Below are 113,224 nucleotides of genomic sequence, written 5' to 3'. Positions count from 1 at the left end.
AAATGACTTTTGGGTATCAACCCCACTGCGGGGCCGTTGAGATGATAGTAGGCAAACGGCGTCTGGCTTTCCGTGAGTGATTGGTTTCGGCTTGTAACCTAATGTACAGGGCGGCGGCGGCAGGAGGGATTGCTGCTATAATGACCGTCAGGTTCGATAAAAGGGATTTAAAATGAACGAGATAACGGTTCGTTGTGGCGTGACGGAACAGGGCGAGGTGCCGCTGGCCTATGAAGACTGGGGCGATGAGACGCACCCACCGCTGTTGTTAATCATGGGCATCGGCGCGCAGCTTTTGCTGTGGCCTGACGATTTCTGCCGCGCTCTGGTCGCCAAGGGTTTTCGGGTGATCCGTTACGACAACCGCGACGTCGGCCTTTCCGGTAAAACGCGGGCGCAGCGCAAGACGCCGCTGTGGCTGTTGATGTTGCGTGCCCAGCTCGGCTGGCAAACGCCGGTGCCTTATACTCTGGCGGATATGGCGACGGACGCAGCGCATCTGCTCGATCATTTACGCATTCCGCAGGCCCATGTCCTTGGCGCCTCGATGGGGGGGATGATCGCCCAGGTGTTGGCCGCCGAATACCCGCAGCGCGTCGCCTCGTTATGTATCTTGTTCTCCAGCACCAATCAGCCGCTGTTACCGCCGCCGGCGCCTTCGCTGCTGTGGTTACTGGTGCGCCGGCCTGCCGCCGATATGACGCTGCAGCAGCGCCAGGAAGGGATGAAGGCCTTTCTGCGCGCGCTTGGCACCGCGACTTATCCGCCGGAGGAGGCGGAGCTGGATGCCCTGGTGAAGCGGTTGCTGAAGCGGGGCGTGGATCCGGAGGGCATGCAGCGGCAACTTTCCGCGCTGCTCGGCAGCGGCGATCTGCGGCGTTACAGTCGGCGCATCGCCGCGCCGACGCTGGTGATTCACGGCGATCGCGATCGGCTGGTGCGCAAGGCCGGCGGGGTGGCGATCGCTCGGGCCGTCGCCAACGCCAGATTGCAGATTATGCCGGGTATGGGGCATGATCTGCCCGCCGCGTTGAGACCACAACTGGTGACGATGATCGCCCGTCATGCGCTGGGATGAGAGGCAGATAGGGGGGCTGCTGTTTATGGTTTTAGTTACAACATACTATTGGTGAGTAGCAACCCGCCACCCTGTAGCCAAGGCGTTGCCGGTAAGGAAAGCGCGCTATGTAACATTATTAGGTCAAACAGGGGAAAAAGGGCGCGGCCGTGGCCGCGCACGGGGAGAGATTACAGGTAGCGGTTTTCCAAATGCTGGCGGAAGTAGCGCGGATTGAGCGCTTCACCGGTTGCATTGGCGATCAGCGTGTCGGTCGGGAAACGGCTGCCGTGGCGCCAGATGTTATGCTGCAACCAGTGGAACAACGGCTGCAGATTGCCGGCGGCGATGTCCTCGTTCAGCGAAGGCAGGGCCTGACGCACGCTGTGGAACAGCTGCGCGGCGTACATCGCGCCGAGGGTATAAGTCGGGAAGTAGCCGAAGGCGCCGTCGGTCCAGTGGATATCCTGCATGCAACCGTTGCGGTAGTTGCCGATGGTATCGAGGCCCAGGTAAGCGTGCATCTTTTCATTCCACAGTGCCGGAATGTCTTCCACTTCGATCTCGCCTTCGATCAGCGCTTTTTCAATTTCGTAGCGCAGGATGACGTGAGCGGGATAGCTCACCTCGTCGGCGTCGACGCGGATCAGGCCCGGTTTCACCCGCTGGTTGAGGCGAATGAAGTTGGCTTCTTCCAGCGCTGGCTGTTCGCCAAACTGCGCGGTAACCAGCGGACGCAAGATTTTCAGGAATTCATTGCCGCGCGCCAGCTGCATTTCGAACAGCAGGCTCTGCGATTCGTGGATGGCGGTGGAGCGAGCCAGGGCGACCGGTTGGCCGAGCAGATCGCGCGGCAGGTTCTGTTCGTAACGGGCGTGGCCAGTCTCGTGTACGATCCCGAGCAGCGCGGTCAGGAACTCTTTCTCGTTGTAACGCGTGGTGATGCGCACATCCTCCGGCACGCCGCCGCAGAACGGGTGGGCGCTGACGTCGACGCGGCCGTTGTCGAAGTTGAAACCGAGCAGCTTCATCACGCTCAGGCTCAGCTGGCGCTGGGTGTCCACATTGAACGGGCCCTGCGGCGCCAGGCAGGGTTCATTGGCCTGTTTGGCCACCACGCGCTGCAGCAAATCCGGCAGCCAGGTTTTCAAATCGCCGAAGATGCGATCGAGATCGCTGCTGCGCATGCCCGGCTCATACAGGTTGAGCAGGGCATCGTAACGGCTGGTGCCGGCCGCCTGCGCGCGGATCTGCGCCTCTTCCCGGCTGAGTTTGACCACGTCGCGCAGATTCTCCGCGAAGCCATCCCAGTCGTTGGCCGGGCGCTGGGCGCGCCAGGCGTGTTCACAGCGGGCGCCGGCCAGCGATTTGGCTTCGACCAGCGACGCCGGCAGCAGCACCGCGTCTTCATACTGGCGGCGCATTTCGCGCAGGTTGGCGCGGTCGAGCTCGTCCAGCGTCTCTTGCTGCGCGCGCTCCAACAGCGCGCCGGTGCTTTGTGCCGTTAAAATCTGGTGCTGCAGCACGCTCAATTCGGCCAGGGCTTCGGAGCGCGCCTTGCTACCGCCCGGCGGCATCATGGTTTGCATGTCCCAACCGGCGATGGCGGACAGGTGGCCGAAACGCGACAGCCGGTTAAAAAGCGCGCGCAGGTGATCGTAAGCAGACGTGTTGGAAGGTGCAGATGTCATTATTATTCGGCTCCAATGAGAAGGGTCCGGCGGTATTACGCCAGATCGGCTTTTAAACTGAATGTCGGCTTCACCGGCCAGCAGAAACGGAAGCTGGCGCCGCCGAGCGAACTGCCTTCGACGAACACCTGTCCCTGGTAGGCGACGGCGATGGAATGGACGATGGCCAGCCCCAGCCCGCAGCCGCCGGTGGCGCGATCGCGGCTGGGATCGAGGCGAACGAAAGGCTCGAATACCCGCTCGCGCTCTTCCGGCGGGATACCCGGCCCGTCATCTTCGACCTGCAAACAGGCGAGGTCGCCGTCGAACCACAGCCCAACGCGCAGGCGCTGTTCGGAATAGCGCAGCGCGTTGTTGACCAGGTTATCGAGCACGCGCTCCATCAGGCGCAGATCGACGCCGCCGAAGTCGCCGACGTGCGGGATGTCGAGCTGGATGTCGCGTTCCTGATGGATAAGGCGGATATCATCGACCTTGTCCTCCAGCCACTTTGGCAGATCGATGGGTTCAATGTTTAGCGCAACCTGCGGCCGATCCAGGCGGGCATAGGTCAGCAGCTCGTCGATGAGCGACTCCAGTTGGCCGATATCGCGGTTCAGCGCCTGCTGCTCGCCTTCGGACAGGTTATCGCTCATCTCGAGCCGATAGCGCAGGCGCACCAGCGGCGTGCGCAGCTCGTGGGCGATGCCGTCGATCAGCTGTTTCTTGCTGGCGATCAAGGTGTTGACGTTGTCGGCCATCTGGTTGAACGCCACGCCGAGCCGGCTCAGGCTGGAAGTGGGATCGAAGTGGGTGCGTTCATCCAGATGCCCGGCGCCGAGCCGCTGGGCGGCGTTTTCCAGTTTGAGCAGGTCTTGCCAGTGCGGCCGCATCCACAGAAACACCGGCAGCGCCAGCGACATGCCGATAAACACCAGCAACACCAGATCCAGCAGACGCATCTGGTGCAGATAGAACAGATAAGGAATGGGGCCGACCACCAACACATAGTGGCTGCGCGGAATGCGTTGCATAAAGGTGTACTGATCATCGAGGGCGATGATTTCACCCAGCCGCAGCCGCTTTTTCAGATCCTCGCTCAGTTCCTGTTTGCCGAGCGGTTCGATATGAAGCTTGAACGACAGATTGAGATCCAGCGTGGCGATAGTCTTGTTCCAGTCCTTCAGCGGGATTTCGCGCAGCTCGCTGCGCATCAGGTACAGCGAGCTTTTCATCAAATCGTCCATCGACTGGCGGCCGGCGCGCTCGGCGGTCACCTTGTACACCAGGCCGACCAGCATCGCCATCACCAGAAAACAGACGAACAGCAACAGGAAGAACTGGACGAAAAGTTTTCTCATTGTTGCACCGATGCCCAGGCGTTAGGGGCGAACAGATAGCCCTTGTTGCGCACCGTCTTGATACGGAAAGGCTCCAGCGCGTTGTCGTACAGTTTGCGGCGCAGGCGGGAGATCGCCACGTCGATGCTGCGGTCCATGCCGTCGTAGCTCACGCCGCGCAGGTTTTGCAGCAGCGCCTCGCGATCCATGATCTGCCCGGCGTGGGTCGCCAGCTCCCACAGCAGATCGAAATCCGAGGTGGACAGGGTGATGGTTTCCTCGCCCAGCGTAACCTGACGGTTGACCGGATCGATGCACAGCAGCCCGAAATGCAGCGCGTTATGCTGGGTAAGCGGCTGAACCGACTCTTCTTTCGGCTGCTGGCTGTGTTGACGCAGATGCAAACGCAGGCGCGCCAGCAACACCGCCGGCGGCGTGGTTTTCAGGATATAGTCGTTGGCGCCCATCTCCAGCGACAGGATATGGTTCATGTCGCTGTCGAGCGAGGTCAGCAGCACGATCGGGCCGGGGAAGGTGGGGCGCAGATCGCGGCACAGCGTCATGCCGTCTTTGCCGGGCAACATGATGTCCAGCAGCACCAGGTCGGGTTGCTCGCGCTCGATGCGTGCCTGCGCGCTGTCGCCGCGCGGTTCGATCAGCACCTCGATATCGTGTTTGCCCAGATAGGCGGCGATCAGTTTGCCGACTTCAGGATCGTCTTCCACAAAAACAATTTTATGCATATGCCCGTGTTTTAATAAGAAAAGCGGATTTCAGCATAGCGCGGCCCGCGAGGTTGCGCCAAGCGGAACTTTGCGTCAGCGCAGCGGCCGCCCGCCGTCGACGCCGTGGGTGCGGCCGGTGACGTAGCGGCTCTCCAGCAGGTAGTTCACCAGATTGACCACTTCGCTCTCGCCCGGCGCGACCTTCATCAGCGATTTCGCCAGCGCCTGCCGACGATAAGCTTCGTCGTCGCCCGGATTGAAGATGATCAGCGCCGGCGCGATGGCGTTGACTTTGACTTCGGGCGCCAATTTGCGGGCGAACGACCGGGTCATGTTGTCCAGCGCGGCTTTACTGGCGGCGTAGGCGATATGCTTGTCGCTGCCTTTTTCCACCACATAGTCGGTCAGATGGATAATGTCGGCGCCGGCCTGGCCCTGGCCGGTCAGGCAGGACTCGAGCAGTTGATTGAGCAAATAGGGCGTGTAGACGTGAATTTGCAGCATCGCCGCCATGATCTGTTCCGGCGGCACCTCCGGTGACTCCGCCTGCCAGGCGCTGGCGTTGTGGATCACCGCGCGCAGCTTGGGCGCGGCCTGCCGCACCTGATCGGCGAAACGATAAATGCCTTCATGGGTGGAAAAATCGCCCTGAATGCAGCAGGCGCCCAAGGCTTTCAACTCGGCCATCGCCGGATATTCGCTGCGGTAGGCGATGATGACCGGAACGCCGCGCTGGAGAAACGCTCTGGCGAGCGCCAGCCCTATGCGCCGTGCGCCGCCGGTAATCAGCACCGGGGCGGAGTTGTGGTGTTCCATTGATTAAAGCTCCTGGACAGACTGGCAAACAATAGGGGAATTATGCCATCATACGGCGGAAAGTCGTTAAAGCTTCGCATGATTATCCATTTCTGGATATAAGATCCCCAATGCATTTCAGGTTGCCCCCGGCGGCGGCTTGAAAGACCACGGGTTAACACTGGCCATGAGAGGAATGAGGGGATGAACAGCAATCACCTTGCATCCATCGCGCGCAGTGAGAAAATCTGTTTCGACTATATGGATTTTCTGTCCGCATCGTGCAGGAAGCACTGGCGCTTTGTTGATGCTATTTATGGTGTGATGCCGATCTTCGGCATGGTGTTGAAATCGCGCGTGACCACGTCGCAAACGCGCAAAGAGCAGTTAAAAGAGTTGGCGCTGCAGGTGGTGTCGACGCAGGTCAGCGATGAAACCAACATCGTGCGCCTGATTGACCTGGCGCAGCAGCAGGGCCTGGCGGTGTTTGATATTCAGTTGCCTTATGCGCTGGAGGCTCAACAACTGGCGGCCATTCAGAAAGAGTGTGCGGAAGGCATTGCGATTACTCTGGTGGGTGAACGCATGACCGTCGCGATCCCTCCCAAAAGCTGACCGGGCATCAACCCGGCCGCCCGTTCATGGTTAGGCAATTGACTCGTCGCGATGGCCTAACCATGAACGTGATGTCTCACGCCGCATGACGGCCGGCGTCTAGAGCTGGGTCCCGGCATTCGGGCCGGAGCGCAGGGTATAAATACTGTCTATATGAATTAACACCGCGTACTTCGGCGGCTTCATTCCGTTTTTTTCCGCAAACGTCAACGCATCGTCAAACGGCTTGCCCGCCAGAAACAGTTCGGGCGTGCCAACGAAGCGGTAACCGTCCAGCGCCTCGCGATCGATGACCACAACGGCCATTTTCGAGCCGGCCTTGATGTTTTTCAGCGTTTGGCCACCGGTATTTTCGTTGTAAATCAGCGTACGGTCATCATAGAGGCGCAAAGAGCGCTTGGGGCCGATATCGGGAACGCCGTTCGGGCTGCTGGTCGCCTGCACAGGCAGCTGTTTAGCCAGCATTTTCTTCATCTCGTCATTCAATTCATTCATTACAGATGACCCTCAGATTGGTGTGTCACTTTTAATGCAAGGTAGCGGAAGCGTTGGCCGCCGGCGCGCAGACGCTGGTTTCCGGCAACCGGTGTTCGCGCAGCAAGTGCAGGGTTTCAATCCTGAAGCGCAGCAGGTGCCGTTCGGCGATCTGCTGCATCTGTTCGCACAGCGACGAATCGGCCAAGAGTTGCTCGATAGCGACTCGGGCCTGATGAACATGCAGCTCGACGCCGCGAAGAGGCTTCTGCCGCAGGCGCAGATGGGTAATGTTGTTGAACGTGACGATCAGCGCGGCAAGGGCAGACTCGAAAATATTCAGCGCTTCAAATCTGGCGGTATATTCCGCATTCAGCCAGGGCTTCTCGGCGATGATCGCCTGAGCTCCCTCCAGCGCCTGTTGATAGCGCGCCATCGCCTGGCGATCGTGCCGCTGATTAAACGCCATGTTGCCCTCGGCGATCAGCGCCTCCCAGGCGGTAAACAAAGGTAATGCGTGCAGCAGTTTCTCAGCCATGAAATGCCTTCCATTTTCAGCCTGTCTTCATCCGCCGCCTGACGCCTCTCGCCAGGGGCACTCGCGTCTTACCATTAACCAGTAAATGATAATGATAATTAATTGCATTTAAGATCGCAAGCGTGACGCATGGCTGACTGTGCAAAGGGGGGGAACGCGGTAGCAGGGGAAAAAGAGGAAGCAAAATGCGGCTGACGGGCAGCCGCATTGACGGGACACTTTAGTGCAGCATAAACCAGCCGGCGGGCAGCGTGGCCACCAGCAGCAGTAAGATGCTGCCTTTTTCCAGGCGATTCAGCAGATTGATATCCTGATGGCCGCGGCGGGCGTACATGAACACCAACAGGCCCGGCGCATACAGCAGCACCGACATCAGCAGGTGCATCAGCCCGGAAGCGTACAGCAGCCATAAACCATAGACGCAGGCGCCGGTGGCGGCGAAGATCAGGCGCTTGTCGCGACGACGGTAAGCCACCTTGAACAGAAATGCGCCGACCAGGAAGTAAGGCACCAGGATCATTTCCGACGCGATGGTCAACAGCGAGTTGTAGTTGCTGCCGGTCAACCAGATCAGCACTAACGCCAGCTGCACCGCGATGTTGGTCAGCCACAGCGAAGACGATGGGGCGTGATGGCGATTCTGCTTGCCGAACACGCGTGGAAATGCGCCGTGCTGTGCGGCCAGCAGGGGGACTTCCGCCGCCATGATGGTCCAGCTGAGGTAGGCGCCGCACACGGAAATGATAAGACCGGCGGCGATGATCACGTCTCCCCACGGGCCAATCAGTTCCACCATCAGCACTGCCATCGACGGGTTGCGCATGTCGGCCAGTTCGCTGCGCGGCACCACGCCCAGCGACAGCAAGGTGACCATCAGATACACCGCCAGCGCCGACAGCACCGCCAACATGGTCGCGCGGCCCACGTCCTTCTTATTGCGCGCGCGCGCGGAAACCACCACGGCGCCTTCCACGCCGATAAACACCCACAGGGTGATCAGCATGGTGTCCTTGACCTGTTCCCATACCGGCTTGCCGAGGGCGATCCCCTGGAAGTCCAGCGTGAACACGTCCATTTTAAAGGCGATCGCCGCCAGAACGGCGAACATCCCCAGCGGCAGCAGCTTGGCGAGGGTGGCCGCAAGATTGATGCTGGCGGCGGTTTGCACGCCGCGGAGCACCAGCGCGTGCACGATCCACAGCAGGGCGGATTCGGCGATCAGCGCCTGCCAGGTATTGCCGTCACCGAGAATAACGTTGCCGCCGCGATCGGTGAAAATGCTCAACGCCGCGAACACGATCACCAGATACGAGACGTTGGCGATCACGGCGCACAGCCAGTAACCCCAGGCGGAGCAGAAGCCCATCAGCTCGCCGAATCCCTCTTTGGCGTAGGTGAAGATGCCGCCGTCCAGATCCGGGCGCAGACGCGTAAGCAACAGCATGGCGAACGCCAAAAACAGAATGCCGACGCCGGTGATCCCCCAACCCAGCAGCAGCGCGGCGGGGCTGGCGACCTGCGCCATGTTTTGCGGCAGACTGAACACGCCGGCGCCCAGCATCGAGCTGAGCACCAAAGCGGTTAGCGCGGTAAGACCGAGTTTTTTTTCCAATGACGGATCCTGAACGCAGAATAAACAACTGGAAGGGAACTGCTTGGCGGCAACAATGTGTTAACAACCATTGCGCTAATAGACAATAGCCCTAAAAATTGGCGCAAATTCTACGGAGGGATGATTAGAGATGCAATGATTGAATATGCGGAATTTACAAAAAACTATTCAACGAGCGGCGAAAAGAGCGGCAATAAAAACGGGCAGCTCAAGGGCTGCCCGATGGTAAACCGAAAAGCGGGTTTTATTTGAACAGATCGGCGCTGACGGTCAGGTTGCCGCCGCTCTTGTTCTGCCACTGGCGAGTGACGTGGTAGTACTTGGCGCCTTTCTCGGCCGCGCGTTTCGCCACTTCGGTGGACACGTCGGTCATGCTGTTGAAGTGGCCGGTGAAGGTGACGGAATCGAACGGCACCATCTGCGCGGCGGTGACGTTGTTCACTTCCTGAATTTTGGTGCCGTTAGGCAGCGTGACGGTATAGCGTTGGCCGGTAGAGGACTGGGTTTCGAAGAAACGGCCCACTTCGCGGCTTGGTGAACCGGAAGACGCGACGCCAGGAATTTCGACTTTCGCGGCTGCGGCGCCGCCGGCGGCCAGCGCGGCGCGGCCGGCGTCAGAATCGGCCGGGATGGCGTCCGGGCTCTGCACGCGGCGTTTCGGCGCATCGGCCTTATAGATGTAGGCGGTGACGAACTGGTTGCCGCCGGAGTTGGCGTCAACCTGGCGCACGATGAAGAACGAGGCGGCGCCTTTTTTCTGCGCTTCTTTGGAGATGGCGTCGTTAATGTCCGGCTGGCTGCGGTAGAAACCGCTGACGCTCACAGTATCGTAAGGCTCCAGCAGGTAGGCTTCCTCTTTAGGCAGTTCATTCACGCCGTTAAATACGCGGTATTTTGGTGTTTTGCTCACTTCTGGCGCATCTTTATGATAAAGGTCTGCGGTGACGCGCCAGTTGCCGCCGTTGTTGCTGTTGTTGCTGTCCTGGATATAGAAGGAATCGGCACCCAGTTTGTCTGCACGGCGGGATACGGCGTCGACGGCTTCATTGATCGCATTGAAGCGGCCGGTAATCGTGATGCGATCAAACGGCTTCAGCGCCGCTGCTTTCTCAGGAGTTAACTCTTGCGCCGCATGAGCGGACAGCGCGGTGAGTGATAACAAGGCTGACGCGATGATCGTGGTCTTCAGCTTCATAAAAAATCCTTTCGCCTAGCGCATTAACGTTTATAACGTACTGAACTGTTTAAGTGTAATTCAGCCGTCGATTATTACATGTAATTCTGAAAACTGTCTCAGCATTTTATGTTATCCCGTGCGACAAATCCTTGACGGTGACGCGGGTCGCACGGATGGCGCCGCCGCCATAAGTTTCCATAATAAAGGCTTTGGTGTCATTAGTGTTAATTATTCACAAAATGATAACTTTTATGCTTATTCGCCCCGCATGGCGATAAATCGTTACGCCGGGCGCAAACCTCTAACCATGCAGAATGTGCTGTTCTGTATGCATTTTTTCACTGTAAATTGCGATTTGTCATATCGCGCCCGGCGTTTTTATGTAAAAACAGGGCTGAATGCGTAAGCAATTATGGATCATCGACCTTATTTTCAGTAGGTTATAGTTGGCGTCTGAAATCAGTGCGGGCAAGTTGACGCCTCGCTCGCCGGTGGCGCCGTTCTATGGGCAGGAAAATAATAAACATCATCCAAGACAGGTGAGAAGGGAACATTATGCGTATTGGTGTACCAAGAGAGCGGTTGGCCAATGAAGCCCGGGTCGCAGCCACGCCGAAAACGGTGGAACAACTGCTGAAGCTGGGTTTTACCGTCGCGATTGAACGCGGGGCGGGCAAACTGGCCAGTTTTGACGACGTCGCCTACGAAGCCGCCGGCGCGGCGCTGGTCGACGAAAACGAAGTGTGGCAGTCGGATCTGATCCTGAAAGTCAACGCGCCGCAAGACGACGAGATCGCCTTGATGCGCGAAGGCAGCACGCTGGTCAGCTTTATCTGGCCGGCGCAAAACCCCGAGCTGATGGCCAAGCTGGCGGCGCGCAACGTCACCGCGCTGGCGATGGACTCGGTGCCGCGCATCTCGCGCGCCCAGTCGATGGATGCGCTGAGCTCGATGGCCAACATCGCCGGCTACCGCGCCATCGTCGAGGCGGCACATGAGTTCGGCCGCTTCTTCACCGGCCAGATCACCGCCGCCGGCAAAGTGCCGCCGGCTAAGGTGATGATCATCGGCGCGGGCGTGGCCGGCCTGGCGGCGATCGGCGCTGCGGGCAGCCTCGGCGCCATCGTGCGCGCCTTCGACACCCGCCCGGAAGTGAAAGAGCAGGTGCAGAGCATGGGCGCGGAATTCCTCGAGCTGGATTTTGAAGAGGAAGCGGGCAGCGGCGACGGTTACGCCAAAGTGATGTCCGAAGCCTTTATCAAGGCCGAGATGGCGCTGTTCGCCGCGCAGGCGGCGGAGGTTGACATCATCGTCACCACCGCGCTGATCCCGGGTAAACCGGCGCCGAAGCTGATCACCAAAGAGATGGTGGCGTCGATGAAGCCGGGCAGCGTGATCGTCGATCTGGCGGCGCAAACCGGCGGCAACTGCGAACTGACCGTGGCGGACACCATTACCGTGACCGACAACGGCGTGAAAATCATCGGCTATACCGATCTGCCGAGCCGCTTGCCGACACAATCTTCGCAGCTGTACGGCACCAACCTGGTCAACCTGCTGAAGCTGCTGTCGAAAGAGAAGAACGGCGAGATCGATATCGATTTCGACGATACGGTGATCCGCGGCGTTACCGTGGTGCGCAGCGGTGAAATCACCTGGCCGGCGCCGCCGATCCAGGTTTCCGCCCAGCCGAAAGCGGCGCCCGCCGCCGCACCGGTCGCCAAACCTGAAGCCAAGCCGACCTCGCCGTGGCTGAAGTACGGCCTGATGGCTCTGGCGATCCTGCTGTTCGGCTGGCTGGCGGACGCAGCCCCGAAAGAGTTCCTGTCGCACTTTACCGTGTTCGCGCTGGCCTGCGTGGTCGGGTACTACGTGGTCTGGAACGTCAGCCATGCGCTGCATACCCCGTTGATGTCGGTCACCAACGCGATCTCCGGGATTATCGTGGTCGGTGCGCTGCTGCAAATTGGCCACGGCGGCTGGGTGAGTTTTCTCTCCTTTATCGCCGTGCTGATCGCCAGCATCAATATTTTCGGTGGGTTCACCGTCACTCAGCGCATGCTGAAGATGTTCCGCAAGAACTAAGGGGTAACAAATGTCTGGAGGATTGGTTACAGCTGCATACATTGTTGCCGCTATTTTGTTCATTTTCAGCCTGGCGGGCCTGTCGCGTCATGAAACGTCGAAGCAGGGCAACCTGTTCGGCGTCGCCGGCATGGCGATCGCGCTGATCGCGACCATTCTGGGGCCGGATTCCGGCAACGTCGGCTGGATCATCATCGCTATGATCATCGGCGGCTCGATCGGCGTCTATCTGGCGAAGAAGGTCGAGATGACCGAGATGCCGGAGCTGGTGGCGGTGCTGCACAGCTTCGTTGGCCTGGCCGCGGTGCTGGTCGGTTTCAACAGTTATCTGGATCACGGTGCGCCGATGGAACCGGTGATGGCGAATATCCATCTGACCGAAGTGTTCCTCGGCATCTTTATCGGTGCGGTGACCTTCACCGGGTCGATCGTCGCCTTCGGCAAGCTGCGCGGCATCATTTCTTCCAAGCCGTTGATGCTGCCGAATCGCCACAAGCTGAACCTGGCGGCGCTGGTGATCTCGTTCCTGCTGCTGGTGGCGTTCGTGCGCACCGACAGCGTGGGCTGGCAGGTGGTGACGCTGCTGCTGATGACGGCGATCGCGCTGGCGTTCGGCTGGCATCTGGTCGCCTCGATCGGCGGCGCCGACATGCCGGTGGTGGTGTCGATGCTCAACTCCTACTCGGGGTGGGCGGCGGCCGCGGCGGGCTTCATGCTGAGCAACGATCTGCTGATCGTCACCGGCGCGCTGGTGGGCTCTTCGGGTGCGATCCTGTCTTACATCATGTGCAAGGCGATGAACCGCTCGTTTATCAGCGTGATCGCCGGCGGTTTCGGCAGCGACGGTTCATCTACCGGCGATGCCGAAGAGATGGGCGAATACCGTGAAACCACGGCGGAAGAGGTGGCCGAGCAGTTGAAGAACTCCACCTCGGTGATCATCACCCCGGGCTACGGCATGGCGGTGGCGCAGGCGCAGTATCCGGTGGCGGAAATCACCGAAAAACTGCGGGCGCGCGGCGTGAAGGTGCGCTTCGGCATTCACCCGGTCGCGGGGCGCTTGCCGGGCCACATGAACGTGCTGCTGGCAGAGGCGAAGGTGCCGTACGACGTGGTGCTGGAGATGGATGAAATCAACGACGATTTCCCGGATACCGACACCGTGCTGGTGATCGGCGCCAACGATACGGTGAACCCGGCGGCGCTGGAAGATCCGCGCAGCCCGATCGCCGGCATGCCGGTATTGGAAGTGTGGAAAGCGCAGAACGTGATCGCGTTCAAACGGTCGATGAACACCGGCTACGCCGGCGTGCAGAACCCGCTGTTCTTCAAGGAGAACACCCAGATGCTGTTTGGCGACGCCAAAGACAGCGTGGAAGCGATTTTGCGGGCATTGCAGAAGTAAAATTGGGCAACCAAAGAAAAACGGGCCGCTTTTCAGCGGCCCGTTTCTTTATGCGCGAAGCTTAATCTTCGTCGTCGTGTTCGTCGTCTTCATCCGCCTCGATCGGGCAGTTGAAGTTTTCCGGTTTAATCACCAGCAGGTCGCATTTCAGATGATCGATCACATGTTCCGCCGTGTTGCCGATAAAGGCGGCTGAAATGCCGGTGCGGCCCAAGGTGCCCAGCACCACCACGCCGGCCTGCAGGTGTTCGGCCAGATCGGGGATCACCTCTTCCGGCAGGCCTTTTTCCACGTGGGTGAACTCTTCCTTAATGCAGAATTTTTGCCGTAGCGCCTTCATGGCGATCAGATGCTGGCCGCGAATGGCGTCGTTGTAGACGCTCGGGTCGAAGTCGGGCAATTCGATGGCGATGTTGATCGGGGTAACGGGATAGGCGCCGACCAGGTGAACCTCGGTCTGGTTGACGTTTTGCGCCAGTTCGACGGTTTCTTGCACCAGTTTGATATTGAGCGGGTCGTGATAGGGTTCTTCGCTGGCCAGATTGACCGCCACCAGCGCCTTGCCGCCTTCCGGCCAGGGCTGGTCTTTCACCATCCACACCGGGCAAGGGCATTTGCGCAGCAGGTGCCAGTCGGTGGGGGTAAAGATCACCGACTCCAACCGGTCGTGTTGGTGCGCCATTTTCAGCAGCAGGTCATGTTGGCCGGAAAGCACTTCCTGAATGATGGCTTCGAAGGGACGGTTATGCCAGACCACTTTGATTTCGATCGGCACGCCGTCGTTGAGATAGAAGCGACACTGCTCGTTGATCCAGGCGGCGCGTTGGCTGATCACACCTTGCCGCATCGCCGTTCTTTCATCCGGGGAGAGCAGGGTCGTCATTTCGTAAGAGAAGTCATAGATGGGCAGGAAGGCCTTGATGCGCCCGCCGTTCCGTTTTACCAGGTACACGGCGCGGCGCAATGCCGGCTGATCGTCCTGATTGGGGTCAATAGCCACCAGAAGATTCTGATACTTCGCCATAGGGCCTCCTTACAGCTGAAATCAACAGTCTGTTAATTTACAGAGTAACCCAACATTGAAAAACAGAACAACAACAGAAGCGTGCCGGATCAATAATTTCGGGGAAATGATGATCCGGCAGGAGAATCAGGCGTTGACGGTCACGTTGATACGCGGCGTACCGGCCAGCACCGACAGGGCGTCGGCGTTTTCGATGGTGATGTATTTGCCTTTCACGCTGAGGATTTCGCTTTTCTGGAAGCGGCCCAGCAGCCGGCTGATGGTTTCCACCGTCAGGCCGAGATAGTTGCCGATATCGCCGCGGGTCATGGTCAAACGGAACTCGCGCGGAGAGAAACCGCGCTCCGCAAAGCGGCGCGACAGGTTGTAAACGAACGCCGCCAGGCGCTCTTCGGCGTTTTTCTTCGACAGCAGCAGGATCATGTCCTGGTCGCCTTTGATCTCGCCGCTCATCAACCGCATGATCTGCTGACGCAGGTTTGGCATTTTGCCGGACAGATCGTCGAGGGTCTCGAACGGAATTTCGCACACCATCGAGGTTTCCAGCGCCTGGGCGAAGCTTGGGTGCTTCAGGCCACCGATGGCGTCAAAGCCCACCAGGTCACCCGCCAGGTGGAAGCCGGTGATCTGCTCGTCGCCTTGCTCGGTGATGGTGTAGCTCTTGATGGTCCCGGAACGGATCGCGTACAGCGATTTCAGCTCGTCGCCGGCCTTGAACAGGGTCTGGCCTTTCTGAATAGGCTTTTTCCTCTCGATAATGTTGTCGAGCTGATCCAGCTCGTGGGCATTAAGGGTGAAAGGAATGCACAGCTGGCTGATGCTGCAGTCCTGGCAATGGATCGCACAACCACCAGACTGGATACGACGAATCACGCGTTTTTCCGGGATCATAGATTACGCTCATTCAATAATTGATATGAGTCAATTTTAACATCTTTTGCCGCAGCTGATAAGGGTAGCATTAGTCTGAATAGGGGCATTGTGTGCGAATTTTACGCACACATGCCGCCGATTATTCTGTAGGGGACTGAAGTTATGAGTATTATTTGTGACTTATGCGTTTTATTCACACAAGTTATTCATAGGGCCCAGCGGCCTGCGAGCGTGGCGTTGAGCAATGGGCTTTATTAAGCGTCGCCAAACAATGGCGCCGGATAATCGCCTGGCGCGGCTACAGCAGGCTTTTAGGCAGGTAGCCTTCGTGCTGCAGCAGCCATTGTTTGCGCTGTACGCCACCGGCATAGCCGGTCAGTGCGCCTTGCGAACCGATCACTCGGTGGCAGGGCACGACGATGCTGATCGGATTTGAACCGTTGGCCATGCCGACTGCACGCGAGGCGGTCGGACGGCCGATGCGTTGCGCGAGCTGGCCGTAGGTCAGGATCTCGCCGCAGGGGATTTGGCGCAGCTGTTGCCAGACGGTGCGTTGGAACTCGGTGCCGGCGGTCATCACCGGCAACCGATCGATAATGCTCAGTTCACCGGCGAAATAGCGCTGCATGGCGTCGGTCAGCCCGCTGGGATCGCGCTGTTCGCGCAGGGTGAACCGATCGGCGCGGTAGTGGGTATTCAGCAGCTTCATCAGGCGCGCTTCGTGATCGGTCCAGTCAATCGCCCGCAGGCGCCCCTGTTCATCGGCAATCAGCACCAGTTCTCCCACCGGCGTGGCGGTACGATCAATCAAAAAAGTCTGCATCTGGATCACTCCTCGGTTTGGTAGGGCGATTATCGCATGAAATGGAAGGGAGCGATGGCGGATTTCGGACATGCTGATGGGCGACCGCAGGGTCGCCCGAATAGCCGGCTTACGGTAAGGCGGGGAGTTATTGTGCGATAAATTTATAAATTAAATTTACAAGTCATCAAGACAAGTTGTGTCTTGTTTATTATTTCAGCAGGCGGTAACGCTTTGTGGTTACTTATAGCTGATGGTCACGCGTTTTAAATGGGGATCGTTATTCACCATCTCACTGCTGACGGCAGAAACTAATTCTTTTGGCATCGCTTTTAACGAAGAGGATATATACCCGTTCTGATATTCCGTCACTTTACCGAAGCAGCTGGAGATAAGCTTTTCATCCTGATGTTTGACGGTGCATGCAGGCGTGGTAATGGCGCCGGTGAAGCGGACGACGCCAGAGGCGACCTGGCTGCCGGAAAGCGGTTTTGCTTGCAGAGCGAAGGGCAGAATGACCAATGCGCTTAATACGGCTAAGTAATGGTTCATACGCTGTTCCTTTCAGAGTAAAAACACTGCCAATTAAAAAAACAAGCGCGCTTGTTTTCATAAAATAAGCTATTTCGCTTGGCGAAATAAAAACGAATGGGCAAAAATCCTACTACCTGCATTCAATGAATTTGATAATAGAGAGGTAGGATGAGTAAAACCATGATTTGGATCATAGTGAAGACCGGTTAATGGTTTCAGGCGCGGGCGGGATAACAGGCTGTGATCGTTCTCTCAGGAAAGCGGAAAATGGCGGGATGTTTTCGCCCCCGTGGTGCAGCCACTGGAACCGGGGGCGAGAGCGGGCTTACAGCATGCCACTGCTGCCGCAGATACGGATCTTTTCCGCCACCACTTCTTTCATCGCCAGCTTGCCGGGGACGATGTATTTGCGCGGATCGTTGGCATCCGGGTGCTGTGAAAAGTAGCTTTTTACCGCATCGGCGAAGGCGATTTTCAATTCGGTGGCGACGTTGACCTTGCAAACGCCGAGCGAAATCGCGCGCTTGACCATCACTTCCGGGATGCCGGAGGCGCCGTGCAACACCAACGGCACGTCCACCTGTTCGCGGATCAGCGCCAGGCGTTCGAAGTCCAGCTTCGGTTCGCCGTGATACAGGCCGTGGGCGGAACCGATCGCCACCGCCAGCGAATCGATGCCGGTGGCGGCGACAAACTCGCGTGCCGCCACCGGGTCGGTATAGAAGCTGTCCGCCGTATCGACGATCAGATCGTCCTCTTGCCCGCCCAGGCGGCCCAGCTCCGCCTCCACGCTGGCGCCGTAGCGATGGCACAGGGCCACTGCGGCGGCCACCTTGGCGATATTCTGCTCGAACGGCAAATGGGAGCCGTCGATCATTACCGAGCGGATGCCGCTTTTCACCTTGTGCTCGATGTCATCGAGCTCTTCGTGATGATCCAGATGCAGCGCCAGCGGCAGATCGTAGCGGTGCGCGGCCGCCTTACAGATACCGATCAGGTAGTCGGTGCCGGCATAGCTGAAGGTGCCGGGCGTGCCGGCCATGATCACCGGCGAGCGCAGTTCGGCGGCGGTCTCCGCCACCACCTGCACGGTTTCCAGATTGTGAACGTTAAACGCCGGAACGGCGTAACCCTGGCGCTGCGCCTTGAGCAGCATGTCTCGGTTGGCTATCAGATACATGGGATCTCCTTACTGCACGGGGGAAGGAAAACGGTAAATCGTCACGCCTTTCACCACCCGGTTAACCTCGCCGGTCGGGCAAGGGTTGTCTGGGGTCAGCCCCAGCGCCAGCGAACTCTCGAAGGCCAGCATTTGGGTGAACAGCAGATACGGGAACAGCAGCCAGATATCGTCTGCCGCATCGTGCATATGCAGCAGGGTATCGGCGAGGGGTTGGCGCTCGCCGGTCAATCCGACCAGCTGCATCGCCTGCCCATCGCGCTGCAGCTCGTTCCACAGATCGCGGTCATACTGGCGGGCGTAGTCGTCGCGCGAGAACATCAACACCACCAGCGTCTGGCCGTCGACCATGAATTTCGGACCATGACGCAGGCCGAGCGGCGAGTCGTAGCGCGTAACGATGCGCCCGGCGGTCAGCTCCAGCATCTTGAGCGAGGCCTCTTCGGCGAGGCCGGTAAAGCAGCTGCCGCCGAGGGTGATGTAGCGGCGGAAGCCGCCGGCGGCCAGCGCCTTCACCTGCGGCTGCATCGTTTCTCGCAGTGCGCGGCAGCGCTGCACCATGGCGTGCAGCGGCGCCTGGGCGGCCTCGAGCGACAGGGGGCCGAGCAGCAGCGCGGCGCTCAGCATCATGCAGCTGAAGCTGGAGGTCATGGCGAAGCTCTGATCGTTAGAACCTTGCGGCATCACCAGCGAACAGACGTTGTCGCGCCGATGCGCATACTGCGCCAGCTTGCTGTCCGGGTTGCACACCAGCATCAGGTGGTAGCTTTCCGGCAGCAGCTGGTCGGCCAGCTCCACCGTCGCCACGCTCTCCGGGCTGTTGCCCGAGCGGGCGAAGGAAACCAGCAGCGTCGGCCGCTCAGGGTCGAGATACTGCAGCGGGTTGGCGACGATATCGGTAGTGCCGTAGGCCACCACGTTGCGGCCGGTGCGTTCGCGCAGCCAGGGGGCCAGGGCGCGGCCGGCGAACGCCGAGCTGCCGGCGCCGCACAGCACGATCTGCAGGCGCGGATTGGCCAGCAGCGGCGCCAGAAACGGCTGCCATTGCGCCTGTTGATCCTGCAGCTGCCGGTGCAGCGCCGCCCACAGATCCGGCTGTTGCCAAATTTCTGCGGCGGTGTGCCAGGCGTTGCGCTGCTTCAGCCAATTCGCCTCGTAAGAGAAATACGCGTTCATGATGACAGCTCCTTAAAAAGCCTCGGTTAACGGTCGGCGATAATCACGTCGATCCCTAAAGGGTGCAGCGCCTGCAGACAGTGTTCCGGAATGCGGCTGTCGGTGACCAGGCGGTGGATCTGACCGATGTCGCGATCGTGCAAAAACTTGTGCGGCCAAATTTGCTGGCGTCGGCGATGGTGTGTTTGACGTCGCGATTGATGCGGATGGTGACGCTGGAGACCGAAAGCAGCTGGCTGAGCGGTTCCACGCGCACCACGCCTTCGCGGCACAGCGGGTCGATAATTAATTCCCGGCGTTTTGCGGTAGTGATCATTAACGCAGACTCCTGATTTACCTGTAGCCGTGCCCGACCGCGGCTTAATAAGCCGCAGCGATACCGACCGGAGCGCTTTCAGTTGTTCGTGGCGAATTACAGCAAACGAAACACTGAAATGCAATCGATTAATTTTAAAATATCTATATCTATCAGTTGGTTATATTTGTTTTTGCTTTCGTTTGAGCGCCAACCGAAAGCAGCATCAACGCAAAGTGAAAACGGCAAATTCGTTATTTTTCAGTCGACAATTCCCGGCATTTAATTATTCAGTCCGTCGAGGCCGAAAGCCGCAGCGATAATTTGGCAGCCGCCGGGCTTTCACTGTTTTTTTATGCCGGCGCGTGTAATAGCGCCGCATTGCAGCGGGTGAGGGAGATCGACAGCGGCCATGCGTTTCTCTCCGGCGATCCGTTCGTGGCCCATCCCGGCGAGGATCTGCAGCCGATAGCGCCTGCGTGAAGCGGTGAACCGCCGCATTGAAGCGTTGCTGGCGCCGATGTGAGGGGAAGTGGGGGCGAAAATGCGTCTTTCGCTCCCAAATCGCCATTACTTTGCTATACCTGATAGTCGATGGATTCATTTTATTGTCATGTGACTGACATGTCAGAGTCATGGCTCTGGCTTAAGTTTGCAGCGACTACGTCAGGAGATAACGCGATGTTCAGCCTGGATTCTCTGTTGCAAGATGCATTTCCACACCGCAATACCCCTGCCTGGCAGCGCAGCCTGCTAAGAACCCTTCTCTTCGAAAAAGAATTCAAACAGTTCGCCGCCGACTATCCCCACCTGAAAGGGCTCGATCTGATCGAGCAGGTGGTGGACTACTTTAACCTCAGCTGCGAGCTGGTGGACGGCGATCTGGAAAACATCCCCAGCCAGGGGCCGGTGGTGCTCGTGGCCAATCACCCGATCGGCTCGCTCGACGGACTGGTGCTGTTGCGCGCCGTCGCGGCGGTGCGTCCGGATGTGAAAGTGGTGGCCAGCCAACTGCTGACCTACATCGAACCGCTGCGCAACCTGTTCGTGCCGGTGGATAACGTCGCTTATAAAACCAGCCGCAAACAGATAGAAGGCATGCAGCAGCAGCTGGACAATCAGGGCGCGCTGATCCTGTTCCCGGCCGGCGAAGTGTCGCGCATGAGCCCGAAAGGCATCCGCGACGGCCACTGGCATACCGGTTTTCTGCGTCTGGCCGCCAAGGCGCGCGCGCCGATCGTGCCGATTCATATCAGCGCGCGCAACAGCAACCTGTTCTACTTTACGTCGCTGGTCTACCGTCCGCTGTCGACGCTGCTGCTGGTGCGTGAAATGTTCCAGCAGCGGGGCGGGCGCATCAGGATCCGCATCGGCGGCCGCGTGCCGTTCGCCAACTGGCACGATGGCCACACCAGCGCCAAGGATCTGGCGGAGCGCTTTCGCCGCCACGTGTATCGCCTGGGCCAGGGCAAACCGGGGCTGTTCGCCAGCGAATCGCCGATCGCGTTGCCGGAAGAGCGTCTGGAGCTGAAAAAGGCGCTGGCGAACTGCGAACGACTGGGGGTGACGCCGGACGGCAAAACCATCTACCTCTATCGCCGTCACGATGAAGCGCGCACGCCGATCCTGCGCGAGCTGGGGCGCCTGCGCGAGATCGCTTTCCGCGCGGTGGGGGAAGGATCCGGCCGCCGCCGCGATCTGGACAGCTACGACGACGATTATTATCACCTGGTGCTGTGGGATGAAGAGGAGCTGGAGATCGTCGGCGCCTATCGTTTTATCCCCACCGCCGAACAAATCGCGCGTAAGGGCCTGGAGAGCATCTACAGCAACAGCCTGTTCCACTATGACCGCGATATGGAACCGATCCTGGCGCAGGGCATCGAACTGGGGCGCAGCTTCATTCAGCCGGCCTATTGGGGCAAGCGCGGGCTGGATTATTTGTGGCTGGGCATCGGCGCCTATCTGTCGAAATACCCGCAGTATCGCTATCTGTTCGGCCCGGTATCCATTTCCGGCGGCATGCCGCTGGCGGCGCGGGATCTGTTGATCGCCTTCTATCGGCTCTATTTCTCGCCGGACCACGCCTTCGCGCAGTCGCGTCGTCCTTATCCGGCGTCGTTGCCGCAGGTGCTGGCGCAGTTTGCCGGGGATAACTACCAGGAAGATCTGGTGCGGCTGAAGAGCCTGCTCAGCAACATCGGCTGCTCGATCCCGACGCTGTACAAACAGTACACCGAGCTGTGCGAACCGGGCGGGGTGCAGTTTATCGACTTTGGCACCGATCCGGCCTTCAACAACTGCATCGACGGCCTGGTGCTGGTGGATACCTCGCGGCTCAAGCCGTCGCGTTATCAACGTTATATTGCGGTGCATCAGCCGCAGGAAGCCGAGACGGCATGATCGGCGTCTGACTCATGCCTTTTTGATCTAAGCACGACCTTGGGGCCGGCGACGGGATAGCGCTACGATAAACGTTTTGCTTTCCACCGCCGGAGCCTTTCATGCCTCATTCGTTTATCCCGCCGTTATTGTCCGCCGATGAACCGCCCGCCGCCGCCGTTGAAACCCCGCGCGGCAAAGCGCCATTTTTGCTGCTGTGCGATCACGCCGGCAAGGCGATACCGCAATCCCTCGGGGATCTCGGCTTACCGCCGGGGGAGATCGAGCGCCACATCGGCTGGGATATCGGCGCGCTGGGCGTATCGCGCCATCTGAGCCGCCAACTGGACGCCACGCTGATTCATCAGCGTTACTCACGGTTGGTGATCGACTGCAACCGGGCGCCCGGCATCGCCAGCTCGATCCCTCACTTGTCTGAACTGACGCCCATCCCCGGCAATATCGGCATCGACGCCGAACACGCGCTGGCGCGTGAGCGCGAGGTATTTTTACCGTATCACCACGCTATCGACGAGTATCTGGGGCAACGCCAACTGCGCGAACTGCCGACGGCGGTGATCGCCATGCACAGCTTCACGCCGGTGTTCAAGGGCCAATCGCGCCCCTGGCAGGTGGGGCTGCTGTTTAACCGCTACCCGGAATTTGCGCTGCTGTTGGCTGAACTGCTGCGTGAAGAGGGGGATCTGCAGGTGGGTATTAACGAACCTTATGCGATGACGGACGCCACCGATTACACGTTGCCGGTGCACGCGGAGCGCCGCGGTTTGCCTTACGTCGGCATCGAAATTCGCCAGGATTTGGTCGCTGACGAACGCGGGCAACAGGCATGGGCGAAACGTTTCGCGCGCCTGCTGCCGCAGGCCTGGCAACGCTGGCAAATTTGACTTTAGGAATATTCCCAGAGATGATAACCGTAAGGAATACGTAAGACGTCATTAGAAAAAAAGTCAGGAGACACGTGTGGAGCACAGCGATAACGGACTGTTTATCAAACGGGAGCGTTTTGAAGTTCTGGCGATTCTGCGAGAAATTTGCAAACAACGCACGCCGCTGCGCGTAGAAAATCAGCAGCACCGGTTTCAAAGTCTGTTATTGAGCGTCGGGCCGGACAATATCGTGTTCAGCGGTGAGGAAGCCTCGAGCGCCATCGACGGCGCTTGCACCATCGTGATTGAAAGCAACGACGCCAAAATCGAGTTTTCCGTCCCCCAGGCGGAGCTGACCGAACATCAGGGCGTACAGGCCTGTTCGACCCGGCTGCCGCAGGAGCTGGTCTATATCCAGCGTCGCCGTCAATTCCGCATCACTACGCCGCACTGGCGCCAATTCTTTTGTACCGGCGAATACCCGGACGGCACGCCGTACGAGCTGCGGATCCACGATCTCTCCGCCGGCGGCGTCGGTTTACGCTTCGACGGCCCGCTGCCGGATTTCTTCCAGCCAGGCTTGCAGTTCAAGAAAGCGGAGCTGGATCTGGGCAGCTACGGCAGCTTCAAGGTCAACATGGAGCTGGTGGTGGTCAACGACGATCAGGAAACCGACGATAACGACCAGGTGGTGCACTTCTCGCGCCTGTCATGCCGCTTTCTTAAGCTCGGGTTGGCGATGGAGCGCAAAATTCAGAGCGCCGTGTTCGCCTTCGAGCTGGATTTCAACAAAAAGAAAAAACGCTGATCCTCTGTTCCGGCGCACCGGGCTGGATGCCGCCCGTCCGCGCCGCCATTCTTTCCCCGTTCAGGGGACGTAAATAATCTCGAAGCTGGACGTATTGTCGTAGGAGGACTTTTTGCCGCCGTCGACATAGATAATCTGCAAATCGTAGTGATACACCAGCTTCTTGTCCGGATGCAGGATCAGTTCCAGCACGGAAATCTTCACGTTAACCGATTGAACGGGGTGTTCCTTGTCCAGCTCAATAGTTTGGTTGTCGATGCTGACCAGCATGCGCTTGATTGGTCGCGGTCCGGCAGGATCGTAGGCGCCTGCGTCGCTGCGGAATTCCACGGTCTTATTGATGTCCGCCGGGGCGGATTGCTTGATGAAGTCCGGCAGCCTGTTCTGGTATTTGGCGTCCAGCGCCAGCGCTACGGGCAGATTATCCGGGTTGAAGCCAGTGAACTGCACCGCCAGATATCCCTTGAGCAGCAGGTTTTGCGGCGACCGATCGAAGAAGGCATCCCAAATCAATCCAAATTGGCTGGCGGGCAGCGTGAATGAATCCACGATGCCGCTCTGCAGATTGATCAGCGCGTTTTTTTCCTCCGTTTTTCCGTCCGGTAGCCCCAGCTGCAGCGTCAGGGTGTCCGCGTTGGCGAAGGGTGCCAGCTTGCCGTCCGGTTGCATCTGCGTGAACTGTGCGGTGGCGTCGCCGATGCGCGCCTGATTGACCTTGGGCGACAGGAAATAGTCGAACGTCACTTCGACATCGTTGAGCGAGGTCGCGTGCGGCGCTGCAGAAAACGAGATAGACAGCATCGGTTTGTCGTCCTCGGCGGCGTTGGTCGCCAGCAGGAAAGTATCCGGCAGGTAATAAAGATAGTTTTTTCGTACATAGTCCTGATAGTAGTTGTACCACAGATGCCCGAAGGCCAGCGGCGTGAGGATCAGCTGCAGGCGCGGCGGCGGCGGCAGGATGCCCTGATAGATATAGGGATAGTAGTTCTCGGCGAAGTAGAAGACTTTCGGCGAGGTGATGGTGTTGAGGAGCCCGTTATCGGTGACGATGGCGACCACCAGCGTGGTTTGCGAGTCATAATCCGACAGCGCTCGCAGCAGCGCGTCACGCTGTTCCAGGAGGTCCAGGTCGAGCTGGGCGCGGTAGCGGATCGGCGGGGCGTCCAGCAAAACCTGTTCGAAGATCATTTCTTCAACCTTGCCGAAAGTGCTGAAGGTCAGCACCACGTAGGGCACCTGCTGAACGGCGCGGCTGAGCGCGAAATCCACCGTCATATGCCAGCGCGTACCGTCACTGGTGGTAGCGATGCGATAGCGCGTCTCTCCCGAGACGACTTCGGTACAAACATCGGCCTGCAGTTCGTCGGCCACCGGCGCGGGCGCGGCGCGGTAGCGCAGACGGGGGGCTTCGGCGTCGGGAAACTGTTCGCGCGCGTTGTCCAAAATGACCTTGTTCAGCGTCACCAGATCATTGAGAAAGATGTTCATAGCGATCCTCCAGGGAAGAAAGGCGTGCCAGATGTCTGAACTGGTTCAGGCAGGCGGAAGTCCAAAGAAAATGACCGTCGTGACGGCGATAAAGCGGGCTTTCGTCATTGGTCGCCGGCAAGCGCCAGGCGGCCAGCGCATCGATCGCCGGTGAAAGCTGCGGCACCCCTTGCCGCCTGGCGTATTCCAGCGTACTCAGCCACTCATGCGGGTGGGCATAATAGGGCGTTAACGCGTTGAGACGGTTGTAATCGCCGTCGCTCCAGCTCACCGCCTGATTCAGCATTTGGATAATGCGCGGATAGGCCGGCGGCGGGCTGCCGTGAGCGGCGGTCAACGCATGGATTAAAATCAGCGCGTTGGTATTCACGCAGCAGTCCAGCTGCGTGATATCACCGTCGTCTTTCATCCAGGTGTGAAAGGCGTAACACTCGGCCCAGGGATAGGGCGTCGTCTTCAGCCGCCGTTCGACGCGCTGTACCTGATAAGCCTGCATCTGCGCCAGCGTTTGCCTGGCTTGCGCCAACGAGCGCCGATCAAATCGATACAAGAGCTCAGTGATAATGGCGGTATCGTCGATGTCAGCGTCGATCCGCTGGCCCGCCATCCAGGTGGGGTGCTTGCCGGCAGGCCAAAAATGGAAGTGGTGCGGGCGGCTCTCGCAACCGAGCAAGAAGTCGAGCGCCAGCTCGATATGGGGCGCGGTCTGGGCGCTATAATCCAGCGTGCGCAGCACCTGGGCGGTGACAAAAGCATTTTCATCCTTGTGCCAGCGGCCATCCGGCGTTCTGACATGAGAGGGAAAGGCGCCGCTGGCACACTGCTGCGCCAGCAGCTCTGCCAACGGCAATGGCACAAGCGGTGCCGTTTCGCGCGCTTTGCATGGCAGGATTTCGAAATGCGCATTCTGCGGGCTGAACGTGCAGCTGACGCTGTGATTGCCCTGGCGATCGCAGGAAAAACCGACGACGTTGTACTGCAACGGAACTTGCTCGCTCACCGCGCGGTTAAGCAGTGGCAGGGTTTGGCCATCAGGCGCCAGCAACGCGGTGATGCCGTCAAAAACGCGGCGGTTGTCGCCGAAAAAACTTGCCGCCATGGCGAACAGCGTAAAACTCTCCAAATTGCCGTCCGACGCGTATCCCAGACTGAACCCGTAGGTGGTCAGGGGGAAGTCCCGTCGGTCCTGCTGCTGCAGCGCGCGGTCCAGCAGCGGCATCAGGGCGGAAAAACGGCTTTCTCCCTCGAACAGCCGCATGACGGCGAGGATATCGTCGCGCGTGATCCGCGCACTGTGCCACTGGTAGTAATATTCGCGCGGAGAGTCGTCAGACTCCGGATAATACCCGGCCATCAGCAGCGTCAATCCCGCCGCGCGGCGGGCCTCGGCGGCGAGCGGCTCCTGAAACCCATCGGGCGCGGCCGCCATGTCAGCGGGGGTTTCAACGTAGACTTTGGTTTTGATCGCATCCGGGGCGTATTTTCGCCCGAGCCAGGCGCCGAAGCGCAACGGCTGAACGCTTGCACATTGCATGCGTCGCACCGCCTCCAGGCTGTTGGCGGGATCGGCGAGCGGGGCTGCGGTGATCGCCTGACAGTGTCGGACAAACGCCTCGCCGCCGCGCCGCTGCGCGTAGCGCGGTAAAAAGGGATCCAGCGTGCAGGCGAGCCCCTGCGGTTTGGCCGACGAGACGGTGAACTCCAACGGGCTGCCGTTATAACCGAGCAGGCTGGTGGTAAACGCGGCGGACAAACCACCGGGCGTCGCTTTCATACGGCTGAAGCGGGCGACGTCCGGGGCCAGCGTGTTTTGCAAGTGGGGCGCTTCCTTGCACAGGGCGCTGACCAGGGCGTTCCATGCCGCGGGTAACACTGCGTTGCGATCGGTCATGGCGCACACCTAAACCAGATTGGGGATGACGATCGCCGGCGGGTTTTCGCTGCCGCTGCGTTCGACGGTTTCCCCGCCTACCAGGAAGTAGATCAGGGTGTAATTGACCGCCCAGGGCTTCTCCGTCAGACAGCGGTATTTGAACGTTTGGCTCTCGTGCGCGTCTTGGTTAAAGGTATATTTCTTGATCTTGCGGCTTCCTTTGTCATCCTGATAGCTCAGCTCCACCATGACCTGATTGCAGTTTTCCCAAGAGAATTTGCGATCGAGGAAGATACTGATCTCGTTGAACGACAGCACTGAGCCGGGATCCATGTTCAGCAGCGTCGAGGCCGATTCGGACAGCGACTGATAGTTGCTGCTGCCTTCCCAGCCCGAGGAGGCTGCGGATTTGAAAGCGAATTCGCTGGTGGTATGGAACAGCTCGTTCTTATCGCTGCTGCGGGCGATGCGTTTGGTCCATGTCCCGTCATCGTTGGTGAAAGGCGCGCCGGTATAAACCTGGTTGTTGTAACGGATGTTGAAGCTGGCGGCCTTGATCCCATACTCCTCGAAGCTGTCCGGCCCGAGCACGGTCAAATCCAACTGCTGGAAGAACGGATCGTTGACGTTGACCTGAATAAAGTAGGGCGCAGTTTTCTGAGCATGCAGGATATCGCTGCCGATGAAGTTTTGCGGCACGGCGGATTGGCTTAGGGCCTTCGACGAGGTGTAGTTGAAGTTCAGGCTTTTGGTTTCCTCGATCCGCACCAGCTTGATCTCCAGCGACGCGCTGGGGAACAGGCCGCCTTTGCCGGCTTCTTCGCCTTCTTTCTTGTCGCTGGCGATAAGCGAATCCAGAATGGCGTCGCTGGCGGATTTCGCCTGCGGGTTGCTGTCGTCGTTAGGTTTGAGCGTGGCGCTGAAAAAGCTTTTCAGGATCTCTTCCTTGACGAACTGCAGCGCCCACTCTTTCTCTTTGGCCTCTTCATCGCCCGGCATGCTTTCGGTGACCTTGATCACCAGTTTCTGATCCTGCTGCAGTTTTTTGATGACGCTGTCGAAGCCCAGCCAGAAGCTGGCCGGCGTCTCAACCGGGATGGGAATGTTGGCGCCGAATTTCAGATCGAACTCTTTGTAGATGCTTTCGAACTGTGCGGTCACTTCGACCTTCAGCGCCGGCGTGATGCCGGTGAAGCTGAGGTTATAGGCGACGGCGGCCGGCGCCTTGGCCTGGGTGAACGCGGCCTCGAGGATCACCGCCTGGGACGGCGTCAGCTTGGCGCTGAAAATGGCGCTGTTGTTGCCGAACAGGCTTGGGCAAGGGGCGCTGATCAGCTCACCGTTGGCGGCACCCGCGTCGAGCACGAAGAAGTTCACCGTACCTTTATCATACGGTACCTGGGCCTTGCGGGCGTTCTTGGGATCAACGTTCAGTTTGCGCAGATAGTCGTTAAAGGCACGGTTCAACACCGCCTCGTCGATCGCCGTATTGACCTCGAAGTTGATGTATCCCCCTTGCGGGTCGCTGGCGTCGCCGGTGTATTTGATCAACGAAAACACCGGTTCGCCCGACTTTTGCGCAATGTGGATATCGCCGGGCAGATACCAGAACTGGTTATCGTCTGAATCGTCGGCGAAGAAGGTGATGTTGTTGATGGTGGCGGTTTTGGCTCTGAGTAATAACATGGCGTTTCCTTAGTTAACTGAGGGTGGCGAGATCGAAAGCGTTGGCGTCGGTCGAGCACTGCACGTTTTCGGGCCGATCGCCGCCTTCGCCGGGTTGATAGGTAAGCCAGATATCCAGATCGACGGTCAGCTGCTTGGGATCGAGTTGATCGGCGCTGAAACAGCGCGGGGCGGCGTCGGATTCGGTGAATTGAAACACCTGCTGCAGCGTTTCCGCCGGCGTGCAGGCGTAGCTGGCGGAAACGATGACCATTTCCACCCGGCGCCAGTCCATGTCGGCCGACAGCGTCAGCACGCGCTGGCGATACAGGGTCGAGAACAGGTAAACGTCCTGGCCGGTCGGTTCTTGCAGCTCGGCGGAAATATGCGGTGAGTTGACGGCGGCGCTGTAGGTTTTGTTGACGTCGAATTGGTATTCGTCCGGCTCCGGCAGCATGACCGAGTAGTGGGCCCGCGGGCTGGCCTGGTCAATTTGGAAGCTGCGCGACACGCTGCTGTTCGGCTGTTGCCGGTGGCGATAGCGTAGCGTGACCAGCACGGATTGATAGCGCTGCCAGTCAAACTGTTGCGCCGCTTCGATCGCGAAATCATAGCGGCCGTAGAGCGACTCGACGTCCAGAAAGACCTCGCTCATCTCCGTTTGCAGGCTGCCGGAGCTGACCGAAGTTACGCCGCCTATCGACTGGTTGAAGTACACGGTAAAGTCATACTCGACCGGCCACAGCATTTTTCCCGTTTTCGGGTCGATCAGGCTGGGTTCCTTAAACGGTTTGGGCCCGAAGTCGTCGCGGGTGAATTTCAGCTGTCGGCTGTTTGAGCCATAGCGCAACCGGGCCGTCACCAGCAGGATATTGGCGTCAAGGGCATCCGACAGCAGGCTGACTCGCACCTCGCGATAGGCGAAAAAGTCATCCTGCAGATCGCGTTTGACGATCGCGCGATCGGCCTGATAGTCCGTGCCGTTGACCAGCTGGGCGAACAGGGCCTGCGGATAGAGCGAACGCTGCACGACGGTGGTTTCGCTGATCTTGCCGCTCAGGCGACGTTGGTCGATGTTTTCAACCGAGACCTGTTGCAGATAAAAGCCGGCTTTGGGGCTTGTCTGCTGCGGTTCGTTGGCGATAACCGGCGTGAAGAACTGGCTGGTGAGGATCTGCGTCAGTTCGGCGGCCGCCTGCGCCATATGGCCGTCGGGGTCGGTGTCCCTGACTTTGACGGTGACGATTTTCTCGCTGATCAACTGGGTGGATGTCTGCTCGATACCGACGCTAAAGATCAGCAGGTTAAAGCCTATCGAGCGCTGCAGGTAACGGTAAACCTGGTCCCAGTTGGCTTCCAGCTCGAAGGTGGCCGGCGGCAGCTGCTGCAGGTAGTCGATTTTGTAACTGACGGCGATCGGCGTCGAGGCCGGCGTGCGCATCAGGCTCGCCAGCAGCAGGATATCGTCGTCGTCGTCCAGTTTGGCGGACAGGTAGCAATATTGCTGGTCGCTCAGCGAGGTTTTGCTGGTCTGCCCGGGGATAAGATCGGGGATATTCAGCGTCGCGCTGCAGGCGATCGCCTGCAGCGGCAATAAGATCGCACCGCGCGGTATGTCCGGGCTGGCGTCGGCGGCGCGTTGCGCCGCTTCGGGCGAACTGGCCAACTGGGTCTGCAACGACAGCGTGGCGTAGTAAAGATCGTCCGGTTGGTTGAGGTTTCTGAAAATTTGCAGTTGGACATCGGGTTGATTGCCTGCGGCGACCTGCACGCTCGGCGCGGCGGCACAGTAGTAATACACGGGCCGATCCGGGTCCGCTCGAATAAAACAGATGTCTTGCATGATTACCTGATCGCGCATAGCGGCAACCCCACGTCATCGAAGAGGGAGCCGGAGCAAGGCAGGCTTGCTCCGGCGGAGACCGGCCGTCAGAAGGTCACGACCACGATGGTGCTGGTGCCCGTGATCGGCTTGGTGACGGTTTTCTCCTGGTTATCGCCGTAATAGACCGTGGCGACGTAGTTGATCTGCGGCTCGTTGCCTTTCTCTTGCTGCATCAGGTTGAATGTCAGGTACTGCGTGAGCGACTTGGTGTCGAACTCGGTTAACGCAATGGGCTGCGTTTGCGAGAAGTCCCATTTCGGGTAGTTCACCGTCATCTCGAAGGTGATCAGCGAAACGTCTTTTTGCGACGGTTTGAAGATGATGGTGTATTTCTGCTGCTTCGGCAGGGCGTTGGCGATCAGGATCTGATTGCCGCGCGTTTCGCCATAGCCGGGCAGCTGAGGGTTGCTTTCCACGCCAGGCGGGAGGTAGGTCAGGCTGTCGCCGTCCAGCGCATAGTAGTCGGCCGAATAATAAAGCGGCTTTTCCACGTTGGTGCCGATCGGATAAATAAACGGCACCGGCGGGTTATCGACTCTAATCACCTGGGTGTGTTGCTTGGGCGACACGTGATGTTCTTTGTCTTCGTACAGGGTTGTGACCACGACCTGACTGAAAACCTCCCAGCCCAGCGGATTGAGCAGGGTGGAGATATCCGCATAAACGATGCCGCTTTGCGCCGCGTTGATGGTGACCACCAGATCGTCTTTGACCTGGATGTCCCCAGACAGGTAAGGCTTGGCCTGCATGCCGGTGAAGTTGACGGTGTAGTGATAACGGTAGGCGCGGCCGAGCTCGGGTTTGATAAACCACTTGTCGGTTTTCTTCGGCCCCGGATCCTTCGGCGTAAAGGTCAGCGTGCTCTTGAGATCGTCGTCGTACACCGCGGTGACCACGATATTGGCGATATCATACTTGGCCATGTCTTCGGTGACGAAGAACTCCGGCTGGATGTACTGATAGAACGGGTCGTGGAGATCGTACTCTTTGAAGTACTGATCCAAATCGGCTTCGCCGACGATTGAGCGTATCGACGGCAGCTGAGTTTGCGGGTAAATGGTGGAGGACACCACGGCGTTCTCTTCATATTCGCGGGTGAAACTCTGAGTTTGCGAGATTTTGGACTCGAATTTTTCAAAGCTGCCGGCGTCGTTCAGCAAATTGAGACTCATGTCGATGCCGGTTTGGCTGCTCAGGATCTGCTCGACCTGCTGTTGTCCCCAGTTTCGCAGACTCTCCTTCCATTTTTCATAGGCGCCGGGTTCCATGCCCATCTCTTGCGCCGTCAACCCGATCTGCACGTCCACCTTGATCGCTTCCTTGGCGTAAAACTCCTGCTCGATCTTTTTCTCGTCGGCGGACCAGGTGTGGTAGTTGATGGTTTGCGCTACGGACTTGGCCTGCTCGCTGTTGTAGGTGACGATCACTTTGGCCGCCGACATGGAGGCATCCAGGGAGAGATCGAAGCGCACGCCGACGCTGGCGTTTTTATCGGTGCCTTTCAGTACCTGTTCAAACAGCGTGGCGCCTTCCCCGGTCAGCGACAGGCTGAATACGGTATTGTTGTCGCCGAGGCCGGAGGGGGACAGCGGCGTTGGGATCTGGCGATAGAACTTATCGTTGCCGTCGAGGATCAGCATGGCCTGCGCCGAGGTGTAGCGCGGTTGCATCAGTTCGATTTTCGCAGCGTCCGCCGGCATCAGTTCGCTGAGGAATTGATCGTCGCCCTTGTTGCCGTCGTAGAGCGCGACAAACCGGTTGAGCTGTTCATCGCTCAGGCCGGTATTCTTCTGCGCCTGGTCCATCGCGGTCTTCTTGGTGCTGTTTTCCGGGTCCGCTTCATAGGCCTGTTTCGCCTTGATGTAGTCGACAATGAGCTTGGATTTTTTATCCAGCGGGCCGTCTTTTCTGCCAAGGCCGTTATACAGCTGCAGGCGGATGCGGTCTTTCATTTCCGCATTCGGCTGCGGCAGCTGCACGGTGAATTGCGCGTAGCCGCCTTGGGTATCTTCGCTGCGGTATTTGTAAAACATGAAGCTCGGCGTATTGGTATCCCGTTTGGCAAACACCGGGATCTCCGGCACCACATAGAAGATATCCTTGCTGTCGCTGTCGCCGTAGCAGGTATACGCGTATTCCTTGACGCCCAAATACTCGGTGACGTCGATTTTTATCGATTGCTGCAAAGCGGTGGTTAACATAGGGCGGTCCTCTTGTTTATGTCACTTGTGGTATTGCAGTTTGATGGGGCCGGTGGTGGCCTGCAGGGGGCCGGAGTCGTAGTTTTTGGGGAATAGCGCCGCCGTTTTCCCTTGCCAGCGATAGTCCACCCGGCCGTTGAGGCCGGCGGCATGGGCGTTGATCCACCAGGTGGCCTGCCACTGCGCGGCGGAAAAGGCGAAGGTGAAGCTTTGTTTCTTGCCCTGGCCCGCCGGGAGATAGCTGGCGCTGCCGGAGATCGTTTTGAATTCGGACTTCAGAGACTCGGCGTCGAACAGCAGGCTATAGAAACCCACATCCTGCGGCGTCAGCGCGATGGCGTTCTGCCACGCCAGCCGGCTCTCGAAGCTGGTGTAATCGGCGAAGGTCACCTTGAGTGCGATATCGCTCACTGTCGCTGTCGTTTCCAGCGTCACTGGCGGGAAGCTGGGCCACGCCATCGGCATCTGTTGATCTGCCCAGCGCAGCTCTATCGCCATGATATTGAAGCCTTTCGGATCAAATCCCAGGCTGACGGTGCAGCGTTGAGGCTCGATCGGCTTATCCGGCCTGCTAGGTTCCGGCAGGGGCGTAGCGGTAAAGGAGATGATGCCGTCGGCCGGCAGCCGATTGAGCAATTCAGCAATGTCACGTTGCTGCTCCAGCAGATAGCGCTGGGGCACGGTGTCGTCGTATTCGATTTGGTAATTCAGCTTGTTGGGGATTTGTTCTGGCGACGAGATGTTGCGTAGCGTGTTGGCGATCAGCAGTGAGGCGGTGTTTACCAACGCCTGGCGAACGCGAGCTTGCGTCTGCTCTGAAGGCGCATTGTCGAACTGCGCTTGCACAATGACGACGCCGGCGTCGATTTGTTGGTTCAGCAGCCTGGCGATCGCTTCCGGTTGCCGCGCCTGCTCGTTGAAGGCCAGGGTGACAAACGCGACCCAATCGGCCTGCAAACGGGCATTGACGCGGCTGTCGACGCTGAATCGGCTGCGGGTGAGAAAATAGACCTGGTCTTTTGTTCCCTGGATCGCGCCCGCCAGCCGGCCAGACTCCTCATGGGTCAACGCCATTTTAGACTGTTCAAATTCGACGCTGTAGGCGGCAGTAGCCGGCCGTTGCGCGAAGTGCAGCCACAGCGATTGCTGGATCTCCTCCTGCTCCAGGGTGATGGTTTCCGGAGCGGGAACGAAATGGCGGCGGATATAGTCCTCGATCGCAGTCCTGTCGACCGGCAGCTTCGGTGCAATGAAGGTCGCCAGGCCGCCGCCGGGGCTGGTCAGCAAATGCAACGAGCTGATCTTGCCGGCCGGCGTTTCCTGCACCACTTGCGGCGTATAGCTGCCGTAGGTGTAACAGCCGCTGGGGCGCGTTTGGTCGTGAAACGCCAGCGCGCGATCAAGAAGAAAGAAGTTTTGCAACGTACGTTGTGGATCCAATTCGTCGGTCATGGTGTATCACCCTTGATATCGATCGTTTGGTCGCCGGTGACATAAGGCGACCAGGGGCCAGTGGGAGTCTTGTAGCGGAAGCCGGCGGCGAAAATGGAGGTGACGTTCCATTTGTAGACAAAGCTCGGCTGCGAATGCGTAAAAGTGCGCTCGCTGGTGCGCTCACTGTCCTGCGGCTGAAAACTCAATACGGCGCTGAGCAACTGCGGCGGCAGCCGAGCGGTGATCGTCGCCTGTTGTGCGCCGAACTGCGGAAAACTGTAGGCGCCGATGGTGGCGTTTTGCACGATCGGGGCGGGTAACGGGACGGCGTTGCCGCCGGAAAGCGAATAGGCGGTTGCCTCGGCAAAAGTCGGGTCGCCCAGGATCGGTGCGCTGAAATAGGGCGCCGATGCGCTGAGCGTCCACGTTTGGCGCCAGTCGGCGGAGTGATAGAGGCCGCCAAGTCGGCTTTGTTGGGCGAACGTTGGGTCGAGATACAGGGTCAGGAAGCGGCAAGGCAGCGCGGCGTAATCCAGTACCAGGTTATCCTCGTCGCAGCGACGTTGTTCGCCGGGCAGCGTGCGGTAAATGCCGTCTTGCGGGTAATTCACGCGGATCTGGTAGAAAAACGGCTGTGCATCCAGCGCGCTGTTGTGAAACTTGAAGGTTAACCAGGAGCGGTCGGGCCGCAGCGCCAGCGTTTGCGTTTGCTCGATCGGGTAGATATTGCCGGGCGGTACGGTCAGCTGAATATCGATCGAAACGCCGGATTGCAACCCCAGCGGATAGGCGTAAAAGACGTTGATCTCTCGCTCTCCCGCCGGCAGCGGCGGTGCGGTGCTGCGATGGATAATGGTATCGGGCGAAACTTTGGCGATCTGCTGCGCGGCGGCGAACGGATCCAGCGTGAAGCAAAGCGGCCGCTGAGTCAGCGCGACATTGGCCAGATCGCACCGGGTCCGGCCGGCATGCGGGGGCGGCGTCAGAAGGATCTGTGCCATATTGCCGGCGGCGGGGCCGACAGACGGCGCACCGTACAGGTTGTATAGCCGATCGAGTAAAGCCTGGCTGAGCAGCAGATCGCCGGCCGGATCGTTCGCCGGCGGCGGTGGGTCGATGTCGAGCGGCAAGCGGGTGAGGTTGCGGCTGAGGTAGAGGGTCAGCCCGTCGTAGGGAAAGACAATCCCGGTATCGCCCACGGCATGGGCGCCCTCCACGCCGGCGGCCAGGGCCAGGATCAGCGCACGGGCATCAAATTCCACCCGGTAGGCCAGACGCGGTGATACGCCTTCGACGAAACCGTCAAGACGCGCGTTGAAGCCTATCGTCTCATCGAGCAGGGTGCGCTCGATCAACTGAGTGCTTGTCGCATTGAGCAGAATGATGAATTGACTGCACTGTGCTGAATACCAGGTGGTGTCGTAGTGCCGGCCGTACAGATCGCTGTGGTAATCGATGGGCACGTCGAATCCCAGGCTGCCCGGCAAGACCGGCAGCGCCTTCACCGCGCAATCCGGATACTGTTGCTTAAATACCTGCAGGCTTTGTTCACCGGCGAACTGCAATTGCGTGGTGAAATTCAGCCAGCCGTAGAGGCTATCGGTACTGTAACTACGCACGATATCCAGCGAGAAAGCCAAAGGGTCGGCCGCCAGAATGCTGAGCGCCTGCGGATATAAATAATAGGCGTCGTTTTGTCGATACGCAGCGACGAAACGTTGATCATCGCAGATAATAATGCGCTGGAAGTCGGGATAGCCTTCATACATGATATTATTCGCCCGCTGCATTGATCATATTGTGGTAATCCTGGTGCCACTCGTCGGGTAACGTTTTCAGCACGTTTTTTGGGCGTTGGTGATATTCGTCTTCATAGAGATGTTGAACCAGCGCGTCACCGACCAACACGCCGTTAGCATAAAAAGTACTGAGGGCACATTGGTTTTTTTGCAGCGGAGAGTCAGCGCCGAGTTGCAGGTTATAAACGGTTAACTCACCGGGCTGGAGAGAGATGGCGGTAATCTCGCACTCACCGTGCCGGGTTTTAAGACACATGCCTGAGGTCAATTCACGGGCGAGAAAAATACCGTTTGCGGTGACGAAAGGGTGCCCCAGGCTGGCTTTTATACGATATTCACGTGCCGCCTGGTCGCGGGCGGTAATGTCAATGTAATGCTGCTCCTGCCCCGTGGTGATATTCTCAATGCGCCTGGGGTGGTTATTGCCGCAAATAACGAATTCATCCGCCGTGAGAGCATTGATCGGCTTTTCTGTCCCATCCTGCATTAAAATCAATGTACCCTCTGCCAGGCAGCCATAAATAATCTGCATCGGTTTTATTTGTACGGTATTGAGCAGACGGCGATCCGGATCGCTTTCTTTGGGTGCGTTAGTAATAAAGGCGGCGATACTGCGGCCTTCGACATCAAGCGTAATTTTAAAAACGTAATAAACCATCTCGCCGGATTCAAAATCGACGCGGTTGAATTTCAGCCAGTCAAGATCCCAGGTGATGTTATTCCCGCTGATTCGGGTTGCGGCAGAATTAAAAATATTATAGCCGCCGTAAGGGGTGATCGGATCGCCGCCGGCGCGGGTGCGGATAAGATAAATGGTATTGCTGGCGTTGGCCGGCTTGCCATTGCTGAGATCAATATTGCCAAAATAGGTGATATTGCCTTTTATCGGCACTTTAACCGTGCCGTCCTGATCGTAGCCGGTGCGATAATCACAGTCGCCATCGTCACGCGTCAGGCAAATCTTAATCATGCGCTGGTTATACAGATTCCTGGGGGAATCATTGATCATTTCTTTCGGGTAGCTTTGCGTCGTGACGATTTCGGCGCCGTAAACGGTTTGCTGGCCGACCGTTTGCGCGAAGGTATAGATCACCGTAACCGGAAAGCTGCCGCCGGTCTGGCTTTGCGGATAGTCACCGCTGGCACCGATGGTGCAGTCCGCCGTGTAAACGTAGTCGCTTTTGTATTCCACCTTGCCGACGTTATCGGCGCCGCCGTCGAACAGGCCGAGGGTTTGCGTCACATTGGTCGCTTGAACCGGCAGAGAGCCGATGGCGTCGGTTTGATAACGTTTACCGTCGGTGGAATCCAGCCTGACGATGCTGTACACCGGCTGAGCGCCGCTGGTGTTGGCCTCGCTCATCCGGCCCGCGACCCGTTTGACGCGTTTCGTCTGCTGCCAAAGTTGGCTGAATTGCGGTGCGGCGGCTGCGGTGACGCCGGCCAGTTTTAATTGAATATCATAAAATTCGGTTAAAACCGGATCGCCTGGCTCGATAAGAAATACGCCGCTGTTCTCGTATCGGTCGATAACGTTTTTTACGATGCGTTTCTCATCTGACGTATAATCTTTTGCGAGCATAATATCGGCACCAATAAATTAATGGCATTGCCAGAGATGCACGCCATCATCATGGCGTGCCCATCATTTTAATAGACGTTATTTGCAGGTTTCTTTACAGTAAGCGTAAATGGCGCTCAGGCAATCTGAAGATAAATACTGTTCGAACTCCGCATCGGTGGGTTCAATATCGACATCCAGCGTCATTGCGTAAAGCTCTTGAGCAAACATGTCTTTAGTGGCAGCGGGTTTGTTTTTAAAATAGGTTTTTATTTTTCCTTTGCTTACTTTTCGAATCCAGGCAAACTCACCGCCAATGGCCACTTTTCCGGTGAAAGTGAAGTCTTTACTGGTATAAACGCTGATGTCATTGGGGTAAACCTGATATCTTACCACCTGCTCCACGCTAATATTCTGATTGGTTTCTTCCCAGGTTTCTCTTTTTATTACATTCAACGCAAAGTTTTTTCCATCGACCGGGCCATCTTTAGCATCGGCGGTGCCGCCAAATAACATCGGACAACCTCTGGCAAAACCTTCGCTCTTTAACCCTAATAGAATAAAATCGGAATTGCCGACAGCTTTGGGTGCGCTATCAAGAATGACATACTTTTTAATAGGCATAGTCAGATCCTTATACGCAGGATGGTATAAAAAGGAGGTGGTGAATCGCTTTGTTGCCGCGTTTTACTCACATTCAACAATAGCAATGGCGCTTGAAAAAGCAACACATACATAAAAATAAATTAAGTGTTTATTCTTGCATAACAGATAATCAATAAAATCACGACGTTGTAAAAGAAGAGGAATAGTTTAAGAAATCAAAAAAACAGAATGTTTTTTGCGGTTTCTATTTTCTTGTTGGCTTTAATTTTAATAAATCAATATGTTGAGTATGGTTATGGTTTTAAATAGCACTAATCATTAGTTGTTTAATCTTTTATATATAGTGAATTAATTTATCATTACTGTGCGCATCATTGACGGAGTAATAAATCAAATTCACAGCGGAATGATTGCCACGGTAAACAATCAAGACGGGAGAGGTGGGGCAGCAGGCTGCCCCAGGTCAGGGTTTAGGTTAACGCCCGCAGGCTGCCGATCTCTTCCCAACCGAAATGCGCCGCTTCGGCCAGTACGCCGCAGACTTCATCGCCGGCGGCAACCACTGCCGCGTCGAGCGCAGCGCCCTGCAGCAGATGGCTGACCAGCAACGCGGTGAACAAATCGCCGGTGCCTTTGACCGCCGATTTGACCTTCGGATGAGTAAAGCACTGCGTTTCCTGCCGGGTGACCAGCATCAATCCCACTTCGTCTTCGTGTTGCGCTACGCCCGGTGCGCTGGTGACCAACACCCATTCGGTGGTGTCGTTCAACAGCGCCTGCGCGGCGTGTTGCGTCTGCTCGCGGCTGCTCAGTTGCCGGCCGCACAGCTGCTCCAGTTCGAAACCGTTCGGCGTCAGGCCGTTGGCCAGCCGCAGGAACGGCGAGCGATAGCAGTTGACGATGCGTTCATCCACGTAGATCCCTTCACCGTAATCGCCCATCACCGGATCGATATAGATTTTTATCTGCGGATTGAGCGAGCGCACCCGCTGCAGCCAGTTGGCCAGAATATGGCACTGCATCACGTCGCCCAGGTAGCCGACGATCACCGCCCGTGCGCGCTTCATGACGCCGCGGGCGATCAGGTCGTCGAGAAAACCGCCGAACCAATCGCCGGAGATGACGCCGCCGTGCGGTTTGCCGTAATAGGGTGGGCAGCCGAACAGCACGCTGGGCACCTGCAGCGCCTCCAGTCCCTTTTTCAGCAGAGCGCGGTAGGCGATGCCGTTGCCGACGCTGCCGTAGACCACCTGAGATTGAATGCTGATCACGTCGATAGACGGTGACCGCAAAGGTGAAGCCTGTTGCATGAGTTACTTCCTTGGTTCGTTGTTATCCAGCCAGCGCGCGAACACCTGCCGCGCGCGCTGTTCCAGCTGCGCGCCGTGGTGCGCGGCCTGGTCGCGCAGGGTCTGGGGCGCGATGCCGGCCAGTTCCAGCTCGCAGGCATGGCCAATCAGCCAGCGTTCGATATCGCGATAATCCGCCTCCAAATGGAACTGCAGGCCGAGCGCGAACCCCTGATAGTCGAAGGCCTGATGCGGGCATACCGCCGTGCCGGCCAGGCAGCGGGCGCCGTCCGGGATCATGAACATATCCCCGTGCCAGTGCAGTACCGGCGTGTCGGCCAGCGGCGCCAGCACCGACTCCTCTTCCGCCGGCGGCGTGGTCAGCGGGGCGAAGCCTATCTCTTTCACACCGAGCGAAATAACCTCCGCGCCCAGCGCCTGGGCGATCACTTGCGCGCCAAGGCAGACCCCGAGGGTCGGCCGCCGCTGCGCCAGGCGCTGTTTGACCAGCGCGAATTCATGGTCGAGAAAATCATACCGCTGCTCGCCGGAAAAATGCTGAGCGGCGCTGATCGGCCCGCCGAGCACCACCAACAGATCGGTCTCTTCATTATTGATAGCACGAATATCATCGCGGCCGGCATCGTAATAATCGATCTGATAGCCGCGCAGCGACAGCAGGGAACCGAGGATGCCCAGGTTTTCAAAGTTGACGTGCCGAATGGCGACGGCTTTTTTCATTGTTTAACCTCGCTAGCGTGAGTGAAGGGGATCAGCGCCAGCGATTCGCCCAGCACCGTGATGCCCTGCGCGCCGCTCTGGTAGACGATGCGGCGTTCGCTGACCTGGCTGAGCTGCACCTGATAACCCTGTGCGGCCGGGAACAGCGCGCAGGCCTGCTCCAGCTGATCGGCTGCCCACGGGGTGAACAGCTGCAGGCGGGCAAAGGCTTTTCCTGCATACTGAATGTCGAGCACGTAATGTTTATCCATGGAACCCCTTACTTTTGGCCGCAGAAGCTGCTAATCTTATTTGAACTAGTACAAAAGGATTTATGTATGACTTCATTGTATGCAAAAGGCGGCGGCGCTGTCCAGATTGCCGAGCAGATCGCAGCACGCATCAAAAACGGCGCGCTGCGGCCGGGCGAACTGTTGCCGCCGGTACGCCAGCTGGCGGCGGAGCTGGAGGTCAATCCGAATACCGTGGCCAGCGCATACGCCAGATTGCGCGATGCCGGCCTGGTCGCGACGCGCGGGCGGGCGGGTACGGTGGTGCTGGAGCCGCCGCTGGCGGCGGTGAGTGCGGCCTATGCGCCGCGCCAGGTGCCGGCGGGGATGTGCGATCTGGCCAGCGGCAACCTGGATGCCGCTTTGCTGCCGGCGCTGAGGCTTGGCGCGGCGGAGGTGTTCCCGCAGCAAAACGGCTATGACATCAGCGGCGACCTGCCGGTATTGACCGGTCTCGGGCGTGAGTGGCTCGGGCGCCAGGGCGTGGCCCTGGGGGAACCGGCGGTGTTTTCCGGCGCGTTGGACGCGATGGAAAAGGCGCTGCGCTGCCATGCCCAGCCTGGGGCGGCGGTGTGGGTGGAAGATCCCTGCTGGCCGCCGTTATTGACGCTGCTGCGTCACCTGCGCCTGCGGCCGCTGCCGCTGGCGGTGGATGAACAGGGCTGTCGGCTGCCGGAGAGTGGCACGGCTGACGCAGTGATCCTGACGCCGCGCGCCCATAATCCGACCGGCGCTTCGCTTTCAGCGCAACGTGCGCAGCAGTGGCGAGGTTTTCTGCGCGGCCATCCGCAGTGTCTGGCGATCGTCGACGATTTCTGGGGGCCGTTGTCGCAACAGCCGCTGCATCTGCCGTTCGACGGCGAACGCGGCCTGTACGTGCTGTCGCTCAGCAAGTTTCTCAGCCCGGATCTGCGCATCGCGTTGGCCTGCGGCAGCCCGACCTTGCTGCAGGCGATGCGCGCCGATCAGTACATCAGCGAACGCTGGGTCAGCCATATCTTGCAGCAGATCGCCGCCAGACTGTGGGAACAAGCCTTGCAGGAAGGGCAATTGCAGCGGGCGCAACAGGCGTATCAGGCCAGACGGGATGAGCTGGTCCAGCGGCTCAATGCGTTGAATCACACGGCGCTGGCGGTAGGTGAAGGGCTGCATCTGTGGGTGCCGGTGCGTTCGGAAACCGCCGCCGCGCAGCTGATGGCGCAGCGGGGATGGCTGGTGCAGGGCGGTGAACCTTTCCGCCTGAAGTGCGGTCCGGCGCTCCGCGTCAGCCTGGCGAACGTCACGCCGTCACAGTTGGCGCCGCTGGCGCAGGATCTGTCCGAAGCCATGCGGGCGGCGGCGGCGATCAACTAAGCCGGCGTCAAACTCTCCTCCGCCAGTAACTGCAGCGAGGCTAACCGGGCGGCCGGTTCGGCGATCGGCGTGTCGATGATGAACTCTTCCACGCCGTACTGTTGCTGCAGCTGCGCCAGTTGCTGATGCACCTGCTGCGCGGTGCCGAGCAGAATATGGCTTTCCCGCGGCTCGATGCGGTAGTCGGTGGCGCCGGCCTGCTGCACGAAACTCTCCGCCTGCGCCAGGCTGCCGACGGTCACACTCTGCTCACCGGCAACGTGCACGCGGTATTGCCGAATGTCGGCCGCCAATGCCGCGGCCTGTTCCTCGCTGGGGGCCACGATCGCCGCCACCGCCAGCAGCGCCTTGCGGCCGCCGCTGTGTGCGGCGTAGTGCTCCAGCGCGTCGCGGATATCCTGCGGATTGCCGTTCAAATGCGCGGCGAACACGAAGGCCCAGCCGGACTCGGCCGCCAGCGTTGCGCTTTCTTTACTGGCACCGAGCAGAAAACGCTGCGCGCCCTGCGGCGGCAGCGGTGTGGCGCTCAGGCCGGGCTCGGCGTCGTCGTTCAGATAGGCGGTCAACTGCGACAGCTGCTGAGGAAAGTCCGGCTTGCGTTGCCGATCGTGGGCCGCCTGCAGCGCCTGGGTTGCGAGCGGCAGCCCGCCGGGCGCTTTGCCCACCCCGAGATCGACGCGTCCCGGCGCCAGCGCCGCCAGCAGGTTGAAGTTTTCGGCCACCTTGTAGGCGCTGTAGTGCTGCAGCATCACGCCGCCGGAGCCGATGCGAATGCGCGTCGTCTGGCCGAGCAGGTAGCCGATCAGCACTTCCGGCGACGGGCAGGCGAGCTGCGGCGTGTTGTGGTGCTCCGCCAGCCAGAAACGCCGATACCCCCAGCGTTCCGCCCGTTGCGCCAGCTGCAGCGTGCGCGCCAGCGCCTGCGCGGCGCTTTCCCCGTCGGCGATCGGACTTTTTTCCAATATGCTCAAGGCGTAAGCCATTTTTCCCGCTCCTTTCATCATCAGATATGCCTGACAAATACCATGCGGGCGGCGCGCGGCTTAATACTGATTGGCGATAGGATATTCCATTGATCCAAAACGGATTTGGATATGCGCAGAACGGTAAAGCGCCGCGAATTTACCGCTCCAGCCAGGCCTTCAGACGAATGGCGTCACGGTAGTGGCCGTAGCGCGGCTGCGCGCCAAGCAAGATCATCACCACCGGCTGCCCTTTGATGGTGGTGCGCATTACCAGGCAGTGACCGGCCTCGTCGGTAAAGCCGGTTTTCTGCAGCTGGATCTTCCAGGCCGGGTTGTTGATCAGACCGTTGGAACTGCGATAGACCAGCTGGCCGCGGCCAGGACGCACGATCTGCTGCTTGTCGGTGCTGAAGCGGCGAATCAATGGATAGCGATAGGCGTGATTGACCATTTTCAGCAAATCGTTGGCGGTGGCTACGTTGCGCGGCGTTAGCCCGGTCGGATCGTAGAAACGGGCGCGTTTCATGCCGATGGCGCGCGCTTTCTGATTCATTTTCGCCACGAAGGCCTTGCGCCCGCCGGGATAACTGCGGCTTAGCGCCGCGGCGGCGCGGTTCTCCGAAGACATCAGGGCGATGTGCAGCATATCGCGGCGGCTGAGCACCGAGCCGATGGTCAGCCGCGAATGGGTTTTCTTCAGCAGATCGCGATCGGCGGCGGTGACTTTGAGTTGACTGCCCATGGGGCGTTTGCTGTCCAGGGCGACCATGGCGGTCATCAGCTTGGAGAGAGACGCGATCGGCAGCACGCGGTTCGGTTGCTTCTGATAGAGCGTTTTTCCGGTACGCTGATTGACGACCAGCACCGATTTGGCATTCAACACCAATGGCGGCGCGGCGGCATGGGCGGGCGCCAAAACGAACAGCAGGCCGAACAGGGCGGCGGCGCCGAAGCGCCGGACGGACAGACGGAGAACAGGGAGAAATAAAAGCATAGCGACGGCAATAGTGACCCTAAGTGATTAAAAAATATCAAAAGAGTCTGCCCGGCAAATGTGAAGGAAATAGGGTGATAATCGCTCAAACTGTTACAGCAATCCCTTTTGCCGCAGCGTGAAGCGGGTGGCTTCGTTCAGATCGTAGTCCGCCAGGCGTTCGCGCGGCACCCAGGCGTAGTCGTCGAATTCATCGTTGATCGTCACGTCGCGGTTGGCGGCGTGGCAGTCGAAAATCAGGTAAATCATGTAGATTTGTTCCCGGCTGCCGTCGGCGTAGGTTTTGATGCGCACGTCGTCGCGGAAGGTCCAGGGCGTGATGCTGTCGAGGATCAGTGCGGGGTCCAGCTCTTCGCGCACTTCGCGCCGCAGCGCTTGCTCTATCCGCTCACCCGGCTCGACGCCGCCACCGGACAGCGCCCACTGGCCGGGAAATACGCCCTTGTGCGCGGCCATTTTGCACAGCAGGAAGGCGTTATCGTTTTCAATCAGCGGGCAGACAATGATGCGTTGGCGCATGGAGGACTCCTGTCAGAAAGCAAAGCCGCAGGATAGCAGATTTGGCGGCGCAGGGCGGGAAGGTCGATCGCATTCTGTGCGGCGGCGGGAAATCCGGTCGGCATTTGTCATGGGGTTGCCTCCGGCTTTGTTTTCTTCAACGAGAAATCAATCGCAGATGTTATTAAGTATCAATTCGAATAATTTCGCGTCAGGATAAAGCAGGGATTTTAACCTATCATGGAGTTGATAACGTATGCCTAATGGAATAAAACCGCTGTGCCTGATGACTCTTCTGCTGCTGTCGGCCTGCCACAGCGCGCCGGTCAGCCAGCCCCCTCAAGACGCCACGGCGACAGCCCCTATCGATGCCACCAAATCGCTGTTCCCGCTGGGGAACTATTCGCAGTCTGTCGATAAATGGTTGCCGCCCGGTCCGCAGCGGCGGGTGTCCGTGATGGATGCCGCCACGCAGAAACGTCATTTTTCCGCCCTCAAATCTCACTATTTTGGCATGGGGCCGAACGATGAATCCCCCTGGAATCCGCATTACATCGCTGCCGTCCTGAACCGCGAAGCGGAAAGCCACCGTGATGCCGCAATGGATAAATACCTTGGCCGTGGAAGTGTCTCCTGGGGGGAAAACTTCAGGACTCACACCGACCGCTGGAAACAGCAAGTCAGAGATAACGCGTCTACGGACATTAGCCAGGTTTATCATTCTTCGGCCCGAGGCATTGCGGTCAGGGAGACGCTGGTCAGGATCCTGCCGACGGACGATCCGGCTTATGACGATCCTCGCCTGGCTGGGCAAGGTTATCCCTTTGATAATTTGCAGGATTCGTCTATCCGCCCCGGCACTCCGGTATACGTTATTACGCATAGCCGCGATAAACGCTGGAAATACGTCATGTCGCCTACGGTGATCGGTTGGGTGCATAGCGAAGACATCGCGGCGGCGGATCAGCGGTTTGTCTCAGAATGGCTGGCGCTGGCGGGGAAAAATCTGGGGGCATTCATTAAACAGCCGGTTTCGGTGCAAACGGGCGGCCAGTTTTATTTTACGGCGCGCCACGGCACGATTCTGCCATTTTACCGTCACCGACAGGGCCTTTTTGTGGTCGCCGTGCCGGTACGCCGAGAGGATGGCCGCGCACAGATGCGCCGGGTCGTTGTCAAGAAGGGGGAATTTGCCGCCATGCCGTGGAAAATGACGCCCGAACATCTTGCCGTACTGATGCGGTCAATGAGCGGCAGGCCTTATGGCTGGGGGAACTATAACTTCAATAATGACTGCTCCGCCGAACTGCGCAGTCTGTTGATGCCTTTTGGCCTCTTTCTTCCCAGAAATTCCGCCGCGCAGATACAGGCGGCCACCCGCGTGGTTGATCTTGCTCAAGCGAACACCAGTGAACGGCTGCGCTATCTCAAAGATCACGGCAAACCCTTCACCACGCTGGTTTACATTCCGGGCCATATCATGCTGTATATCGGTAATGCGCTCATTGACGGCCAGGTTGTGCCGATGACGTACCAGAATATCTGGGGGCTGCGCCCGGCAGATTCAAAGCGCCGCAGCATTATCGGCGGCGCAGTCTTTTTCCCGCTGCTGGCGACCTATCCTGAAGATGCGAGCCTGATGTCGCTGGCGGGCAAGGCGCAGTTTAAACTGGGATTTATTGAATAGCCCTTTCTTTAGCTGATAAAGCGACCGCGAATGCGGCCGCTTGTTGTGCGGCGACAAATCGAACTGCGCTAATTGCCTAGCCGGCGCTGGATAATTTTATCGTGCTCATCCGTCAGGTTAGCGTAATTCCAAATAAATAATCCGCCAAGGTTAAAGTCCAAAACCTGATCGATAAAGTAATTTAAATTCCAGTCGGTCAATCCTTTGGTCGTCAGGGCCAGAATGCATTTTTTATTTTCGGCCCCGTTCGCCAACGATTGTTTTAATGTCGGGATCACATTAGCGAGAATATCGTCATTGCTCCACATCGCTGCCGCATAACAGTAATGGATAAAGCGGTCGCATTGGTCTGATTGAATGATTTTTCTGACTTTCTCGTTGAGCTTGTTGCCATTTTCCGTATTGGGGTGGTTGTAAGAATAACCGGCAATAAAACCAAAGCTGGTCTCTTTCCCGGCCTCTTTTAGCCGTTTCATGGCTTCGATGACCCGTTCGGTGTTCATATTGCATTCGTCATCAAAATCGACGCCATCCCAGCCCCGATCGACCGTGGCCGCGACGATCCTCAACACTTCATCCTCATTGGCCGGCTTTTGCTGCGGGGAGCATCCGCCGCCGCCGTAAACCCATAGCGTCTTTCCGTTAAAGCCGGGAAGCGTATCGGGTTTGTTTTGTTTTTCCGGGCTCCATCCTGGCTGGGCTGAGGTGCCTGTGGTTAAGCCATCAAGGTTGGTTACCATGCCGTACATCATGACATCGAACGCTTTATGCGGTTGGCCAGCCAGAGACTGGCTCCATCCGCCCGTAATAAACTTGTTCATTGTCGTTATCTCCTTATTGAGCGTGTTCCTTAAATGAATGTGTCTTGCATGATGGAGGGTATCAGCCGCTATATTCATGTTGCCATTGTGCGGTTGCTGAACGGGCGAGGGATGAAAACTTTTTAAAATGAAATGACGTTTTTATGACGAAAATATTAATGATCTGGAGCGCTGAAAATCATTAACGCCGAGCGATAAAGATTGTTATAACAGCGTGGACGATCTGGGCTAACGGCAATAGGCAGGATAAGGCGTTATGGTGCAAAGGGCAGCGGAAAAGATGCACAAGCTGGATTTTGATGATGAAGTGACCGGGCTGATCTACGGCCATGCGTTTCGCTCCGGCGAGCCGCCGGCGCGCCTGAACTCGCAGCAGGTTTGCCTGGCTTACCAAACGTTGTCGCCCGGCGACGGTTTTATCTGGCTGCACCTCAATCTCAACCACGCGGCGGCGGAGAAGTGGCTGAAAAACCATTTCGCCATTTCCGATTTTTTCTTTCACGAAATTCGTCACGGTTCCCACACTACCCGCATCGAGCGGCAGGGCGACGATCTGTTCGCCGTGCTCAACGACGTGATCTTCCACCCTGAAGACAACAACCCGGAAACGGCGACGCTGTGGCTGTATTGCCGCCGTGGGCTGGTGGTGACCGTGCGTCATAAACCGGTGCGATTGATCGAGCGGTTGCTGGGCCGCCTGACGGCGCTGCAGCTGGCGTCGTCCACCGAACTGCTGGCGCACCTACTGGAAGAGCAGGAGGATGTGCTGGAGCAGGTGGTGCGGCAGGCCAACCAGTATGTCGATACCATCGAGGATCGTCTGCTGACGAGCCGCGTTAAACGCAACCGCGCCGAGCTGGGGCGCATGCGCCGCATGCTATTGCGCTTTCAGCGCCTGTTGGCGCCGGAGCCGGCCGCGTTGTTTCGCCTGTTGAACCGGCCGCCGAGCTGGCTGAGCCGTGAGGTGGTGCAGGATCTGCGGCAGTTTACCGAAGAGTTCACCGTGGTGTTGAACGATCTCGCCAGTCTGACCGAACGCATTCGGCTGCTGCAGGAAGAGCTGGGCGCCAAACTGATGGAGCAGAATAACCGCACGCTTTACACCCTGACGGTGATCACCGTGCTGGCGTTGCCTATCAACATCGTCGCCGGTTTTTTCGGCATGAACGTCGGAGGGATACCGCTGGCCAGCAATCACCACGGTTTTATCCTGCTGGTGTTGCTGGTCGGCAGTTTTACGCTGATCGCCGGTTATCTGGCGTTCAGGCGCAGGGACGAGTCGTAATTACAGGCGGGCGCGGTACTCTTCTTCCAGCCGGGCATGGGTGCTCCAGAACGGCTGCGGCGCCCGATCGTGCAGGCGATCCAGCAGAATATCCAGATGGGTATGCCAGCCGCCGGCGACGCTGAGCATCTCGTCGCGGTTAGCCAGGCGCCGGTGGGTGACCGTTAGCAGCACCGCGTTTCCCTGTTCCGTCAACTCGAAGGTCACTTCGGAAGGGCGCCCCTGCTCCTGTTCGGCCCAGGTAAAGCTCAGCAGGCGCGGCGGGAACAGGCAGGTGATGTGGCCGCGGTTGCTGACACAGCCGCCGTGCTGTTTGTACTTGGCCGGCGGTTGCTCGTGCTCGCCCGCCAGATCGGAGTTGCGAAACTCCAGCTCCAGCGGCGCGCCGTTTTCCAACTTCATGGCGCCAGCCGCCAGCCAGGTGGCGCGCTTGTCGGATTCGGTCAGGTAAGCCCACACCCGCTCGATGGGGCCGGGCAGCAGCCGCTGGATGCGCAGCGTGCCGGGTTCGATAATCATGCCGTAATCATTCATGGTTCACTCCTTGGGAGGAAGCTGTTCGGGCTGCAGCAGCGCCTGTTCGAGCGCATCCAGCCGTTCAGTCCAGAAATGTTCATAGGTTTGCAGCCAGTGCATGGCCTGCGCCATAGGCTCGGGTTCGAGCCGGCAGATATGGTTTCTTCCTTGCACGGTGCGTTGCACCAGGCCCGCATGTTCCAGTGCTTTCACGTGCTTGGAGGCGCCGGCGAACGACATCTGCAACGGCGCGGCCAGTTCGCCGATGCTGCGTTCACCGCCGGCCAGCGCACGTAACATCGAGCGGCGGGTCGGGTCGGCCAGCGCATGAAAAATGGCGTCCAGCTGTGAGGAAGATAATTCAACCATATGGTTGAATATAGATCAGGCAGGCTAATATTCAACCGTTTTGTTGAATATTTTTTGCCCCGGCGCCAAACCGGGGCGAGGATCAGGCGTCGGCGTGCGCCAGCAGGGCATTGAGCAACACGTCGGCGCCGGCGGCGGCCCAGGCGGGGGTGATATCTTCCCGCTCGTTGTGGCTGATGCCGTCCACGCAGGGAATGAAAATCATGGCGGTCGGGGCGACGCGACTAAGGTAACAGGCATCGTGGCCGGCGCCGGAAATCATGTCGCGATGGCGATAGCCCAATGCCTGCGCGGCGTGACGCACGCTGCCAATACACCCCGGATCGAAGGCGATCGGGGGATACTGGAAGATGCGCTCGGTCCGGGCGGCCAGGCCGCCGCCGTTGACCTCGTTTACCGCCGCCAGTAGGCGCTGCTCCATCTGCGCCAGAATAGCCTCCTGCGGATGGCGGAATTCGACGCTGAAAAAGACGCGCCCCGGCACCACGTTGCGCGAATTGGGGGTGATTTGCGCCATGCCCACCGTGGCGCGCGCGTCGGGCGCGAAATCCCAACCGATGCGGTTGACCGCCGTGACCAGCGCCGCAAAGCCGAGCAGGGCGTCGCGGCGCCGATCCATCGGCGTGGTGCCGGCATGGGCGCTGAAGCCGACGACCTCCAGTTCATACCAGCGCTGCCCTTGTGCGGTGGTGACTACGCCGATGTCGAGATGCTCCGCTTCCAGAATCGGCCCCTGTTCGATGTGCAACTCGAAGGCTGCATGGATCGGCGTACCGCCCACCGGATACTCGCCGGCGTAGCCGATGCGCTCCAGCGCGTCGCCGAGGCTGACGCCGTGCTCGTCGTGGCGCGTCAGGCCGTATTCCAGGTCGAATACCCCGGCGAACACGCCCGAGGCGACCATCGCCGGCGCGAAGCGCGCGCCTTCTTCGTTGGTCCAGTTGATCACTTCGATCGGGCGTTCGGTGACGATCTGCCGATCGTTAAGGGTACGAATAACCTCTAATCCGGCCAGCACGCCGTAGATGCCGTCGAAACGGCCGCCGCGGGGCTGCGAATCACCGTGCGAGCCGGTGACGACCGGCGCCAGCTCGGGGCGAGCGCCTTCACGCCGCAGGAACATGTTGCCCATTTTGTCGACGCGTACGGTGCAACCGGCCTCCAGCGCCCAGGCGCGCAGCTGATCGCGCGCTTGCCGATCTTCTTCACTCAGCGCCAGCCGGGTGACGCCGTTATTGGCGATGGCGCCGAACTGCGCCATCGTCTGCAGGCTTTGCCACAGGCGCTCGCCGTTGACTCGATACGTCATTGATCTTCTCCCGGCGTTTTAGCGGTGTAGCGGAAATCGCAGCAGGGGGCGCCGGACATGATGGTCTGGCTGCGCTGCAGGTCGACGTCAGGGGCATAGCCAACGATAAACTGACTGTCGCGAGCGCAGGAGAGCAGGTGGCCGATCTCCCCCAGCCCCATCTCGTGATACATCTCGGCGTAGCGGCAGCGGGTGACGTTGTAGTCGAAGTGCTGCGCGTCCTGATTGATCACCTCGACGCGCAGCGCATCGTCTTTTTCCCACAGGTACTGCAAGGCGGCGAAGCTGCGCAGATCCGCGCCGTTCGGTTCCTGGGCGGCGAACTGTTTGCCCGCCTCGATGGCGGCATTCTCGATGGCTTCGCCGATTACCGCCTGAGCGCGCGCCTTGCCGATTTCACGCACCAGAATCTGGTAGATCGGCTTGATGATCTCCGCCTCGATCTTTCTGCGGGCCAAAATGCCCAATTCGTTTTTTGCACAGCTCATCGCCTTGCTCCTCTTGATTTATTGTGACTTGGCGCCGCCCAACACGGTTTGCGGCTGCCATTTGCCGTCAACCACCCGGTACAGGGTGAAGCTCGGCTGTTGCAGGTTGCCTTGCGCATCGAAGGCGATGTCGCCGGTGACGCCCTGGTAATGTATGGCGCGCAGTTTCGGCAGATAATCGGCCGGATTGGCCGAATCGGCTTGCTCAATGGCGGCGATCAGTACCCGGGTGGCGTCGTAGGCGAAGGGCGCATGCAGTTCGATGTGGGTGTGATAACGACCGCGGTAGGCTTGTTCAAACGCCTTGCCGCCCGGCATCTGTTCCAACGGCAGCCCCGGCTCCAGCGCGACGACGCCTTCGCCTTCCCGCTGCGCCAGCGTCAGGAAGGTTTGGCTGACAAAGCCGCCGGCGCCCATCAGCTGCGCGTTCATGCCCAGCTGTTTCAGTTTGCGCGCCAGCGGCGCCGCCTGCGAATCCACGCCGCCGAAGAAGATCAGATCGGCGTTTTTACTGCGGACGGTGGTCAGCACGGCGCTGAAATCGACGGTCTTGTCATCCACATACTCACGGGTGACCGGCTGCACGCCCTGGGCCTGCAGCGATTTGATAAACTCGTCCGCCAGCCCCTGGCCGAAAGCGGTGCGATCGTCGATCACTGCGATGCGCTTGGCTTTCAGCGTCTTCACCGCATATTGCCCGGCGTAGTTGCCGCCGTCGTCGTCGTGGCCCATCACGCGAAAGCTGGTGTCAAAACCTTGCTGCGTGTAGCCGTGACCGGTAGCCACCGGCGCCACCTGAGCGATGCCGGCGTCGTGATAGATGCGCGCCGCCGGGATGCTGGTGCCGGTGTTCCAGTGGCCGACCACGCCGGCGACGCCTTCGTCGACCAAACGCTGCGCCACGGCCACGGCGGTGCGCGGGTCGGACTGATCGTCCTCGGACACCAGCTTGAAGGTGACCGGTTTGCCGTTCAGCGTCGGTTTCTGTGCGTTAGCGTCGGCGATCGCCAGCCGTGCGCCGTTTTCGAGATCTTTGCCGATGCGCGCGGAAGGGCCGGTCAGCGGCCCGGCAAGACCGATCAATACGGTGTCGTCCGCCAGCGCCGGGAGGCTCAGGATCATTGTCATGGCGGCCAGCGCCAACGGCTTGATGCGAATGTTCTGCTGCATGTCATACTCCTGGTGCGGTTAAAGGTAACAACGGTTATTCACCCAAATAGATCCGTTTGATTTTTTCATCGTCCAGCATGTCGGCGGAGCGGCCGCTGTGGCTCAGGCTGCCGCTGTCCAATACGTAGGCGCGATCGGTGGACGCCAGCGCCAGGCGGGCGTTCTGCTCGACCAACAGCAGCGTGACACCGTCACGGGCTAGCTGCTTGATGACCGAGAAAATGGCCTCCACCACAATCGGCGCCAGCCCCATCGACGGTTCGTCCAATATCAGCAGCCGCGGGCGGCTGAGCAGCGCGCGGCCCATCGCCACCATCTGTTGTTCACCGCCGGAAAGCAGCCCGGCCGGTTGATGCAGGCGCTCGCTCAGCCGTGGGAAGGTGGCGCACACGCGTTCGAAATCTTGCCGCACCGCCGATGCGTCACGCCGCGCATAGGCACCCAGCTGCAGGTTTTCTCGCACCGTCAGGCGGGTGAAAATGCCGCGTCCCTCCGGCACCATCACCAGCCCTTGCTGCAGCAAGCGGTGCGGCGGCATGCCGCGAATCGAACGGCCGTCGAACAGGATGTCGCCCTCAAACGGCTGCAGGCCGGTCAGCGCCCGCAGGCTCGAGGTTTTGCCCGCGCCATTGGCGCCGATCAGCGTCACCTGTTCGCCGGTGTTCACCGTGAAATCGATGCCTTTGACCGCATGAATGCCGCCATAAGACACTTTGAGTCGTTTAACGCTCAGCAGGGCTTCAGACATGCGCGCCGCCTCCCAGATAGGCTTGAATGACCGCCGGTTCGCGCCGCACCTGAGCCGGTTCGCCTTCGGCGATCGCTTTGCCGTAATCCAGCACCGTCAGCCGATCGCACAGACCCATCACCAGCTTGACGTCGTGTTCGATCAGCAGCAGCGTTTTGCCGCTGTCGCGGATGCGCAGCAGCAGTTCGCGCAGCGCCACTTTTTCTCCGGCGTTCATGCCGGCCGCCGGTTCGTCCAGCGCCAGCAACCGGGGCTCGGTCGCCAGCGCGCGGGCGATCTCCAGCCGCCGCTGATGGCCGTAGGCGAGATCGCCGGCGCGGTAATGGGCGAATTGGCTGATGCCGACGTACTCCAGCAGCGCATGAGATTTATCGCGCACCGCCTGTTCCTCCTCTTTCGCGCGCCGGTGCCGGGCGATCGCTGCCCACAGGCCGTTGCGGGTGCGCACGTGGCAGCCGACCATCACGTTTTCCAGCACGCTCATTTCATTGAACAACCGCAGGTTTTGGAAGGTGCGGGCAATGCCGGCCTGCGCCACTTTGTCGATCGCCTGGGGCTTATAGCGCTGGCCCGCCAGGCGGAACTCGCCCGCGTCGGCGCGATACAGGCCGGTGATCAGGTTGAAGCAGGTGGTCTTACCGGCGCCGTTCGGCCCGATCAGGCCGTAGATTTCCCCCTGGCGGATGCTCATGCTGACGTCATCCACCGCCGTCAGGCCGCCGAAGCGTTTGCTGATATGGTGTAAAGCGAGCAGCGGCGTCATGCGGCGTTCCCCCGTGCGTGGCGGGCCGGCCACAGGCCCGCCGGGCGATACAGCATCACCAGGATCAGCGCCAGGCCGTAAAACAGTTGGCGGATGATTTCCGGGTCGATCAGCACCTGGCCGAACAGCGCCTGCTGCAGCGGCCCCATGCTGCTGCGCAGCAGCTCCGGCAGGGCGGCCAGCAGCAGCGCACCCAGGATCACGCCGGGGATGTGCCCCATGCCGCCAAGCACCACCATCGCCAGTACGGCGATCGACTCTTGCAGGGTGAACGATTCCGGCGACACGAAGCCCTGGAACGCGGCGAACAGCGCGCCGGCCACGCCGCCAAAGGTGGCGCCGATGGCGAAGGCCAGCAGCTTGAAGTTGCGGGTGTTGATGCCCATCGCCCGCGCGGCGTCCTCGTCTTCGCGGATCGCCGTCCACGCGCGGCCGATGCGCGAGTTCTGCAGCCGCAGGCTGATGAAGAGGATCGCCAGCAGCAGGGCGGCGAACAGGTAGTAATACAGGTACAGGCCGGAAAAACGCACGCCGAACCACTCATGCATGCCGGAAAACTTCAGGCCGAACAGGCTGACCGGATCGATGCCGGAAATGCCTTTGGGGCCGTTGGTAAGGTTGACCGGGCGATCCAGATTGCGCATCAGAATGCGCACGATTTCGCCGAAACCGAGCGTGACGATCGCCAGATAATCGCCGCGCAGCCGCAGCGTCGGCGCGCCGAGCAGGATGCCGCACGCCGCCGCCAGCAGCGCCGCCAGCGGGATCAGACCCAGCATCGACAGGTGCAGCCCGTCGGGGAACCACTGCAGCAGCAGCGGGAATTGCTGTGTCAGATGCGGTGACGACAGCAGCGCGGCCAAATAGGCGCCGACGGCGTAAAAGGCGATAAAGCCCATGTCCAGCAACCCGGTCATGCCCACCACGATGTTCAGCCCGAGCGCCAGCATCAGGTACAGCAGGGCGAAATCGACGACCCGCACCCAGTAGTTGCCGCCGGCGGCGCCCGCCACCCAGGGCGCCAGCAGCAGCGCGAGAATGAACAGCGTCAGCCCCAGCCTGGCGCGACGCGGCGTGGCCAGAGGAACGGGGGGAGTCAAAACGGTCATGGTGATGTCCTTATGCGCGCGTGGCGATGCGTTCGCCCAGGAGCCCGGAGGGGCGGAAGACCAGCACGGCGATCAGCACCAGAAACGCGAAAACGTCCTGGTAGTTACTGCCGAACACGCCGCCGGTCAGCTCGCCGAGATAGCCGGTGCCCAGCGATTCGAACAGGCCCAGCAGCAATCCGCCGAGCATCGCGCCGCGCAGGTTGCCGATGCCGCCGAGCACGGCGGCGGTAAACGCCTTGATGCCCGGCAGAAAGCCCATCGAGAAACCGGCGTTGCCGTAGTTGCTGGCCATCATGATGCCGGCCACCGCCGCCAGCGCGCCGCCGAGCGCGAAGGTCAGAACGATGATGCGGTCAGGACTGATGCCCATCAGGCCGGCGACCTGCGGGTTTTCCGCCGTGGCGCGCATGGCGCGGCCGAAACGGCTGTGTTCGACCAGCAGCCATAAGCCGGCCATGACCGCGACGGCCACCGCCAGCGTGACGATCGCCGTGCCGGTGATCACCGCCGGCGCATGCCCGCCGCTGCCTGCGGTCAGGGCGATGGGGGTCATTGGCAGCAGCTGCGGAAACATCAGGGGATTGCGTGACCAGATCAGCATCGCCAGGGTTTGCAGCAGCAGCGAGACGCCGATACCGCTGATCAGCGGGGCCAGGCGCGGTGCATTGCGCAACCGGCGGTAGGCGAGACGCTCGATCGCCATCGAGGTGATGGCGCAGACCGCCATGGCGAACAGGGCCGCCAGCAGCAGCGTGGCGTACGGCGGTAACGCGGGAAAGTGGTGTTGCAACAGGCTTATCGCCGACAGCGCGCTCAGCGCACCGACCATCAGCACGTCGCCGTGCGCGAAATTGATGATGCGCAGGATGCCGTACACCATGGTGTAACCGAGCGCGATCAGCGCATAGATGCTGCCGAGCATCAAACCGTTGACGGTTTGCTGTACCAGCGTATCCATAGAGAGAGTCCGGAGATAATGAGTCAGGAGGGTCACAGTAGAGAATTTAAAAAAAATGTAAAATACGGAAAAATACTTTCTTATACAAAAAACGAGTGATTTTAATGCGTTGATTTTTATGTATATTGAATCCATTCCTTCAGTGTCGATTTCCCAAAAACAGTCAATATATGAAAAAAACAGAACAGTACGATGAGCCATTGCCGATGCTGCCGAACGATCCGCCGCTGCGCGCCGTGCGGGCGTTCGAAGCCATCGCACGCCTGGGGGGCATCAGCGCGGCGGCTAACGAGCTGATGATTTCGCCTTCGGCGGTCAGTCATCAACTCAAAACGCTGGAGGCATTTTTGCAGATGCCGTTGACCGAACGGCAGGGGCGTAACCTGGTGCTGCGCAGCGAGGGGCGGGAGTATTACCGCTCGATTCGCTCGGCGTTCAACGTGCTGCGCCAGGCGACCGAACACGTGCGCGAGCAATCCGCGTCGCGGCAGGTCACCATCAGCCTGATCCCGCTGTTCGGCATGGGTTGGTTCATTCCGCGGCTGCGCGGTTTCCTGCGCGAAAATCCGGATATCGACATCAATGTGGTCTACGCCAACCACCGCAATTACCTGAGCGACGCCGCCGACCTGTCGATCCGCTTCGGGGGCGGGCAGTGGACCGGCTATCGCAGCGAGAAGCTGATGTCCGGCAAAATGGTGCCGGTGTGCAGCCGGGCATTCAGTAAACTGCATGGTTTGCTCGATACGCCGGAGCAGCTGGCGACGCTGCCGCTGCTGCACGACGAGGAGCGCAATACCTGGATGCAATGGTTTCAGCAGGCCGGCGTCAAGCGCCCGCTGCGCAGTATCGGCCCGATGTTTGAGGACGGATTGTTGACGTTGGCGGCGGTGCAGGCGGGGTTAGGGTGCGCGTTGATGCGTGAACCGTTAATCGCCCAGTACCTTGAAAGCGGTGAGTTGATTAAAATGTTCGATCTGCCGATCGACGACGGCCGCGATTATTACCTGTGCGCTCGACTGGATAGCGAGCTGTCGCAGGAAGGCGAAAATCTGCGGCAGTGGCTGCGCCGCGAAGCCGATGAGAGCCGGCTCGCGTAACGCCGGGCGGAAACAGGGGGGAGCCGGACGTTCATTTCACTTTCCCACGACGCACGCCACGCCAACAGGAAAGTAATAGGCCCTCCGGGGTGGGCGTTTTTAAACCGTTGCTCACCGGCGATGATTGCTGAAGCTTCAACGCGCGATGCTGTCACTGGCGAAGATGACGGCTATGCTTAACTTGCCGATCACGTGGCGCGACGGCCACAAAGTGACAATAATTCCCACTCTCAGCGCAACGTCAAGGAGCGAGCAGATGTCTGTCGGCAATGATACGGAAACCGTGAATAAGACGGGGCTGGCGCCGCTGGCGTTGGGCGCATTGGGCGTGGTGTTCGGCGATATCGGCACCAGCCCGCTGTACACCCTGAAAACCGTGCTGTTTCTCTCCGGCGACGCGCCTTCGGCGCCGGTGATCCTTGGCCTGCTGTCGCTGATATTCTGGACGCTGGTGATCGTCACTTCTCTCAAATACGCCATGTTCGCCATGCGCATCGGCAACCGCGGCGAGGGCGGCATCATGGCGCTGATGTCGCTGTTGGTCAGCAAGCGAAAATCCCGGCCGCTGGTGCTGTTCGCCGGCCTGTTCGGCGCCGCGCTCATTTACGGCGACGGCGCCATCACGCCGGCCATCTCGGTGCTCTCGGCCCTCGAAGGGCTGAACATCGTGCTGCCGGCGTCGCAGCCCTATATTCTGCCGGCGGCGGTGGTGATTTTGCTCAGTCTGTTCGCCATTCAGCCGCTGGGTACCGCGCGCATCGGCCGCGTGTTCGGGCCGATCATGGCGCTGTGGTTCCTGTCGATCGCTGCGTTGGGCGTGTGGGGCATCATCCAGCATCCGGCGGTTTTGCTGGCGCTGAACCCGCTCTACGGCATTCACTTTCTGTTCTCCAACGGACTGACCAGCTTCCTGGTGCTGGGCGGCGTGTTTTTGTGCGTCACCGGCGCCGAAGCGCTGTATGCCGATATGGGGCATTTCGGCAAACGGCCGATTTGGCTGGCCTGGTTCGGCATCGTTTTTCCCAGCCTGTTGCTTAACTACGCCGGTCAGGCCGCGCTGATCCTGAGCGGCGCCGATGTTACGCAGAACATCTTCTTCCGTTTATGCCCGCCGGCGCTGCTGATCCCGCTGGTGATCCTGGCCACGCTGGCGACGATCATCGCCAGCCAGGCGATCATCAGCGGTGCGTTTTCCATGACCCGCCAGGCGATCCAACTGGGGTGGCTGCCGCGGCTGCGGGTCAGGCAAACCACCGAGGAAAGTTACGGGCAGATCTACATTGGCGCCATCAACTGGCTGCTGATGGTGGTGACGCTGTTCCTGACCGTGTTCTTTAAGTCGTCGGACAATCTGGCCGCCGCCTACGGCATCGCCGTCTCGTTGACCATGATCATGACCACCGGCCTGCTGTTCGTCGCCATGCGCGAGGTGTGGCGCTGGGGGCCGATCGCCAGCCTGTTGGCGGCGGGCGGTTTCTTCGTGGTCGATTTGAGCTTCCTGACGGCCAACATGACTAAAGTGCTGCAGGGCGGTTATATCCCGCTGCTGTTGGCCGCCGCGGTCTATACCGTGATGCTGATCTGGCATCGCGGGGTGCTGGCGGCCGCGCGCACCCTCGGTGAAACGACAGTGCCGGTAGAGGATTTCCTGGAGAAAATCCGCCGCGAATCCGTGCCGCGCGTGCCGGGCACCGCGGTATTCCTGACTCGCAGCCTGCAAGGGACGCCGCCGGTGATGAAATGGCAGGTCAAGCGTAACGGTTCGCTGCACGCCAACGTGCTGGCGCTCACCATTGCCATCGTCAATGAGCCGCGGGTCTCGAATGCTGAACGGTTGGTGATGCGCGAGCTGTCGCCGGGCTTTTGGTGCGGCGTGGCCAGCTATGGCTTTATGGAGCGGCCTAACATCCCGCAGCTGTTGCAGCACGTCGAGGCGCAGAAATCCGGTCTGAACTTCGACGAGGCGACCTACTATCTTGGGCACGAGACCGTGGTGCGCCGCGAAGCGAACGACCGGTTGCCATCCTGGCAGCGCAACCTGTTCGCGCTGATGGTGCGCAACGGCATGCACGTCACGGATTATTACTACCTGCCCAGCGATCAGGTGGTGGAGATTAGCCGCCGCGTGCCGGTATAGGGCGCGAAAAAGGCATCGCCGCAATTGCGGCTTGCATCACACAACGCGGTTTGCATTTCATTCCTGGCCGCCATAACCTGACAAGAAACGGATTGTTACTGACGCGATCAGGCAAAACCTAACTTCTCTCCCGGCATCGAACATGGCCGGATGGGCGGTTAGGTTTTTTTTTGCAAAAAGGAGAAGGGAATGAAACTTGTCGTCGCTAATGACTACCAGGAAATGAGTGAGCTGGCCGCCAGCCTGTTGTTGAGTTACATGCTGCGCCCGCAGCGCGTCAATCTGGCTATCACCGCCGGCTCGACGCCTAAACGGATGTATGAGTTGTTGGCTCCGCGCGTCAAGGGCCACGCGGAATTCGCCAACGCGCATTACTATAATTTCGATGAAATTCCTTACGCCGGTCGATCGGGCTACGGCGTTACCATGGAGAATCTGCACCGTATGTTCTTTGGCCCGGCGGCGATCCCCGAGCGGCAACTGCACGTCTTGAATTCGGACAACTACCTGCAGCACGATCGGCGTATCGCCGAAGATGGCGGGCTGGATGCAATCGTGATGGGCGTCGGAGCGGACGGGCATTTCTGCGGCAATCTGCCGGGCACCACCGCCTTCGAAGACCGCACCTGTCGGGTGCCGGTTTCCGCCAGGCCGGATCTGGCGGACATTTTGCTCAAAGAGGTGGGCGGCCGCACTGAATGGTTGCCCGATCATTACGTCACCCTGGGGCCTGCAAGCGTGATGGCCGCCAAAAAGCTGGTGCTGCTCGTCAACGGTTCGCACAAAGCGGACATTTTGCGGCGCATTGTCAGCGGGCCGGTGGAGAGCGGGGTGCCCGCCAGCATTTTGATGCTGCATCCGGACCTGTTGATTATCGCCGATCGGGAGGCCGCGGCGCTGCTGCCTTAAGCGTTCATCCGGCGCGTCTCGCCTCAGAACCAACGGTCATAACCTGCAACCAAAGCGTCTTTCCCTGCGGCGCAGAATCAGGCTAGAGTGCGTTTTTTCATGCACCTGGGGGATTCCGATGCTGTTCGATTTAAACCAGCAGGCGGCCGAACTGCCTGAGGCCTGGCGCTCTGCCGTGCTGGGCCGCGTCGGTGCGGCCAATATCAAAGTGCTGCGCATGGACGCGCGCAGCATTGCGGATGAAGTGCATGATTACAGCGAAGGGTTGCTGGTGATCAGCGGCCACCTGCGGCTGCAGGTGGCGGGGGAAGAAGTGGTGGTGCGGGCCGGTCAGCTGTATCAGGCCGCGGCCGGCGTGCCGCACCGCGTGTTGCCGGGCAGCGAAGGTACGCTGGTGATTGTCGATTTGCCGGAAGATCAAGTGCCGTCGTTGGGCTGAGGCTGCGCCAGAAATCTGACAACGCCCTGGAGAAAGCGTTGTCTGCCGGCGTTATCTCTATCGAGATGGACAAAATGTGTCGCTTCAGGAATGACCAGCTTTTCGGCTGAAGGGGCATCTTTCATGATGGCGTCAACATCCTCGGGCCGGCTCCAGAAATCCCGCTCCGAGCGAACAACCAATACGGGAACGGTTGTTAAGGCTGTTGCGGACCACTGTTTTCTGCCCATCGCCAGTTCAAAGCTGTCAGCCATTGCACCGGTCGGTGCGCGGAAGCTGTGTGGCGTTCTGCGCTGCGAGGTATTGTCCGATGCCAGTGCGGCATCACCGTAAGCGCGTTTAACTGTTTCATCACGCCACTGTGTTTTATCCGCCACGGGAATGCTGTTATCCCAGGCGACAAACAGACTGTCTCGCGTGTTGAGGCTCCAGCCGCCAAATTTGGCGGCGTTGAAGTGCCCGGGATTTTGAGGATCGTCCAGCGGCGATCCCTGGCCCAGCAGCGGGTGGTGGGCGGTTCCGCCATAAAGCGTGTTATAGAGCACCAGCCGTTCCACATTCTGTGGATATTGGGTTGCATAAGCGCCCGCCCAGTGTCCTCCCGTCGCCCATCCCAGGATATTAATGCGGGGCGCTCGACTCCATGCCTGAATAGCCTGCACGGCGCGATCGATATCGGTTATGGCGTCCGCAGTGCGGATCAACGGCGCTGACTGGTTAGGAGGGCTGTCCATCGCGGCCGGCCGGCTGGATAACCCATATCCCCGCAGATCGAGGATATATACCCGAAAACCGGCTAATGCCAGATCTGCCGCCAAAGAGCCGCCCTTGACGGGCAAATCAAAAGAGGCCAGGCCGGGAACCCGTGCGCCATGAATCAGCAGTACAGGTTTGCCCTCAGATTTCAGGCTGACTTCCCTGACGTGCAGTTGCTCTCCACCCGCAAGCAAAATGTATCTGTCTGTTCGATTTACCGGTGTGGGGATTTCATTTTCTTTTGATGCAGCCTGCGTTGACGACGCTGACATGATAAGGAGGGCTAGCAACGTATTTAGGTTTCGATAAGTCAGTGACAACGATCTGAGTATGTTCATTGTTATTCCTGCTCCACGAATATATACAGGAAGCATCTTCATGTGCTCCCCTTGATGTGTCTAATACTATTGTGGCGCTTTCTTAATACATTTAAGGTATCACGACATGCTTACTCTGCGTCAGCTCCGCCAATTTCTTGTGGTTGCGGAAACAATGAATGTCCGGAAAGCGGCCGAGCGTTTGCATATGGCTCAACCCCCGCTGACAAAAGCGATCCGTCAAATGGAAGAGATTTTGGGCACCCGGCTTTTTGAGCGAACCAATCGAATAACGGCATTGACTCCCGCAGGGGCAGTGTTGCAGAAGGAAGCGGTTACGACGCTCATGCAGATGGAACGGTCGATGTTACTGACACGACGTGCCGGCCAGGGAATGACGGGGGCTTTGCGCATCGGTTTTGTCGCTTCCGCCGTCAGACATCTGCTTCCCGAAATGGTCGCCCGTTTTCACTTTTCCTGTCCGCAGGTTGTTCTTGAATTGAAAGAAATGACGACGGCGCGACAGGTTGCGAGCCTTTTGGAAGACACGCTTGATATTGGCATTGCGGTTTTACCTGTTCCTGAATACGCCATACCGAAACTGTCTTGCCATCCATTTTTTAGCTGCCCGCTGATTGCCGTTTTGCCGAGTAAACATCCTGCCGGAACAAGCGGCGTTCTTTCGCTTTCTGCCTTGGCCACGGAGCCGTGGGTATTGTTTCCTGAGCAAGAAGGGCCAGGTCTCTATCGCGCTATCATTGAGGCCTGCGAAAAGGCAGGATTTGCTCCTGAGGTTGTTCAGCGAGCCGTGCAGATGGAAACGATAGTCGGCCTTGTTGCTTCGGGATTAGGAGTCAGTCTGGTCCCTGAATTCATGCAAAAAAGCGGCTGGGCAAACGTTTCTTTTTGTCGGCTTAGTGGAGAACAGATCCCGTATCAGGTTGCTCTGATTCACAAGGCGGAAAATATCAATCCCCACGTCGCGGATTTTGTCAAAAACGCAGTTCCTCCACAGCCATAGGTAAACTGAGTTTGAACCGCATTCAAGAATCGATTAGGCGCGGTTGCCCAGGACCGTCAACGCCACGTTTACCGCCGCCAATAACCGTGCCTCGGTGACGCCGTCACGCGCCTGAATCGACAGGCCGTGCAGGAAGACGGCGAAATAGTCACCCAGGCTGTCGGCGTCGGTGTCGGCCGGCAATTCGCCGGTTTGCACCGCCTGCCGCAGCCGTTCGACGATCTGCTGTGTGCGCTGCAGCCGATGCTCTGCCAGCCAGGCTTTGAGCCCGTCGTTTTCCGCGCTGACGCTGGCGGCGGCGGAGACCACCATGCAGCCTTGAGGCAGATCGGGCCGGCTATAGAGCCGCACGGCGTCTTCCAGCAGGCGTTTGAGCGCCGGGCGAATGCCGCTTTCCGTCGCGAAGGCGCGATCGGCGAAGCCCCCTTCGGCGGTTTCATAACAGGCGATCGCCTCGCGGAACAGCTGCTCTTTGGAGCCGAACGCTTTGTAGATGCGTGCGGAAGCGATGCCCAACTCCGCCACCAGATCCGACATCGAAGTGCCTTCGTAACCTTGCCGCCAGAATAAGTTTCGCGCCCTCAATAGCGCCTGTTCGCGATCGAACTCGCGCGGTCTGCCTGCCATTCGCTGCTCCAATTTACCTGCCATTCAGCGACATAGGATCGCTTAAATCGGCGGGAATACCAATGCCTTTATAAATTTCGCTTGCGGTCGCCGCGCTTTGCCTCTATTGTTTGTCAATCGACAACAAATAGGAGTTTACGATGAAAACCCTCAAAGGTCCAAGCCTGCATCTCGCGCAATTCAGCGATGATGCGGCGCCGTTCAACAGCTTGCCCGCCATTGCCGAGTGGGCGGCGCGGACCGGTTTTACCGCCTTGCAGATCCCGGCCTGGGATCGGCGTTTATTCGACGTGGCCACCGCTGCGGAAAGCCAAACCTACTGCGACGATTTGACCGGCATGTTGGCGGAGCAGGGGTTGGTGGTCAGCGAACTGACCAGCCATATCTTCGGCCAGCTGATGGCGGTGCACCCGGCTTACGATGCGCTGTGCGACAGCTTTGCGCCGCCGGCGCTGCAGGGCGATCCCAAGGCCCGCGGCGAGTGGGCGCGGCAGCAAATGCTGCTGGCGGTGAAAGCGTCGGCGCGGCTGGGGCTCAGCGAACTGGGCACCTTTTCCGGTTCGCTGGCCTGGCCCTATCTGTTCCCGTTCCCGCAGCGCCCTGAAGGATTGATCAACACCGCGTTCAACGAGCTCGCCAAACGCTGGCTGCCGGTGCTCGACGCCTGCGAGGAGCAGGGCATCAATCTGTGTTATGAAATTCACCCGAGTGAGGATCTTCACGACGGCGTGACGTTTGAGATGTTTCTGCAGCGCGTCGGCAACCATCCGCGTTGCCGGGTGTTGTTCGATCCGAGCCACATGGTGCTGCAGCAGCTTAACTATCTGGAGTTTATCGATATCTATAAGGACGTTATCGGCATGTTCCACGTTAAGGACGCCGAGTTCAATCCGACCGGTCGTCAGGGCATATACGGCGGTTATCAGTCCTGGATCGATCGCGCCGGCCGTTTCCGCTCGCTGGGCGACGGCCAGGTCGATTTCAACGGCATTTTCTCCCGTTTGACGCAGTATGGCTATCCGGGCTGGGCGACGCTGGAGTGGGAGTGCTGCCTGAAAAATCCACAGGACGGCGCTCGCGAAGGCGCGGCCTTCATTCGCGATCGCATTATCCGCGTCACCGACAAAGTGTTTGATGACTTCGCCGGTGCGCCGGTCAATCCTCAGCAGATCAATGCGTTGCTCGGCATTCGCTGAGCCTGACCCCACAGGGAGTTAACCCCATGAAACACAGTCAAAACGAGATCCTGTTGCAGGATCTCGCGGCGGAACACGTCTATACCCAGGTCAACGGCCGGCGCCTTCACTGCGTGGTGGCCGGCGAAGGGCGGCCGGTGCTGCTGATCCCCGGCTGGCCGCAAACCTGGTACACCTGGCGTTATGTGATGCGCGCCTTGGCGGCGGCCGGTTTTCAGGCGATCGCCGTCGATCCGCCGGGCATCGGCGACTCTGACAAGCCCGCTGGCGGCTACGACACCGGCAGCATCGGTGCGGCGTTGCACGCGATGATGGCGCAGCTGGGCCATCAACGTTACCAACTGGTCGGCCACGATATCGGCATGTGGATCGGTTACGCCATGGCGAGCGATTTCCCGCAGGCGGTGGAGCGTCTGGTACTGACGGAGGCGGTGATCCCCGGTCTGGCGCCGCCGCCGCCGATTTTCGTCGCGCCGGAGGAGAATATCTTCCTGTGGCATTTCATGTTCAACCAGCTGGCGGATTTGCCGGAGACCCTGACCCAGGGGCGCGAGCGGGAGTATCTTGGCTATATCTTCAACCGCTGGTCTTATCGGCGCGATCGGGTGGCGGCTGAGGTCTATATCGCCGCCTATTCGGCGCCGGGCGGCCTGCGCGCCGGATTCGACTATTACCGGGCGATCCCGGAGACCGTTCGCCAGAACCGGCTGCGCGCCGCCACGCCGTTGACGATGCCGGTGTTGACGGTGGGAGCGGAGCACGCCACCGGCGACGCGCCGCTGACGACGCTACGGGGCAATGCGCGCGATCTGAGGGGCGAAACGGTCGCCGGCTGCGGCCATTTCATCACCGAGGAGTGTCATGAGGCGTTTATCGCGCTGATTACGCCGTTCCTGGTGGGAGAACAACATGCCGCTTGATGAACGCATCGCCGCCTTTTTGGCGGCGTCGGCCGATGCGCCGCCACCCGCTTCGTTGGCGGACATGCGGGCGGCCACGGAAAGCGGTTTGCGTCTGCTGCAGGGCGCACCGCAACCGAGCGGCGGCGTCAGGGATTTTACGCTGGTCGCCACCGATGGGCACCGGATTGCGCTGCGCGCCTATCTACCGGCGGGGGAAAGGCGCGCTGCCGCACAACCGGCGATGCTGTTCGCCCACGGCGGCGGCTGGTGCCTCGGTTCGCTGTCGCTGTATGACCAGCCCTGTCAGGCGCTGGCTAACGCCACCGGTCGGGTGATCCTGTCGGTCGATTATCGACTGGCGCCGGAGTTTCCTTTTCCACAGCCGCTGGAAGATGTCTATCAGGCGCTCTGTTGGGCGGCGCAACAGGCGCCGCAGTTAGGGATTGACGCTGACCGTCTGGCGGTGGGTGGTGACAGCGCCGGAGGCAATCTGGCGGCGGCGGTCGCGCTGTTGGCGCGGGATCGCGGCGGCCCGCACATTGAACGTCAACTGCTGCTGTACCCGGCGCTCAGCCGCGAAATGGCGACGAAGAGCTATCGCGAATTCGCCGAGGGGCATTTTTTGACGCGCGACGCGATGGTGTTTTGTTGGCAGCAGTACCTGGCCCAGCGACGCGATCCGAGCGCCGAGCCGCTGCACGCCGCCACGCTGCGCGGATTGCCGCCGGCCACTATCCTGAGCTGCGAATATGATCCGCTGCGCGATGAGGCCGAACTGTATGCGCAGCGGCTGCGTGAGGCGGGTGTGGCGGTACGCTGTGAACGGTTGCCGGGCATGGTGCATGCCTGCATTCACATGTTGGGGCTGACCCCGGCGGCGCGGCGCCTGTTCGAGCTGGCCGGTGAGTAAAAAAAAGCCCCGCATTGCGGGGCTTCTGGCTATTCATCCGACGTGCGATTAACGGCCGGCGACGGTGACAAAACGCGTTTCCAGGTAGGACTCGATCGCTTCGCTGCCGCCTTCGGTGCCGTGGCCGGAGTCCTTCACGCCGCCAAACGGCGTTTCCGGCAGGCCGAAACCGATGTGGTTGATGCTCAGCATGCCGCTCTCCACGTCGCGCCCCAGCGCATTGACGGTGGCGATGTTGCGGCTGTAAGCGTAGGCGGCCAGCCCGTACGGCAGGCGATTGGCTTCGGCGATCGCCTCGTCGTAGGTGGCGAACGGGCGTAGCAGGGCGACCGGGCCAAACGGCTCTTCCGACATGGCGCGCGCGCTCAGCGGCACGTCACGCAGCACCGTCGGCTCGAAGAAGTTGCCTTTGCCCGCCACGCGTTTGCCGCCGGTGCTGGCCTTCGCCCCGTGGGCGATAGCGTCCTGCACCAGCGCCTCGATATTGTCGACGCTGCGGCCCAGCACCATCGGCCCCATCGTCACGCCGTCTTCCAGCCCGTTGCCGAGCTTGAGTTCACGCACCGCGGCGGTGAATTTCTCCACGAAGGCCTCATAAACACCTTGCTGGATCAGGAAGCGGGTCGGGGCGATACAGACCTGGCCGGCGTTGCGGAACTTGGATTGCGCCAGCTCTTTGGCCGCCGCGTCGAGATCGGCGTCGTCGAAGATCAGCACCGGCGCGTGGCCGCCCAGCTCCATGGTGGCCTTTTTCATATGCTGGCCGGCCAGCGCAGCCAGATGCTTGCCCACGCGGGTGGAGCCGGTGAAGGAGATCTTGCGAATGGTCGGATGCGGGATCAGGTATTCCGAGATTTCCGCCGGGGTGCCGTACACCAGCGCGATCACCCCGGCCGGAATGCCGGCGTCGGCGAAGGCTTTGATCAGCTCAGCCGGTGAGGCCGGCGTTTCTTCCGGGCCTTTGACGATGATTGAACAACCCGCCGCCAGCGCGGCGGACAGCTTGCGCACGATCTGGTTGATCGGGAAGTTCCACGGCGTGAAGGCGGCCACCGGGCCGACCGGCAGTTTCAGGGTTTGCTGCTGCACGTCGCGAGCGCGGGACGGAATAATCTGCCCGTAGGTGCGGGTGGCTTCGCCGGCGAACCAGTCGATCACGTCGGCGGCGTTGAGAATTTCGATTTTGGCCTGCGCCACCGGCTTACCCTGTTCCTGCGTCATGATGGCGGCGATGGCGTCGGCGCGTTCGCGCAGCAGCGCAGCGGCTTTGCGCATCAGGTTGGCGCGCTGGTGTGCGGCGGTGTTGCGCCAAATGTTAAACCCGCGTTCGGTGGCGGCCAGCGCCAGATCGAGATCCTCTGCGGCGGCGTGCGCCACTTGACCGATGATCTCGTCGGTAGCGGGGTTGGAGACCGGCAGGGTTTTTCCGGCCAGCGCGCTGCGCCATTGTCCATCGATATACAGTTGAGTATCCGGATACATTGTTGCCTCTTGTTTGCGGAGTGTCAGGGGCCGATGAGCTTCGCGATGCGGCCCGTCTGAAAGGGACAGGGACCTTAACCCTACGCCGAATGGCGCCGATCGTCCAGGCGAGGGGCACGAAAGGACCAGGGCGGCTACTCAACCGGCGATGTTTTGGCTATGCTGAGCAGATTGTCAGCACGGATGAGGAGGTCGGGTGCAAGGGGTTCCACAACAGTTTCCGTTCGAGAAGGACTGCGCGCAGTTCCGGCATTTGTCGCATCTGCCCGGCGTCGAACTCTATCAGGCGCATATTGAACGCTATGCCTTCGAGCCGCATACCCACGACGCCTTCGCCATCGGCACCGTGGACACCGGGGCGGAGCGCTTCCGCTATCGCGGGGCGCAGCACCTGGCGGCGCCGGGCGCGCTGGTGCTGATGAATCCTGACGAGCTGCATACCGGCGAAGCCGAAACGCCGGGCGGTTGGTGTTACCGCATGCTCTATCTGGCGCCCGAGGCGCTGGAGCAGCTGTCCGGCGATCGGAGCCAGTGGTTCACCGATGCGGTGCGTCACGATCCGCGGGCGGCGCAGCGCCTGTCCGCCATTCTCGCCGCGCTGTGGCAAACCGACGATCCGCTTACGCTCGACGGCCTGCTGTTGGAAGCGGTGGCGTTGCTGCAACCGCACATCCGCACAGGGCGCCGGGAGAAAGCCGAGGCGGCGCACCGTTTCGAAGTGGTGAAAAGCTACCTGCACGATAACTTCGCCGAGGCTATAACGCTCAACCAACTGGCCGAGCTGGTGTCGCTCAGCCCGTACCATTTCCTGCGCAAGTTTAAGGCCGAATATCACGTCTCGCCGCAGCAGATGCTGATGGCTGTCCGGCTGTCGCAGGCCAAACGCATGCTGGAGCGCGGCATGCCCGCCGCACAGGTGGCGGCGGCGGCGGGGCTGACCGATCAGGCGCACCTGACGCGCGCTTTCGCCAACCGTTACGGCGTCACGCCGGTGCGTTTCCAGAAACAGGTGAAATTGGGCTAAAACAGCAACCTGCTACAATAATTCCTCCCCGCGTTTTCGTTACTCTGCCGCTGTCTTGTCGGGCGGGTTGGCCGCACCGGCCGTTTGTTGGAGTCGTTATGTTCATTGGCGTTGTGTTTGCCTTGGCCGCCGGGCTGATGTGGGGATTGATTTTCGTCGGTCCGTTGCTGGTGCCGGACTATCCCGCCGCGCTGCAGTCCACCGGGCGCTATCTGGCCTTCGGGCTGATCGCCTTGCCGCTGGCGTGGTTCGATCGCCGCCGCCTGCGTAAGCTGCAGCGCCAGGATTGGTGGGAAGCGCTCAAGCTGACGGCTATCGGCAATCTGCTGTACTACCTGTGCCTGGCCAGCGCCATTCAGCGCACCGGTGCGCCGGTGTCGACCATGATCATCGGCACCTTGCCGGTCGTGATCGCCATTTGCGCCAATCTGTTTTACGGCCGGCACGACGGGCGCCTGGCGTGGGGCAAACTGGCGCCGGCACTGCTGTTGATCGTCTGTGGATTGGCGTGCGTGAACGTCGCCGAGCTGCGCGGCAATGCGGTGCTGATCGACGGCTGGCGCTATCTCAGCGGTCTTGGGCTGGCCGTGTTGGCGGTAGCGTGCTGGACCTGGTTCCCGCTGCGCAATTCACGCTGGCTGCGGGAGAATCCGACGCAGCGTCCGGCCACCTGGGCCACGGCCCAAGGGCTGGTGACGCTGCCGCTGGCGCTGCTGGGCTATCTGGCGGTCTGCGGTCAGATGGCGCTGAGCGAGCCGGCGTTCGCCTTGCCGTTCGGCCCGCGCCCTGAGGTGTTTATCCCTCTGATGCTGATCATCGGCGTGTTCTGCTCCTGGCTGGGGGCGCTGTGCTGGAACGAAGCCAGCCAGCGGCTGCCGACGGTGTTGGTGGGGCCGCTCATCGTGTTCGAAATTCTGGCGGGGCTGGCGTATACCTTTCTGTTGCGCCAGGCCTGGCCACCGCTGCTGACGCTGGCGGGTATCGTCTGTCTGATCGCCGGCGTGGTGTACGCCATGCGCATCAAACCGCAGCCAGTGGTGGTGGCGCTGGAGGACAAGCCGAGGTGACGCCCGCCGTGGCGGCGGGCGTAAGGGTTAACGCTTGCTGTGGTGAATGATCTCTTCGGCCACGTTGCGCGGCGCTTCGGCGTAGTGGCTGAATTCCATGGTGTAGGTGGCGCGGCCCTGCGACATCGAACGCAGGGTGGTCGAGTAGCCGAACATCTCGGACAGCGGCACCTTGGCGCGAATTTCCTTGCCGCCGCCGCCCGGGATCTCTTCCATGCCCTGCACCAGACCGCGGCGTGAGGAGAGATCGCCCATCACGTTGCCGGCATAATCCTCCGGCGTTTCCACTTCCACCGACATGATCGGCTCGAGGATCACCGGATCCGCCAGGCGGCAGGCGTCCTTGAAGCCGAAGATCGCCGCCATGCGGAACGCCTGTTCCGACGAGTCGACGTCATGGTAAGAACCGAAGGTCAGGTGCACCTTGACGTCCACCACCTGATAACCGGCCAGCACGCCGTTATTCAGCGCCTCGAGCACGCCTTTTTTCACCGCCGGGATAAACTCGCCGGGAATGACGCCGCCCTTGATCTCATCGAAGAACTCGAAGCCTTTGCCGGGTTCGTTCGGCTCGACGGTCAGCACCACGTGGCCGTATTGCCCTTTACCGCCGGATTGGCGCACGAACTTGCCTTCCACGTCGGCCACCCGTTTGCGGATGGTTTCGCGGTAAGACACCTGCGGTTTGCCGGTGGTGGTCTCCACCCCGAACTCGCGGCGCATGCGATCGACGATAATCTCCAGGTGCAGCTCGCCCATGCCGTAGATAATGGTTTGGCCGGATTCTTCATCGGTGCGCACGCGGAACGACGGATCTTCCGAAGAGAGCCGCTGCAGCGCGATGCCCATTTTCTCCTGATCGCCCTTGGTCTTCGGCTCGATCGCCTGGGCGATCACCGGCTCGGGGAAGGTCATGCGCTCCAGCGTAATGATGGCGCCGGGATCGCACAGCGTATCGCCGGTGGTGACGTCCTTCAGGCCGACGCAGGCGGCAATGTCACCGGCGTGCAGTTCGTCGATGTCCTTACGATCGTTGGCGTGCATCTGCACGATGCGGCCGATGCGCTCCTTTTTGCCCTTGATTGGGTTGTAAACGCTGCTGCCTTTGGCCAGCACCCCGGAATAGACGCGCACGAAGGTCAGCTGGCCGACGAACGGGTCGGTCATCAGCTTAAACGCCAGCGCCGAGAACTTTTCGTTGTCGTCGGCTTTGCGAGTGATGATTTCATCGTGTTCGCCATGGCCCTCCATCGGCGGCACGTCGAGCGGCGAGGGCATCAGCTCGATCACCGCGTCCAACATGCGCTGCACGCCTTTGTTGCGGAACGCCGATCCGCACAGCATCGGCTGGATTTCGCCGGCGACGGTGCGCACCCGCAGCCCGTGAACGATCTCCTCTTCGCTCAGCGGCACCTGATTGAGGTATTTCTCCATCAGTTCTTCCGACGCTTCGGCGGCCGCTTCAATCATGTTTTCACGCCACTCCTGCGCCGATTCGCGCAGGTCGGCCGGGATCTCTTCGAAGCTGAAGTTCATGCCCTGCGAGGCTTCGTCCCACAGAATGGCTTTCATCCGCACCAGATCCACCACGCCGCTGAAGCGGTCTTCGGCACCGATAGGAATAACGATCGGCACCGGGTTGGCTTTGAGGCGCTCGATCATCATTTTGCGCACGCGGAAAAAGTCCGCGCCGATGCGGTCCATCTTGTTGACGAACGCCAGCCGCGGCACTTTGTATTTGTTGGCCTGGCGCCAGACGGTTTCCGACTGCGGCTGGACGCCGCCCACCGAGTCATAGACCATGACGGCGCCGTCCAGCACGCGCATCGAGCGCTCCACTTCAATGGTGAAATCGACGTGCCCGGGGGTGTCTATGATATTGATGCGGTGCTGCGGATAATTATGCTGCATGCCGTTCCAGAAGCAGGTAGTGGCCGCCGAGGTGATGGTGATGCCGCGCTCTTGTTCCTGCGCCATCCAGTCCATGGTCGCCGCGCCGTCATGCACTTCGCCCAGCTTGTGGCTGACCCCGGTGTAAAACAGAATCCGCTCGGTGGTGGTGGTTTTGCCGGCATCGATATGCGCGGAGATGCCGATATTGCGGTAACGTTCGATAGGGGTGGTGCGAGCCATAATCAACCTTTCTTAGCCGCGTGAAGGAGAGCGGCTTAAACAGCATGGATAATGATGATAATCCTCATAGGGTTATCCGCCGGATCGCAGAGCCTTGCTCTGGTCACAAACTAATCGTAGTTGAAGGCGTTGGTTTTTTTAAGCGATGGTTGTGATAGATGAAAGTTTGCACGCACAACGGCGCCGGCGCAGAAAAGGGCGAAAAAAAGGCCCGTAACGGGCCTATTGTCGAACGGCGCATTCGCCGCTTATTTGCGTCCCAGCAGGAAGCCGAAAACGATGCCGACTGCCGCCGCAACGGCCACGCCGGCCAGCGGGTTGGCTTCCACCTGCGTTCTTACGCTGTCCGCTGCATCACGGGCGGCATAGCTGGCCTGGGAGGCGTACTTGCGCGCCGCGCCGCGCACCTGATGCTCCGGCGAATCGACGGCTTTACCGAACGCTTCTTCTACCGCGCCTGCGGCTTCATTGGCTTTGTCTTCCGCTTTACCAAACATGCTGCTCTCCTGTTCCTTGTGGGTTAACGAACTCTAAGCCTAGCAGGTGAACGGCGTTTTTTGCAGCATTCTGTGCGTTATAAGATCAATCCGAGCAAAGAAAAGTCTTTCCATACGCACGGCGTCGGCTTCACCCGCGCGTTTTTTTATGTTCTATTGGCTAGCGGTTTAACCGAGAATCGTTACCCTTTGACCGATTCGTTGAGTTGAAAGGACTCCCCATGTCAGTACTGCGTATTCTGGCGCTGCTCGCCGCGACCGCCGCCGCGTTGCCCGCCCAGGCCAAACCTGCGGCTCACGGCGCGGCGCCCGAGAACGGCGTTCGTTGGCAATCTTGTCTCAACAGCGGCTTTCAGCGTTGGTTCGATGAAGCGCCGCCGGCGGGGCTGCGCTGCGGCTACCTCGACGTGCCGTTGGTTTACGCCACGCCTCCCGCCCATTCGGCGCAGGCGGGGGAACCGACCGTGCGTCTGGCGCTGACCCTGCTGCCCGCCACCGGGCCGAAAAAGGGCAGCGTCGTGGTGATCAGCGGCGGGCCGGGCCTGCCGGGGATCAATCCTTATCTCGGCAACGACGCCCACGTCGCCAAACTGCGTAAATCCTACGACATCATCGGTTACGATCCGCGCGGCGTCGGTCAATCGACGCCAAAAATTTCCTGCCAGGTGGCCGAAGGTGACGAACTCCCTGAACCGGACGACAACGACGTGGCCGGCGCGGAGAATCAGACGCGCACCCTGATCGCCGCCTGCATCAAACAGACCGGCGCGGACGTGCTGCAACACATCGGCACCGACGAGGCGGTCAACGATCTGAACGCGATCCGCCATGCGCTGGGCGAACCGGGGCTGACGGCGGTGGCGTACTCGTACGGCACCAAGGTGGCGGCGCTGTATGCCGAACGTTTTCCGAAGAAAACGCGCGCGCTGGTGCTGGACGGGGTGGTGGATCTGGCGGAGGACGATTTCACCCAGCGCATGAATCAGGAGCGAGGCTTCCAGCAAAGCTTCCTGCGTTTCGCCGCCTATTGCGGAAAAACCGACAGCTGCCAGCTTGGCGGCGGCGCCAATCAGGCGCTTCAGCGTTATCACGCTTTGCTGCGCAAGCTGCATGAGCAGCCGTTCGTCACTGCGGCGGGCTATGAAATCTCCGCCGACGATGTGCTGACGGTGACGCGTTCGCTGCTGTTGTGGCCGGAGCGCTGGCATGAACTGGCCACCGTACTGCGTCAGCTCGATGCCGGCATCGCCGGGCAACAGGTTTCCGATCTGATCGACGAAAGCTATTCTCCGGATGCCGATGATGCCCTGAACGTCATCACCTGCGCCGACGTCGCCAACCCAACGGCCGATCCGCAGCTGTTGCGCAGGCAGCGGCAGGAGATCAATACCGCCGCTTTATATGCCCACTATCTGCCGCTGCACGAGTATCCGCTGGAAATGTGCGATCTGTGGCCGTACCGCGGCAAAGATCGGCCGCACATGCCGGTGGCGTCCGCCGCGCTGCCGCCGCTGCTGTTCGTCGCCCAGCGCTACGATCCGACCACGCCGTACCGCAATGCCCAGGTGATGGCCTCGGCCTTTAAAAGCCCGCTGATCACCCGCGAACGCGACGGACATACGTTGGCGCTGAACGGCATCGACAGCTGCGTCGACGAAAGCGTGGTGGAGTATCTGCTGGCGCCGAAAAAGCCGCGCCGCGACAAGGTTTGCCGCTGAGGAGGCCGGGCGTTGGCCCGGCCTGACAGCCAAGTCGCGCGTGTTTTAGAATTTCACCTCTTCCGCCAGCGCCAGCGTCACGAACGGCCCCGACAGGGTCTGGTTATGGTGACGGATAATGGCGTCGGCGCCGAGCGCCGCCGTGTCCGAACAGCTATGGGCATCGGCGGCCAACACCATGTTAAATCCCAACTCCGCGCCGCACCGACACGCGGTGTCTACGCAGTATTGCGTTTTCATTCCCGAAATCACCAACCGACCGATGCCGGCTTGCTTAAGCCGCTCCGCCAGGCCAGTCCGGTAAAAACAGCTGGGATGGGTTTTATCGATGAACCAGTCGGCTTGCGCATCGGTGTCGAGATCGGGGTGAACTTGCCACAGCGGACTGTTTACGGCGATAGGTGAACCTGCCGGGCCGGTGTGGCGAATAAACACCACGAGCGCATTCGCCACGCGTGCGGCGCGTATCAACGCATGGGTCTTCGCCAGAAGGGTTTCGGCGGCGAACGGTGGATCGTCCGGCGAGGCGAACAGGCCGACTTGCATGTCGATAACCAGCAGGGCGCTGCATGGTGCGGGGATAGTTGGCATAGGTCTTCTCCGTAATGAAATTGCCGGCGGGCACGGAGAAATAAAAAACCCCGGCCATGGCTGGCGGGGCTTGGGGATACGTCGTTAGCTGTTGCGCACCCGTGCAGCCCGCCATTGCGTGGCGGTTGCGGTGGTGGTGGTGAGGGCGTGCGCGATGCGATTCATGCCATTGATAATGCGCGGTGGCGAGGGGAACGTCAAGGGTCGCTCCCCACACTCTCAGCCGGTGAAAATATGCGCTTGCCCCATCACGTTGAGACTGACCTGCGCCCCGGGCCGCAGGCCTTCGCGGCTGACGGTTTTGATCTCGAGCTGCGCGCCGTCGGCGGCCATTTGCAGATTGAGGGTGGAGACGAAGCCGGCGAAATCGATGCCGGTGATCACCGCCTGGCCGCGCTGCGCCGGATCGGACAAACCGATTTGAATCTGCTCCGGACGCAGCATGATGCGCGCCGAGCCGCTGCGTTGGCGATCGTCGACGGCGATGCGCCCCAATGCGCAGTCGGCCCAGCCGTGCGCCAGCTCGGCGGTCAGCACCAGCGTTTCGCCAAGGAAACTGGCGGTCGGTTCATCGACCGGGCGCAGATAAAGATCCTGCGGCGCGCCCACCTGCGCCAGCCGGCCGTTGCGCATGACCGCCACCTGATCGGCGAACGACAGCGCCTCGCTCTGATCGTGGGTGACCAGGATCGACGCGACTTTGGCCTCCGTCAGCAGTTCGGCCACCGCTTTGCGGGTGGCGGCGCGCAGACCGGTATCCAGTGCCGAGAACGGCTCATCCAGCAACATCAGCCGCGGTTGCTGCGATAAGGCGCGCGCTAATGCGACCCGCTGTTGCTGTCCGCCGGACAGTTCGTGCGGCCACAGGGCGGCCAGGCGACGATCCAGCGCCACCATCTCCATCAGCGCCTCGATGCGACGCTGTTTCTCGCGCTTGCTGCCTTTGAGGCCAAAACCGATGTTACCGGCGACGGTAAAGTGCGGGAACAGCGCGCCATCCTGCGGGACGAAGCCGATGCCACGCAGGTGCGCCGGCACCCAGCCGCCGCCGTTGCCCATCGCTTGCCCCTGCAGCAGAATTTGTCCGCCGTCGGGGATTTCAAAACCGGCGATGATGCGCAGCAGGGTGGTTTTGCCGGAGCCGGAAGGGCCGACGATCGCCGTGCGGCTGCCGGCGGCAACCTGCAGGTCGATGTGTTCCAGCACCCTGATGGCATTGTAAGATTTTCCGATACCGTGCAGTTCGAGCGTGCTCATAGTCCCGCCGTACGTTTAGATTGAGAGTAAAGAAGCCAGGTGAGCGGCAGCGACAGCGCCACCATAATCAGCGCATAAGGCGCGGCGGCGACATAGTCTATCTCGCTGGTCAGCGCCCAGAAACCGGTGGCCAGCGTACGGGTGCCGTTCGGCGCCAGCAGCAGCGTGGCGGTCAATTCATTGGCGATCGCCAGGAACACCAGCGCGGCGCCCGCGGCGGCGCCCGGTGCCGCCAGCCGCAACGTGGTGCTCCACAGCGCCTGCGCCGGCGATTTGCCCAGGCTGCGCGCCACGTTTTCCAACTCCACCGGCGCCTGCGCGATGCCGGCGCGCAGGTTGATCAACGCTCGCGGCATAAACATCAGCAGATACGCCAGCAGCAGGGTGATCTCGGTTTGGTAAATCGGCCGGAAGCTGTGAATGGTGATGGTCACCAGCGCCAGCGCCACCACGATGCCGGGCAGCGAACTGGTCACGTAGTTGCAGCCTTCCAGCACCCGGTACAGGCGGGCCGGATAGCGCACCGACAGCCAGGCCATCGGAATGGCGCACAGCGTAATCAGCAGCGCGCCAGAGGCGGACAGCGACAGCGTTTGCCACAGCGCGGGCCACAGATCGTCGTTGCGCCATACGTCGAGGCCGCCCAGCCATAGCCAGCGGACCAGGGTGATGAAAGGCACGCCCAGCGCCAGCGCGGTCAGCGCGATCGGCAGCAGCAGCGCCAGCGCGGCGAGCGGCGCTGACAGGCGACGCGGCGTTTGGCTGCGGGCGCTGCCGGAGCCGACGCGGGCATAGCGCGCGCGGCCGCGGCTTATCGCCTCAAGCAACAGCAGCCCCAGGCAGCACAGCACCAATACGCCGGCCAGCATGTTGGCCGCCGGGCCGTTGAAGGTTGACTGGAACTGATCGAAGATGGCGGTGGTGAAGGTATCGAAACGGATCATGGCGTACAGGCCGTACTCCGCCAGCAGGTGCAGCGCGATCAGCAGCGAACCGCCCCAGACCGCCAGCTTCAGCTGCGGCAACACCACGCGGAAAAACACCGCCGGCGGCCGGGAGCCGAGCGAGGTGGCGACGTCTTCGATACCGGGATCCAGACGGCGCAAGACCGCGGCGGCCGGCAGGTAGATAAACGGAAAATAGGCGAGCACCGAGATGAAAACGCCGGCGCCCAGGCCGTGCATCGACGGCACCAGACTGATCCAGGCATAGCTTTGCACAAAGGCCGGCACCGCCAGCGGCGCGGTCGCCAATACCGCCCAGAGACGGCGGCCCGGCAGCGTGGTGCGTTCGGTCAACCAGGCCAGGGCCACCCCCAGCACGGCACAGATCGGCAGCGTCAGCACCACCAACAGCAGGGTATTCAACAGCAGCTCCGCCACGCGCGGGCGGAAAACCAGAGCTTTGACCGTTTGCCAGCCGGTTTCAAACGCCACGCCGATAACGAATCCCAGCGGCAGCAGCGCCAGCAACGACAGCAACACGGCGCAGGCCACCACGATCGGCCCCGGCCGCGGGTGACGAGGGATAGCGGAATAACGCCGCGCGGTCTGCGCGGCGTGGGTACTCAGGTTTGACATAACGATCAAAAACTCTCGGTTTGCCGGCGGGCCTTACAGCAGGCCGGCCTCGGTCATCAGTTCGACAACTTTCTTACTGTTCAACTGCGCGGCGTCTACCTTCGGCGCGTCCAGATCTTTCAGTGGCACCAGTTTCGGGTTGGAGGCCGCACCGACGCCGACGGCGTATTCGAAGGCATTGTTGGTGCGCAGGATCTCCTGGCCCTGTTTGCCGGTGATCCACTTGATGAACGCCTGCGCCTGCTGCTGATGCTTGCTGGAAGCCAGCACGCCGCCGCCGGAGATGCTGACGAATGCGCCCGGATCCTGATGTTTGAAGTAGTACAGCTTGATGTTTTTGCTGTTCTCGCCGGTTTTAGCGCCGTCGACGAACGGGTAGTAATGATAGATCACGCCGCTGTCGATCTGGCCGGCATTGACCGCTTTCATCACCGTGCTGTTGCCTTTATAGGCGGTAAAGTTGGCTTTCATCGCTTTCAGCCAGTCCAGCGTTGCTTGCTCGCCTTTCAGCGCCAGCAGCGCGCTGACGATCGCCTGGAAATCGGCGCCCGATGGCGAAGCGGCCCAGCGGCCTTTCCATTCCGGCTTGGCCAGATCCAGCAGCGACTTCGGCAACTGCGCGTCGGTCAGCTTGGCCGGGTTATAGACGAATACGGTAGAGCGGGCGGCGATGCCGATCCAGCGGCCGTGGCTTGGGCGATATTGCGGCTCTACCTGGGCCAGCGTGGCGGCGTCGAGCGGGGAGAACAGCTTGGCGTTATCCACCAACACCATCGCCGGGGAGTTTTCCGTCAGGAACACGTCGGCAGGCGAGGCGCTGCCTTCCTGCACCAGCTGATTGCCCAGTTCGCTGTCGCCGCCGTTGCGCAGCGTGACTTTGATGCCGGTGTCTTTGGTAAAACCGTCGACCCAGGATTTCACCAGATTTTCGTGCTGGGCGTTGTAAATAACGATGCCCTGGTCGGCGGTGGCCGCCTGAGCGCCGAAAGCCAGCATCATCGAGGAGGCGAGCAGGGCCACGGGGCCGAGGGATGAAATACGCAGCTTCATGCAGTTATCCTTTTTAGCGTTCGAATGAGGAAAACGAATATCGCCTGGCAAGCGCAAGCAGCCCGATTTTAGCCAAGAACATCCATAATGATAGTGAAAACGATTCGTATTAAATTATTTTTGACGATCGCTCACAAAATGAATTGCCCTAAGGATACGTTAAGCTTCGGCTGGAATAATCTGTACTGATTGCCCGCATTATTTCTCTCCCTGCTTTCAAGATGTTGGTTCGGCCATGCCGGCCCTTGCACCCGCTCTGTTGTTTATCGCCATCCTTTATCCAGTACTTCTTTGATAATGAAAGAAATTCAACACCGCTTTTGGTTATGACTCATAGCGATTAATGATTTAATTTATTCCACTACCACATTGCATATTGAACGCGATAAAACACTAATCAGGGATATCGACGTGAAATATTCATTCAATGGCAAGAAACTGGCTGGTTTAATCCTCCTGGCTTTAAACGCTACGATCGCTCAGGCGGCGGAGGTGCCGGCGGGCGCTAAACTGGCGCCGGTACAGGAATTGGTGCGCGCCAACGGGTATGAACCGGCGACGCTGGATCCGAACCTGGCCGAGAGCAATGTGGAGTTCTACATCTTCAACGATCTGTTCGAAGGTCTGCTGCGAGTCGGAAAAGAGGGCGAAGTGATCCCGGCGCTGGCGCAGAAATGGGAGCACCAGGGCAACGTCTGGACTTTCCATCTGCGGCCGCAGGCCAAATGGTCGAACGGCGATCCGGTGACCGCCGACGATTTCGTTTACAGCTGGCGGCGCCTCACCGATCCGAAAACCGCGTCGCCTTACGGCAGCTATCTGGCCTCGGCCTATGTGCTGAATGCGGCGGCGATCAACGCCGGCAGCAAACCGCCGAGCGAGCTGGGCGTTAAAGCGCTGGACGCGCACACCTTGCAGGTGACGCTGTCTGAGCCCAACGCCTACCTGCTCAAACAACTGGTGCATTTTCCGGTTCTGCCGGTCAACCGCAAGGTGGTTGAGCAATACGGCAAAAACTGGACTCAACCGGCGCATTTTGTCGGCAACGGCGCGTTTCGTCTCAGCGAGTGGGTGGTGAACGAAAAAGTGGTGGTGGAACGCAATCCGCTATATTGGGATAACGCCAACACCGTGCTCAACAAGGTAACCTTCCTGCCGATTCAGGGGTTCCCGGAGGTGGCGCGTTTCCGCGCCGGCGAGGTGGAATTGGGTTATACCACGCCGCCGGAACTGTATCAGCAGCTGAAAAAAACGCTCGGGGATCAACAGCTGGTGACCTATCCGCTGCTCTCCACCAGCTATTTCGCCTTCAATAACCGGCAGACGCCGTTTAACGACGTGCGGGTGCGCCAGGCGCTGAACCTGGCGCTGGACAAAGAGATTATCGCCGGCAAGGTGCTGGGATACGGCCAGCAGCCGGCCTGGACCTTTACCCCAACGGGGGCGGGCGGCTATCGCCTACAGGCCGGCGCCGCGGCCGGTTTGACGCCGAAACAACGCCACGCCCAGGCGAAAAAGTTGTTGGCGGAGGCCGGTTTCAACGCCGAGCATCCGCTGCGCTTTACCGTGTTGTACAGCAATGACGCCACCATCAAGAAGATCGTCATCGCCGCCGCCGCCATGTGGAAAAAGAACCTCGGGGTGGAGGCCGGCTTGCAAAGCCAGGAGCGTAAAGTGACGCTGGATAATATCAACCGCGGCCAGTACAGCGTAGCCTTTACCCGCTGGCTGGCGGATTACGACGATCCTTCTACCTTCCTGAATGTGTTCCGCGCCGACAGCAGCGAGAACAGCCCCAAATACCGTAACCCGGAATACGATCGCATTCTGCATCAGGCGACGGCGGCGCCGACACCGCAGCAGGTGCAGCAGTATTTCCAGCAGGCCGAGGCGGTGCTGGCCGTCGATACGCCGGTCGCGCCGGTGTACTACGAAGCCAACGCCACGCTCATCAAACCCTACGTCAAGGGGATCGACTTCACCCGACAGGGCGCCCTATACGATAAAAACGTCTACATTCTCGCGCACTGATAAATAAAAAAACGGCTGATTTATATCAGCCGTTTTTATAGATTCGCGTTTAATAAAAATATCCTAAATACTCCATAAACGACGGGCAATCTTTTCTTCCCACCGGATAAAACAACGCCTATACTGCGCCGGTAGTTTATATGCAGTATCTCGTTTGGCGAGGCTCCTATACAAACACAGGTTACTGATCTGACGACATCGAGAGATGCCCAAGGTTAAGACAGGCTTTATCGGATTAAGGTTCAGCCCAAAGTAACTTCCGAGCAACAATTCGGATACGTTGTATAGTGCTAAAACCTGGACGCGGAGATAGGCAGTCTGCACTCCCTCTGTGGTTACGCCCCTATGCGATTCGCTGTTGAAGTTCACAACAGAAATAGGGACTGACAAAATGATCAAGTCACATCAATACTCTTCTTCTCCGGCGCTGCGCGCGACTGAAACTCTCGATGAAACTTCGGTCGCCGGTTATATGAACGCCGATTTTATTACCGTTCCCGCGACGATGACGGTCACGCATGCCCGGGAATATTTACTTTCACAGCTAAAAACGGACGAAATTCCTACCCGGGTCTTTATTACCGCAGACGATTATCATTTGCGCGGCACGCTGTCGGTGAAAAAACTGCTGCAGTGCGAAGAACAGGATAAAGCGGTCGGCGTAATGATGGATTACAGCTATTTCCAGGTTTCACCCGACGACGATCGCAACGACGTGGCGCATCTGCTGGGCAAAGGCGGTTTGGACGTGGTGCCGGTCGTGGCGAACAACACGCTGGTCGGCGTGCTGGGCGAGCGCGAGATCGCTCGGCTGGTCGAAGATGAAAACACCGAAGACGCGCAGCGTCAGGGCGCGAGCCTGCCGCTGGACAAGCCTTATCTGGAGACCAGCCCGTGGGCGCTGTGGCGCAAACGCTCGGTGTGGCTGCTGATGCTGTTCGTGGCCGAAGCTTACACCGGCAACGTGCTGAAAGCGTTTGAAGATCAGCTCGAAGCGGCGATTGCGCTGGCGTTCTTCATCCCGCTGCTGATCGGCACCGGCGGCAACAGCGGCACCCAGATCACCTCGACGCTGGTGCGCGCCATGGCGCTGGGCGAGGTCAGCCTGCGCAATCTGGGCGCGGTGATCCGCAAAGAGGTCACGACCTCACTGCTGATCGCCGTCACCATTGGTCTGGCGGCCTGGGTGCGCGCCTGGATCATGGGCGTCGGCATGGAGGTGACGCTGGTGGTCAGCCTGTCGCTGGTGGCGATCACCGTATGGAGCGCCATTGTTTCGTCGATCATCCCGATGCTGCTGAAACGGCTCGGTATCGATCCGGCGGTGGTGTCGGCGCCGTTTATCGCCACCTTTATCGACGGCACCGGCCTGATTATCTATTTCAAAATTGCCCAGCACGTCCTGGGAATTTAAACGGGTCCCGCGCTTGAAAGCGCGGGAATGTTGCAAAAAAGAGGAGGACGTTAAAAAACCATGGATACCGACCAACCCCGATATTTAACGCAAGGGGATTTTATCGATAACATTTAACTTGAGGACAAAACAATGGGAAACATGACTATTTTTATGGGATTCCTGGCAATGATCAGCTCACTGGGCCTGTTGGCGGCCTATATGAGCACCAAATGGGATGATTGATGAACGCTAAAGATCCGCCTAGATGCATCCTCCCCGTAACCGCTATTTATTATGGGGAGGATTTAGCGGCGCGCTGAACGCGCAGCCTGATACGGGAGTTGATAATAATGACGATTCTTATTCTGGGATTGCTCTACGCCATTTTAATGATTTCGGTGGGGGTGAATGAGATTTATTTTTATTCCACCGAAAAATCCAATTTTCTTACTAGCCTCATGCTGACTTTCTCTGGCAGTATGCTGCTGATCGCCTTTGTCTGGCAATTATCCTCTAAAGTAAAAAAATAAATCACCGTCCGAATGTGAGCAGCATAATGCAAAATGAAAAACAGGCCGTGGCCAGAAACTCGATGATCGCCAGCGGGTTACTGGCCACGGGCAAATTCGTCGCCGGCATTTTTACCGGCAGTATTGGCCTGATATCCGAAGGGATCCACTCTTTCACCGATTTTATCGCCACCAGCATCACCTGGCTGGCGGTGCGCATCAGCGATAAACCCGCCGATGACGATCACCACTTCGGCCACGGCAAGGTGGAAAACCTGGCGGCGCTGTTCGAGGTGTTGCTGTTGCTCGGCGCCGCCGGTTGGATCGTCTACGAGGCGGGCGGCAGCCTGCTCGGGCAACCGCATGAGATAGTCGCGGCGCCGGTGGTGATCGCGGTGCTGCTGATTTCCATCTGCGTCGATTTTTTCCGCGTGCGGGCGCTCAACCGCGTCGCCAAGGCGACCGACAGCGCGGCGCTGGAGGCGGATGCGCTGCATTTCTTCTCCGACATGCTTTCGTCCGGCGTGGTGCTGCTGGGCATGGTGTTTGTGCTGCTGGGCTTTGGCCGTGCGGACGCCATCGCCGCGCTGATCGTCGCCGGTTTTATCTTTGTCGCGGCAATCAAACTGGGTAAACGTTCCTTCGACTCGCTGATGGATGCCGCGCCCGCCGGGGCCACCGAGGCGATTCGCGCCACGCTGGACAGCTTCCCGGCGGTGCTGGCTTGCGACAGCGTGCGTATTCGCAACGCCGGCGCCGTACTGTTTGTCGAGATCACGGTGGCGGTGTGCCGCACCTTGCCGCTGGAGCGCATCGATGCGTTGAAGCGAGAAATCGTCGAACGGCTGCGGCAGCAGTATGCCAAGGCGGAGTTTACCGTCATCGCGGTGCCGCAGACCCGCAGCGACGAAGACATGGCGACGCGCATTCGGGCGATCGCCGCCAATCACGGCGCGCAGGTGCAGAACGTCACCTTGCAGCAGTTGCCGACGCACATGGCGATCGGCATGGATCTGGCGGTGCCGGCCAACGCCAGCGTGGCTCAGGCGCATGATATCGCCACGGAGATAGAAGGGATCCTGCGTCAGGCGATCGGCGAGGACACCGAGATAGAGACCCATCTGGAGCCGCAGACGCCGCACTGGCTGGCCAGCGAGGATGTTTCCGCCGCCGAGCTGGCCGATATCCGGCTGATTTTGCAGTCGGCGCTGGAGCAGGGGGATAAGGTGCAAGACGTGCACAACATCCGGGCGCGCAGAACCGACGGCGGCATCATCGTCAACTTCCACTGCCGGGTGTCGCCGGCGGTAACCATCGCCGCCGCGCACGATGCGGTCGATCGGGTCGAGCGGCGGCTGCGCGCACTTTATCCGGCCATCTCACGCGCGATAGGGCACGTCGAGCCGATCAAGCCCGGCGTTTGAATCAGCTCGGCCAATTGCGGATAGAGCGCCGCGTTGGCCAGCAGCAGCGGGTTGCCGCGTCGCAGCCCGTTGTGGTGCATAAAGTCATTCGCCACGCCGCCGGCTTCGCGCGTCAGCACCAGCCCAGGCAGGCTGTCCCAGGCGTTCATGTGCGGTTCGTAATAACCCAGCAGCCGACCGGCGGCCACCTGGGCGGTCATCAACGCGCCGGAGCCGCTACGCACAAACATGCCGCCCGCCTGCAGCAGGCGACAGAGAAAACCGCTGAATTCCGCCGCCGAGGCGCGCGGTGATATCCCGACGCCCATCACGCCATCCGCGACGCTGCGCCCGGCATGCACGCCGATCGGTTCCCCGTTGAGGAAAGCGCCTTGGCCGCGGCAGGCGCGGAACATCTCGCGGTGATTGGGATCGTAAACCACGCCGATCGTCGGCTCACCGTCGATCACCACGCTTATCGCGATACACCAGGTATGCAGCCCGTTCAGGAAGCAGGCGGTGCCGTCGATCGGATCGACGACCCAAAGGCAGGCCGCGCTATCGTTGGTGCCGCCGCTCTCTTCGCCGAGAAACCCATCCAGGGGAAACCGCCGGTTAATCATGCGGCGAATCAGCGCCTCGACGCGGCGGTCGGCCTCGCTGACCACGTCCTGCAGGCCCTGTTTAAACTCGACGGCCAGGCTTTGCCGGCGTTGGTAAAAGCTGAAGGCGAGATCGGCGGCGGCGCGGGCGATCTCACGCGCGAAGCGGTAGCGCGCCTCGATGTCCCGTGGGGAAAGTAACGTCATGGCAGGCTCGATAACAAAGAACGAATCGATTTACTCTGCCATAAAAGAATGAACGTAATATGTCGTTCAACGCGGCGGATAATAAAAACGTAGCAGTATCAGGGCGTCGTGGGCTGAAAGCGGTTCGGTCTTGGCCCCGGCCGGTATTACCGAGCGCCAAAACGCCAGCCCGCGCGGATTATCCTGGCTGACTGACAGCGACCAACCGCCGGGATGCCGCGCGAACAAGGCGCGGGCAGCCCGTTGCCCCATCCCGTTGCGTCGCCATTCGGGCTTGATGTAGAACTCCGCCATTTCGACGGTGGCGCTATCGAGACGCCTGACCAACGCGAACCCGGCCGTTTGCCGATCGCTCAACATCAAATAGGGGTAGCGGCCGGCCTCGCGCCAGTAGAGCGGCAAATAGGGGTAATCCCCATCGACGCCCAGCTCGCGAAGGCAATCGGACAGCATGGCCGCCAGCAGCGGCCGCTGCGCGAGTGAGGCTTGCTCAAGGGAAAATGCCATGTCGCACTCCGTCAGAAAACAGGCCGCCGGGCGGCGGCCTGTGGGATTAGCCCAGATGCAACCGGGCGGTGATGTCGGCAATCTCGCGGCGCCAACGCGCCTGAAGCTCCGGTTTTTGATGCTTCGGTTTACGCGCCAGGTCGGCCTCCAGTTTGCTTTCGAGGGCAAACAGGGCGGTCAGCAACGCCTCTTCGCCTTCCAACTGCGGGTTTGGCGTCGGGGCGTCTGCGTTGGCCTCGTGCGCCGTCGGCAGCGCCGGCGTTTCGCCCGCCAGACGCTGGTACACCGGCGCCAGATCGTGCCACTCCTCCAGTTTTTGTTGGTCTATCAGCCAAAAGCGGTTGCAGCTCTGTTCGATCAGCATCCGATCGTGGGTGACCAGCATGACGGCGCCGGGGAACTGACGCAGCGTTTCCGCCAGCTCCTCTTTGCCCGCCATATCCAGGTGGTTGGTGGGCTCGTCCAGCAGCAGCAACGAATGGTTGGCCAGCGTCAGGCCGACAAACAGCAGCCGTGAACGCTCGCCGCCGCTCAACGAACGGATCTGCTGATGGTGGCGCAGGTAAGGGAACCCGGCACCGATCAGCGCCATTTTCCGCTGTTCCTCGGTCAGCGGCGCAAACTGCGCCAGCGCTTCGCTCAACGTGTCTTCATCGCGCAGCTGTTGCAGGCTCTGATCGTAATAGCCGATACGCACGCGCGGATGGAACAGCGCCGGGCGCTGCGTTTGTTGCTGATACTCGCGCCACAGCAGGCGCAACAGCGACGATTTTCCGCAGCCGTTGCGCCCGACGATGGCGATGCGATCGCCGCTTTTCACGCGCAGATGTTCCAGGCTGAACAGCACCGGCGCATCCGGTGCCGGGCGCACCGCCCAGTGCGGCAGCGCCAGCAGGCGATCGGCGTCCAGCGCTTCTCCCTGCAGCCGCAGCCGCCATGGACTGCCGGCGGTCAGGGTGGTCTGTTCTTCCTTCAACCGATCGACGCGCTTCTCCATTTGCTTGGCCTTGCGCGCCAGATCTTCGTTGTCGTAGACCTTGCCCCAGGTCGCCAGGCGCTTGGCGCTTTTTTCCACCCGGTCGATTTCCTTTTGCTCGGCGTGGCGCCGCTGTTCGTCCGCGGCGTCCTGTTCCGCCAGCGCGGTGCGCGCCGCAGAGCAGGGCAAACGGAAGAACTGCAGCGTTTTGTCGCGCAGGATCCAGGTGCAGTTGGTTACCTGGTCGAGCAGGTAGCGATCGTGCGACACCAGCACGAAGCTGCCGGTCCAGTTACGCAAGAACTGTTCCAGCCACAGCAGCGTGGGCAGGTCCAGGTGGTTGCTGGGTTCGTCGAGCAGCAGCAGATCGGGCTGGCGGATCAGCGCGCGCGCCAACAGCAGCCGCGTATGCTGGCCGCCGCTGAGGGTGCCGGCGGTCAGCATCCAGCTCGCCGGTTCAAACCCCAGCTCGGCCAGTAGCGCTTCGCAGCGCCAGCGTTCGCTGAGGTGTTGGCCCGCAGGCAGCCTCGCCAGAACCGCATCCAGCAGGGTACTGGTGTGCAGATCCGGCGGCAGGTGCTGCTCAATGCGCGCCATCAGACATTGGTGTGACAATGTCACCGTTCCGGTGTGCGCAGGCAGGTCGCCGCTGAGAATTTGCAGCAGGGTGCTTTTGCCGCAGCCGTTATCGCCGATCAAACCGATGCGGTCGCCTTTTTTCAGGCTGAAGGAAATCTCGCTCAGCAGGACGCCGAACGCGTTGTCGTAACCGACAGATTGTGCAGACAGTAATGTGCTCATTGCTTACTCAAGAGTTACAGGCATGACAATGCCTATCGTCAAACATTGCTGACGATAACCCGGTAAGCCGGAGGGAAGATCCTGGATTTTAGTAAGCTTCGCTCAAGCTGGGTTATCGCAGCGCGATACCGGTAATGCTTGAGCGGCGACGATTACCAAAGAAGTGTGAGTGAAAAACCAATTCACACGTCAGCATAGTAAGTCTCCTTTTATTGGTCGCAGGTTAATCGGTGGCTGGATTATAGAGCGCTTCATGCCGTATCGCCAGTGTAAAAGCGCCTGAATAATCAGCAAGCTAAGGCGAGCGCGGGCGCGTGGCACACAATGGGAATAATTACTGTATTTCGGCCGACATTAAGCAGCTATTATAATTAGCGTTTATGGTTAAGCGACGGTTCATCCGCCGCCTGTTCGTCTGTCTATCAGATAATGATGCTGAGCACTGAATTTATGTTAAAGCCTCGCCCGTTCCTGCTGTTGTTATTATTGCTGTTGGGTATGCAACTGACGCCGTTCGCCGCCGTCGCCGCCACCCAGGATGATCCCGCCGCCGAAAGCGCGCCCGATCCCGCTACGCAGTTGAAAGCCGCGCAAAAGCAGTTGGACAGCATGAAGCAGCTGGTTTCCAAAGCGACGACCGACACCCAGCTCAGCAAGCTGCGGTTGGCGACGGACGATCTGGTCGCCAGCATGGATAAATTGTCCGCCGATCTGCAGCCGGTGCAGGAAAAACTGCAGGCGCAGTTGGACGTGCTGGGGCCGGCCCCGGCGGCCGGCGCGCTGCCGGAAACCCCCGCCGTCGCCCAGCAGCGCAATGCGCTGAACAGCAGCAAGAAGCAGTTGGACGATGCGGTAAAACGCGCGCAGGCCATCAAGACCAGCGCCTTCGACCTGGGCCAGCAGATCAGCGATCTGCGTCGGGTGGCGTTCAAAACCCAGCTGGCGCTGAACACCGGCAGCATTTTGGGCGTCAAATTCTGGACGCCGGTCGTGCAGCCGTCAGCGGATGACGTGCAGCGGCTGGACCAGTTCAACGCCGAGATGAAAGCGGCCTGGGACGCCAGTTGGCAGGACGAATGGCGGTACGGCACGCTGGCGTTGCTGGCGCTGGCGGTGATCGTCTGGTCCTGGGGGCGCTATTTGTCCGAGCGTTTCCTCGCCTGGGTCAGCATTCGCTTCCTGCCGGACGGGCGCCTGCGCCGCAGCTTTATGGCCATCATCACCGTGGCGGTGACGGTGATCACCACCTCGATTGCGCTGAACCTGCTGTATTACGTCTTTATCCGCGTGCAGCCGCTGCCGGTCATGTTGGAAGACTTCGCCGAAGGCTTTAACCGTCTGGGGATTTTCTGCGCGCTGATCGCCGGGCTGGGGCGTGCGGCGCTGTCGCTGAATCGCCCGTCCTGGCGTTTGGCTTCGCTGGACAATGAAGTGGCCGCCGGGCTGCGTTACTTCTCGCCGCTGCTGGCCGGCCTGGCGCTGGCGTTCGGCACCGTGGAGCTGATCAACAACGTCGTCAGCGCCTCATTGGCCACCACCATCTTCGGCAACGGCTTGGTGGCGGGGCTGATCGGCATGGTGCTGCTGGCGGCGCCGCTGCGCGGCCAGCGCATTCGTCGCCGTCTGGAGCAGCAGGGCGCGCACCTGGAAAAACGCACGCTGGTCGGCGGGCTGGTGCATATCGTCACCCTGGTGTGTTCGGTGGTGATCCTGCTTTCACTGCTCGTGGGCTATATCGCTTTCGCACGCTTCCTGACCTACCAGCTCATCTGGGTGGTGCTGGTGCTGATGGCGTTCTACTTCATGGTGCTGTTCGCCACTGACCTGTGCGCCGCGCTGTTTTCGCCGCAGACCGTCAGCGGCAAGATGCTGAAGAAAACGCTCAGCTTCAAGGATCGCCATCTGGAGCAGGTGGCGATCATCACCACCGCGCTGGCCAAATGTTCGCTGTTGCTGTTGATGATCGTCGCGTTGTTCAACGGCTCGTTCGGCAGCACCACGCCGGGCTCGCTGATGGAGAAAATCGTCTCCATCCTGACCGGCGAAGGCTTGCAGCGTTTCAACATCGTGCCAGGCAACCTGCTCAACGCCGTGATCTGCCTGGCGATCGGCATCTACATCCTGCGCGCGGTGCGGCGCTGGCTGGGCTCTGAGCTGCTGCCGAAGACCATTTCGGACGTCGGCATTCGCGCCTCGCTGGTGACGCTGTTCAGCAATATCGGCTATGTGCTGGTCATTCTGATCACCCTGGCGGCGCTGGGCATCCAGTGGAGCAACCTGGCGTGGATCGTCAGCGCCCTGTCGGTCGGTATCGGTTTCGGTTTGCAGGAGATTGTGAAGAACTTTATTTCCGGCCTGATCCTGCTGACCGAACGCCCGGTGAAGGTCGGGGATATGATCGGCATCGGCGGCGTGGAAGGCGACGTGCGGCGCATCAACGTACGCGCCACCGAAATTCAGCTCAGCGACCGCTCCACCATGATCGTACCGAACTCGCAGCTGATCTCACAGAACGTGCGTAACGCCACTATGGGCAACGCGCAAGGCGTGGTGACCATTGCGCTGACGTTCCCGACCTCGATCGATCCGGAGCAGGTGCGCAATATCCTGCTGAGCGCTTACAACGAGTACGAAACCATTCTGGAGACGCCGGCACCTTACGTGCGCTTCAGCCAGTTGGGGCCGGACGGCATTATCCTGAGCGTGACCGGCTATGTGCCGAGCCCGCGCATGGTCGGCGCCACCAAGAGTGAACTGCTGTTTAACATCCTCAAGCTGTTGCGCGCTCAGGAAGTGAGCCTGTCCAGCCCGCAGGAGGTGGTGTTCATGAAGCAGCAGGCGACACGATATCAGGCTAACGAAGAGGAACACTCTTCCTAGTTCTGCCATGAGGCGGCGGGTCGTTCATCAACGGCCCGCCGAACGCGGCTAGTACATCGACGGCTCCACGGACTGCGAACAGTCGCTGTTGGCGCCGGAGTTGCTGCAGGTGTAGGGCTCATTCGGCGACGCCGGCGGCGCATTCGACGGGCCGCCGCCGCCGATACAGCCGCTCAGCAACAACGTCAAAAGCACCAGCGTTATCTTTTTCATCTCTCCGTCCTCCATTGCGATTCCTCCTTTAAGTATATGTCGGGAAAGCGAACGCTGCCGGGCGTCAGCCATTTCGCGCCGCTGCAGCGGCCCGCGCTGTTCAACCGCGCGTTGCTGGATTTTCTCGCCGATGTGATGTGCCGCGGCCGGCGCAAAGAAAACGGGCGCCAAACGGCGCCCAAGGCATGACAGGTTAGAAATCGACCGTCGCCTGCAGGCTCAGGCTGCGCGGTTCCCCCTCAATCACGCGTAAATTACCGGCGCTGGAGGCATAGTACTCGCGGTTGAACAGGTTTTTCACATTCAGTTTCAGCTGGGTATGTTTCCCAAGCAGCTTGCTGTCCCAGGCGACAAAGGCATCCGCCACGGTATAGGCCGGCATGGTGAAACTGTTCTCCGGATCGCCGGCTCGGCGGCCGACGTAGCGCGCGCCGCCGCCAATGCGCACCTCGCCGGGCACCACCGGCAATGTCATGCGGCGGCTGAGGTACAGGCCGCCCATGTTGGTTGGGGCGTTGACCAGCCGATTGCCGACGTTGTCCGGGTTGAGGTTGTCTTCGACAATTTCGGTCTTGTCGTAGCTGTAGTTGGCGGTGAGATCCCAGTTGCGCGCCACTTCCCCGTTCAACTCCAGTTCGACGCCGGTGGAGCGCGCTTTGGGGATGCTGCGGGTCACGCCGTTGATAAAGATCGACATGTTGCTTTCATCAATGCGATAGAGCGCCAGCGTGGCGTCAAACGCCGGGGTGATCTGCCATTTTCCGCCCACCTCATAGGTGGTGCCGGTTTCCGGCGTGGCGACGTCGCCATTGTCGTCGATGGCGGTGGACGGCGTGAACGAACGGCTGTAATTGCCGTACAGCGACAGGCTCGGCGTCAGCTTATACACCAACCCCGCCTGCGGCAAAAACTGGTCGTCTTTGTCATTGAGCGTATTTTTTGGTTTCTGGAAACCGTTGCTGTTGTTCTGGTAATACGACTGATAGCGCGCGCCCAGCACCGCGATCCATTGATCGGTGAGATGAATGCTGTCCTTGGCGTACAGGGAACGGCTGAACAGCGTGGCGCGCAGGTTGCTTGACGCGTCGCTGTAGGTGGTGCTGTCGGTGATCGGCGTTTCGCCATACACCGGGTCGTACATGTTGAAGGTCTTCGAGACCTTGCCGCGGTAGGAATAGGCCTTGTAGGTCTGATTTTTCTCGTAGTCCACGCCCAGCAGCAGATCGTGCTGCATGCCGAACAGCTGGGGCGAACCGGTCAGATCCCAGGAGTAATAGTGGGTTTGATGATTGAAACCGCGGTTGGCGTCGGCGCGGCGCGAGACGATGCCGGTCGTGGTGTCGACCGCGGTGGCGCGCACTTCGTTGCTGTCGTAACGGCGTTGCAGCCAGGCGTAGTTGAAGCGGGTCGTCCAGATCGGATCGAGCGCGTACTCATAATGGGCGTTCAGACGTTTGTTCTTGCCCCAGGCATGGTTCGCGTAGTCATCCAAGCGGCGGTTATAGGGCACATCGACCGGTTTGCCGTCGATAAATGCGGTGCCGCGATCGTAAGGAATGTCGTACTTGTATTCGCTGTAGGCGATGTTAAAGGAAGCCTGGTCGCCGAACCAACTGAGCGAGGGGGCGATCAGCGTGTGTTCGTCGCTGCCGAAATTGCGCCAGTAATCTGCGTGCTGGCGTTCGGCGATCAGGCGAAAGGCGAAGCCGCCGCCCAGCGGGCCGGTCACATCGACGCTGCCGCTGCCGCCGCCAAAACTGTTGGTGGCGCCGCTGATGCGGGTGTTCCAGTCATACTGCGGTTTTTTGCTGATCAGATTGATGACGCCGCCGGGGCTGAGGATGCCATACAGCAGCGACGCGGAACCTTTCAGGACCTCGACGCGATCGGTGGTGGCGTCCATGCTCAACCCTTGGTTGCTGCGCACGCCGTCGATGAAGACCGAGCCGTCGGAGTTAACCCCGAACCCGCGTTTGACGAAGCCATCCTCCGTGCCGCCGAGCGTGTTGCCCTGGGTGACGCCGCTGACGAACTTCATCGCATCATTGACGCTTTTGACCTGGAAGTCGTCAATGACCTGAGAGGTGACGACGCTGACCGATTGCGGCACCTCGGCGATCGGCGCGGCGGTTTTGCCGGCGGTCGAGGCGGTGTCGGCGCTATAGCTGCCGGAAGGCTGGGTCGCGGCGGTCACAGTAATGGATTCCTCCGTTTTTGCGCCGGGCGCGGCGGCGATCGCCAGCGCGGGGAACAAACCGGCAATCAGGGGCAGCGTGCGAAGAACGTGATTTTTATTTCTTTTAGTGGGGTGGCGAAGAACTGACTGGTGCATATAATTCCATGAAAAAATAATAAATAATAACGATTATCATTATAATTATCATTTATTGGTTTTGAATAGAGGGGAATGCCGGTATCCCTTCATTGCACGATTTAATTTTGTCATTAGGTAAAAAGACGGCGATTTTTCCGGTAAAAAGTCGGATGGATGGCAATAACGATCGCAGTGACGGGAGGGGCGCGGCAGTTTGTTCGCCGGAAGGGGGATTCCTGTCAATATATTGATACACAAATATATTTTCCCTTGATGAATAAACAGGTGTCCGGGCAGGCAAAACTGGCAATAATAGGCGGGTCGGCCGTTTATCTTCGCCTCACCGCCGACGGTTGTGACGCGAACAGACTGTCACTTTATGCTAGCGGAAGTCTCTGGATCCAAGATGCAAACCACCTCGTTGTCCGATACCCGGAAAATCTGGCCCGCGCTCATCATTTTTTTGTTGGTGTTCACCCTGTGTCTGCTGGGCATCGTGAGTCGCCCCGGCAGCTTTCTGGCGATATTCTGGCCGGTGAACGCCGTACTGCTGGCCGTTTTGGTGCGTCGGCCACAGTGGGCTACGCGAGCCGGCTGGGGCATGGCGGTGCTGGGCTATCTGGCGGCGGATCTGTTGACCGGCAGTTCGCTGCAAAAGACGCTGCTGCTGAATGTCGCCAATCTGACCGGCGTCGTGGTGGGGTATCTGTTGTTCATGCGGCTGTCGCCGCCGGCGCGCATGTTGCAACGCGGCACGTCCAGCATGTACCTGTTCGGCATCTGCCTGGCCGCCGCCGCCGCGACCGGCGCGGTGGGCGCCGTAACTTCGCAGTGGCTGTTCGGCAGACCCTATCTGACCTCGCTGGCGCTGTGGTTCTCGTCCGAATTCACCAATTACGTCACGCTGATGCCGTTTATTCTGGCGTTTCCCGGCGATTGGCGACGTCGCCTTGCGGCGGCCGGCGCCATGTTCACCCAGCGCAGCCAATGGCCGCGGGCGGGGCGAAAACTCACGGTGTTGGCGCTGCTGTTGCTGGCGGCGGTGTGCAGCGTGCTGATCGGCGGCCCCGGGGCGGTGATCTTTCCCATGCCGGTGCTGCTGTGGCTGGCGATGTCCTTCTCACTGTTCTGCACCATGATTGCGGTGCTGATCTATGTGCTGTGGTGCCATCTGGCTATCGATTTCGGGCTGTTGAGTTCGACGCTTGACATGAAGGTGTTGCAAAACGCGGTATCGATGCGTTTGGGCATCGCGCTGCTGGCGCTGGGGCCTATCGCCGTGGCCAGCATGAACTATGCGCGCAATGCGCTGCTGCGCACGCTGGAGCACGTGGCGAATCACGATGCGTTGACGCACGTGCTGACGCGCAATGCGTTTATGCAGCGCGGCGAACGGTTGATAGACCAAAAGGGCGAGCTGGTGTGCGTCATGATGCTCGATATCGACTATTTCAAGTCGATTAATGACCGTTTCGGCCATGCCGGCGGCGATCAGGCGCTGATGGCCTTTACCCGCGCGATCGCCGCCGATCTGAGCGTCGGTGACCTGTTCGGCCGCATGGGGGGCGAAGAGTTCGCCATCGTTTCGACGCTCGGCCAGCCGCAGCAGGGATGGCAATTGGCCGAACGCCTGCGGCAACGCATCGAAACGGAGTCTATCCTCATGCCGGCCGGGCATCCGCTGCAGATCACCGTCAGCATCGGCATGGTGACCTGCCCGGGCGGTTCCGGCCAAAGCCTGGCGGATCTGCTTAAGCTGGCGGATCTGGCGGTGTACAAAGCGAAAAACGCCGGCCGCAACCGGGTCGCCACACCGGAATCGTCTCCGCCGGCCTGTCACGGCCGCTGAACTTCCGATCCGCGCTGCGTGCCTGCGGTCTAAACTGGTAAGGGACGCGGGCATTTCCGCCTGCGCCGAACCGACTGTCCTTAATCAGACAAGAGGATGCCAGAATGAAATACGTAGACGGGTTTGTGGTGGCGGTGCCGGCCGCCAATAAGGAGGCTTATCACCGGTTGGCGGCGGCGGCAGCGCCGCTGTTCAAAGAGTTTGGCGCCACGCGCATCGTGGAGTGCTGGGGCGATGACGTGCCCGCTGGCAAGCTCACCGACTTTCGCGGCGCGGTGAAAGCCCAGGAAGACGAAGTGGTGGTGTTCAGCTGGATAGAGTACCCCTCCAAAGCGGTGCGCGACGCCGCCAATGAGAAAATGATGAACGATCCGCGCATGAAAGCGCTGGGCGAGATGCCGTTCGACGGCAAACGCATGATCTTCGGCGGTTTCGCGCCGATCCTCGATGCGTAAAGGAGGCGCAGATGGCCAGAATTACGCAACATCTGTGGTTTGAAAAAGACATGGAAGCGGCGCTGAATTGCTATGTCGCGCTGATCCCCGGATCATCCGTGAACTGGTTTTCCGACCTGCCGGCGGATACGCCGAGCGGCCCGGCCGGCAGCGTGAAGCTGGCCGCCTTCACGCTGGGGGACCAGCGCTACGCGGCGATCGAAGCCGGGCCGCTGGATCCGTTCAATCACAGTTTCTCCGTGATGGTGGAATGTGACGATCAGGCTGAAGTCGACAGGCTGTGGGATGCGTTGAGCGAGGGCGGCGAGGCGGAGCAGTGCGGCTGGCTGCGCGATCGCTGGGGGCTGTGCTGGCAAATTGTGCCGCGGCGCCTGACGGAGTTGATGAACGATCCCGACGCCGCCCGCGTGCGGCGGGTAACGGAAGCGATGCTGCTGATGGGCAAAATCGACATCGCCGGGCTGGAAGCGGCGGCGCGCGAGTAGCGCAACGCTCACAGAGGGAGAGAACGGATGCACCGAGAACGGCACAGTATTGAACGCATCGGCTGGCTGCGGGCGGCGGTGCTCGGCGCCAACGACGGCATCGTTTCAACGGCCAGCTTGCTGCTGGGCGTCGCGGCGGCCAACGCCTCGCATTCCGCGCTGATGATCGCCGGCGTCGCCGGGTGGGTGGCCGGCGCGATGTCGATGGCCACCGGCGAGTATGTGTCGGTCTCGTCGCAGGCGGATACCGAAAAGGCCGCGCTGGCGGAAGAGCAGGCGGAGCTGCTTGAAGACTACCCGGGGGAGTTCCGCGAACTGACGTCAATCTACGTGCATCGCGGTCTGGATCCGGCGCTGGCCCGGCAGGTGGCGGAAAAGCTGATGGCGCATGATGCGCTGGAGGCGCACGCGCGCGACGAACTGGGTATTTCCTCCGCCACCCGCGCCCGGCCGCTGCAGGCTGCGTTGGCGTCGGCCCTGAGTTTCTCCCTCGGCGCGCTGTTGCCGCTGCTGGTGGCGATGTGGGTACCGGTCGCCTGGACGCGGCCGGCGCTGGTGGCGTCGGCGCTGATTTCCCTCGGCGTTCTCGGCGGCATCGCCGCGAAAACCGGTGGGGCGCCGATCTTGCCGGGCGTGGCGCGCATCCTCATCTGGAGCGCACTGGCGATGGCGGTTTCTTCCGGCGTCGGCCTGCTGTTTGGCGTGACGGCCGGCTAACGTCGCGCTTGCATCAATCTAGTGCACCTCAAGCTCAGAATTTATCATTTGTCAGCCGCCGGCGTTCGCGGCAAGGTGACGGCAACGCCAACATCAGTCAGGGACACTTATGCAGAAATCACAGATCCTATCGTGGGTCGCCCAGCATCCGCTGTTGCAACGCATGGTCGCGCTAGAGCCGATCACCTGGTTCAATCCGCGCGCGACAACGCTGGCCGCAGGGTTGCCCCACGTCGGGTTGACCGCCGCCGACGTCGCCGACGCGGAGCAGCGCCTGGCGCGTTTCGCGCCTTATCTTGCCGCGGCCTTCCCGGAAACCCAACCGACAAAGGGGATCATCGAATCCGAGCTGGTGGCGATCCCGGCCATGCAGCTCGCGTTGGATCGGCGCTATGGGCAGACGTTGGGCGGGCGCCTGCTGTTGAAAAAGGACAGCCATCTGCCGATTTCCGGCTCAATCAAGGCGCGCGGCGGCATCTATGAGGTGCTGACGCATGCGGAGAAACTGGCGCTGGAGGCGGGGCTGCTACAGATCGGCGACGACTACGCCCGGCTGTTTTCCGACGAGTTTCGTCAGTTCTTCAGCCAGTACCGCATCGCCGTCGGCTCGACCGGCAATCTGGGATTATCCATCGGCATCATCAGCGCCCGGCTGGGGTTTGACGTCAGCGTGCACATGTCGGCGGATGCGCGGGCGTGGAAAAAGCAAAAGCTGCGTGACAACGGCGTGACGGTGGTGGAATACGCCGAAGATTACGGCGTGGCGGTCGAACAAGGGCGCAAACAGGCGGCAGACGATCCGAGTTGCTTCTTTATCGATGATGAAAACTCGCAAACCCTGTTCCTCGGCTACGCGGTGGCCGGCGGCTGCCTGAAGCGGCAGTTTGCCGAACAGGGTATCGTGGTGGATGCGCAGCATCCGCTGTTCGTTTATCTGCCGTGCGGCGTCGGCGGCGGGCCGGGCGGAGTCGCTTTTGGCCTCAAGCTGGCGTTCGGCGATCACGTTCACTGCATTTTCGCCGAACCGACCCATTCTCCTTGCATGTTGCTCGGCGTCTACAGCGGGTTGCATGACGGCATTGCGGTGCAAGATCTCGGCATCGACAACCGCACGGCGGCGGACGGACTGGCGGTGGGGCGCGCCTCCGGCTTTGTCGGCCGGGCGATGGAGCGCCTGCTGAGCGCGTTTTACACCCTGAGCGACGAAGAGATGTTCGCGCTACTCGGGTTGTTGGACAGGCACGAGCATATCCAGCTGGAACCCTCCGCCCTGGCCGGCATGGCCGGGCCGTGGCGCGTTACCGCTCACGCGCGGCAGCTCAGCGAGCAGGGCGTGAGCGCGGAGAGCCTGGCCCAGGCGACGCATCTGGTATGGGCGACCGGCGGCGGCATGGTGCCGACGGCGGAAATGGCGAAATATCTCGCGGCCGGGCAAACGGCGCCGTGAGCCAATAGCGCCGAGGCTTGCGCTCGCTCCCTGTTTTTAGGCAGCGAGCGCGGTTCGACAAGCGCCGGTCTTTCCGGCCCCCGGTCAACGTCAGACCGGGGGGCATGATGTTTTTAAAATGTTAACAAAATCACAACTCCCCACGCCGCAGCCACGGCTTAAATCTCCATATCCAATTAATAGTAAATAAAATTATTTTATTTACCGTTTTCTGCTGTTCGTTTATCGCACGCTTATTTTTTTAACAATATTGAAGCATTCGCCGTGGGATGGTTTGATTTGATTGTCGATTAACGAACTATATTCCGATAATCGCACAAATTAACCCTCTCGCCGGCTCGCAGCCGGCTGTTCCGTGCGGCGAGGTTTGCCGCACTCTCTGAGGAGCAAGCCATGCCGCATGATAACAACGTAGAAATTCGAGGGTTTATCGATAACCAGCCATTTTCTCGCTACCAGTGGTTGATACTGGCTTTGTGTTTTTTGGCGGTCGCGCTGGACGGTTTCGATACCGCCATTATCGGCTTCATCGCCACGTCGCTGGTGCAGGAGTGGGGAATAGACAAAACCGCGCTGGGGCCGGTAATGAGCGCCGCTCTGGTCGGTCTGGCGGTAGGCGCGTTGGCCGCCGGCCCGTTGGCGGATCGCATCGGCCGCAAGAAAGTGCTGGTGATTTCGCTGCTGCTGTTCGGCGGCTTCAGCCTGCTGACCGCCTTCGCCGGCTCGCTTTCGACGCTGACGCTGCTGCGTTTTTTGACCGGGCTGGGACTGGGGGCGGCCATGCCGAACGCCGCCACGCTGATGTCGGAATATGCCCCTCAGCGCTGCCGAGCCCTGATGGTGAATCTGATGTTTTGCGGTTTCCCTCTCGGTTCGTCGCTGGGCGGTTTTTCTTCCGCCTGGCTGATCCCGCATTTCGGCTGGCAGAGCGTGATGGTGCTGGGCGGCGTCATGCCGTTGCTGCTGGCGCTGGTCCTGATCGCCGCCTTGCCTGAATCCGTGCGCTTCATGGTCGCGCGTGGCTATGCCGCAGAGCGCATCGCCAAGGTGCTGAAGCGCATTGCGCCGATCCGAATGACGCCGCCGCCGCGCTTCATGTTGCAGGAAGAGGGGCTGGTAAAGGCAGCGTCGCCGCTGGGCATGATCTTTTCGCGTCGCTATCTGCTGGGCACGTTGATGCTGTGTCTGACTTACTTCATGGGATTGATGATCTTCTATCTGCTGACCAGTTGGCTGCCGCTGCTGATCCGTGAAACCGGCGCCTCCGTTACGCAGGCGTCGCTGATCACCGCGCTGTTTCCGCTCGGCGGGGGACTCGGCGTATTGATTATCGGTTGGTTGATGGATCGCATGAACCCGCACAAGGTGGTGGCCGTCGGCTATTTGCTGACCGGTTTGTTCGTCGGCATCATCGGCTATGTCTATACCTCTCCGCTGCTGATGGCGCTCACGGTGTTCATCGCCGGCACCTGCATGAACGGCGCCCAGTCATCCATGCCGGCCCTGGCGGCCGGGTTCTATCCCACCCAGAGCCGGGCGACCGGCGTGGCCTGGATGCTCGGTCTCGGGCGTTTTGGCGGCATTCTGGGGGCGATGAGCGGTGGCGTGCTGATGCAGATGCAGCTGTCGTTCAGCACCATTTTCACGCTGTTGGCCATCCCGGCGCTGATCGCGGCGCTGGCGCTGCTCGCCAAACACCTTTCCGGCGGCTACCCGGCGCTGCCGGCGCCGCTCAACAAAATGCTATGAGGGAGTCATGCTATGCGCACACAGGTTGTGATCATCGGCGCCGGTCCGGCCGGTTTGATGTTGTCCCATCTGCTGCACCTGCAAGGTGTGGAATCGGTGGTGTTGGAAACGCGCAGCCGGGAGGCGGTGGAATCGACCATTCGCGCCGGGGTGCTCGAACAGGGGACCGTCGATCTGCTCGAGCAGACCGGATTGGGGGAGCGGATGCGGCGGGAAGGGGCGCGGCATCAGGGGATCCGCTTGGCGTTCGGTGGCCGGCAGCACCGCATCGATCTGGCCGGATTGACCGAGCGCGCCGTCACCGTTTATGCCCAGCACGAAGTATTGAAAGACCTGATCGCCGCGCGTCTGGCGGCGCAGGGCCATCTGTTTTTCGAGGTGGAGCAGGTTGAATTGAAGGCGCTGGACAGCGCGCAGCCCGAGGTTCACTACCGTCATGGCGACCAGCCGCGCCGGCTCCGCTGCGACTTTGTCATCGGATGCGACGGATTCCACGGCATCAGCCGCGCGGCGATGCCCGGCGGGCTGCGGCAGGATTACACCCGCACCTATCCGTTCGGCTGGTTCGGCATTCTGGTCGAAGCGCCGCCGTCCAGCGAAGAGCTGATCTACGCCTGCCATCCGCGCGGTTTTGCGTTGATCAGCACCCGTTCGCCCGGCGTGCAGCGCATGTATTTTCAGTGCGATCCTGCGGAACAGGTCGATCAATGGTCGGACGATCGTATCTGGCGCGAGTTGGAGCAGCGGCTGGAAAACCATGAAGGCTGGACGCTGAAAAAGGGCCGCATATTCCAGAAAAACGTGGTGGGCATGCGCAGCTTCGTTACCGAACCGATGCGCTACCGGCGCCTGCTGTTGGCGGGCGACGCGGCGCATATCGTGCCGCCGACCGGCGCCAAAGGGTTGAATCTGGCCATGGCCGATGTTTGCCTGTTGTCCCAGGCGCTGGAGACGTTTTACCGGCGAGGCGACTGGCAACGGCTGGACGATTACAGCGACACCGCCTTGCAGCGGGTCTGGCGCGCCGAGCATTTTTCCTGGTGGATGACCCACATGCTGCACACCCGGCGGGAAGACACGCCTTTCGAACACCGGCTGCAACTCTCAGAGCTGCAGTACACGGTGAAATCGCGCAGCGCCATGACGATGCTGGCGGAAAATTATGTCGGGGCGCCATTCCCGGCGATATAAGCGAAAACGCCCATGCCGGGCGGCATGGGCGAGAAGGGGCGTCACCGCCCCTGAGCTGCGGCGGTTACAGCTGTTCGCCGTTGCTGGCGATCACCCGACGATACCAGTCGAAGCTTTTCTTGCGCGACCGTTCCAGCGTGCCGGTGCCGTCGTCGTGTTTATCGACGTAGATGAAGCCGTAACGCTTGCTGTACTCGCCGGTAGTGAACGACACGCAGTCGATGCAGCCCCACGGCGTATAGCCGATCAGGTCTACGCCGTCTTCAATCACCGCTTTTTTCATCTCTTCGATATGGGCGCGCAGATAGTCGATGCGATAGTCATCGTTGATCTGGCCATTCGCTTCCACCTTGTCGAAGGCGCCGAAGCCGTTTTCCACGATAAACAGCGGCTTCTGGTAACGTTCATACAGCACGTTCAGCGAATAGCGCAGCCCGACCGGATCGATCTGCCAGCCCCAGTCGGAGGCTTTGACGTGCGGGTTCGGCACGTTGCCCGGGAAGCCGAACATGCCGTCGCTGCCGTCCACCGCGTTGGCCTGCAGCGCATTGCTCATGTAATAGCTGAAGCCGATGTAATCGGTGCAGCCCTCGCGCAGGATCTGCGCGTCCTGCGGCTGCATCTCGATCTTCAGCCCTTTGCGTTCCCAGTCACGCAGCAGGTAGCTGGGGTAGTAGCCGCGCATTTGCACGTCGGTATACAGATAGCGCTGGTGCATCGCTTCCACGGCGTACATCACGTCGTCCGGCTTGCAGGAATAAGGGTAGAACGGCACGCAGGCCAGCATGCAGCCGATCTTGAATTCCGGGTTGATCTGATGGCCGAGTTTGACCACCTGCGCGCTGGCGACGAACTGGTGGTGCAACACCTGGTACAGCGTCTGCTCAGGGTTGTCTTCCTGGGTGTAGTCCACGCCGGAACAGCAGTAACCGAACAGCGGGTAGCGGTAGTTACTCTGGTTGTTGATTTCGTTGAAGGTCATCCAGTACTTCACTTTTTCGCGGTAGCGGCGCATCACCACTTCGCTAAAGCGCACGAAGAACTCCACCACCCGGCGATTTTTCCAGCCGCCGTAGGCTTTTACCAAATGGTAAGGCATTTCGAAGTGGGACAGGGTGATCACCGGCTGGATGCCGTATTTCAGCAATTCGTCGAACAGGTCGTCGTAAAACTGCAGGCCGGCTTCGTTCGGCGTTGCTTCGTCGCCGTTCGGGAAAATGCGCGTCCAGGCGATCGAGGTACGAAAACACTTGAAGCCCATCTCGGCGAACAGCGCCACGTCCTGCTTGTAGCGGCCGTAGAAGTCCACCGCTTCGTGGTTGGGATAGCGATAGCCGTCGAGCACGCCGTCGGTCATCACGCGATCCACGCCGTGCGAACCGCCGGACAGCACGTCGGCGATGCTTGGCCCTTTGCCGCCCTGATCCCAACCGCCTTCAACCTGGTGCGCGGCGACCGCGCCTCCCCACAGAAAATCTTTCGGCAACTGTTTCATCGTCAATGTCTCATCTTATTTAATGAAGGGTAATAACGTTCGCGTTGCCAATAGAGTAACAAGACCGAAAGAAATGTCACGATATAACAAATCGCCGTAAAACGTGATTTGTCACAATAAAAAAACAGCCTGTTTTATTTTATCGCGTTCATTCTTCCCAGGCGCTTGCCGATGGTTTCAATAATATAAAGCACGGGGATTTGCGTAGTAATATTATGATGATCGCCGATCAAGTGTTGCGGGACGTGATAAGACAGGTTGAAGTCCGCCAGCCGCGCCAGCGAAGAGGTTTCGTTGTTGGTGATGCTGATGATTTTACAGTGGTGCAGGCTGAACTGACTGGCCAGCCGCAGGATTTCTTCGGTTTCGCCGGAAACCGACAACATGATCGCCACTGCGCTTTTATACATATCGCTGTTGACGGGATAATAAGGATCGTCGATATGGGTGCTGAATTTTCCGACGTTGGAAAAGAAACGCGCGCCATATTTCCCCAGGGCGCCGGAGGTGCTGATGCCGACGAAAATAATTCGCTCGGCGGCGGCGATATGCCGCACCGCTTCATCGAGCAACTGATTAAATTCATCGTTGCTGACGCTTTTAAAAAAACTGAGAATTTCGCCGATGCCGGAATCGACCGGCGGCGCATCGGTGTGCTCCAGGTACAGTTTGAAACGGATGCGAAATTCGGAATAGCCGTCACACCCCATTTTTTTGCAAAATCGCAGCACGGTGGTGGTGGACACGCCGGCGGCCTCGGCCAGTTCGCGGATGGTCATGTACATCACTTGATTCTTGTGTTTGCTGACGTAGTTATAAACCATCAGCTCCAGGGCGTTGAGCGCGGCGATTGCTTTGTGGGTAAACATGAGTCGATCCGGCGGCTGAAAACGGGAAGCGTATCTGCGGGTTAACATAGCAAAATTCCCCGCCGCTGGCACTGCCGAACAAAAAAGAAAAGCCGCACCAGTCAGGGGCGGCCCAGGGTTCACGACGAACAAATAAAGCAAAACGTTCCGGAAGACATGCCATGAAAACGCGTTTCATCACACAGGGTTAGCATAGGTCAGCTTACTCCGGCGGCAAAATGCCGGTTTCTGCTTTCTAAAGCCAAAGCGCGGCAAAGGCTACGGCGCCTCGGGCTTATCTTCGGACCAGCGGGCGGCATTGACGTCCACCTTACCCGGCAGCAGTCCGATGGCGGTGAATTTATCCGCCAACTGCTGCTGCTGTCTGAACACCTCCGGCGACATGCGCTGGCTGCCGAACGGCATGCGGGCGATGGCTCTGGCCCAAATGGCCTGATCCAGGCCGGTGCTCTGAGCGAGGATCGCCGCCGCTTCCTGCGGATGGCCGTTGGCCCAGTCGCTCAGCGCGCCGAGTTGTTGAATCACCTGCTTGGCGCTGTCCGGGTAGGTTTCGGCAAAGCGGCGGCTGGCGAGATAGAAGGTATAGTGCGGCACCAGACCTTCCGCGTCTTTCAGCCGGCGGGCGTTGGCATGGGTTTCCACCTCGGCGTAGTAGGGATCCCAAATCACCCAGGCGTCGACGCTGCCGCGCTGGAAGGCGGCGCGGGCATCGCTCGGCGGCAGATAGACCGGCGTGATGTCCTTGTAGCTCAAGCCGGCCTGTTCCAGCGCGCTCACCAGCAGGTAATTGACGTCAGACCCTTTGTTCAACGCCACGCGTTTGCCTTTCAGATCGGCCACGGAGCGGATCGCCGAATCCTGCGGCACCACGATGGCTTCGGTTTTCGGGCTGGGCGGCGAATGTGCCAAATAAACCAGATCGGCCTTGGCGGCTTGCGCGAAGGCCGGCGGGGCGTCGCCGGTCGCCGCCAGATCGATGCTGCCGACGTTCAACCCTTCCAACATCTGCGGGCCGGCGGGGAATTCTATCCAGCGAACCTTGACGCCCTGCGGCTCCAGGGTTTTCTCCAGCGTGCCGCGGTATTTCAGCAGCGCAAAAATGTTGGCTTTCTGGTAACCGATGGTGATTTGTTGCGGTTTCTCCTGCGCGCCGGCCGGCAGGCTAAACAGGCCGAGCAGCAGGGCGGCGATCAGCGGCGTTGTGAGTTTTCTCATCCTGATTTTCCGATAGGCGAAGTGAACGATAGCGATGACGCGCTGGGCGTAACGCCATGAAACGGCATTTAAATTTTCCTGCGGCGGGATAAGGGCGATGATAATGAGCGGCGCAGTGGCGTGTAAAGCGCCCGCTTATGCTGAATAATGCCTTGCTTAGCCATAAATCAGCTTAAGCGGGAGAGGGTGAGCTCGACGTTATGCCGCGTCACGCTCGCGCGAACGCGCCAGCAACAGCGGAACCAACAGATAGAGGGCGGCGGCCAACGCCCAGACCAGGCCCGGCCAGACATCGCGCGTGGCGGCGTACAGCGCCGTCGCCACCAGCGGCCCCGCGACGCCGATCAGGCTGCCCATGCTGGCCAGCGTCCCTTGCAGCTCGCCCTGATGATCGTCGTCCACCTTTTGCGCCATTAACGCCTGCAGCGCGGGCAGCGCCATACCGCCCGCCGCGAAGAACGGCAGCAAGGCGAAAGGTGCCCAGCCGCGCGTGGCGATCGACAGCAGCGCCAGGCCCATTGCGTCGGCGGCCAGGCCGATCAGCAGCGCCTTGCGTTCGCCGAGCCGCGCGACCAGCGGGCCGATGGCGAAGGCCTGCGACAGCGCATGGCAGGCGCCGTAACCGGCCAGCGACAGGCCCGCCACCATCATGCTCCAGCCGAAACGATCCTGACCGTATAAAATCCACAATGTGGCTGGCGCCTGCGAAACCAGCGCCATGATCAGGTAAATGCCGGCCAGCGGCAGCAGGCCAGGCTTGCCGTGCAGCCGGCGCAATGACGAAAAGGGATTGAGGCGGATTTTCTCGGCGGCGCGGGCGCGGGGTTTACGCGATTCCGGCAGCAGGAAAAACGCCATCGCCAGGTTGACGGCGTTCATCGCCGCCGCCGCCAGGAAGGGCGCATGCAGATGCCACTCGCCCAGCGAACCGCCGAGCAGCGGGCCGACGATAAAACCGACGCCGAATACCGCGCCCACCAGGCCGAAACGCCGCGCGCGTTGACCGGCCGGCGTAATGTCGGTGACGTAAGCGGTGGCGACCGCCATGTTGGCGCCGGTGATGCCCGCCAGCAACCGGCCCAGATAGAGCCAGGCCAGCGTCGGCGCGAACGCCATCAGCAAATAGTCGGCCGCCGCGCCAGCGAGCGAGATGAGCAGCACCGGCCGCCGGCCGAAACGATCGCTCAGCGCGCCGAGGATCGGCGAGAACAGAAATTGCATTAACGCATAGGCCGCCAGCAGGGCGCCGTAGTGCAGGCTGCCGGCGTCAAGACCGCCCAGCGAACGCAACAACGCCGGCAGAATCGGCATGATCAGACCGATGCCCACCGCATCCAGCAACACCGTCAACAAAATAACCAGCATGGGTTTTTTCAAAATTGTGACTCTAACAGTGATAGAGTATTGAGTATTCCACAGTTACCCTATCAGTGATAGAGAGATGAGCGAAAAAAATACTGCGACACGTTTAACGCGAGAAACCGTCCTGCGCGGGGCGCTGGCGTTGCTGAACGACATCGGCATCGATGCCCTGAGCACCCGCCGCCTGGCGCAACATTTGGGCGTGCAATCTCCCACGCTCTATTGGCATTTCAAGAACAAGGCCGAGCTGCTGAAGGCGATGGCGGAAACCATCATGCTGGATCACCGTGAAGAGGTGCCCGCCGACATGCCCTGGCAGGATTGGGTTGTCACCAATGCCGGCAACTTCCGTCGGGCGCTGCTGGCTTACCGCGACGGTGCGCGTCTGCATGCCGGCACCCGGCCGCAGGAGCCGCAATTCGCCGTCATTGAGGCCAAGGTGGCGCTGCTGTGCCGGGCGGGGTTGACGCCGGAGCGCGCGGTAAAACTGCTGTTCGCCGTCGGGCGTTTCGTGGTGGGCTGGGTGCTGGAGGAACAGCAAATGCAGCCTGACGATCCGCTCAATGACGCCGACCGCCGCCGTTATCCGCTGCTGTGCCAAGGCTGGGAAACATTGCAGGAGAAGGGCGCGGATGCGCTGTTCGAAGCCGGGGTGCGACTGTTGGTCGACGGCGCCGAGGCCGGACTGGCGATCGACAATAATCACGGGCGGCAATCATAAAAGCGCGCTTATCTATCGGAAATTTATAGAAAATACCCACTTTTCGTTAAAGCCATGGCGGCTACATTCCCTTAACATTGTCAAGTCTTTTGATGATAATTATTAGCACACTGCGCAATTATTCACCGCAGTGATGTTACGGATTAAATCCGTTTGTTTAAGGGATAGTTTCACCATGGAAATCAACGTTAATGGCCGGGTGGTTCCACTCGGCAATCTCGCGCCCGACACGCCGCTGCTGTACGTTTTACGCAACGATCTGCACTTGAATGGCCCCAAATATGGCTGCGGCCTGGGGGAGTGCGGCGCCTGCACGGTGCTGATCGACGGCGTCGCCGCGCGTTCTTGCTCAATGCCGCTGGCCGCCGTAGGAAGCAAGTCCGTCACCACGCTGGAAGGCCTGGGCACGCCGGAGGCGCTGCATCCGGTTCAGCAGGGGTTTATCGATGAGCAGGCGGCGCAGTGCGGTTACTGCGCCAACGGCATGATCATGACGCTGGTCGCGTTGTTCGAACGCGAGCCGGATGCAGATGAACAGACAATCAAGAAAGAGCTGGCCTACAATCTGTGCCGCTGCGGCACCCATCTTGAGATCTTGCGCGCCGCCGAGCGCGCCCGCGATCTGCTGGCTGCACGGAGGCAAGCATGAGCCGCCTCGAACTGACCCGTCGACGGTTGTTGCAAGCCGGCGGTGTGGTGATGGTCAGCAGTCTGCTGCCCGCGCCGTTTCACGTCTTCGCCGCCGAGGCGGTTGCATCGCCTGCCGATCTGCCGCTGGATCGGGTGGACAGCTTTATCAGCCTCACCGCCGATGGCCGGGTGACGGCCTTCAATGGCCATGTCGATCTCGGCACCGGCATTCGCACCGCGCTGGCGCAGATCGTCGCCGACGAAATTTGCGTGCCGTTCGAGCACGTTACGATGATCCTCGGCGATACGCAACGCACGCCGGATCAGGGGCCGACCATCGCCAGCGCCACCATCCAGGTCACGTCGGTGCCGCTACGGCAGGCGGCGGCGCAGGTGCGGCATATGCTGACGACGCTGGCGGCCAAAGCCTTCGAGCTGCCGGCCGACCAGCTGACGGCGGCGGCGGGACAGGTGTTTGTGACCAAGCACCCGGGGCGTTCCTTGAGCTATGCGCAGCTGGCGAGCGGGCAAAATCTGCATGTGACGCTGGATAAAAACGTGCCGCTGAACGGTGAACAGCAGGGCCGCTATGTCGGCCGCGCCGTCGCCCGGGTCGATATTCCGGCCAAGGTCAGCGGGGGGCTGACCTACGTGCACGACCTGCGCTTGCCCGGCATGCTGCATGGCCGGGTGGTGCGCCCGCCTTACGCAGGCGCCGACAGCAGCGCGCCGCTGGGCGGCGGCCTGTTGTCGGTGGATGAAAGTTCGATCGCGCACCTGCCGGGCATCGTGAAACTGGTGGTGATCAATGATTTCATCGGCATTGTGGCCGAGCGCGAAGAGCAGGCGATCGCCGCCATGCGCCGGCTGAAAACCGAATGGAAACCCTGGGCCGGCCTGCCGGACCTGTCGCCGGAGGCGCTGCCCGCCGCGCTGGCAGCCAACCCGAAAACCGACCGCGTGCTGCGCGATGATGCGGGCACAGACGAGGCGTTGGCATTGCTGCATACCGAAGTGCAGGCGGACTATGTCTGGCCTTACCATCAGCACGCCTCGATCGGCCCCTCCTGCGCGGTAGCGGAGGTCAAAGACGGGCGGGCGCAGGTGTGGTCCGGCACGCAAAACCCGCACGATCTGCGCAAAGATATCGCCAGGCTGCTCGAGTTGCCGTCTGAGCAGGTGCACATCACCCGTATGGAAGCCTCCGGCTGCTATGGCCGCAACTGCGCCGACGACGTCTCGGCGGACGCGGCACTGTTGGCGCGGGCCACCGGCCGCCCGGTCCGGGTGCAGCTGATGCGTGAACAGGAATCCGGCTGGGAGCCGAAGGGCACCGGCCAACTGATCCGGGTGCGCGGCGGCCTCGACGCGCAAAATCGGGTGGCGGCTTACGAGTTGAAAACCAGCTATCCCTCCAACAATGCGGTGACCTTGCCGCTGGTGTTGACCGGCAAGGTGGCCAACCGGGCCGACGTGCAACAGATGGGCGATCGCACCGCCATTCCGCAATACGCGTATCCGCACATGCGGGTGATCTGTCAGGACGCCGCGCCGATCGTGCGGGCGTCGTGGATGCGCGGCGTTTCGGCGCTGCCCAACGTGTTCGCCCATGAATCCTGGATCGACGAGCTGGCCTGGCGCGCCGGCGAGGACCCGATCGCGTTTCGCCTGCGTTACCTGAACGATCCGCGCGCGGTGGCCTTGATTGAGGCCCTGAAGCGCCAGGCTAACTGGCAAGACGGCCCGGCGCACCGCTCGCGCGCCGCCGGGGCCGAAGTGGTGAGCGGCCGCGGCTTCGCCTATGCGCGCTATTTCCACAGCAAATTCCCCGGCTTCGGCGCCGCCTGGGCGGCCTGGGTGTGCGATCTCAGCGTCAATCGCCTTTCCGGGCAGATCACGCTCAATAAAATCTTCGTGGCACATGACTGCGGGCGCATGATCAACCCGGCCGGGGTGCGCCATCAGGTGCACGGCAACATTATCCAATCCGCCAGCCGGGTACTGAAAGAGTTTGTGACCTTTAACGAGACGGGGGTGACGTCATTGGACTGGGGCGGCTATCCGATTCTGCGCTTCGACGAATTGCCGCAGATCGATATCCAGCTGATCGACCGCCCGGACGAAGCGCCGATGGGCGCAGGAGAGTCCGCCTCGGTGCCGAGTGCGGCGGCGATCGGCAACGCGCTGTTTGACGCCCTCGGCGTGCGCCTGCGCGAGGTGCCGTTCACACCGGCGCGGGTGCTCGCCGCGCTGCGCGCTCAGGCCGGCCATTAACCCCCCGTAACGAACAAGGACAGCAAAGATGAGTAAGATGAAAAAAATCGTCGGGTGGGGCGGCGTCACGGTGATCGCTGTTGTGGTCGCCGGCGTGGTCGCCAGTTGGCAGCCGGAGATTGCGCCGCTCGCCGCCGATGCGACCCACCGTTTCAGCGAGGCGCAGATCGCGCGTGGCAAAACGTTGGCCGATCTCGGCGACTGCGCCGTGTGCCACACCCGTGCGGGCGGCGAGCGCAACACCGGCGGGTTGGCGATGGAGATCCCCTTCGGCACCATTTACACCACCAACATCACGCCGGACGTGGAAACCGGCATCGGCAGCTGGAGCTACGCGGCGTTCGAACGCGCCATGCGCCACGGCGTCGATCGCCAGGGCCGCTATCTCTATCCGGCGTTTCCCTATACCGCCTTTACCCGCACCCGCGACGAGGATCTGCAGGCGCTGTATGCCTATCTGATGTCGCAGCCGCCGGTCAAGTACCGGCCGCCGGCCACCGATCTGCACTTTCCGTTCAACATTCGCCAGGGCATCTTTGCCTGGAACCTGCTGTTCCTGACGCCGGGCGCGATGCCGGAACAGCCAGCCCAAAGCGCCGACTGGAACCGCGGCGCGTACCTGGTCGAAGGGCTGGGGCACTGCAGCGCCTGCCATTCGCCGCGCAACGTGCTGTTCGGCGAGAAAACTGACGGCGAGCACCTGGCCGGCGGCGTGGCGGAGGGATGGACGGCGCCGGCGTTGACCGGCCGCTCGCCCGCGCCGCTCGCGTGGACGCAGCAGGATCTGGTCGATTTCATGCGCACCGGCTACTCGGCCAACCACGGCGTCGCCGCCGGCCCGATGGCGCCGGTGATCGAAGAAGGGCTGTCGCGCTTGCCGCAGGCCGATCTGCAGGCGATCGCCGTCTATCTGCGCAGCTATCATCCTGAAACGGCGGCGGGCGCTACGGCGACAACGTTAAACGCTCAGGCGGAACGGCAGGTGGAGCCTCTGAGTTCGGAAGGGGCGCGGCTGTTTTCCGGCGCCTGCATGGCTTGTCATGCGCAGGAAAAAGGCGCGCAGATGGCGGGGGTGCGGCCGTCTCTGGCGCTGAACACCAACCTGTTCGCCGACGCGCCGGACAACGCCATTCGCGTGGTGCTGGACGGCATACAGCGGCCGGCGAACGCCGAGCTGGGCTATATGCCGGGTTTTCGCCATAACCTGAATGACGCGCAGATCGCCATTCTGCTCAACTACCTGCGGCAGCATTACGCCGGTCAGGCGCCGTGGCCGGACTTGGCGGCGCAGGTCAGCCGTTTGCGCGCCGAAACCGCGCAGAAATAGCCGCCTGGGGCTGGACAGCCGCGCCGCGTTGACGACAATAGACCTTTTCACATGGACAGAGGCAGTAAAATGAATACGTTAGACGCGATCCGCCAACGCCGCGCCACCAAGCAGTTCGATACGCAGCACGTGATGACGCTCGAAGAGAAAAAAGCGCTGTTGAACATTGCGCTGCAGGGCGCTCCCAGCGCGTTTAACCTGCAGCACTGGCGCCCGCTGCTGATCGAAGATCGCGCGCAGCGCGAGAAAATTCGCGAGGCGGCGTGGGGGCAGGCGCAGGTGACTGACGCGTCGATGCTGGTCGTGCTGTGCGGCGATCTGTCGAGTTGGGAATCGAAGGTAAAAACCGTTTGGGCCGACGCGGCGGAGCCGGTGCAGCAGTTCATGATCCCGGCCGTCGATCAGTATTATCGCGGTAAACCGCAGGTGCAGCGCGACGAAGTGATGCGCAGCAGCGGCATCTTCGCCCAGACGTTGATGCTGGCGGCCAAGGCGCAGGGCTACGACTCTTGCCCGATGGACGGTTTTGATTTCGACGCGGTGGGCGAGATTATCAATAAGCCGGCGCATTATCAGATCGCGCTGATGGTCGCTATCGGCAAGGCGGCGGGGCAACCTTACCCGCGCATCGGCAAGCTGCCGTTCGACGAGGTGGTGAAAACCGATCGCTTCTGAACTGAACGGTAAATGACAAAAGGGAAGGCTTGCGCCTTCCCTTATTTTTTTATGACGCACAGTTCGTTCCAGTAACTGAAACGGATGCGCCGTTGCAGGCGGTGATGCCACATAGAACACTCCTTCTACCCTACACGGTTTAAATAAATAGCACCGCGCCGGACACAAGGCGAATGCCTTATTGTGCATAGCTTGCCCGTCGGGCGGGATTAACCGATTTTACCGGCCCGGTGCGCGGCGGGCGCCCATCGCCAGCCGAAGTTCATGCCCGCGGCCGCGCCGAGAATGGCCAGCGTGCCCAGCAGCTGCAACAGGCTGAGACGGTGCCCGAACGCCGCCCAGTCCACCACGATCGCCACTGCCGGGTAGATAAACGACAGCGCGCCAACCAGAGCGGTGGGGATTTTCTGGATAGCGCCATAGAGCAACGTGGACATCACCCCGGTATGCACCAGGCCGAGGGTCGCCAGCAGCAGCCAGTCGAACGGTTCTGCGGGAAGGCGGGCCAGACCGGCGAACGGCGCCATCGCCAGCGCGCCGACGGTCAGTTGAATCAACACGATCAACTGCGGCGGCAACGCGGCCAGCTGTTTGACGATCGCCGCCGCCAGGGCGTACATCAGGGCCGCACCGAGCGCCAACGCCACGCCCAGCAGATAGTCGCCATCGCCGCCACCGCTCTGCCGGCCGGTGACGATCAACACCATTCCGACGAACGCCAGCAGAAGCCAGCCCAGCCGATTAGCCGTCAGCTTTTCGCCGAACAGCAGCGCTCCCAGCGCCACCAACATAAACGGTTGAACATGGTAGGTCACGGTGGCGACAGCGATCGAGGCATGCGCATAGGCGGCAAACAATAGCGTCCAGTTGAGCACCAGCGCGAACCCCCCCAGGACGGCGAAAGCCAGCTGCCGCCGATTGATTGCGCCTGATTTCAGTTGCCCAAGTGCGGTGCAGGTGACCAGCATCGCCAGCGCGCCGAACGCGCAACGCCAAAACACCACCGTGGCGGGTGGCTGCCCTAACAGGATCACCGGCCAACCGACGGTGCCGGAGATCGTCATGGCGAGGATCATTTGCACTGCGCCGCGCGTTTTCGTTTTCATGTCTTTTCCCTCGCGGCCTGACCGTGCTTGTGGTGAAGTCGCTTAATCATTAAAATGAACAATCGAACATTATGATGAACACGGCCGACAGCGTTCGTCAAGTCGAACAAATGAATGGTATAACGAACAATGAGCGAGAGCCTAATGCAGAACATCACGCCGATTGGCCTCTTGTCGGCGGCAATCCGCCGTGAGCGGGAGCGATTGAACCTGTCCGTCACCGAACTGGCGAAGCGCGCGGGTATCGCCAAGTCCACGTTGTCGCAGCTCGAAGCCGGCAGCGGTAATCCCAGTCTGGAAACGCTGTGGGCGTTAGCGATGGCGCTGGATGTGCCGGTCAGCCGACTGATTTCGCAACCCAGCAGGCAGGTGCAAGTGATCCGCGCTCATGAGGGGACCGCGGCGGTGTCAGAGCAGGGCAACTACGCCGCCACGTTGCTGGCCACTTGTCCACCGGGCGCGCAGCGCGACATTTACCGGCTGCGGGTGCAGCCCGGCGAAGTCAAACTTTCCCGGCCGCATCCGCCGGGCACCGTCGAGCATGTGATCATCAGCAGTGGACGGGCGCGCCTCGGGCCGGCGGATCAGCCGCTGGAGCTGAGCGCCGGGGATTACATCAGTTACTCCGCCGATCGCGAGCACGTTTTCGAGGCCCTGGAGCCGGAGACCACCGCTGTGATGCTGATCGAGCAGGGCTAGCACGGCGTTGACGGTTCGTTTATTGAAAATGATTCTCAATTATATTAGTGTGCCCGCCTGTTTTGACGCCGGGGCAGGCGCGTAGCCCGGCGTCGCCGTTTGTTGCCCTTCAAGGACCGAAGATGAAAATCGCTATTCCTTCCATACTGTTACTCGCCGGTTTGACGGCGACGCACCCGGCCACCGTGTTGGCCGCTGCACCGCCCGCCACGGCGGATCAGGGCCAGAACGACACGGCCAACAACGATTTCAGCTTCGTGCGCTATCGCGCGGATTACCGCGTTAACGCCAACGCCACCAACGTGAAGACGGAAAGCTACGAAGTGCTGCTGAAAACCAAGGCGGCGGTCGAAAAATTCAGCCAGATCCGCCTGAGCTACAGCGAGAAAATGGAAACGCTGGAGGTGGTCGCCGCCTATACGCTGACCGCCGACGGCCAGCGCCACGATGTGGCGCCCGATCGCATTTATACCCAGGAAAGCTATTCCAGCGCCACGGCGCCGCTGTATGCCGATCGCAAGGTGCGCGTCATCGTGTTCTCCAACCTGGCGCCGGGCTCGCGCGTGGTGTACGAACTGCGCCGCACGCAGAACACCCCGTATTTCCCTGACTATTTCGGCCTGTGGGAGACGTTCAGCGTTTTCGATCAGTTCGACGACGCCGAAGTGACCCTGCAGGCGCCGGCCAAGCTGCCGATGCATATCTTCACGCGCGGCGTCGAGGGCGGGGACCAACCGCAAATCCGCAACGGCCAGGCGCACTGGCGCTGGCATTATTCGCGCAGCGCGCCGATGAAGGCGCAAAACTGGGCGGCGGACAGCTGGACCTTCAGCCCGACCATCATGGCCAGCACCTACCGCGAGTGGCCGCAGTTGGCCAAGGCCTACCAGCTGAAGGCCGGCGCGGCGGCGAAGGTGACGCCGGGCATTCAGGCGCTGGCGGACAATATCACCGCCGGTATCAGCGATCGGCGCGAGCAGGCGGAGGCCCTCTATCGCTGGGTGGCGCAAAACATTCGCTACGTGGCGGTGTACCTGGGCAACGGTGGGCTGGAGCCGAATTCGGCGCAGAGCATTCTCGATAACCATTACGGCGACTGTAAGGA

The 113,224-nt window shown here is 60.3% G+C and carries 101 protein-coding genes, 2 pseudogenes and 1 riboswitch (1 of these 104 cut by a window edge); of the genes and pseudogenes, 43 read left to right on the top strand and 60 right to left on the bottom strand.

Features of this window, described 5'->3' with window-relative positions:
- Positions 1-172: 172 nt before the first annotated feature.
- Positions 173-1,078, top strand: a complete 906-nt coding sequence (locus ACSBQV_RS04430; protein ID WP_099785764.1) for an alpha/beta fold hydrolase — start codon at positions 173-175, stop codon at positions 1,076-1,078.
- A 170-nt stretch (positions 1,079-1,248) separates the two neighbouring features.
- Here ACSBQV_RS04430 and ACSBQV_RS04425 read toward each other — a convergent pair whose 3' ends face one another.
- The 4 genes from ACSBQV_RS04425 to folM form a co-directional block, all read right to left on the bottom strand.
- On the bottom strand, positions 1,249-2,748 hold the full coding sequence (locus ACSBQV_RS04425) for a carboxypeptidase M32 (protein WP_099785762.1): 1,500 nt from the start codon (positions 2,746-2,748) through the stop codon (positions 1,249-1,251).
- Between the two features lie 35 nt (positions 2,749-2,783).
- A complete protein-coding gene (gene rstB, locus ACSBQV_RS04420) occupies positions 2,784-4,088 on the bottom strand; it encodes a two-component system sensor histidine kinase RstB (RefSeq protein ID WP_033643213.1) in 1,305 nt (434 codons plus the stop codon).
- Positions 4,085-4,810 (bottom strand): two-component system response regulator RstA, encoded by a 726-nt coding sequence (gene rstA / locus ACSBQV_RS04415; RefSeq protein WP_004938307.1) that lies wholly within the window; start codon positions 4,808-4,810, stop codon positions 4,085-4,087. Before rstA ends, rstB begins: the two co-directional genes overlap by 4 nt.
- A 75-nt stretch (positions 4,811-4,885) precedes the next feature.
- Positions 4,886-5,608, bottom strand: a complete 723-nt coding sequence (gene folM, locus ACSBQV_RS04410; RefSeq protein WP_099785760.1) for a dihydromonapterin reductase — start codon at positions 5,606-5,608, stop codon at positions 4,886-4,888.
- A 183-nt stretch (positions 5,609-5,791) separates the two neighbouring features.
- Here folM and ACSBQV_RS04405 point away from each other — a divergent pair, with 183 nt between their 5' ends.
- On the top strand, positions 5,792-6,202 hold the full coding sequence (locus tag ACSBQV_RS04405) for a hypothetical protein (RefSeq protein WP_033643211.1): 411 nt from the start codon (positions 5,792-5,794) through the stop codon (positions 6,200-6,202).
- 99 nt (positions 6,203-6,301) lie between these two features.
- Here ACSBQV_RS04405 and ACSBQV_RS04400 read toward each other — a convergent pair whose 3' ends face one another.
- From ACSBQV_RS04400 to ACSBQV_RS04390, 3 genes are all read right to left on the bottom strand, one after another.
- Positions 6,302-6,676 carry a pyridoxamine 5'-phosphate oxidase family protein gene (locus tag ACSBQV_RS04400; protein WP_226886078.1) on the bottom strand — a complete coding sequence of 125 codons (375 nt, stop codon included), beginning with the start codon at positions 6,674-6,676 and terminating at the stop codon, positions 6,302-6,304.
- A gap of 52 nt (positions 6,677-6,728) precedes the next feature.
- A complete protein-coding gene (locus tag ACSBQV_RS04395) occupies positions 6,729-7,214 on the bottom strand; it encodes a hypothetical protein (protein ID WP_069100966.1) in 486 nt (161 codons plus the stop codon).
- 220 nt (positions 7,215-7,434) lie between these two features.
- Complete coding sequence (locus ACSBQV_RS04390; RefSeq protein WP_033643208.1) at positions 7,435-8,826, bottom strand: amino acid permease; 1,392 nt, start codon at positions 8,824-8,826, stop codon at positions 7,435-7,437.
- Between the two features lie 57 nt (positions 8,827-8,883).
- Here ACSBQV_RS04390 and ACSBQV_RS04385 point away from each other — a divergent pair, with 57 nt between their 5' ends.
- The gene (locus tag ACSBQV_RS04385; protein WP_127897184.1) at positions 8,884-9,078 is read left to right on the top strand and encodes a hypothetical protein; all 195 of its coding nucleotides are present in this window, start codon (positions 8,884-8,886) and stop codon (positions 9,076-9,078) included.
- Here the strand turns inward: ACSBQV_RS04385 and ydgH are convergent.
- A complete protein-coding gene (ydgH, locus tag ACSBQV_RS04380) occupies positions 9,071-10,021 on the bottom strand; it encodes a DUF1471 family protein YdgH (protein WP_025302966.1) in 951 nt (316 codons plus the stop codon). The two genes, ACSBQV_RS04385 and ydgH, sit on opposite strands and share 8 nt — an antisense overlap.
- Positions 10,022-10,558: 537 nt before the next feature.
- Between ydgH and pntA the strand changes: the two genes are divergently transcribed.
- On the top strand, positions 10,559-12,088 hold the full coding sequence (pntA, locus tag ACSBQV_RS04375; protein ID WP_042784620.1) for a Re/Si-specific NAD(P)(+) transhydrogenase subunit alpha: 1,530 nt from the start codon (positions 10,559-10,561) through the stop codon (positions 12,086-12,088).
- 10 nt (positions 12,089-12,098) lie between these two features.
- Positions 12,099-13,493, top strand: a complete 1,395-nt coding sequence (gene pntB / locus ACSBQV_RS04370; protein WP_025159771.1) for a Re/Si-specific NAD(P)(+) transhydrogenase subunit beta — start codon at positions 12,099-12,101, stop codon at positions 13,491-13,493.
- Between the two features lie 61 nt (positions 13,494-13,554).
- Here pntB and uspE read toward each other — a convergent pair whose 3' ends face one another.
- From uspE to ACSBQV_RS04330, 8 genes and pseudogenes are all read right to left on the bottom strand, one after another.
- Positions 13,555-14,517, bottom strand: a complete 963-nt coding sequence (gene uspE, locus ACSBQV_RS04365; protein WP_004938281.1) for a universal stress protein UspE — start codon at positions 14,515-14,517, stop codon at positions 13,555-13,557.
- Between the two features lie 126 nt (positions 14,518-14,643).
- Positions 14,644-15,408 (bottom strand): FNR family transcription factor, encoded by a 765-nt coding sequence (locus ACSBQV_RS04360; RefSeq protein ID WP_004938278.1) that lies wholly within the window; start codon positions 15,406-15,408, stop codon positions 14,644-14,646.
- Between the two features lie 280 nt (positions 15,409-15,688).
- Positions 15,689-16,213, bottom strand: a complete 525-nt coding sequence (gene ogt / locus ACSBQV_RS04355; RefSeq protein WP_004938274.1) for a methylated-DNA--[protein]-cysteine S-methyltransferase — start codon at positions 16,211-16,213, stop codon at positions 15,689-15,691.
- A 219-nt stretch (positions 16,214-16,432) separates the two neighbouring features.
- Complete coding sequence (locus tag ACSBQV_RS04350; RefSeq protein ID WP_033643206.1) at positions 16,433-16,744, bottom strand: hypothetical protein; 312 nt, start codon at positions 16,742-16,744, stop codon at positions 16,433-16,435.
- Between the two features lie 307 nt (positions 16,745-17,051).
- The gene (locus tag ACSBQV_RS04345) at positions 17,052-17,906 is read right to left on the bottom strand and encodes a tagatose bisphosphate family class II aldolase (RefSeq protein WP_099785756.1); all 855 of its coding nucleotides are present in this window, start codon (positions 17,904-17,906) and stop codon (positions 17,052-17,054) included.
- Between the two features lie 9 nt (positions 17,907-17,915).
- Positions 17,916-19,082, bottom strand: a complete 1,167-nt coding sequence (locus ACSBQV_RS04340; protein WP_099785754.1) for an SIS domain-containing protein — start codon at positions 19,080-19,082, stop codon at positions 17,916-17,918.
- Positions 19,083-19,108: 26 nt separating this feature from the next.
- Positions 19,109-19,260, bottom strand: a pseudogene (locus ACSBQV_RS04335) (transcriptional repressor AgaR); the annotation flags it as partial.
- A 69-nt stretch (positions 19,261-19,329) separates the two neighbouring features.
- Positions 19,330-19,398, bottom strand: a pseudogene (locus ACSBQV_RS04330) (hypothetical protein); the annotation flags it as partial.
- Positions 19,399-20,058: 660 nt separating this feature from the next.
- Here ACSBQV_RS04330 and ACSBQV_RS04325 point away from each other — a divergent pair.
- The 3 genes from ACSBQV_RS04325 to ACSBQV_RS04315 all read left to right on the top strand — a co-directional run bounded on the left by ACSBQV_RS04325 (position 20,059) and on the right by ACSBQV_RS04315 (position 23,454).
- Positions 20,059-21,780 carry a lysophospholipid acyltransferase family protein gene (locus ACSBQV_RS04325; RefSeq protein ID WP_033643203.1) on the top strand — a complete coding sequence of 574 codons (1,722 nt, stop codon included), beginning with the start codon at positions 20,059-20,061 and terminating at the stop codon, positions 21,778-21,780.
- Positions 21,781-21,881: 101 nt separating this feature from the next.
- Positions 21,882-22,664, top strand: coding sequence for an N-formylglutamate amidohydrolase (locus ACSBQV_RS04320; protein ID WP_099785752.1), 783 nt, complete (start codon positions 21,882-21,884; stop codon positions 22,662-22,664).
- Positions 22,665-22,740: 76 nt separating this feature from the next.
- The gene (locus tag ACSBQV_RS04315) at positions 22,741-23,454 is read left to right on the top strand and encodes a flagellar brake protein (RefSeq protein ID WP_033643201.1); all 714 of its coding nucleotides are present in this window, start codon (positions 22,741-22,743) and stop codon (positions 23,452-23,454) included.
- Between the two features lie 60 nt (positions 23,455-23,514).
- Here ACSBQV_RS04315 and ACSBQV_RS04310 read toward each other — a convergent pair whose 3' ends face one another.
- The 12 genes from ACSBQV_RS04310 to ACSBQV_RS04255 all read right to left on the bottom strand — a co-directional run bounded on the left by ACSBQV_RS04310 (position 23,515) and on the right by ACSBQV_RS04255 (position 40,247).
- Positions 23,515-24,942: a hypothetical protein gene (locus ACSBQV_RS04310; RefSeq protein WP_099785750.1), complete on the bottom strand. Its 1,428-nt coding sequence runs from the start codon at positions 24,940-24,942 to the stop codon at positions 23,515-23,517.
- Entirely contained in the window at positions 24,923-26,833 is a 1,911-nt protein-coding gene (locus ACSBQV_RS04305) for a hypothetical protein (protein WP_099785748.1), read from the bottom strand. The genes ACSBQV_RS04310 and ACSBQV_RS04305 overlap by 20 nt, the downstream gene beginning before the upstream one ends.
- 9 nt (positions 26,834-26,842) lie before the next feature.
- Positions 26,843-28,501, bottom strand: a complete 1,659-nt coding sequence (locus tag ACSBQV_RS04300; protein WP_047026040.1) for a hypothetical protein — start codon at positions 28,499-28,501, stop codon at positions 26,843-26,845.
- Positions 28,502-28,514: 13 nt separating this feature from the next.
- Positions 28,515-30,281 (bottom strand): hypothetical protein, encoded by a 1,767-nt coding sequence (locus tag ACSBQV_RS04295; RefSeq protein WP_434991420.1) that lies wholly within the window; start codon positions 30,279-30,281, stop codon positions 28,515-28,517.
- 128 nt (positions 30,282-30,409) lie between these two features.
- Positions 30,410-32,566, bottom strand: a complete 2,157-nt coding sequence (locus ACSBQV_RS04290; protein WP_099785744.1) for a hypothetical protein — start codon at positions 32,564-32,566, stop codon at positions 30,410-30,412.
- 21 nt (positions 32,567-32,587) lie between these two features.
- Complete coding sequence (locus ACSBQV_RS04285; protein ID WP_099785742.1) at positions 32,588-34,018, bottom strand: hypothetical protein; 1,431 nt, start codon at positions 34,016-34,018, stop codon at positions 32,588-32,590.
- Complete coding sequence (locus ACSBQV_RS04280) at positions 34,015-35,769, bottom strand: hypothetical protein (RefSeq protein WP_099786182.1); 1,755 nt, start codon at positions 35,767-35,769, stop codon at positions 34,015-34,017. The genes ACSBQV_RS04285 and ACSBQV_RS04280 overlap by 4 nt, the downstream gene beginning before the upstream one ends.
- Positions 35,770-35,773: 4 nt before the next feature.
- Positions 35,774-37,381, bottom strand: coding sequence for a hypothetical protein (locus tag ACSBQV_RS04275; protein ID WP_099785740.1), 1,608 nt, complete (start codon positions 37,379-37,381; stop codon positions 35,774-35,776).
- A 78-nt stretch (positions 37,382-37,459) separates the two neighbouring features.
- Positions 37,460-37,984, bottom strand: coding sequence for a hypothetical protein (locus tag ACSBQV_RS04270; protein WP_099785738.1), 525 nt, complete (start codon positions 37,982-37,984; stop codon positions 37,460-37,462).
- 452 nt (positions 37,985-38,436) lie between these two features.
- Positions 38,437-39,276 (bottom strand): pyridoxal kinase, encoded by an 840-nt coding sequence (gene pdxY, locus ACSBQV_RS04265; protein ID WP_046898262.1) that lies wholly within the window; start codon positions 39,274-39,276, stop codon positions 38,437-38,439.
- A gap of 3 nt (positions 39,277-39,279) precedes the next feature.
- On the bottom strand, positions 39,280-39,996 hold the full coding sequence (locus tag ACSBQV_RS04260) for a glutamine amidotransferase (RefSeq protein WP_099783201.1): 717 nt from the start codon (positions 39,994-39,996) through the stop codon (positions 39,280-39,282).
- The gene (locus tag ACSBQV_RS04255; RefSeq protein WP_033643198.1) at positions 39,993-40,247 is read right to left on the bottom strand and encodes a hypothetical protein; all 255 of its coding nucleotides are present in this window, start codon (positions 40,245-40,247) and stop codon (positions 39,993-39,995) included. The genes ACSBQV_RS04260 and ACSBQV_RS04255 overlap by 4 nt, the downstream gene beginning before the upstream one ends.
- 66 nt (positions 40,248-40,313) lie before the next feature.
- Here ACSBQV_RS04255 and ACSBQV_RS04250 point away from each other — a divergent pair, with 66 nt between their 5' ends.
- Complete coding sequence (locus ACSBQV_RS04250; RefSeq protein ID WP_099783199.1) at positions 40,314-41,618, top strand: aminotransferase class I/II-fold pyridoxal phosphate-dependent enzyme; 1,305 nt, start codon at positions 40,314-40,316, stop codon at positions 41,616-41,618.
- Here ACSBQV_RS04250 and ACSBQV_RS04245 read toward each other — a convergent pair.
- From ACSBQV_RS04245 to nudI, 3 genes are all read right to left on the bottom strand, one after another.
- Positions 41,615-42,601, bottom strand: a complete 987-nt coding sequence (locus tag ACSBQV_RS04245; protein ID WP_033650312.1) for an MsnO8 family LLM class oxidoreductase — start codon at positions 42,599-42,601, stop codon at positions 41,615-41,617. The two genes, ACSBQV_RS04250 and ACSBQV_RS04245, sit on opposite strands and share 4 nt — an antisense overlap.
- Positions 42,602-42,740: 139 nt before the next feature.
- Positions 42,741-43,577 carry a D-alanyl-D-alanine endopeptidase gene (gene pbpG, locus ACSBQV_RS04240; protein WP_099783197.1) on the bottom strand — a complete coding sequence of 279 codons (837 nt, stop codon included), beginning with the start codon at positions 43,575-43,577 and terminating at the stop codon, positions 42,741-42,743.
- Between the two features lie 93 nt (positions 43,578-43,670).
- Positions 43,671-44,096 (bottom strand): nucleoside triphosphatase NudI, encoded by a 426-nt coding sequence (gene nudI, locus ACSBQV_RS04235; protein ID WP_099783195.1) that lies wholly within the window; start codon positions 44,094-44,096, stop codon positions 43,671-43,673.
- Between the two features lie 235 nt (positions 44,097-44,331).
- On the opposite strand from nudI, the gene ACSBQV_RS04230 reads away from it, so the two are divergent.
- Positions 44,332-45,762, top strand: coding sequence for an SH3 domain-containing C40 family peptidase (locus ACSBQV_RS04230; RefSeq protein ID WP_069100960.1), 1,431 nt, complete (start codon positions 44,332-44,334; stop codon positions 45,760-45,762).
- A gap of 68 nt (positions 45,763-45,830) precedes the next feature.
- Here the strand turns inward: ACSBQV_RS04230 and ACSBQV_RS04225 are convergent, their stop codons facing one another.
- Positions 45,831-46,583, bottom strand: coding sequence for a hypothetical protein (locus ACSBQV_RS04225; RefSeq protein WP_099783193.1), 753 nt, complete (start codon positions 46,581-46,583; stop codon positions 45,831-45,833).
- Between the two features lie 256 nt (positions 46,584-46,839).
- On the opposite strand from ACSBQV_RS04225, the gene ACSBQV_RS04220 reads away from it, so the two are divergent.
- Positions 46,840-47,868, top strand: coding sequence for a transporter (locus tag ACSBQV_RS04220; protein WP_033643191.1), 1,029 nt, complete (start codon positions 46,840-46,842; stop codon positions 47,866-47,868).
- Here the strand turns inward: ACSBQV_RS04220 and ACSBQV_RS04215 are convergent, their stop codons facing one another.
- The 9 genes from ACSBQV_RS04215 to ACSBQV_RS04175 form a co-directional block, all read right to left on the bottom strand.
- Positions 47,869-48,402 (bottom strand): SRPBCC family protein, encoded by a 534-nt coding sequence (locus ACSBQV_RS04215; protein WP_033643190.1) that lies wholly within the window; start codon positions 48,400-48,402, stop codon positions 47,869-47,871.
- A 3-nt stretch (positions 48,403-48,405) separates the two neighbouring features.
- Positions 48,406-48,753, bottom strand: coding sequence for an ArsR/SmtB family transcription factor (locus ACSBQV_RS04210; protein ID WP_004938187.1), 348 nt, complete (start codon positions 48,751-48,753; stop codon positions 48,406-48,408).
- 82 nt (positions 48,754-48,835) lie between these two features.
- Positions 48,836-50,062, bottom strand: coding sequence for a Zn-dependent hydrolase (locus ACSBQV_RS04205; protein ID WP_099783191.1), 1,227 nt, complete (start codon positions 50,060-50,062; stop codon positions 48,836-48,838).
- Positions 50,059-50,550, bottom strand: coding sequence for an L-2-amino-thiazoline-4-carboxylic acid hydrolase (locus tag ACSBQV_RS04200; protein ID WP_033643188.1), 492 nt, complete (start codon positions 50,548-50,550; stop codon positions 50,059-50,061). Before ACSBQV_RS04200 ends, ACSBQV_RS04205 begins: the two co-directional genes overlap by 4 nt.
- A gap of 18 nt (positions 50,551-50,568) precedes the next feature.
- On the bottom strand, positions 50,569-51,678 hold the full coding sequence (locus ACSBQV_RS04195) for a branched-chain amino acid ABC transporter substrate-binding protein (protein WP_373864256.1): 1,110 nt from the start codon (positions 51,676-51,678) through the stop codon (positions 50,569-50,571).
- A gap of 76 nt (positions 51,679-51,754) precedes the next feature.
- Entirely contained in the window at positions 51,755-52,468 is a 714-nt protein-coding gene (locus tag ACSBQV_RS04190; RefSeq protein ID WP_099783185.1) for an ABC transporter ATP-binding protein, read from the bottom strand.
- Positions 52,461-53,231 carry an ABC transporter ATP-binding protein gene (locus ACSBQV_RS04185; RefSeq protein ID WP_096242285.1) on the bottom strand — a complete coding sequence of 257 codons (771 nt, stop codon included), beginning with the start codon at positions 53,229-53,231 and terminating at the stop codon, positions 52,461-52,463. Before ACSBQV_RS04185 ends, ACSBQV_RS04190 begins: the two co-directional genes overlap by 8 nt.
- The gene (locus ACSBQV_RS04180) at positions 53,228-54,340 is read right to left on the bottom strand and encodes an ABC transporter permease subunit (RefSeq protein ID WP_033643184.1); all 1,113 of its coding nucleotides are present in this window, start codon (positions 54,338-54,340) and stop codon (positions 53,228-53,230) included. The genes ACSBQV_RS04185 and ACSBQV_RS04180 overlap by 4 nt, the downstream gene beginning before the upstream one ends.
- A 10-nt stretch (positions 54,341-54,350) precedes the next feature.
- A complete protein-coding gene (locus ACSBQV_RS04175; RefSeq protein ID WP_047026056.1) occupies positions 54,351-55,301 on the bottom strand; it encodes a branched-chain amino acid ABC transporter permease in 951 nt (316 codons plus the stop codon).
- Between the two features lie 170 nt (positions 55,302-55,471).
- On the opposite strand from ACSBQV_RS04175, the gene ACSBQV_RS04170 reads away from it, so the two are divergent.
- The 4 genes from ACSBQV_RS04170 to ACSBQV_RS04155 all read left to right on the top strand — a co-directional run bounded on the left by ACSBQV_RS04170 (position 55,472) and on the right by ACSBQV_RS04155 (position 59,886).
- Complete coding sequence (locus ACSBQV_RS04170) at positions 55,472-56,401, top strand: LysR substrate-binding domain-containing protein (RefSeq protein ID WP_099783183.1); 930 nt, start codon at positions 55,472-55,474, stop codon at positions 56,399-56,401.
- 256 nt (positions 56,402-56,657) lie between these two features.
- Positions 56,658-58,538 (top strand): potassium transporter Kup, encoded by a 1,881-nt coding sequence (locus tag ACSBQV_RS04165; RefSeq protein WP_096242283.1) that lies wholly within the window; start codon positions 56,658-56,660, stop codon positions 58,536-58,538.
- Positions 58,539-58,727: 189 nt separating this feature from the next.
- Positions 58,728-59,447 (top strand): glucosamine-6-phosphate deaminase, encoded by a 720-nt coding sequence (locus tag ACSBQV_RS04160; protein ID WP_033643180.1) that lies wholly within the window; start codon positions 58,728-58,730, stop codon positions 59,445-59,447.
- Positions 59,448-59,565: 118 nt separating this feature from the next.
- The gene (locus tag ACSBQV_RS04155; protein ID WP_089194796.1) at positions 59,566-59,886 is read left to right on the top strand and encodes a cupin domain-containing protein; all 321 of its coding nucleotides are present in this window, start codon (positions 59,566-59,568) and stop codon (positions 59,884-59,886) included.
- Here the strand turns inward: ACSBQV_RS04155 and ACSBQV_RS04150 are convergent.
- On the bottom strand, positions 59,865-61,022 hold the full coding sequence (locus tag ACSBQV_RS04150; RefSeq protein ID WP_199169663.1) for an alpha/beta fold hydrolase: 1,158 nt from the start codon (positions 61,020-61,022) through the stop codon (positions 59,865-59,867). The genes ACSBQV_RS04155 and ACSBQV_RS04150 overlap by 22 nt on opposite strands.
- A gap of 64 nt (positions 61,023-61,086) precedes the next feature.
- Between ACSBQV_RS04150 and ACSBQV_RS04145 the strand changes: the two genes are divergently transcribed.
- Positions 61,087-61,980, top strand: a complete 894-nt coding sequence (locus ACSBQV_RS04145) for a LysR family transcriptional regulator (RefSeq protein ID WP_099783181.1) — start codon at positions 61,087-61,089, stop codon at positions 61,978-61,980.
- Positions 61,981-62,013: 33 nt separating this feature from the next.
- Here the strand turns inward: ACSBQV_RS04145 and ACSBQV_RS04140 are convergent, their stop codons facing one another.
- Positions 62,014-62,607 (bottom strand): TetR/AcrR family transcriptional regulator, encoded by a 594-nt coding sequence (locus tag ACSBQV_RS04140; protein ID WP_099783179.1) that lies wholly within the window; start codon positions 62,605-62,607, stop codon positions 62,014-62,016.
- Positions 62,608-62,747: 140 nt separating this feature from the next.
- Between ACSBQV_RS04140 and ACSBQV_RS04135 the strand changes: the two genes are divergently transcribed.
- Genes ACSBQV_RS04135 through ACSBQV_RS04125 form a run of 3 tightly spaced genes read left to right on the top strand, consistent with a single transcriptional unit; the run spans position 62,748 to position 65,615 of the window.
- Positions 62,748-63,803 (top strand): sugar phosphate isomerase/epimerase family protein, encoded by a 1,056-nt coding sequence (locus ACSBQV_RS04135; protein ID WP_099783176.1) that lies wholly within the window; start codon positions 62,748-62,750, stop codon positions 63,801-63,803.
- 26 nt (positions 63,804-63,829) lie between these two features.
- On the top strand, positions 63,830-64,723 hold the full coding sequence (locus ACSBQV_RS04130) for an alpha/beta fold hydrolase (RefSeq protein ID WP_099783174.1): 894 nt from the start codon (positions 63,830-63,832) through the stop codon (positions 64,721-64,723).
- The gene (locus ACSBQV_RS04125) at positions 64,713-65,615 is read left to right on the top strand and encodes an alpha/beta hydrolase (protein WP_099783171.1); all 903 of its coding nucleotides are present in this window, start codon (positions 64,713-64,715) and stop codon (positions 65,613-65,615) included. Before ACSBQV_RS04130 ends, ACSBQV_RS04125 begins: the two co-directional genes overlap by 11 nt.
- Before the next feature lie 48 nt (positions 65,616-65,663).
- On the opposite strand, the gene ACSBQV_RS04120 is transcribed toward ACSBQV_RS04125, so the two are convergent.
- A complete protein-coding gene (locus tag ACSBQV_RS04120) occupies positions 65,664-67,097 on the bottom strand; it encodes an NAD-dependent succinate-semialdehyde dehydrogenase (protein WP_099783169.1) in 1,434 nt (477 codons plus the stop codon).
- A 196-nt stretch (positions 67,098-67,293) separates the two neighbouring features.
- Here ACSBQV_RS04120 and ACSBQV_RS04115 point away from each other — a divergent pair, with 196 nt between their 5' ends.
- Together ACSBQV_RS04115 and ACSBQV_RS04110 are read left to right on the top strand one after the other, a co-directional pair.
- A complete protein-coding gene (locus ACSBQV_RS04115; protein WP_099783167.1) occupies positions 67,294-68,121 on the top strand; it encodes an AraC family transcriptional regulator in 828 nt (275 codons plus the stop codon).
- Positions 68,122-68,219: 98 nt separating this feature from the next.
- Complete coding sequence (locus ACSBQV_RS04110) at positions 68,220-69,188, top strand: DMT family transporter (RefSeq protein WP_434991419.1); 969 nt, start codon at positions 68,220-68,222, stop codon at positions 69,186-69,188.
- Positions 69,189-69,215: 27 nt separating this feature from the next.
- On the opposite strand, the gene fusA is transcribed toward ACSBQV_RS04110, so the two are convergent.
- Both fusA and ACSBQV_RS04100 read right to left on the bottom strand, forming a co-directional pair.
- Entirely contained in the window at positions 69,216-71,321 is a 2,106-nt protein-coding gene (gene fusA, locus ACSBQV_RS04105) for an elongation factor G (protein WP_033650331.1), read from the bottom strand.
- A gap of 248 nt (positions 71,322-71,569) precedes the next feature.
- Positions 71,570-71,818, bottom strand: a complete 249-nt coding sequence (locus ACSBQV_RS04100; RefSeq protein WP_004938127.1) for a glycine zipper domain-containing protein — start codon at positions 71,816-71,818, stop codon at positions 71,570-71,572.
- 221 nt (positions 71,819-72,039) lie between these two features.
- Between ACSBQV_RS04100 and ACSBQV_RS04095 the strand changes: the two genes are divergently transcribed.
- Positions 72,040-73,536 carry an alpha/beta hydrolase gene (locus ACSBQV_RS04095; protein WP_089191801.1) on the top strand — a complete coding sequence of 499 codons (1,497 nt, stop codon included), beginning with the start codon at positions 72,040-72,042 and terminating at the stop codon, positions 73,534-73,536.
- Between the two features lie 45 nt (positions 73,537-73,581).
- On the opposite strand, the gene ACSBQV_RS04090 is transcribed toward ACSBQV_RS04095, so the two are convergent.
- The 4 genes from ACSBQV_RS04090 to ACSBQV_RS04075 form a co-directional block, all read right to left on the bottom strand.
- Complete coding sequence (locus tag ACSBQV_RS04090) at positions 73,582-74,127, bottom strand: cysteine hydrolase family protein (RefSeq protein WP_099783163.1); 546 nt, start codon at positions 74,125-74,127, stop codon at positions 73,582-73,584.
- A 219-nt stretch (positions 74,128-74,346) separates the two neighbouring features.
- A complete protein-coding gene (locus ACSBQV_RS04085) occupies positions 74,347-75,384 on the bottom strand; it encodes an ABC transporter ATP-binding protein (protein ID WP_047575113.1) in 1,038 nt (345 codons plus the stop codon).
- Positions 75,381-76,964, bottom strand: a complete 1,584-nt coding sequence (locus ACSBQV_RS04080; protein ID WP_099818260.1) for an ABC transporter permease — start codon at positions 76,962-76,964, stop codon at positions 75,381-75,383. The genes ACSBQV_RS04085 and ACSBQV_RS04080 overlap by 4 nt, the downstream gene beginning before the upstream one ends.
- Positions 76,965-76,997: 33 nt before the next feature.
- A complete protein-coding gene (locus tag ACSBQV_RS04075; RefSeq protein ID WP_099783161.1) occupies positions 76,998-78,014 on the bottom strand; it encodes an iron ABC transporter substrate-binding protein in 1,017 nt (338 codons plus the stop codon).
- A gap of 411 nt (positions 78,015-78,425) precedes the next feature.
- Between ACSBQV_RS04075 and ACSBQV_RS04070 the strand changes: the two genes are divergently transcribed.
- From ACSBQV_RS04070 to ACSBQV_RS04050, 5 genes are all read left to right on the top strand, one after another.
- Positions 78,426-80,045, top strand: a complete 1,620-nt coding sequence (locus tag ACSBQV_RS04070) for an ABC transporter substrate-binding protein (RefSeq protein ID WP_099783159.1) — start codon at positions 78,426-78,428, stop codon at positions 80,043-80,045.
- 142 nt (positions 80,046-80,187) lie between these two features.
- A riboswitch (M-box (ykoK) riboswitch) is annotated at positions 80,188-80,361 on the top strand.
- Positions 80,362-80,436: 75 nt separating this feature from the next.
- Entirely contained in the window at positions 80,437-81,459 is a 1,023-nt protein-coding gene (locus ACSBQV_RS04065) for a magnesium transporter (RefSeq protein WP_033643160.1), read from the top strand.
- Positions 81,460-81,591: 132 nt separating this feature from the next.
- The gene (gene mgtS, locus ACSBQV_RS04060; RefSeq protein WP_004938109.1) at positions 81,592-81,684 is read left to right on the top strand and encodes a protein MgtS; all 93 of its coding nucleotides are present in this window, start codon (positions 81,592-81,594) and stop codon (positions 81,682-81,684) included.
- Positions 81,685-81,791: 107 nt separating this feature from the next.
- A complete protein-coding gene (locus ACSBQV_RS04055) occupies positions 81,792-81,971 on the top strand; it encodes a hypothetical protein (protein ID WP_099783157.1) in 180 nt (59 codons plus the stop codon).
- A gap of 26 nt (positions 81,972-81,997) precedes the next feature.
- Entirely contained in the window at positions 81,998-83,374 is a 1,377-nt protein-coding gene (locus ACSBQV_RS04050; RefSeq protein WP_042784582.1) for a cation diffusion facilitator family transporter, read from the top strand.
- Here ACSBQV_RS04050 and ACSBQV_RS04045 read toward each other — a convergent pair.
- The 3 genes from ACSBQV_RS04045 to ACSBQV_RS04035 all read right to left on the bottom strand — a co-directional run bounded on the left by ACSBQV_RS04045 (position 83,317) and on the right by ACSBQV_RS04035 (position 86,446).
- Complete coding sequence (locus tag ACSBQV_RS04045; protein ID WP_047026073.1) at positions 83,317-84,162, bottom strand: inositol monophosphatase family protein; 846 nt, start codon at positions 84,160-84,162, stop codon at positions 83,317-83,319. The genes ACSBQV_RS04050 and ACSBQV_RS04045 overlap by 58 nt on opposite strands.
- A gap of 66 nt (positions 84,163-84,228) precedes the next feature.
- A complete protein-coding gene (locus tag ACSBQV_RS04040; RefSeq protein ID WP_047026074.1) occupies positions 84,229-84,669 on the bottom strand; it encodes a GNAT family N-acetyltransferase in 441 nt (146 codons plus the stop codon).
- Between the two features lie 46 nt (positions 84,670-84,715).
- Entirely contained in the window at positions 84,716-86,446 is a 1,731-nt protein-coding gene (locus ACSBQV_RS04035; RefSeq protein ID WP_099783155.1) for an ABC-F family ATP-binding cassette domain-containing protein, read from the bottom strand.
- Positions 86,447-86,896: 450 nt separating this feature from the next.
- Here ACSBQV_RS04035 and ACSBQV_RS04030 point away from each other — a divergent pair, with 450 nt between their 5' ends.
- On the top strand, positions 86,897-89,326 hold the full coding sequence (locus ACSBQV_RS04030) for a DUF3772 domain-containing protein (protein WP_169539598.1): 2,430 nt from the start codon (positions 86,897-86,899) through the stop codon (positions 89,324-89,326).
- A 48-nt stretch (positions 89,327-89,374) separates the two neighbouring features.
- On the opposite strand, the gene ACSBQV_RS04025 is transcribed toward ACSBQV_RS04030, so the two are convergent.
- Positions 89,375-89,539, bottom strand: coding sequence for a hypothetical protein (locus tag ACSBQV_RS04025; protein WP_176445936.1), 165 nt, complete (start codon positions 89,537-89,539; stop codon positions 89,375-89,377).
- A 36-nt stretch (positions 89,540-89,575) separates the two neighbouring features.
- On the opposite strand from ACSBQV_RS04025, the gene ACSBQV_RS04020 reads away from it, so the two are divergent.
- The gene (locus tag ACSBQV_RS04020) at positions 89,576-89,728 is read left to right on the top strand and encodes an alpha/beta fold hydrolase (RefSeq protein WP_232094746.1); all 153 of its coding nucleotides are present in this window, start codon (positions 89,576-89,578) and stop codon (positions 89,726-89,728) included.
- A gap of 4 nt (positions 89,729-89,732) precedes the next feature.
- Here the strand turns inward: ACSBQV_RS04020 and ACSBQV_RS04015 are convergent, their stop codons facing one another.
- A complete protein-coding gene (locus ACSBQV_RS04015) occupies positions 89,733-91,871 on the bottom strand; it encodes a TonB-dependent siderophore receptor (RefSeq protein ID WP_434991418.1) in 2,139 nt (712 codons plus the stop codon).
- Positions 91,872-92,259: 388 nt separating this feature from the next.
- Here ACSBQV_RS04015 and ACSBQV_RS04010 point away from each other — a divergent pair, with 388 nt between their 5' ends.
- The 7 genes from ACSBQV_RS04010 (at position 92,260) to ACSBQV_RS03980 (ending at position 99,746) form a co-directional block, all read left to right on the top strand.
- A complete protein-coding gene (locus ACSBQV_RS04010; RefSeq protein ID WP_033650342.1) occupies positions 92,260-93,702 on the top strand; it encodes a GGDEF domain-containing protein in 1,443 nt (480 codons plus the stop codon).
- A gap of 104 nt (positions 93,703-93,806) precedes the next feature.
- Positions 93,807-94,157 carry a DUF1428 domain-containing protein gene (locus ACSBQV_RS04005; protein WP_099783153.1) on the top strand — a complete coding sequence of 117 codons (351 nt, stop codon included), beginning with the start codon at positions 93,807-93,809 and terminating at the stop codon, positions 94,155-94,157.
- An 11-nt stretch (positions 94,158-94,168) separates the two neighbouring features.
- Positions 94,169-94,642, top strand: coding sequence for a VOC family protein (locus ACSBQV_RS04000; RefSeq protein WP_042784572.1), 474 nt, complete (start codon positions 94,169-94,171; stop codon positions 94,640-94,642).
- A 27-nt stretch (positions 94,643-94,669) separates the two neighbouring features.
- The gene (locus tag ACSBQV_RS03995; protein ID WP_042784570.1) at positions 94,670-95,359 is read left to right on the top strand and encodes a VIT1/CCC1 transporter family protein; all 690 of its coding nucleotides are present in this window, start codon (positions 94,670-94,672) and stop codon (positions 95,357-95,359) included.
- Between the two features lie 109 nt (positions 95,360-95,468).
- Positions 95,469-96,806, top strand: coding sequence for a D-serine ammonia-lyase (locus ACSBQV_RS03990; RefSeq protein WP_099783151.1), 1,338 nt, complete (start codon positions 95,469-95,471; stop codon positions 96,804-96,806).
- Positions 96,807-97,199: 393 nt separating this feature from the next.
- Positions 97,200-98,555, top strand: a complete 1,356-nt coding sequence (locus ACSBQV_RS03985; RefSeq protein WP_099783149.1) for an aromatic acid/H+ symport family MFS transporter — start codon at positions 97,200-97,202, stop codon at positions 98,553-98,555.
- 12 nt (positions 98,556-98,567) lie between these two features.
- Positions 98,568-99,746, top strand: coding sequence for a 4-hydroxybenzoate 3-monooxygenase (locus tag ACSBQV_RS03980; protein WP_016927657.1), 1,179 nt, complete (start codon positions 98,568-98,570; stop codon positions 99,744-99,746).
- Positions 99,747-99,810: 64 nt separating this feature from the next.
- Here the strand turns inward: ACSBQV_RS03980 and ACSBQV_RS03975 are convergent, their stop codons facing one another.
- The 4 genes from ACSBQV_RS03975 to tet(41) all read right to left on the bottom strand — a co-directional run bounded on the left by ACSBQV_RS03975 (position 99,811) and on the right by tet(41) (position 104,702).
- Positions 99,811-101,247, bottom strand: a complete 1,437-nt coding sequence (locus ACSBQV_RS03975; protein WP_089197083.1) for a 6-phospho-beta-glucosidase — start codon at positions 101,245-101,247, stop codon at positions 99,811-99,813.
- Between the two features lie 128 nt (positions 101,248-101,375).
- Positions 101,376-102,110, bottom strand: a complete 735-nt coding sequence (locus ACSBQV_RS03970; RefSeq protein ID WP_099783147.1) for a MurR/RpiR family transcriptional regulator — start codon at positions 102,108-102,110, stop codon at positions 101,376-101,378.
- Positions 102,111-102,368: 258 nt separating this feature from the next.
- Positions 102,369-103,325: a sulfonate ABC transporter substrate-binding protein gene (locus tag ACSBQV_RS03965; RefSeq protein WP_033643146.1), complete on the bottom strand. Its 957-nt coding sequence runs from the start codon at positions 103,323-103,325 to the stop codon at positions 102,369-102,371.
- 198 nt (positions 103,326-103,523) lie between these two features.
- Positions 103,524-104,702 (bottom strand): tetracycline efflux MFS transporter Tet(41), encoded by a 1,179-nt coding sequence (gene tet(41), locus ACSBQV_RS03960; protein ID WP_071883552.1) that lies wholly within the window; start codon positions 104,700-104,702, stop codon positions 103,524-103,526.
- 64 nt (positions 104,703-104,766) lie between these two features.
- Here tet(41) and tetR point away from each other — a divergent pair, with 64 nt between their 5' ends.
- The 5 genes from tetR (at position 104,767) to ACSBQV_RS03935 (ending at position 110,314) form a co-directional block, all read left to right on the top strand.
- Positions 104,767-105,408: a tetracycline resistance transcriptional repressor TetR gene (gene tetR / locus ACSBQV_RS03955; protein ID WP_099783145.1), complete on the top strand. Its 642-nt coding sequence runs from the start codon at positions 104,767-104,769 to the stop codon at positions 105,406-105,408.
- A 175-nt stretch (positions 105,409-105,583) separates the two neighbouring features.
- Positions 105,584-106,057, top strand: a complete 474-nt coding sequence (locus tag ACSBQV_RS03950; RefSeq protein WP_033643143.1) for a (2Fe-2S)-binding protein — start codon at positions 105,584-105,586, stop codon at positions 106,055-106,057.
- On the top strand, positions 106,054-108,312 hold the full coding sequence (locus tag ACSBQV_RS03945; RefSeq protein ID WP_099783143.1) for a xanthine dehydrogenase family protein molybdopterin-binding subunit: 2,259 nt from the start codon (positions 106,054-106,056) through the stop codon (positions 108,310-108,312). Before ACSBQV_RS03950 ends, ACSBQV_RS03945 begins: the two co-directional genes overlap by 4 nt.
- Before the next feature lie 28 nt (positions 108,313-108,340).
- Positions 108,341-109,639, top strand: a complete 1,299-nt coding sequence (locus ACSBQV_RS03940; protein ID WP_099783141.1) for a c-type cytochrome — start codon at positions 108,341-108,343, stop codon at positions 109,637-109,639.
- 69 nt (positions 109,640-109,708) lie between these two features.
- Positions 109,709-110,314, top strand: a complete 606-nt coding sequence (locus ACSBQV_RS03935; protein WP_033643140.1) for a nitroreductase family protein — start codon at positions 109,709-109,711, stop codon at positions 110,312-110,314.
- Between the two features lie 209 nt (positions 110,315-110,523).
- Here ACSBQV_RS03935 and ACSBQV_RS03930 read toward each other — a convergent pair whose 3' ends face one another.
- Complete coding sequence (locus ACSBQV_RS03930) at positions 110,524-111,420, bottom strand: DMT family transporter (RefSeq protein WP_099783139.1); 897 nt, start codon at positions 111,418-111,420, stop codon at positions 110,524-110,526.
- A 129-nt stretch (positions 111,421-111,549) separates the two neighbouring features.
- On the opposite strand from ACSBQV_RS03930, the gene ACSBQV_RS03925 reads away from it, so the two are divergent.
- Entirely contained in the window at positions 111,550-112,119 is a 570-nt protein-coding gene (locus ACSBQV_RS03925; protein ID WP_072627621.1) for a helix-turn-helix domain-containing protein, read from the top strand.
- A gap of 122 nt (positions 112,120-112,241) precedes the next feature.
- A protein-coding gene (locus ACSBQV_RS03920; protein WP_089191781.1) for a DUF3857 domain-containing protein crosses the window boundary here: on the top strand, positions 112,242-113,224 show its 5' portion. 943 nt of this gene lie beyond the right edge of the window; 983 of the gene's 1,926 nt are visible here — the first part of the coding sequence; its start codon is at positions 112,242-112,244; its stop codon lies beyond the right edge, outside the window.

The organism is Serratia sp. B501, from assembly GCF_051172315.1.
In the GTDB taxonomy this organism is placed as follows: domain Bacteria; phylum Pseudomonadota; class Gammaproteobacteria; order Enterobacterales; family Enterobacteriaceae; genus Serratia; species Serratia ureilytica.
This window is presented reverse-complemented; position numbering and strand designations above follow the sequence as displayed.

Coding starts and splice junctions, on each gene's coding strand:
- ACSBQV_RS04430 (WP_099785764.1), top strand. CDS start 173: ATGAACGAGATAACGGTTCGTTGTGGCGTGACGGAACAGGGCGAGGTG.
- ACSBQV_RS04425 (WP_099785762.1), bottom strand. CDS start 2,748: ATGACATCTGCACCTTCCAACACGTCTGCTTACGATCACCTGCGCGCG.
- rstB (WP_033643213.1), bottom strand. CDS start 4,088: ATGAGAAAACTTTTCGTCCAGTTCTTCCTGTTGCTGTTCGTCTGTTTT.
- rstA (WP_004938307.1), bottom strand. CDS start 4,810: ATGCATAAAATTGTTTTTGTGGAAGACGATCCTGAAGTCGGCAAACTG.
- folM (WP_099785760.1), bottom strand. CDS start 5,608: ATGGAACACCACAACTCCGCCCCGGTGCTGATTACCGGCGGCGCACGG.
- ACSBQV_RS04405 (WP_033643211.1), top strand. CDS start 5,792: ATGAACAGCAATCACCTTGCATCCATCGCGCGCAGTGAGAAAATCTGT.
- ACSBQV_RS04400 (WP_226886078.1), bottom strand. CDS start 6,676: ATGAAGAAAATGCTGGCTAAACAGCTGCCTGTGCAGGCGACCAGCAGC.
- ACSBQV_RS04395 (WP_069100966.1), bottom strand. CDS start 7,214: ATGGCTGAGAAACTGCTGCACGCATTACCTTTGTTTACCGCCTGGGAG.
- ydgH (WP_025302966.1), bottom strand. CDS start 10,021: ATGAAGCTGAAGACCACGATCATCGCGTCAGCCTTGTTATCACTCACC.
- pntA (WP_042784620.1), top strand. CDS start 10,559: ATGCGTATTGGTGTACCAAGAGAGCGGTTGGCCAATGAAGCCCGGGTC.
- pntB (WP_025159771.1), top strand. CDS start 12,099: ATGTCTGGAGGATTGGTTACAGCTGCATACATTGTTGCCGCTATTTTG.
- uspE (WP_004938281.1), bottom strand. CDS start 14,517: ATGGCGAAGTATCAGAATCTTCTGGTGGCTATTGACCCCAATCAGGAC.
- ACSBQV_RS04360 (WP_004938278.1), bottom strand. CDS start 15,408: ATGATCCCGGAAAAACGCGTGATTCGTCGTATCCAGTCTGGTGGTTGT.
- ogt (WP_004938274.1), bottom strand. CDS start 16,213: ATGCAGACTTTTTTGATTGATCGTACCGCCACGCCGGTGGGAGAACTG.
- ACSBQV_RS04350 (WP_033643206.1), bottom strand. CDS start 16,744: ATGAACCATTACTTAGCCGTATTAAGCGCATTGGTCATTCTGCCCTTC.
- ACSBQV_RS04345 (WP_099785756.1), bottom strand. CDS start 17,906: ATGTATCTGATAGCCAACCGAGACATGCTGCTCAAGGCGCAGCGCCAG.
- ACSBQV_RS04340 (WP_099785754.1), bottom strand. CDS start 19,082: ATGAACGCGTATTTCTCTTACGAGGCGAATTGGCTGAAGCAGCGCAAC.
- ACSBQV_RS04325 (WP_033643203.1), top strand. CDS start 20,059: ATGTTCAGCCTGGATTCTCTGTTGCAAGATGCATTTCCACACCGCAAT.
- ACSBQV_RS04320 (WP_099785752.1), top strand. CDS start 21,882: ATGCCTCATTCGTTTATCCCGCCGTTATTGTCCGCCGATGAACCGCCC.
- ACSBQV_RS04310 (WP_099785750.1), bottom strand. CDS start 24,942: ATGAACATCTTTCTCAATGATCTGGTGACGCTGAACAAGGTCATTTTG.
- ACSBQV_RS04305 (WP_099785748.1), bottom strand. CDS start 26,833: ATGACCGATCGCAACGCAGTGTTACCCGCGGCATGGAACGCCCTGGTC.
- ACSBQV_RS04300 (WP_047026040.1), bottom strand. CDS start 28,501: ATGTTATTACTCAGAGCCAAAACCGCCACCATCAACAACATCACCTTC.
- ACSBQV_RS04290 (WP_099785744.1), bottom strand. CDS start 32,566: ATGTTAACCACCGCTTTGCAGCAATCGATAAAAATCGACGTCACCGAG.
- ACSBQV_RS04285 (WP_099785742.1), bottom strand. CDS start 34,018: ATGACCGACGAATTGGATCCACAACGTACGTTGCAAAACTTCTTTCTT.
- ACSBQV_RS04280 (WP_099786182.1), bottom strand. CDS start 35,769: ATGTATGAAGGCTATCCCGACTTCCAGCGCATTATTATCTGCGATGAT.
- ACSBQV_RS04275 (WP_099785740.1), bottom strand. CDS start 37,381: ATGCTCGCAAAAGATTATACGTCAGATGAGAAACGCATCGTAAAAAAC.
- ACSBQV_RS04270 (WP_099785738.1), bottom strand. CDS start 37,984: ATGCCTATTAAAAAGTATGTCATTCTTGATAGCGCACCCAAAGCTGTC.
- pdxY (WP_046898262.1), bottom strand. CDS start 39,276: ATGCAACAGGCTTCACCTTTGCGGTCACCGTCTATCGACGTGATCAGC.
- ACSBQV_RS04260 (WP_099783201.1), bottom strand. CDS start 39,996: ATGAAAAAAGCCGTCGCCATTCGGCACGTCAACTTTGAAAACCTGGGC.
- ACSBQV_RS04255 (WP_033643198.1), bottom strand. CDS start 40,247: ATGGATAAACATTACGTGCTCGACATTCAGTATGCAGGAAAAGCCTTT.
- ACSBQV_RS04250 (WP_099783199.1), top strand. CDS start 40,314: ATGACTTCATTGTATGCAAAAGGCGGCGGCGCTGTCCAGATTGCCGAG.
- ACSBQV_RS04245 (WP_033650312.1), bottom strand. CDS start 42,601: ATGGCTTACGCCTTGAGCATATTGGAAAAAAGTCCGATCGCCGACGGG.
- pbpG (WP_099783197.1), bottom strand. CDS start 43,577: ATGCTTTTATTTCTCCCTGTTCTCCGTCTGTCCGTCCGGCGCTTCGGC.
- nudI (WP_099783195.1), bottom strand. CDS start 44,096: ATGCGCCAACGCATCATTGTCTGCCCGCTGATTGAAAACGATAACGCC.
- ACSBQV_RS04230 (WP_069100960.1), top strand. CDS start 44,332: ATGCCTAATGGAATAAAACCGCTGTGCCTGATGACTCTTCTGCTGCTG.
- ACSBQV_RS04225 (WP_099783193.1), bottom strand. CDS start 46,583: ATGAACAAGTTTATTACGGGCGGATGGAGCCAGTCTCTGGCTGGCCAA.
- ACSBQV_RS04220 (WP_033643191.1), top strand. CDS start 46,840: ATGGTGCAAAGGGCAGCGGAAAAGATGCACAAGCTGGATTTTGATGAT.
- ACSBQV_RS04215 (WP_033643190.1), bottom strand. CDS start 48,402: ATGAATGATTACGGCATGATTATCGAACCCGGCACGCTGCGCATCCAG.
- ACSBQV_RS04210 (WP_004938187.1), bottom strand. CDS start 48,753: ATGGTTGAATTATCTTCCTCACAGCTGGACGCCATTTTTCATGCGCTG.
- ACSBQV_RS04205 (WP_099783191.1), bottom strand. CDS start 50,062: ATGACGTATCGAGTCAACGGCGAGCGCCTGTGGCAAAGCCTGCAGACG.
- ACSBQV_RS04200 (WP_033643188.1), bottom strand. CDS start 50,550: ATGAGCTGTGCAAAAAACGAATTGGGCATTTTGGCCCGCAGAAAGATC.
- ACSBQV_RS04195 (WP_373864256.1), bottom strand. CDS start 51,678: ATGACAATGATCCTGAGCCTCCCGGCGCTGGCGGACGACACCGTATTG.
- ACSBQV_RS04190 (WP_099783185.1), bottom strand. CDS start 52,468: ATGTCTGAAGCCCTGCTGAGCGTTAAACGACTCAAAGTGTCTTATGGC.
- ACSBQV_RS04185 (WP_096242285.1), bottom strand. CDS start 53,231: ATGACGCCGCTGCTCGCTTTACACCATATCAGCAAACGCTTCGGCGGC.
- ACSBQV_RS04180 (WP_033643184.1), bottom strand. CDS start 54,340: ATGACCGTTTTGACTCCCCCCGTTCCTCTGGCCACGCCGCGTCGCGCC.
- ACSBQV_RS04175 (WP_047026056.1), bottom strand. CDS start 55,301: ATGGATACGCTGGTACAGCAAACCGTCAACGGTTTGATGCTCGGCAGC.
- ACSBQV_RS04170 (WP_099783183.1), top strand. CDS start 55,472: ATGAAAAAAACAGAACAGTACGATGAGCCATTGCCGATGCTGCCGAAC.
- ACSBQV_RS04165 (WP_096242283.1), top strand. CDS start 56,658: ATGTCTGTCGGCAATGATACGGAAACCGTGAATAAGACGGGGCTGGCG.
- ACSBQV_RS04160 (WP_033643180.1), top strand. CDS start 58,728: ATGAAACTTGTCGTCGCTAATGACTACCAGGAAATGAGTGAGCTGGCC.
- ACSBQV_RS04155 (WP_089194796.1), top strand. CDS start 59,566: ATGCTGTTCGATTTAAACCAGCAGGCGGCCGAACTGCCTGAGGCCTGG.
- ACSBQV_RS04150 (WP_199169663.1), bottom strand. CDS start 61,022: ATGAAGATGCTTCCTGTATATATTCGTGGAGCAGGAATAACAATGAAC.
- ACSBQV_RS04145 (WP_099783181.1), top strand. CDS start 61,087: ATGCTTACTCTGCGTCAGCTCCGCCAATTTCTTGTGGTTGCGGAAACA.
- ACSBQV_RS04140 (WP_099783179.1), bottom strand. CDS start 62,607: ATGGCAGGCAGACCGCGCGAGTTCGATCGCGAACAGGCGCTATTGAGG.
- ACSBQV_RS04135 (WP_099783176.1), top strand. CDS start 62,748: ATGAAAACCCTCAAAGGTCCAAGCCTGCATCTCGCGCAATTCAGCGAT.
- ACSBQV_RS04130 (WP_099783174.1), top strand. CDS start 63,830: ATGAAACACAGTCAAAACGAGATCCTGTTGCAGGATCTCGCGGCGGAA.
- ACSBQV_RS04125 (WP_099783171.1), top strand. CDS start 64,713: ATGCCGCTTGATGAACGCATCGCCGCCTTTTTGGCGGCGTCGGCCGAT.
- ACSBQV_RS04120 (WP_099783169.1), bottom strand. CDS start 67,097: ATGTATCCGGATACTCAACTGTATATCGATGGACAATGGCGCAGCGCG.
- ACSBQV_RS04110 (WP_434991419.1), top strand. CDS start 68,220: ATGTTCATTGGCGTTGTGTTTGCCTTGGCCGCCGGGCTGATGTGGGGA.
- fusA (WP_033650331.1), bottom strand. CDS start 71,321: ATGGCTCGCACCACCCCTATCGAACGTTACCGCAATATCGGCATCTCC.
- ACSBQV_RS04100 (WP_004938127.1), bottom strand. CDS start 71,818: ATGTTTGGTAAAGCGGAAGACAAAGCCAATGAAGCCGCAGGCGCGGTA.
- ACSBQV_RS04095 (WP_089191801.1), top strand. CDS start 72,040: ATGTCAGTACTGCGTATTCTGGCGCTGCTCGCCGCGACCGCCGCCGCG.
- ACSBQV_RS04090 (WP_099783163.1), bottom strand. CDS start 74,127: ATGCCAACTATCCCCGCACCATGCAGCGCCCTGCTGGTTATCGACATG.
- ACSBQV_RS04085 (WP_047575113.1), bottom strand. CDS start 75,384: ATGAGCACGCTCGAACTGCACGGTATCGGAAAATCTTACAATGCCATC.
- ACSBQV_RS04080 (WP_099818260.1), bottom strand. CDS start 76,964: ATGTCAAACCTGAGTACCCACGCCGCGCAGACCGCGCGGCGTTATTCC.
- ACSBQV_RS04075 (WP_099783161.1), bottom strand. CDS start 78,014: ATGAAGCTGCGTATTTCATCCCTCGGCCCCGTGGCCCTGCTCGCCTCC.
- ACSBQV_RS04065 (WP_033643160.1), top strand. CDS start 80,437: ATGATCAAGTCACATCAATACTCTTCTTCTCCGGCGCTGCGCGCGACT.
- mgtS (WP_004938109.1), top strand. CDS start 81,592: ATGGGAAACATGACTATTTTTATGGGATTCCTGGCAATGATCAGCTCA.
- ACSBQV_RS04055 (WP_099783157.1), top strand. CDS start 81,792: ATGACGATTCTTATTCTGGGATTGCTCTACGCCATTTTAATGATTTCG.
- ACSBQV_RS04050 (WP_042784582.1), top strand. CDS start 81,998: ATGCAAAATGAAAAACAGGCCGTGGCCAGAAACTCGATGATCGCCAGC.
- ACSBQV_RS04045 (WP_047026073.1), bottom strand. CDS start 84,162: ATGACGTTACTTTCCCCACGGGACATCGAGGCGCGCTACCGCTTCGCG.
- ACSBQV_RS04040 (WP_047026074.1), bottom strand. CDS start 84,669: ATGGCATTTTCCCTTGAGCAAGCCTCACTCGCGCAGCGGCCGCTGCTG.
- ACSBQV_RS04035 (WP_099783155.1), bottom strand. CDS start 86,446: ATGAGCACATTACTGTCTGCACAATCTGTCGGTTACGACAACGCGTTC.
- ACSBQV_RS04030 (WP_169539598.1), top strand. CDS start 86,897: ATGTTAAAGCCTCGCCCGTTCCTGCTGTTGTTATTATTGCTGTTGGGT.
- ACSBQV_RS04025 (WP_176445936.1), bottom strand. CDS start 89,539: ATGAAAAAGATAACGCTGGTGCTTTTGACGTTGTTGCTGAGCGGCTGT.
- ACSBQV_RS04020 (WP_232094746.1), top strand. CDS start 89,576: ATGTCGGGAAAGCGAACGCTGCCGGGCGTCAGCCATTTCGCGCCGCTG.
- ACSBQV_RS04015 (WP_434991418.1), bottom strand. CDS start 91,871: ATGCACCAGTCAGTTCTTCGCCACCCCACTAAAAGAAATAAAAATCAC.
- ACSBQV_RS04010 (WP_033650342.1), top strand. CDS start 92,260: ATGCAAACCACCTCGTTGTCCGATACCCGGAAAATCTGGCCCGCGCTC.
- ACSBQV_RS04005 (WP_099783153.1), top strand. CDS start 93,807: ATGAAATACGTAGACGGGTTTGTGGTGGCGGTGCCGGCCGCCAATAAG.
- ACSBQV_RS04000 (WP_042784572.1), top strand. CDS start 94,169: ATGGCCAGAATTACGCAACATCTGTGGTTTGAAAAAGACATGGAAGCG.
- ACSBQV_RS03995 (WP_042784570.1), top strand. CDS start 94,670: ATGCACCGAGAACGGCACAGTATTGAACGCATCGGCTGGCTGCGGGCG.
- ACSBQV_RS03990 (WP_099783151.1), top strand. CDS start 95,469: ATGCAGAAATCACAGATCCTATCGTGGGTCGCCCAGCATCCGCTGTTG.
- ACSBQV_RS03985 (WP_099783149.1), top strand. CDS start 97,200: ATGCCGCATGATAACAACGTAGAAATTCGAGGGTTTATCGATAACCAG.
- ACSBQV_RS03980 (WP_016927657.1), top strand. CDS start 98,568: ATGCGCACACAGGTTGTGATCATCGGCGCCGGTCCGGCCGGTTTGATG.
- ACSBQV_RS03970 (WP_099783147.1), bottom strand. CDS start 102,110: ATGTTTACCCACAAAGCAATCGCCGCGCTCAACGCCCTGGAGCTGATG.
- ACSBQV_RS03965 (WP_033643146.1), bottom strand. CDS start 103,325: ATGAGAAAACTCACAACGCCGCTGATCGCCGCCCTGCTGCTCGGCCTG.
- tetR (WP_099783145.1), top strand. CDS start 104,767: ATGAGCGAAAAAAATACTGCGACACGTTTAACGCGAGAAACCGTCCTG.
- ACSBQV_RS03950 (WP_033643143.1), top strand. CDS start 105,584: ATGGAAATCAACGTTAATGGCCGGGTGGTTCCACTCGGCAATCTCGCG.
- ACSBQV_RS03945 (WP_099783143.1), top strand. CDS start 106,054: ATGAGCCGCCTCGAACTGACCCGTCGACGGTTGTTGCAAGCCGGCGGT.
- ACSBQV_RS03940 (WP_099783141.1), top strand. CDS start 108,341: ATGAGTAAGATGAAAAAAATCGTCGGGTGGGGCGGCGTCACGGTGATC.
- ACSBQV_RS03935 (WP_033643140.1), top strand. CDS start 109,709: ATGAATACGTTAGACGCGATCCGCCAACGCCGCGCCACCAAGCAGTTC.
- ACSBQV_RS03930 (WP_099783139.1), bottom strand. CDS start 111,420: ATGAAAACGAAAACGCGCGGCGCAGTGCAAATGATCCTCGCCATGACG.
- ACSBQV_RS03925 (WP_072627621.1), top strand. CDS start 111,550: ATGAGCGAGAGCCTAATGCAGAACATCACGCCGATTGGCCTCTTGTCG.